This is a genomic window from Sedimentibacter hydroxybenzoicus DSM 7310 (assembly GCF_013403245.1).
GTDB lineage: Bacteria > Bacillota > Clostridia > Tissierellales > Sedimentibacteraceae > Sedimentibacter > Sedimentibacter hydroxybenzoicus.
Genome location: NZ_JACBNQ010000009.1, coordinates 1 through 115,343 on the forward strand (window position 1 = coordinate 1; position 115,343 = coordinate 115,343).

The window sequence follows — 115,343 nt, forward strand, 5'->3', positions numbered from 1 at the left end:
TAAAAGTTATTATTATGGAACAACAATACATTTTAACAGAGTTAAAAAAAGTGTTTCATTTTAACTTGCATTTAGCGACCGGTTTTATAAATATTTTTTTCATTTCATTTTTATATAAAACATGATAAAATAATATAAATAATGGAGGTGGTGAGGTGAGAACAATAAAGCTTTTGATGATAGAGGACGAGGTTGATGTACTGGAAATCAATCGTGAATATTTTGAAGGTAAGGGATATGAGGTGATTTGTGCAACTACCTTGACAAAGGCACGTTTTCTTCTAGAGGAACATGCGCCTGACCTGATTCTTTTGGATGTGATGATGCCCGACGGATCAGGCTTTGATTTTTGCGCTGAGCTGAGAAAGAAAACAAATGCCCCCATTATCTTCCTGACGTGCAGAGATGAAAACGAAAGCGTGGTAAAGGGACTACTTCAGGGAGGGGACGATTATGTCACCAAGCCTTATGACCTGAATATTCTTAATGCACGTGTAGCTGCACAGCTCCGCAGGACCGGCATCATGACTGCGGGAAGAATTGAGCTGTCTCCGCTGACCGTTGATTTTTTATCGGGAGAAGCCACTCTTGACGGGAAAAAAATCTCTCTGACACAAAAGGAGCTGCAGCTTTTGGGCTGCTTTGCCCTGTTTTCTGGACGACGTCTGAGCGTTGAGGAAATTTACCGACGAGCTTGGGGAGAGATGTCTCCGGGAGCTACAGGAACAATTAAGACCCATGTGGCGAATTTACGGAAGAAGCTGAAGCTGGATGATTCCGGTTGGTTTGAACTGGCAAGCTCCGACAAAAATGAATATATCTTCAGCAAGATACGCTATTAACCTGCATTAATTGCAGCTTTGCTCTATGATAAATTCTTCGTTCTCAGCCAATTCTGAATATACATTCGTGTATTGATGAATTATCACTTCTGCAAAAGGAGGTGTAACAACTGATATGTTAAAGAATACAATAATAGCAACACTATACAGGAATGGTATTTATGCTGAAAATATTGTTGTACGGCAGTGCCCATGAACGTCAAATTCTGGAAGATGCATTGAAGAAATCCTTAAAGAAAATGAAATTTCGTTTAATATTCGATATTTATCAAATCCTCAGCAGCTCATGAAAAAATTATATGCTGAACAGGCATTACAAACTTATTGTAGCATGCATGGACGGCAGGACTTCTTATGTAATTAAAGGTGACATCAATAAGCCTGACTCTTACATTGCCAAGGGTACTATGAGCGTTCCCCCTACTCATGAGGAAATAGATTATATACAAAGATATAATAGAAAAACCATGATGTTTCTGACAAGCGGAGATAAGGAAATTATCCCAAAGGGTATAGAAAAGGTAGATAACGAAATCAACAGAAAATATTTTGTAAAATGCTGCACCGGAGTTATTGTAAATACACGTAATATACGAAAAATACACCGTTCGGAAGAAAAAAGCAGAATTATAGAGCTTAAGTCAGGCGCCAAGGTCATAATGACAAAAGTGTATTTTGATAATTTTTTGAAAGCCTATTCAATGTCGGTTTCAAGGCTGGCAAACCTGAAAACTCTTGAAGATTAAAACGTCGCATATATGTTCAAAATAAGGGTGCACTGTTTTGTTATTTTTCTTCACGAACTACACCTTCAAATCTCGTCAACTTAAATATTCGTTGAAATACTCACATTGTTAAAATGTAAATATATGCAGACTAAATGTATGCAAATGCAATATCTTGTTAAAACCAAAACAAAGGACTGACTGAATGAAAAATAAAATAGCCTTGTACGGAAACTATAAAAGCTGAATCAAATAGAAGACGTATTGTCCGGATACCTGGATGAAAATGATGTTCCCTATGAAATACACCGGATTTCCGATTCGGAGCAATTCCTGCAAGAATTCTTGACCAAGGATGATTACCTGCTATTTATAATAAGCGAAAAGGGCAGCGTATCATACCTGCTGCCATACAATAATTCTATTGATTTTTTATACTCTCCGTTTTCATCATTTGGATTTCCTTTTCCCCTTACTGCAATATAATTCATTTTAGGAATAGTTACTATGCTGGGTTTGTTTTTAGGCATATAAAATTCCTTATATTCTTTCTTATAATCAAAAGCCATATTTATTCACCTCTCATAAATTTTAAAATTATAGCTCAAAATATCATCTTTATGCTTGGTCTGTATAATACTTCTCAATTAGTTCTGCCAGATTGCCTGCAATCGGAACAACTGAGTTGTCTTCATGCTCCCAGCGAACTATATCGGTAGAAATGATAGCTCCATCTGTAACCTTATAGGCAAAATAATCTCCGCAGCCGTTTCCGGCAATAAACAATAAATTATCAATTTCATCATATACCTCCCTGTAATCTCTTCTGGAGTCAATGTTATACGTGATAATTTGCTCTATAGAAAATAAAAGAACGTCATCTCCATTAACCTCTGACAGCAATGAAATTAACTCTGGTGTAAACTGAACTCCCAGCTTTTGTTCGGCCTCTTTGATAACTACAAAGTCAACACCACTTTTCGGTTTGATAAATTGATTATGTGCCATATAAGGTTTTATTTTTTCAATCCACATGTTTGTTCTCCTTATTCAACTCTAATATTATCATTTTGTTCATAACGAACAATAATTTCTCTTGTTTTCCAATAGGAAGCTATCAATTCATTGTTAACAACCACTACTGCTTCTTTTTAATATCCTAACATGGAAAATGATTTACTGTGATTTAGGATTTATCATCAAAAAAATTCATACTTAATTCATAAAATTCTGTTAAATTTGTAAGCATAGCAGGATGTCCACCCTCACTGAATAAATGACTTTTTCCATGCCCAATTTTTTTAATCATTTTACCATAAACTTTTTCAAAATAATCCGGTGATACCATAGATACAAACTCATCCTTTTTACTGCCAGTCAAAAGTATGTCAGCTTTCAAGAATTGTAAATGCTTATGGAAAAATACACCTATATCTTTGCTGTGCTGAATAATGGCATTTGTGTCATTATCAACAATTTGCTCCCAATCAGAACCGTGCATATAGTAATAGAACATTTTTACATCTTCATTATTCTTGGAAAGTTCCCTATCGTTTTTAACGTTTTCCGTAAATGATTTAAGAGGTTTTTCTCCCATAAAACTATCCGCAATAACTTTATTAACAAGCTCAGGAGCTTCTAATGCAACATTGATGGCAACCAATGCCCCTCCACTACTTCCAATAATATTTACTTTTGAATAATTCTTCTCATTTAAAAATGCTATAATCTGTTCAGCTTCGTAAAACCATAAATCAACAGGAAATTTTTGCAATCTGTCTGACTTTCCATGACCTAAGAAATCAATTAAAATAACTTTAAAATTTTGTTGATATTTCTCAGCAATTTCAGAAAACATCTTTGAGGAAGCGGTGTTTCCGTGAAGAAATAATAATGGCATTCCTATACCAATTTCATTATAATATACTTGTTTGTCATCAAAAGTAAAATAGCTCATTGAAACCTCCTGTTTTGCATTCTAAAAAATCGCCAAGTAAAAAAACCTCATTTTATTACATTAACTGCTTCAATCGCATAATCAATATCCAGTTTGGTACACCTGATAACTTTCACCTTAACACCACCTAATATAAATAATCTACAAACTACTACCCCCGGTAAATTGAAATTTACCTTATATTTTTCTTATCCGGACAATAATCACATCCGGTTTTTCTTTTATCCCATAGCTTTCCTCATAAAATCCGTCTATCACGAAGCCACTTTGAAAGCAAAGATCAAATATTTCTTGTAATGAGCGGTGATAATAGCACTGCTCTTTGGGTTGACCATTAATCGCTATGCCGTAATAACTATGTGCAGTTGAATATTTCTCTGTTAATGTCATAAAGCAAGGGTGTTGTGTTGCAAATACAAAGATGCCGTCCTCAGAAAGCAGCTCATTAACACATCGAAATAATTTTGTAATATCGGCAATATCCATAATTGCCATATTAGAAACCGCTTTCGTATATGGTCTGGTTCTCCTCAGCGATAATAATGCCTGCTCATCTGTTGCGTCAATAATGCAAAACTCTATTTTCTTACTGTATTTTGACTGCCTTTTTTGAGCAAGAGCAATCATCTTTTCGCTATAATCAAAGGCAACTATGTCCGCCCCTTGTTCCGCAATATAGGCAGAGTAATTTCCATTTCCACAAGCAACATCCAATATAAAATCGTCTTCTTTTATATTCAAAAGCTCACTTACCTTGGGTCTAACAACCTCTCTATGGAATTGATTCGACTGATCTCCCATACAGTCGTCCCAAAATTTGGCATTGGCTTCCCATGCTTCTAAGCTCTCGTCAACAGAATACCTTTTCATATTTTCATCCCCCTAAGTTAAATTGGTTTGTTAGTCTCTTAATTTCATTCCCACATTATTTAAACATTCAATAACTATCTGCAGTGATTTTGGACCGATTCCATGTATTGAAAGTAATTCTTTTTTTCTCAATGATGCTAATTTTTCAAAGTTATTAATACCCTCGTATCTAAGTGCACTTCTTGCCGGATTAGATAACTTGTTTAAAAAATCTTCACATTCCATGTTTTATTCTCCCCATGACTAAATTGATAATTTCATGTTTGTTTACTTGTTATGACTAAATAGTTCATTACAAATTAGTATTTCACAAACAAAGACTAGCTCATTATCTATGTTATGGCAAGAGTCTTTTTGCTTTTAACAGACATTATAAGGTTATCTCTTAATTCTCCATCGAATAACTCTCTTTTTTCTATAACTTTTATTGGCGTAAATCCGCTTTTCTCATAACATCTTATAGCACGCTGATTCCATGTTTGCGGGTCAATAAAAACCTCATCTGCATTTTTCTGTTCAAATAGGTAAGTTAGAAGAAGTTGAATAATTATTGTGCCAAATCCGTTGTTTCTATTCTTTTCGTCATATATGAATAAATCTATACCATAGTTATTCTTTGAAAAATCTATTGTAATTTTATTTTTTAAGTCATAGTCTTCATCGCTCTTTATTGGATAATATTGTATATATCCTTCTGGTTCTCCTTGAATTTCAATTATACAAGCAACAACATGACTTTCACTCAAAACCCTTGGGCGATATTTTTTTATAATGATTTCTAAATCAACGGCATTATTTAACCCACCATAATACTCCTTAACCATAGGGTTTGACAGCCAGTTGACCATTAGGTTGTAATCATTAGTGCTATCTTCCATTTTACGAACACCTACGGATGAGCTTTTACAGATATAAATCATAGAATGTTTCTCCTCATAATATATAAATTTCATATCTAATGGGACTATTTAAAGCGCTCTCCGGTTATTTTGCAGCCTTAATAATCCAATCAATGATATAATCAAATTTTTCTGATGTTAGAGCATGTCCGCCTTCACTCTTGCCAAGATTTCTTTCTCTGTTATGTTGATGGTTTATTAAAATTGCCGGACACTTTCCTTCCTTATCCGGAATAAGTAAAAAAGCAAGATTTTTACGACCATGAACAAAATATTGAATAAGTTCCCTTTTATATCCATTGCATTGCGATGTTTCTAAAATCTCATAATCAATTTTGTCACTCACAGACTCCAAGCCAATAAGTTTAATCATATTTTCATAGCTTTTTTCCATACGCCCTCCGTATAATGTATATTTATATATAATATATTACTTTTTCATATTTCATAGATAGTTGATAATTATGAACTGATTAAATGAAAATAAATCATCCTGAAATATTTGCGGTAATGGTATCTTATTGTGAAAATCAATATTTCCGCAATCCTTGTAATATCATTTTCAAATGTTTTTCTAATCACTATTTCACCTCAATAAATTCTAATTTGTCCGGCAATATAAACTGCTAAGTATATGTAATATGCAGATAAATTAGAATTTAGCGAATTTCTATTACACTCAAGTTGTGTTACTCAATCGGTAACCCATGTTGTTTCATGAAGGAGAGCTTATCCCAGTATCCACGTTGGAAAATGATTTTATCATTCACAACCTGAAAAAATCCGCAACCGCGCAGTCCGAGGGGATCACGCCATTCCATAATTGCCCATTGCCCATCCTCAAACATGTTTTCTACAATACAAACCATCTTTGCTTGTGCGAATTCATTCTCAAACATCTTTTTAATATTTTCACGACCAAAGATCGGCTCATTTGCAACTTGATGGTTGATGGCATCTTCGGCATAGAGCAAAGACAGAGCTTCAGTATCGGCCTGATTGAAAGCATCAACAAACATTTGCAAAACTTCTTTTGGCTTCATTCTCAAATCCTCCTATTTATAAAAAAAATCTGCACTTCGAATTCTTGTTTATTTGTCTTTTGACTTTTTCCCGTGATACACAACAAATACAACCGCATTAAGTACAATTGTAACTACAAGAAGCAATGTAGAAGCCATTGCCACCGCAGAGGAAGTATCCATAAGCGCCGACCAATCCTCTATCTTTACCAGATGATTTGTATAGAAGATTGCTCATTTGACGAATATATTTATGAATTTCTAAATATAACGCCGTACTTTATTCATATAATTTATGTACTCTTCCCCGAATTTCTTTATGCACCATCTTTCTTCTGATAGGATAATCCAGTGAGCTGATATTTGAAAAACTAAAAGTATTACAAGCAATATCAACGACTGAGTAAGCAAAACACAGCCTAAAAAATAAACAAAATATGCCACATACATCGGATTGCGGGAAATTCGGTAGAGTCCCTTAAGATTGATGCCATTTTCCGCAGGCTTTGCAAAATTTAATACAGACACAAGACACAACAAAACACCTAATCCATATATCACCAACCCTACATAAAACCAGTATGAATCAGTCGTGATCTTCAGGAAGCACAGATATATAAAAATCAGTATGTTTGAAATCTGATAAAACAAGTATGCCGCTTTTTCTATTCCAATCAGTGGAGCGAAAGAAGCCGCACGTTTTAACGCCTTCTTGTCTAATATGCTTAAAATTCCAAACCTTATAATTATAAGTGGTATTACTGTGAAAAATGCATTCATATACCCACTCCTTCTTAAAATGAATAACAATATAAATAGTTAGGTAGTTCAAAACTTTCTGTTTGTTTCATAAAAGTTGACTGGAATATTCAATACTTCACAGTTGAATACCAGAGCTCCATGAGGAAATTATTTACCTGTTCTCTGTTATCTTCATTTATATCTATAAATTTCATTCTGTTATCTCCACAAATGTAAAATTTACGCACTGGCCTTCTCGTCAACTACTGTTGAAACTATGCCCGCCTTATGACTCCCATCATAGCATATAAATATTGGCTTGACGCTATTCAAAAAATCGCAGGGCATATCCGTCAGGGGTATTTATTGTACACATTTTTGCTCCCCATGGTTGCATTTGAATCTCTGAAATATCTTTATATTTTTTTGCTTTGACATACTTATATAACGCTTCAATTCCTTGAACCTGCATGAATGCTGCAACGCCACCCTTGGATTCTCCGCAAAACATATGGATACCTGTAAATGGTGCAATATGCAGTATTTCAACTTCTTTTGGTATATTGTAAACACAGCCGTAAACACCTTTTCCATCTGCATCTCGTTCATCAATTTCATAATACCAACCAAGAATCTCTTCAAACCATTTTGCAGTCTCGTCCATGTCCTGCGTGTAATATACCGGTCCTGTTTCCTTAACAACATAGCCTCTGTCAGCAAAAACTTTTAAACTATCCAATTTGTTTCCTCCGCTTCATAAACTTAACATTTAAACCAAAGATGTTCGCCAAATTTCTTAATATCATTCAGTTTTGTATAACAATCAGTTATACAAACAAGCACCAATTAACACCAAATTTATCTATAAAACCAACCATACATGAACTAAAAAAACATGGTCCTAAGGGAAACAAAATTTGTGCGTCTTTCTCTAACACTCGAAATGCTTTTTCAACAAGTTCTTTATCGTCTTCATTAAATTGCAAGCAAAATTGCATAGTATTGCCGATTATATTCTTTTCTTCTGTCGATTCGGACAATGCCAATATTTGTCCAAATATATCTAATTCAGCATGCAAATAACTTCCGTCTTCATTTTGATGCTCACTTATTAATTTAGCATCAAATGCTCTTTGATATAATTGGGCTGCTTCAACACTACCCTTAACATACACCTGCATCATTGATCTTATCATATACTCTCTCCTAATTTATTTAGCGCAAACTGTTCATCCTGATATCATCTAATTCTTCCGCTGTTACAAATCTTTTGTTTTCATTGCCATCTCATAGCAAAATCCGTTATTATAACCAAAAGAACAATCCAGCAAATATTTATTAGTCAAATACTGAATAACTATATCTCCCTCTAATAACCAATCAATTATTTTAATAAGCATTCCTCACTTACATTTCAAATTCAGATTTATACCATATTGGAACAGTGTTTTTCATATCATCAAACCAGTATAGAATATCTTTATTTAATTTTAAAATTGAATTCATCCTATCTGGTGCAAAATATTTTGACCATACAATAGAAGTTATTGCGCTTACCGATAAGTAATATGCCAATAGCTTCCAAAATTCTTCCGGTGGATTATAATTAAAATAACCATCAATTTGTCCTGATGCAAATGCAGGAAACTCTGTACCTAAGCGATTAAATTCATACCAAGGATCTCCGTAATTGTTAAAATCAACAGTATGCCAATCAATAACAAATAATTCTCCATCTTTTGATAGTATCATATTACCCATATGATAGTCTCCATGATGATAACATTGAGGGCGATTTTCTAATAAAGGCTTATTAGTTTCAATGTAATCTAAAATTATTTTATCTCCGTCAAAAGGTATACCTTCAGAACGAAATGCTTCTAATCGTTCATCAATAACTGAGAAATAACGTATTGACCAATCATCAATCCCTTGTGGAGCAGGCAAGCTGTGAATTTTACGAAGATTTTTTCCTGATTCTATACCTAACTTATACTGTTCTTTTTCTGTTAACGTTGATAAAATAGTTTCAACTTCTTCACCTTCAATCCAGCTAAGCAAGGTATACACACTTTTACCCTCGTTACAAACTCCGAAATCAATAGGAAATGGCATGTTGACATCAAAATTAATTAATTTCTTTATTAAATCGTACTCTATTTTCTTCTGATCATATTCAGAAAAATCTGAAATGCGCAGCAATAAATGTTTTTTGTCCACCGTTTCAATATAATATTTTTTATCACCTGACATTCCTTTATTTATCGATTCAATTTTTTTAAAAGTACTGTATAAAGGTATTTCTCTCATATAATTTTCTCCCGGCATAATCAGATCCGCCAATTTTAGCTTCTGTAAAAAGTTTTTTTGGTTCTAAATAATTCTTTCCATCTGCAGCAATCATTTATATGAAGCATTACATGTCTTGTTGGCGGCATTAATAAAATTCCCGCAATATCTTTTTTAGACCAAAAGTCTAAAAGCCATATTGAGTTTTCTTGTTCTGAGACACCGCCTTCAAGCATAATTTTCTCTAATTTATGAGGAGACACCTTTTGTTTCATGTCATCAGATTTTAAGTTTTGTACAATTTGTCTTGTTCTTTTTCCAACTTCATTTCTATAGTGCATTAATTCCTGTATAACAAGAGTTTTACTTAAATTTATAATTTCATCATCAGATAATGCATTTCCTGTATCAGTTATAGCTGCATTCAATTTTTGCTTCCATTCATAATTGAATAATTGATCCTCCCCGGCTACTAAAATAGACATCGTCAGATCCTCAATTCTTGCAATATGCCAGATTACCCATGCGATGGTTTCATCTTTTGCTGTTGGCATTATTGCATATTCATTATCATTCAAATCGCATATAAGATTGTCAACTTCATTGTGTTCCGTGTTGGATATTTCTGATAAATGCAGTTTCGCGTGAATTTCTAAAAACAGTTCCTTGGCTTGTTCAATTTTATCTGCCTTATGTATAATCCGATTCAGTTCTTTATGCTTCTCACTTAATCCATCTCCAAAATATTTCATACAACAACCTCCTCACAAATTGAATCTATTGGTTTGAATTATATATATTTTCTCACGGTATTCCAATTAGGCATCCATTCCTGTAATATAAAGCTTTTAGCTCCTAATTCAAGGTGGAGTTCATTATCATCCAACGATCACCTATCCCTGCATAGAATTCATATTTCTTTTTCAGATATTTAACAATATTCATCCTTTCATCTTGGCTCTTACCACAATAAACTTCCCCGTCAGCGAATCCTTTTGCCGTGTACCATTTTGCTGTTATCTCATTGTATTCGGATGGTCTTGCCCCCATATATACCAAATGATAATTCTCTGCCAATTCATTCATACATTCTACACTTCCGGCTGTTGGTATATCCTTCATAATATTTTCATCAGAAAAAAAATCATCCGCTCCTTGTAACGTTATACGATGTCTCATATCACATGTTGTTCCATCAATAAAAACTAATATTGCTTTCATATTACTATTCCATAAACTTTTTATTTTCCAATTTAAGTTAAGCAATCTACAGTTTAACCTCAAATATTGACCCTTCTCTCCTGTAGCCAAGCTTTTCATAATATAAGTCTACATCACTCATCACATAAACAGGTTGATCCGGAAAATCCTTGCATGCCTGTTCCATAAGCATTTTTCCAATTTGTTTCCCTCGATAAGTTTTTCTTACAAGCAAATCATAAACATAAACGCCAAAACCATCATCTTCACGGCAACGGGTATATCCACATAGCAGGCTGTCCTCATAAGCTAAATATGTAATACTTGACTCTAATGCCTTCAAATATTTATCGTACCCCTTTGCCCCATGATAATCGATCCAGTCATCCCCCTCTTCCCTGAGCATATCAAACAAAGGTATTTCGTCCATTGTAGAATATCTTTTTATAATCATTTGAATCTCCTTTTTCATTCTCCGAATATGACAGCATACGTTCAAATAAATAAAACCCACCGACTATAGATGCGGGGACATCTTAATTTAGTTATAATGTGATTTTATAAATATCCGCTTGTATGCCCTCATAATCAAAGCTTCTTTCATAAATTCCACCATTGTTAATAATTGTTTTTACAGAAGGTAAATTATCCCGTTCAACGGATAAGTGAAGCTGCTTTAATCCTGCTTCTTTCGCAACAATAAGTAACTGTTTTAACATTCCTGTAGCATAGCCCTTTTTACGTTCAGATGGTCTCACACTGTATCCGCAGTTACCGAAATTAATAAGGAATTCGTTTAATGTATGCCGCAAATCAATAATACCAACTATCTTATTTTCACTGTCAATAGCAAAAAATGTGTCTGTTAATACCCACTCGGGACTTACAGTCAATGGATTTGCATTACGTGCAACAGAAGCGAGCCATTCTTCATATGACTCTGTTTTATCAAGTAGTTCACTGCCATTAATCGTCATTTCACCATGTTCAAAATGTTCCTGTCGATAGCTTAATGCTTCTTTTTTCAGTTCTAGTGATGGTCTTACCAATATCAATTTCACTATGTTTCCCCCTCCTGAATTATTTAGAACCCGTACTCCTGATTTATAAGAATTACTTTTATCCTATCTTTAACAAACTGTCCTGTAATCAGGACAAAATCATTGCAAATTCTTTGCTCATGTCTGCAATCAATGCATCTGTCCAGCTTTGTGCACGGCGTATCCTTATTAAGCCTTTTCGCATCTAAAGGTGCCGCAACCTGCCTCGTGCGATTGATAGCATCCTCTACAGTATCCGTCAATTTATTGATACCGGCTACAACGATTATTTGTTTGGGTCCATATAGCATAGGAGCAACACGACTTCCATTTCCATCAATGTTAAACAGCTTCCCATCAAGTGTAATAGCATTAGTACCTGTCAAAAATGTATCAGCATCAAAATTTTTCAGGTATATTTCACGCTTTTCCTCGGGTGTCAGCCCTTTCTGATGTTTATCGTAAAAAACAAAGTCTCCACCCCGCATAAATTCAAATACTCCTGTCTCTTCCAATGTAACAGAATCGCCGCATCCAACTTTTTCCCCTTTTTTAATCAGTGAAGCTATAAGTTGTATCAAATCTTCTTTATTTTCAACAAAATAGCCGGCCATATTGTTACGCTGCAAATTTAAAATTACTTTATTTATCTTTTCGTCCATATTAACCCCTATAAAATCAAACGTAATATTACCCGATTATACTCATTTCTTTATATATGAAAGTTCATTAAAACCATCAACTATGAAAGAAATTTCATCTTCAGCTTCTGTAAAAACATCCGTCTTTAAATATATGCTAAATTGTTCTGACGGACCCTGCCCATGCACTGAAACAGCTTTGTCAAACACCTTAGATTTATCCTTTGCTTGTTTTGAATGCATGACAATTCTAAATGAATATGAAGTACTATCATGTTCAGCTAATACTTCATAAGGAACGATTATTGTTCCCTCTTGGGGTAAATCATAATAGAAATCAAAAGTAAGACTCAGATATTCTTTATCTGAATTTTCATATTCAATTGATTTGAGATACATCGTGCTTGTATCTGTCTTATAAAGTATAATATCATCTTTTTCAAATGAAATAACTTCATCTAAGTCTATGTTTGGAGACAGGTCGTCTTTGTCTATTTTAATTTCTATTGATTTTTCGTTTTGACCGGTTATAATATAGCCCTTTTGCTGCGTAATTTTATTCAAGCCTGGATTCAATAAACCTCTTATAAAAATAAGTGCTATAATCATGCATATAAGAACTGCTATTAAAACTATAAATTTCATGTTTCTTCTCAATGTAGTATTCCTCCTGTTATTTAATATATCGTCTGTTAATTACTGATACGTGAAGCTACCTGCAAATTTTAATTTATCAGTATTTAATCATTTTATAATTTATTAGTTCAGTACCATTGCGTATGACTTTATTTTCTGTTACAACGCTATACCCTTGTTTTTCAAAAAAAGGCTTGGCAGTAATTGATGCATATGTTTCAAAATTAAATACACCGGCTTTTCGTGCACGCTGTTCTAATTCATTTACTAAAGCAGTGGAAATACCTATTCGCTGATAATTCTTATGAACATAAAGACGGTCAATATAGCCTTTTTTATCCATATCCGCAAAACCAACGACTTTACCATGTACTTCTGCAATCAAAGTATCGTGCTCCAAAAATGAACAATTCCATGCTTCCAAATCAATATTTCCTGTCGCCCATGCGTCAAGCTGCTCATTTGTGTAATGCTTTGCATTGATTGTGTGTACAGTATCATAAAACAGCTTTGCCATATTTGTGCAATCACTCGGTTTATAGTCTCGTATTATCATGATAATTTCTTTTTAAACTCCTGTTGTATTTATAATCTTTTTATAAATTCTCTTATCTTCTTATGATTTTTAAATATAACAATCTTGATATTATCTGTGTTATTCAGCATAGCATAATATCGCTTTCTGTTATTTTTATTAAAATTCCAAACAGATTTTAAAAATTTAAAATCAAATTTTTCCGGACAATATCCACCCATGTCAGAACGACTTTTACCATAGTTTTTTATAACTCTTTCTATTACTCCGTAAATGCATTTTATTCGTGGAAAATCCATATAAATAACGGTATCACAATATTTTAACCTGAGTGGTATTGTACGTCCAAAGTTTCCATCCATAATCCACCTTGGCTTTATAAGTTCCCGCAGCAAAAGTTCGTCAAATTCATCATTAGAAGCATTTTGCCAATTATCTCTCCAATATAATGTATCAAGATGAATTAAAGGCAAATTCAACTTGGAAGATATCTCTTTTGAAAATGTCGTCTTTCCGCAGCCGTTACCACCTATAATAATTATACGTTCCAAATATGCCTCCTGAATATATATAACAAATAACTAAGACAAATACTTAATTTTATGTATCTATTCTTTTTAAATCTGTCAGTGCCTTATTTCTGTAATTCAAATCCTCTCTTGTATTAAACCCTTTGCGCTCCCAAAATGTGTTCCCAATACCATTGTTTTTAAAAACTACAAGTGCGACCTTGTGAATACCTTCGCCTTTCAAGGCTTTTAATGCAGTGTCAATCAAGGCGGAGCCAATACCTTTGTTTCTATCTGCAATTGAAACTGCTGTATGGTGAATATAACCGCGCCGACCATCGTGACCGGATAATATTACTCCTGCGATTTTGCCGGATACAAGCGCAACAAAACAAGTATTTGGATTTCGCTTCAGGTATTTATCAATACCTGATTTTGAATCATCTATGTCGTTCAGACCCATTCCGGGCGTTGACATCCATAGTTCATATATTTCTTCATAATCATTAATAGTTAGTTTTCTTATTTCCATATTTTCACCTGCATTTTGGGGATGAAACAGAAAATGCCCCAAATATATTTCCATATAATATTATTTTCTGTTTGGCCTTCTCTTAATTCCCAATAACTGACTAAAGTCATTAAACATAGAAGTATCAACCGGCTTAAACATTATCCATTTTCCGTCATGATATGTCGTTGCTTCATCATAGATTTTCTGTACATCTTCAGAATAATTCTCTCTGCCTGCCTCAAATTTTACACGCTCATCTTTTCCGAAGATGATCATAAAGCCAATACAATTTTCCTTTGCAAATAAAGTACAAAGAGTCTTTCCGCCTCTGCGATATTTATACTCATATACCCATTCTCTGTACCCCTTGTTCCAAAGAGTATCCATATCATATTTTGTATCAATTAATTGGCATAATTCTGTCCACACATTGTACAGTGGCTGCCCCAATAAGTCCGTCATTTCTTTATCATTTGGTATTTTATCTAACATATTCTCAACTCCCCTTGCTATATTTATTTTAACTTATGAGCCGTAATTATAGTATAACTATAAGCATTTACTGTTATTTTACAATCACCAGCATCTATGTACCAATTCTTGCCTTTCCTGATCATACTGCTATCAGGCTCTTCAATTTTATTCTTACACCAACTGACAACATCGTCTACACCTAAACAAAGATTTCTTTTAATTCGTTCTATTCCTAAATCAGTTGTATGCAACTTATCCATGTTTAAAATCAGTTCATTTTTATCATTCATTTTTTGCACCATTTATTAACCTTTTAAATTCTTATTTGTCTATCAACTTTAACATCTGTTATTTTATTACTGCTTCTATTATCGCTCTGCAAACTCCACAAGGAGAATAATAATCAGAAGCATCAATAATAATACCGTTGTTTTCTGCTTCCTTTAACATTTCTCTAATGCCAATTTCCAATAATGCTTTTGTAACGGCCTTCCGAACAATGCTTGCACCTTCCTGTACAACTATTTGTTACAGTAAATTCTAATCTATCAATTTCCTTTATGTATTTATTTAAACTCATACTTGTCTCCCCTTCACAGAAACCAAAGTTTGTCTCATAAATTGGATTATATCTCTCTAGCTATTCCAAGCAATTCAAGTGAATTTTGAATTTGCCCTTTTGTCTTGAAGTTTATTATCGGAGACTTATAATCATAAACCATAAGATACTCTTGATTTCTCGGTGCTTCATCTATGATAATTCCATTAAAATCAATTACTGCCGTCGGTGCTGTCTGATATTTTGATATGCTGTTAACGGATATTACATTCATTGTATTTTCTAAAGCTCTTGTAACGAGAGCAGATTTAATTATGTTATATCTTTCAATCGAATCATTTTCTAAAACATCACAAAAACTAACAAAACACAGTTCAACACCTGATTTGAATAATTCCCTGAAACTTTCGGGAAATTTAACTTCATAGCAAATTCGAAATCCTACCTTTATATCGTCAATTTGATATACACCTTGTTTGTTTCCCTTTGTAAAATTATCTAAATCCCATCCCCATAATATCCTCTTATCATAATCTCCGATAATATCACCATCAGAATTTATTAAAAGAAGTGAATTATAATACTTAGATGATTCTTTTCTGATCGTACCTAAAGCAATATACATATCATTTTCTTTTGCAAGTAATTGAATTTCTTTAATAACAGAGTTTAGGAGTTCAAAATCAATATTTTTAATTTCAGGCGTTTCGACAGGCGGATAGCCACAAACCGCACATTCTTGAAAAACAAGAAGCCTGACCTTATTTTTAGCCGCTTCCGTAACAGCTCTAACAATGTGTTTGTAATTTTCAGTTATATTTGAACTGCCCGGAAACTGAAAAATTCCAATTTTCATTTACTTCCCCTCCTCGCGTAACACAAAAATACCGGGACCACAGCCTAAGTCTAATAATCTTTTCTCTGATGTATTTTTAAACATAGTACTAATCCACTCAACAGACTTCTTTATAAAATCCAATTGCCTTGAAGCCGCTTCTATATTTGGATTCAAGTGTGCATCCAGCATATATTTAGAAATGTTTTCATCATCCCAAAATGGAGCTGTACTCGGCTCATATAACTTGGGCTTACATTTTAAATAATTTAAAATATTTTCGTACATAGTTATTTATCATCACCTATTTATCATTCTATAATATACTATTACTTACTTTACATCATTTACTGTAAGAACCCTTGTATTGCAATTATTATGGCTTCCGCAAGCGGTTATACTTCTCAGTAAGAACCGTCCCCTATTGGTTGAAGACTTTATTTTATATAACTAAACCTTTTTTCTTGGCTTCTTCATCTTTTGCTGTTCCAATTGCTAAGCCTATGGAAAGCCCTATAGGTAATCCAAGTGCAATATTGTCAAACACAGATAATCCAAATATAAGACCTAAAGTAATTCCTAATGACATATATATTCCAATATAATAATCTTTAGTTACTAACTTATGTTCCTTCTGTAAATGTGAGATGACATTATTCTTCATTTTATTATATTCTTTTATATCTTTCTCATTTATTGCATTGTGTTTTTGTTTAAGGATCGCGATTTGATCATTTATTACTTTTAAATATTTCTTACATTCTTCACATTCAAATGAATGTAACCTCTTAATTATACGTTCCAACAATTCCATGTCTAACTTCTTATTCTTCGTTTCGTCAATTTCATTTTTTAGTTCTAATAAATCACTTAATAGTTTATTATAAAATTTGTCATCCATTTTTTAACCTTTCTATAAACTGTGCCAATACTATCTAATCAAAACTCCTGCCGATTATCAATCTCTATTTATTTCATAAAACCTATCAACTACTCTCATTGTCGGCAGAAGCCTAATTCGTTTCCATCCAAATCTTTTATTGTAAATTTTCTTGTTCCGTATGGTGTATCAAAAATCGGTTCTACAATCTCAACCTTATATTTTAACTTCTCCCATAATATATCTACATCATCAACGACAAAATTATAGCGTCCAAGTGATGGCTTTTCATCAACCATTATCGAAAAACATGCGCCCTCTTCAAATTCAAAGCTGACATACACAGGATTTTCTGACGGATACGGAGCTTCTGCCGCAAAACCAATAACATTTTCGTACCATTCAATTGATTTCTGCAGATTTTTTACGTTTGCTCTGACATGTGTTAATCGTGTTTTCATTTTCGTGTTCCTCCATGATTTTATGAACATTATACTAAATATTTTAAGAAATATATTATTAGGTCATCGTCATTTACACAGTTTGAGTAAGGGTCTAATATCCTTTTTACCGCTCTATCCTTCTCAAGTAATTCAAAGAATTTTTTAAAGAAAATTCATATTTAATTTCAACTAAATCTTTCCCGCCAATGTTTATTATTTGTTCAATGTTAGTATTTATCATGCCCATTTTTTCATAGAATCTTAGTGCTCCGAAATTATCCTTCAGCACCCAAAGGTAAAATTTCTCATATCCCAATTCCTCCAATTTTTTCGTAACAGAGGAAAATAGAAGTTGTCCAAAGCCTTTCATCCAAAACTCAGGCAAGATATAAATAGACCATAATTCACCTATGTTTTCACATCTCTTATCTCTGGCTTCTCCAAATCTTGTCAACCCAACTATAATCCCATTATCCTCAATAACGAGAGTATCATTTGAGTTTATTTTATTTGGAGAACATTTTTCAATAGTCAATGAATTCAAATATTCATCGGGGACTATGTTTTTATATGCTTCTTTCCAAGAAAAACAATATATTTTACCCAATGCCATACGATCTTGTTCAGTAGCTTGTCGTATCATTATCTCACTCCTTAAAAAGTATAATAAATCTTATATGCTATATTTACGCTTTCTCTTCTTGCGTTTTCTGCTTATTCTTAGCTGACTTTTTACGTAGTTTAAGTATAAGTCCCTGCTTATGCGCAATATCTTGGAAAAGGGAAACTATATTTTCCGCCTTTTCTTTTGTTGTAAGCTTATCACATGAAGTATTTTCAACCTGTTTCATCACATTTTCTATATCCTGCAACGGTAAAAGGTTTATAGCAACACAATAGAATGTTTTTCTGCGTCCGTCATTGTAATCTGACAGCAGCATTTTTAGAATTTCAGCCTTTTGGCGTTGTTCTTCACAATAGGACTCTATTCCCATTTCCTGCGCCTTTATTGTATCTTTTAACTGTCGCTGATGGGTAATAAATGAATCATATTCTTCTATGCCTTCATATTTCCGGCAGGGATATTCAGGACAGAGAAAGCAGAATTCAACTTTGCCATGCTGCAAACTGCATCTTGCTATTGTACAAGATTGGTTACCGGCACCTCCTCCACAGCCGGGGCAATACCCGTCTAAGTGCATAGAACATAATTCGCAGTTAAGACCACAAAGTGAAAAGGATAAATTTGTTCTGTTAAAATCCTTCATTTTAGCTACCTCTAAATTCATATACATTTTAAAACATAAGTAATTTTACAGCTTTTTATAATATATTCTTGTATCTTCATCCAAATAGTCTTTACGTGTTTCCAAATATGTATAACCATATTTTTCGTACAGTCCTATATGGTCTGTTGCAAGATATACAATCGGATGATTATCTGATATTGCCTGTTCTTCAGCATACTTTAAAAGTTTTTCGCTATATCGATTTCCCCTGTAGGCTGGATACGTATATAAAAACCCAAGCCACGGAAACATGTTTTCATCACGAATGCAATCTTGTCTTGTAAGAGTTACGAATGACACTATATTTTCTCCGTCAAGCAGAAAAAATAATTTTCCGTCTCCTCCCAGCAATTCATCGAATTTCTGCGTATTGTTCAATAGTTTAAGCAGGAATTTTGCTGCACTCCAATCTGCAAGTGCAATTTGCTCCTTCCAATGCTCTTTATTTTCACTTGTAAAATATTCAATAACTTTCACTTTTTATCTCCATAAATCTTCTATTCAATTTCATGATTTTTTATAACAACGCAAAATGATCACTCTCAATAATTGATTTCATTTGACATAGGCAAAACGGATGTCCGGCGGAGTCAAGCATAACTCTTCAACTCTTTGATTAGCAAGCTATTCAATTGAATTCAAGTTATCACCAATCGTCTCAACATTGAACACAACAGGTCGTATACCATCTGTACAGCACACTATAGTTTGCCCATCCTTTTTGTTCCACGGCTTACATGTAGAACCGGATGACATTGAACTAATACTTCGATATATATCAATCCATGCCCAAGGGCAAAACCCTTCCGGCATTTTTGCACTGCCTTCAAAAATAAATTCATTACCAACATCTAACAACGGACACGGCCCTACCTTTTTACCATCTGTCAGGTATTCATCCGCAAGCTCAGGATAGAATTCCTTGCGCAGCACGGTAATTTTCACTTTTTTCATATGCTTTTCCTCCAAATCGTATAAATTCACAAATTCTTATTTTATATATGTATTTTGTAAATATTCATAATATTATTCTGAAAAATGTTCCAATTCTTCTTCCGGGTAAACATTGGTCCCATCCACAGCATGTATTCATCAAATATAAGTACATTTTAAAATTTTTCTCTAATAAACTAAAACTTAGATTTTTCATAGTTGTAAGGTATGCTTGTTCCCACTACTACATCTTCAATTTTATCAATAATCAGCCAATCGTCCATATTTCCCTGATGGTCAAATGCAAGCGGAGGTTCGATTTGCTTAAGATCTCCGAATTCTACAAGACATAAGCATTTCTTATGCCAGCGCTCTTTTTGTTTCTCAGTTAAGTTTAACTTGTCCTGATTGTCTTTCAGTGTCTTTGTAATCTCGTCCTCAGTCAGCTTCACATAATTTTGAACAACTTTCACCGTAGCAAAGGCAGAAATACTTGATGTTCCTTTTTCCATAAAGTAGACCGTCTCACCTTCAAATACCCTGCTGTGAGGTATTTTGCGGCCGGCTGCCCCTCTTACTACCATTGTCTTGGTTCCGGATAAAATTTTATCCAAAACACGTTCACCTTTTTTCCCTGTATTATCACAATACACTAAATGCACCATTTTGATTTCCTCTCATTCTTTTTAATTAGTAAATTTCTGTTTTACACAATATATTCTATATTTGTTCAACAATCAGGTGGAATATTCAATATCAGCTATATCATCGTAAGCATACCTGTACCAACCTATTTGCTGAAGATTGAACCTCTATCTCTATGTAGTGTTTTTGAAGTCAGATTAATTATCAATTCCTCAGCTGCCGAAATACTCGCTATACAACAAATAATAATTGATGTTATTTCTTTTCCTAAAACAGAAAATAGAAAAGGAAAGAAAAACAAGATTATACCCGTAGCTTTGTTGGCATAAGTATGTAAAAAAGCAAGCTGATGATATCTTACAATACCAAAAAATATTGAAAGCAAGCGTATTACAGCAATAACAACTATCCAGCAGATAATCCACAGTGGAAAGTTCATAATTGGTATAAAAATTGACAACACAATACTAATAAATATCAAATCAGCAATACTATCTAATACCTGCCCTGATTTGCTGGTAACATCCATTTTTCTTGCAATATATCCGTCTAAAACGTCACTAATTCCACACGTAAGATAAAAGAAAAAGAAAAATGCTGAAAATGGTTTTACAAGCAACAAACTGACAGATGCAAATATTCTGATAATTGTAATGCCGTTAGGAACGTATTTAATAGATTTCACCCCCGTTGATTATTTGGATTTGAAAAAATTTGTTTACCCATTCCTTATTATACGGAAGTAGCCTTATTTTATATCTTTCTATGCCTTCCACAAACAAGCCTCCTAAATTCCTGTTCATTGCTGTTAAGAATTTTCAAAAATAATTCAGATACCAAAATGAATTAAATAGTTTTTGTTTTCTTTTGCCTGATTGGCTAAGTGAATCAAAGGATCATATGCTTCATTATTTTGGAGTAACAAAATATTTATAAACGATTCCATTGATTCGTATGGAATAAGAGTAACACCACAATATGCAAGACCCTTTTCCGATCTCTGCAAGGTATGCCAATAACAATCTATACTTTGCAGCTCATCCATAATGGGTTCGATAAAGTCATCATCAATATAAATACAATTGTATTTTTGCGGTTCGTAAGAATCGAATCGTTCTTCATAACTTGGATTTTTTTGCATAATACCAAACTCATGTGCAGCCATCATAAATCCCTTTTCATATGTTCCAGATAAAACGACTTATTGTCAACTGCACGCATGGTAGCTAAGATTCCATCTAAGTGATCGTACTCATGCTGTAATAGCTCTGAGAGATCGCCCTCCAAATGCATTTTTTGAGGACTAAAATTCTCATCCAAATAAAGAATATCCGCTCTTTTATACCGCTCTACCTTAACTATCAGTCCGGGAAAGGACATACAATCATCTTTCAACATATATCTTTCATCATCTGGAAAACTCATCACCGGGTTTACGAAAATATAGGGTTTGTCCGTAAGCATATATAGAAGCCTTTTCTTAATTCCTATCTGAGGTGCAGCAACTGCACGTCCTGCTCCATATTTTTTACTATAATCCATAAGAGTATCATGTAAGTCTTCTACCCACTCCGGCAAAAAACCAAGGTCGTCCTTCGTAATTTCTTCACTTATTTCATATAACTGCGGGTTCCCAAGTTTCAATATTTCTCTTACCATATACTTCATTACCTCCTTTTGTTCAATTATTAAGATTGCAAATCATGATATATTCCTGCTCATTTTCAACACTTATTTCAAAGCCTGCCTTTTTCCGGCACTTATCTCGCTCAATGCCTTCGTTAAAAATGGCGAAGCTATATAGAGTGCTCTGAGATTATTACTTAACATCGTATGCTGCCATGTACCCTGTGCTAATTTTTTCTGTGCTTTCTCAGATTTACTGATCAGAGAAGCTATCGGTGCAAGTGCTTTTTCCAAATCTTCTTTGGTATAACAATCCATACCATTACTCTCTTTTAATTCTTTCGATATTAACGATGAAACTATATTTAGCGCTCTAAGCCTGTTCTTTTGCAATGTATACTGGGAAGTGCCTTGAGCAAATTTTTCTTTTGATTTCTCCGTCCTGCTAATCATTGAAGTTATAGCTCGAAGTGCCTCCTCCATATCTTCCTTTGTAAAATCATTCATCAATTCAGCCTCCATAAATATTAACAAATGTCTATGTGTTAAAAGTTTCTATCTATAATTGGGGTTATTCTTTCCTTAAGCAACTTGAGATCAAACTCCTTCTATCCCCTTTAAGTTATTATATAATCCATATCCTTGACTTGTATAATAATCTATGAATCCATTAATCCATCTACTCCCGGAAAATTCATTGCCAAGAACATTTGTTCTTTTATATTGTATGTTATATTTTATAATTAGTCAAGTTTTTGAAGTTGCATAAAAGTATTCCGTTAGTCCGCTATATATATCAATCCATGCCTAAGGGCAAAACCCTTCCGGCATTTTCGCACTGCCTTCAAAGATAAATTCATTTCCTACATCCAGTAATGGACATGGTCCACTTCTTTTACATCTGTCAAGTACTCATCCGCAAGGTCCGGATAGAATTTCTTGCATAGCACAGTAATTCTCACTTTTTTCAAATACTTTTCCTCAAATTGAACAAAAAATTTGCAAATTCTCCTTAACATATCCGTATGTTAAATTGAAATTTGAATAATTATTTTTCAATTTTTATTCTCATACCGTTCCCATTATAACCGAAGGGTACGGCTTCAAATCCGCAACTTTCATAAAATTTTTCCATACCTTTTATCGATATCAAGTTAATGGTACTATACTCTCCAGCAATTGTATTTTCTTTTATATCATCTATTATAGAATTTACAAGCTTTTTTCCTATTCCTTTTTTCTGATATTTTGAATTTACCACTACATCAACTAAAAGATATGACATGCCATCTCCAATTGCTCTAGCCATTCCAACTGCAAAATTATCATATATAGCTTTTTTCACAATAGTGCTATTTTTTATAGCTTTTTCTACAACGATTGGATTTTTAGGTTCCCATCCAACTTGTTTTCTTAAATTATTATATTCATCAATATTTAAACTATCTCTTATCTCAATTCCTATTTCATTCATAAAATCACCTCGCTAAATTCTAATTTATCAATTTCGTAGAATGCACATAACATTATTCGGAAGAATGTTACAAACTTCAAATGCGCTTCACACATAGCGCCAACTTCTACATACAGTTGTACGCTATTGTCAACAGCATCCAGTGGAACATTTGTAAAATAATTATCACTTAAAATTGGGAATTTATAGCTAATGTTATTTTTTATAATCAAGCTTATTTTTAATAAAATAAATATATTTCATCATATTTTCATCTTCTTGTTTATTGTAGGTATAATCGAAAGAGCTTGCCACTTCTAATGCTAATAATCTAAAAAGCTCACAGGCTGTAAGAACAGATTTCCATATATTTTGATAATCACTGTCAGAATAAGTCAGTGCATACATTTCATAAAGATGCACAGGTAAATATCTTTTATAATACTTACCCATTTTACCTGCTGAAACGTTAAAATTATTTTTTATACCGATATACCATTCTACCATTTGATTTAACATATCACGTACGTAATGCGAAAACATATCCATAACATATGGCAGTTCATCACGTGCAATTCCTTTGGCAACATTGTTGAGACACCACCAAAATTCATTGCAAGTATTATGATATATTTCAGGAGTCGGTCTTTTTATATAGAAAAATGATGGATTTACTTCAATATCAGGTAAAAAACCTTTTTTATCAAGTAGAATTACAGCAGGTTCGCCATTGTAAATGTATGGATATTTTTCTATTGTTAAATCAATTCGGTTTCCATCGGGAAATAGCATAAGATAAGTAAAATGTCCGTCATTTGCCGGTGGTAAAAGCGGGTGTGTACTAAGCTCAGGCAATTGCATTGCAGATGGTTTGCCAAAGTTTCCTTCCATCCACTCTAAATTGTTGTAAAACGGCTCAACACTATCCACAGAATATATAATATCATAATCCTGATATATATCTTTAGGACAATCAGGATTTGCACGGGAACCAACCATAATTACGGCTTTTATACGTTCATCAGCATTTGCAACATTAAGGATTAGATCAAACATTTCTTTTTCTGTTCTCATTTTATATCTCCGCAAATATTTTTATCATTCTTTCTTTATCCCTATTAAGTTCTTAGGCTTACTCATCAAAAGTCTTATCTTCCAAGAATGTTTTCCTGAGAACCATCATCAAGCAATCGTTTGGAGAATTTGAAATGAAAATTATTCATGCATTCCCTTGTATAAAAGCGATGTGCATCTTTACGTAATTGGTTGCAGGCAAGTTCAATTTGAGAGCAGACATTATCCTTTGCAATTTGATAGCTTTGAGCTAACATTTCTTTTCCTATACCTCTGCCTCTGTATTCAAATGCAACTGCAAATTCAAGAATTTCAGCAATTCGCTCCAAATGATGCAATTGTCCTTCAAAACGTAAATTTAATATTCCAATCATCTAAAACGCTTTTTCTGTACATTATCAATACCCCCCCTATATAAAATTATACTCAACAAATTAATTTCAAATAATATAAAATTAAAAGTTATTTATCTAAATTTAATAATTGTTCTTTCAATGATTTTATATCAATATAAATAATCTCCCATATTAATTTAAGATTTACTCCTTCATAATCATGAATTATGCGGTTTCTTAAGCCTTTCATCTTTTTCCACGGAACTTCCGGATATTTAAGTATATATTCTTTATCAAGCTTATTAACTAATTCACCAATTTGGCTTAAATTAAATATGCATGCTTCTATCATCATGCTATTCACAATAAATTCTTCATAAGTTATATTATTTGTGTATTTTAATTATCTTTTGAATAATTTTCTGATTGTTCATATATTATTATCCCTCCATTTTCTATCTCTTGAAGTATTAAAGAATTAGGTTCTATATGAGACTTGTCAATTAAATCAACATCTTTTCCAAGAATTTCAACAAGAATTTCAAGAAATTCAAGAAAATCCAGTCCTTTTAATTTTTCATCTGTATCAATATATAAATCAATATCACTGTTCTTGACTGCTTCTCCATAAGCATATGATCCAAATAATATTGCCCTGTTCACATGATACTTTTTTAATATTGGAGTAATTGTTTTCTTTATTTGTTCAATTGAAATATTGTCAGAATCCATATTCTCATCTCCTTCACTTTTGAGTTTTAAACCTTATTGCATCCTTTTATGGTATTTCCAGAAATCAATAGTTTCTTCTAAATCTGCATCATCCTCAAATAATTCTAATTCTTTTGCAACTTCAATTGCAAAATCAACATAAGTATTGGCTCTTGAAGTAATAATTTTGCTATCGTTCATTATATCCTCATCTGTAGAATGTGTAGATTTTATATCTCTTAATATCCCGGCGTCATCCAACAAATCAACACCAGCACATATTCCTGCAATCAGAACATTCTTCTTTTTCAGGTCTTGTAATATATTTTTAACTTCTTTGTTGTTAATAATTGATATATCACCGCCAGGTACGATAAAACTTCTTACTTCGCTTAAATTTATTTCATCTAATGCTGTATCAACATTAACAGAATATCCTTCTGCAGTGCGTATTGCTTTTCCGTCCAATGAGCATAATATTACTTCACATTTTGTGAAACTCATAAAATAATTCAAAATAACTATTTCATAAAAACAGCTTGTATCGTATACCAAAAAAACATCTTTCATCATTATCTCTCCTACCTGCAAATTGGAATTTACCAGTTACTTTACTTGTATTCATTCGGAACAGGAATATCAAATCTCTCGCACAATAGTTTTACATCATGCACATCATTTTCATCATGCTCATAGCCCAAGTGAAATAAAACTTGATTTTCAGCATCAATACACTTTACCATTTTATCGCCTACTTTCCCGATACCGCTAAACACGCTTGGAGGATATGCTTCTCCCTCAAAAACAATGTATTCTTGTTCGTTGAATTTAAATATATGAAGATCAATTATCCTACCTTTAGTATCCTTCCAAACCGTGTGAGATGTGGTTGTATATGCTTCTGTAACTTCAGCAAAGCCTTTTTCTATTAATATTTCAATAAACTTTTTACTGTTACCTTCTTCCAAAAATAGATCAATATCGTTGTGTGCTCTTGTTTCCACTCCTAATAGCGCATCTACTCCCCAACCGCCATCTATCCAAATACTAATTCCATTTTCTTCAGCATATGTTATTATCTCAATGGCATCTGTTTTATTTACCATGCAATCCCTCCGTTCAAATTGGAATTTACCAACTATTGCTGTATTTATTATTGACCCATGGTTCTTATTTTTTCTTTTTTGCAGATTCAACAACTGCACCAATCACTATACCAAGTCCAGCGCCAAGGGAAATACCGATGGCTAAATTATCGAATAAAATTCCAAACGAAACTCCTATCCCAGCACCTATAGTCAGAAAAACACCTGTATAATTTGTTTCGTTAGTACCATTTATCTCTGTACTTTCATCATCCGGCCTATCAATGTTTTCTTGCAAGTCTTTATGATTGGTTCTATTATCGTCATCCATCTTGATTACTCCTATCTTTTTCTATAATTAATGAATATTTTAAACAACGACAAATTCTATTTTTCTATAAGTCTTATATGATTCTCACCATTGCCTGATTATTCTACTACTCTTTTTCAGCACTTACCTCGCTCAATACCTTCGTATAGAGTGCTTTGAGATTATTGCTTAACATCGTATGCTGCCATGTACCCCGTGATGTTGTTCGTTTTTTTTCATATTCTTCATGTATCTTAGGTGTTATTCTTCGTATGAATCTATTGCTTCGATAAGGTCTTTTTTCTCCTTTCAGGATTCTATCAAGCTCCTTTTCAGCATGAAGCAGCTTCTTTTTCTGAATTTTCAGCTTAGGTATATCATGTAATATCGAATAGTTTGTGACCATAACGAGCGAATAGACGGTAGGTTTAGGAAGCCCTTTTCTAAAAACAACTTTTCTAACGAATCATCCGCTCCGCACAAATATCATCCACATGTAATAATAGCAATTATTTTGCTTACATTTTTAAATTCGTTCTCTCGTATGAAAGCTTCCATCCGGGCTGAAATCCCCCGTTTGTTTATTGGCACAAGAAATCTCGTTTATATATTTTTCAATGAATCCTGATGATTTTGTAACTTAGGTGGTCAATAATTAAGAACTTCTTTGAAATCAATATCATACCTTGTGCCGTGACTAAAAAGAACTGCGTCTGTCAATCTGATACGTAGAATAATTGTATTAGGGTTATTTTCATCTGTATGGCCATTGTAATACCATGCTGAAAATACTTTTCTCAGTTTCGTGGCAATTTCTGTGTTTGAATCATCACAAATATATCCTATGTTTTCACCAACACCATGAGCAGTAAACCATTCACCGCATATTGCAACTGTAGAATTTACTTCTATTTGCTTAATCTTATTGGAGAGTGCATGCGTGATTGTATAAAATGCCCCATTTTCATAGTAACTGTTTATAATGCGTACAGCAGGAATATTACCGTCAGTAGTAGCGAGTGAAATGAGTGTATCATGTCCGAATCGTTCATTCATAACTTCAAGTGATTTGGTAAGCTTAGCTTTGTCCATGTTTTATCCTTTCTATTATCTAAGTAATTTACACTACAAATTCCTATTTTCCTAACTAATTATAACACAAATGAAACAACTATTACCACAAGCGTACTTAAAAGAGTTCCTTATTCGTTCTGTCGTACCTATAAACCTTCCCGCATTATTCAATTCTTCCTTGTCACTAATAGGTTTATATATTGCCAATAATTTTTGTATTGCAATATTAGACGGCTTATGTATCAGTAATAGTGCAAACACCCAAGAAACAATCGAAAATCCGGTAGTCCTCTATGTGTATGCACGAAATGTGGACTTTTTGTGTGCTCCACTTTTCCAATAGATAAATAGGACAATCAGAAACGATACCGTTTGCGCAATTGTAATACGAATTACTTGTAATTCGTCAGCACCGGAAAGCGATACGATGTGTAGAGTATTAACAATACTATTATTGAAAAAATGGTCTGCCATCGGCATCCAAAGAGATCCGGTGATTTTGGTAAGTAAGCAGAATTTGGCTCCCGTAACCCCTGTTGTTAAAACGAGCATCAGGGCATACATAACGGCTCCTGATGTGCTCATTTCTCCGTCCAGCATACTGCGTACAGGAGCTGCAATATGCCATATGCCAAAAAGTGCAGAAGATAAAATTACTGCTTTTATAAAAGAATACCTCTTTTGCGCCAGCTTAATGAATAAACCTCTGAAAATACCTTCTTCCATAACAACATTGATAATATTTCCGACGATACAAAAAACGAAAAACAATAAATCAGTTTGCTTCCCCTGATTACCGTCAATCCCATAGCTTGTGACATAGATTTGCATTGATGGGGACCTTCCTCTTGACAACTGCATAAAAAACTCGGCTGCGTATGAGATTATAAATACGGATACCCCAAGGATCAGACCATAAAAGATATATTTTATCATCGATTTGTTTGTAAATCCTACTTCCGACCACATGATAGAAAAATACCTTACTGCCAGTAAGAGTACGAAGATTCCTATCAACTTATGTATGAATGCCTCTCCAAAAATACTTTGATCCGTGCGAACAACCATATATTCAACTATTCTGAATAAAAAACATATCAAATAAATAATCAAGATAGATTTTACGGGATTTAAAGATTGTTTCTCTTTCATATAAACCTCCATTATATAAAAACCCAGAATAGGCATTATGCTTATAACTCAAATCCATTGACGCTATTCAAAAAATCGCAGGGAATATCCGTCAGGGGTATTTAACTTTATACTATTATTATACTATGGAATAAGCTGGATTGATAGAAATTTTTCATTAGTACAAATTTATATAACCCTATACACGAATATGTGAGCATTATTCATGTATAGGGTTATTTTTAGCAATCCGGAGAGAACAATTTTAATTATTGGTAGGGTGAGAACCATCCCCCATGTGTTTTTATAATACCACATCTCTTAGATGAGGAGGTATATCTATTCTTTCTTCTAAAACAGGAGTCCTCTCAATTGGTGTAATCGGAATCATCACTATATCAAAATCAGTTGTTGTATTTGGGAATAAACGAATATTATATACAATATTGGCAAAGTACCCAAAAGCATCTATCCTTATATTATAGGTAGAAAAGTTATATTCCGGTCCTGCAATTTGAGTTCCTAATTCATAGGCCATAGGCAATTCTATTCTAATTGGGTTTATAGTTGTAATTAGATGCATGACCGGAATATCACGTTCTATGCCATCAGTAACATATATTGTTATTGTAGCGTTAGTAACAGGGGGTTCACCCCTTTGATTTACAATATTTAATCTTATAAAACCAGTATTGTTTGTGCTTTCTAACATATTAAATTGGCTTGAATTTATGTTTTTCGGATAATATAAGTTATTATATTGCTTCATATAATAATCGAATAATTGTCGTTGATACGTATTTCTAATCATATAAAATACCCTTTCTTAGGAATAATTTAATTAATAAACATTTAATAGTATTATATGCAATAAAGGTATTTTGTTTATGGTTCAAATTATATAAAACAATTTAATTAAACTAATTACTAAAACTCTTTTTTCTTATAGATTGACACTGATACTAAAATTGATAATACATATGTTATTATAGCTGCTACAGGCAGATATTTTAAAAACATTTCTATTGTTTCTTGCTCAGGTGCCGGAATTCCTAATTTAGGCAGCATTACTATAATGGCTACCGGTGTAAAAATTACTATCATCATAAGTATACGTCCTTTTTCAACACCGAATTTTAAAATTATCGGCAGGATAAAAGATATCATTATGATACCAACCGAGAAAGTTGTCAAATTAATCATAAGATTTTCATATAAAATAATTTCAGTAAATATAATGTTAGTTATAAATGCTAAAGTAAAAGCTGCAATTAGAAATATCAAGCCTAAAATGTACTTGCTCAGAACTATTGTGCCTCTCATCAGGGGCATCGTCAAAGCATATCTATCCCATTTGTTTTTTTCATCGTATGACAATGCAGTTATAGGAATCATAACAGCAAGCATAACTATCATTCCACCAAACATATCCTGATTTCCGCCTGCAATACTTACTATAAAGTAAAATAATAATATTAATAAATATATTTTTGAAAGCTTTTTTAAATTTATTAAATCTTTAATAATAAGACCTATCATAAAACCTGCTCCTTTACATGAAATAACATTATATCTTCAATATTAGCTTTATCTATAACATAGCTTCCTTTAATCTTGTTCTTAAATACCAATGCCTCAACTCCGAATTTGTTTTTTCTTATCCCTTTAACAGCAGAAACCTCTATTTTTTCTAATTCCTTTTCTGAACATTTTAATATGCCGTATTTCTCTAATAATTCATCTTTAGGCTCTGAAAATACAACCTTACCCCTATGAATAAATGTTATATAATCACAGATTTTTTCTAAATCGCTGATAATATGAGATGAAATAAATATGGAATTGGATTCGTCCTGTATAAATTCTAAAAAAATATCCAAAATTTCTTCTCTTACTATTGGATCTAATCCGCTGGTGGCTTCATCCATTATCAATATTTTAGAATCATGAGACAATGAAACCGCTATAGAAAACTTCATTTTCATTCCTCTTGAATAATCCTTTATGCTTTTATCTTCGGCAATTGAAAATTGCTTAAGTAATTTAAAAAATTTATCCTCATCCCATGTTTTATAAATTCTTTTCATGAATTTATTAATTTCTTTTGCATTTAAATTATCAGGAAAGCTTGATTCATCCATTACGACACCAATATTTTCTTTAATTGAATTAAAGTCAATTTTATTGTCCTTCCCCAACACAGTTATTTGACCTCTATCACGGTTTATTAAATCTAATATAAGTTTAATAGTTGTACTTTTCCCGGCTCCGTTTTCTCCTACAAAGCCCATTATACAGCCCTGTGGCAGTTTAATATTAATATTGTCTAACTTGAAATCTTTATATTGTTTTGTCACATTTATTAACTGCAGCGCATATTCCATAATCATTCTCCTTCATAAATCAAATTCATCATCTCTGTCAATTCATCCAGTCCTATTCCACAATTATTTGCCAATATAATAATTTCCTGCATATAATTTTCTATTTCTTTAAGCTGCTGTTCTCTGATTAAATCAATATTTTTACTCGCAACAAAACTTCCCTTTCCCGTAAAAGATACTATGAAGCCCTCTCTTTCAAGTTCTTCATATGCACGTTTTGTTGTAATTACACTGATTCTGAGTTCCTTCGCCAATATTCTCATTGATGGCAAGGCATCACCCTCATTCAATTCACCTGATATGATAAGTGATTTTATCTGAGAAACTATTTGCTCATAAATTGGTTGACCGCTTGAATTACTTATTATAATATTCATAAGTTAACCTCGCATTATTGTATATATCCATTATATACATTATATAATGTTTCTGTCAACAGAAATTTATAAATTTTAAGAATGTACTTCTATATTTTGTTCTGATTGCAGTTAAAATTTGAAAGCAGATGACCCAAATATTTGATTTGGTGCCAGTCGCTTATGCTGTAAGTGAAATAAAAAAATAGCAATTTTATTTGCTATCTTTCTTGCTGTTATTATTTATTTTCTGTTTCTTTCAGTGCTTCTTTTCTTGAAAGCTTGATTTTGCCTTGTTGGTCAATTTCAATTACTTTTACAAGGATTTCATCTCCTAAGTTCAATACATCCTCTACCTTTGCAACTCTCTTGTCAGAGATTTGAGAAATGTGGAGTAGTCCGTCCTTGTTATCTGTAAGCTCTACAAATGCTCCGAAAGCAGCTATTCTTACAACCTTACCAAGTAATATTTCGCCAACTTCTATTTCTTTAACAATGTTTTCAATTATTTTTTTAGCTTTGTATGCATTTTCAACATTTTCAGCAGCTATTAAAACTGAACCGTCATCATCGATATCAATTTTAACTCCTGTTTCTTCAATGATTTTGTTGATAACCTTTCCGCCTGCACCGATTACATCTCTGATTTTATCAGGCTTAATAGTCATTGAAATAATTTTAGGTGCGTACTTGCTCACTTCTTCTCTCGGCTTATCTATGCATTGAAGCATCTTGTCAAGTATAAACATTCTTCCGGCATGTGCTTTTTTTAAAGCGTTTGTAAGAACATTTCTGTCTATTCCATGAACCTTGATGTCCATCTGAATAGCCGTTATACCTTCTTGTGTACCTGCAACCTTAAAGTCCATGTCCCCAAGGAAGTCTTCCATGCCTTGTATGTCTGTTAATACAACTACGTTATCTCCTTCCTTCATCAAGCCCATAGCAACTCCTGCTACCGGTGCTTTAATAGGAACACCTGCGTCCATTAATGACAAGGTACTTCCGCATACTGACGCCTGAGATGTTGAACCGTTAGAGCTCAATACTTCGGAAACTAATCTTATTGTGTAGGGAAATACTTCTTCAGGCGGCAGAACAGGTTCCAATGCTCTTTCAGCCAATGCTCCGTGACCGATTTCTCTTCTTCCCGGACCTCTTGATGGTCTGGTTTCTCCAACTGAGTATGAAGGGAAATTATAATGGTGCATATATCTTTTAGAGGTTTCTTCGGATATTCCGTCTAAAGTCTGCTCATCACTGGATACACCAAGTGTAGCAACTGTAAGTACCTGTGTCTGGCCTCTTGTAAATATTGCAGAACCGTGAGTTCTCGGAAGCATTCCAACCTCACATGTTATTTTTCTTATTTCATCAATTGTTCTGTTGTCAGGTCTGATGCCTCTTAAGAGAATGTTCTCTCTTACCTTTTCTTTTATTATGGAGTACAGAGCATCTTCTATGTCTGATCCGTTTTCAGGGTATTTTTCTAAAAATATTTCTTTAGCTGTTGCCTTGAAGTTATCAATTTTTTCTTGTCTTGTAAGCTTATCTTCCTCGATGATTGCTTCGTTGATTATAGGTGTTGCATATTGTCTGATTTCCTGTTCTATGGTTTCATCACATGCAAACTTAACATAATCTGATTTTTCTTTACCAACCTGCGCTCTTATTTCTTCAATAAAATCACAAATCTTCTTTATTTCTTCGTGAGCGAACAAAATTGCCTCAAGCATTTTTTCTTCGGTAATTTCATTGGCTCCTGCTTCAACCATCATTATTGCTTCTTTTGTACCTGATACCGTTAAATTAAGGTCTGTTATTTCTCTTTCCTTACTGTTTGGATTTACTACAAATTCGTTGTTTATAAGCCCTAAGTTTACAGCTCCCGTTGGTCCTTCAAATGGTATATCGGATATGGATAATGCTATGGATGATCCTATCATTCCTGCTATTTCAGGAGAACAATCCTGATCTACAGACAATACGGTCACAATTACCGACACGTCATTTCTGAATCCTTTCGGGAACAATGGTCTGAGTGGTCTGTCAATCAGCCTTGATGTAAGTATTGCCTTTTCTCCCGGTCTTCCTTCTCTTTTTATAAATCCGCCGGGTATTTTTCCTACTGAGTAAAGCTTCTCCTCAAAATCTACACTCAATGGGAAAAAATCTATTCCTTGCCTCGGTTCTTTAGATGCGGTTACATTTGCCATGATTACGGTATCGCCATACCTTACTAAGCAACTTCCGTTAGTAAGCTCTGCAATTTTACCTGTTGTAACCGTAAGCTCTCTGCCGGCAAGCATATATTTAAAAATTCGTTCTTCCATTTTACCTCCTTTTAATTTAAGCAGATGACCCAAATTTTTAATTTGGTGTCAGTCGCTTATGCTGTATGCGAAAGCAGATGACCCAAATTTTAATTTGGGGTCAGTCGCTTATGCTGTATGCGAAAGCAGATGACCCAAATTTTAATTTGGGGTCAGTCGCTTATGCTGTAAGTGAAAAAATAGAGCGGGATTCCCCCGCTCCTTAATTTCACTTATCTTCTTAATCCTAATCTTGCAACAATACTTCTGTATCTTTCGATGTCGTTATTTTTTAAGTAGTTAAGAAATCCTCTTCTTTGACCAACCATTTGTAAAAGACCTCTTCTTGAGTGATGATCTTTTTTGTTGTCTTTTAAGTGTTCAGTCAGATTGTTGATTCTGAAAGTCAACATAGCTATCTGAACTTCCGGAGATCCTGTGTCCTTTTCATTGATTCTGTATTGTTCGATAATTTGTGTTTTTTGTTCTTTTGTCATTTTTTATTCCTCCATATTAATTATTATTTCACCATAATCCATGCAATACGTTGAGGATTCGTAAAACTTAGATTATGGAAATACAATAAATTCTACCATAATACTATGTTTTTGTAAACATAAATTTATAAATATTTTAATGTGCTCTGTCTAAAAAAATTATATCTTCATCTCGTTCTAATTTATCAAAAATCAAAATCGAGTTATCTTTATTTGTATTGATGGTTAACAAAGCTTCCTTTCCACCTGTCATGACCTTATATCTTCCGTCGGGAGGAATTATGATACTTGAATTATTATCTGCAAAAGCAATCTTTTTATTATAATCTATATTCAGCTCATTATTATAAATAGTGTAATTGTTAATTAAAAGCTTGTTAACCTCTAATATCTTCCCTTCATTTAATAAGTTTCTCACCAACGTAGAACTTACGGCAATGCCGTTATACTTAACAGGAAATATTTCTTCAACCTTGTAATTATATGTACTTTCGAATTCTCTTAATGTATTTATATTTCCGCTTGCCTTGTGTCCGAAGGTAAAATTATAGCCAACCACAATATTTTTAGCATTGTATTTGTCTATAAGAATTTCCTTTATAAACTGTTCGGGAGAATATTTTGATATGACTTCATCAAGCTCAATCTCTGCAACTTCAGTAACATTATATGATTTTAACAGCTCCAGTTTAATGTTCCTGCTGTTTATGTATTTAATATTATATGTGGATTTTTTTAAATCCCTTCTTACAAACCTGAATGTTATAATTATGCTGTCTTGATTTTCTTCATTGCTTAACTCAATCATTCTTCTGATCAGTGCATCATGTCCAATATGTATACCATCAAAATTACCAATGGCAATACAAGAGGGTTTTCTGTTATTCATTAGTTCCACCTGTGTCTATACCAACATTTTTTCTATTTTTACCAAGTTGTTATTTATTTTTTTGCCGATTCCGATAAGCTCATCATTACAATATATATAGAATACCTCATCTTCAATTGTATCAGCTTGTGCATATACTTCATTGCCTGCTGTAAGCCTGTCGTAATAATCCATATGAACATTTATTTTTTTTAACGGATAAACTTTATCAATAGGTATCAGACATTCTTGCAGTCTGTTATTATCATATAAAAATTTAAGTTCATTTAGGGTTACGGAATTTTCAATATGTAAACCTTTTGTTTCTGTCCTTACTAATACACCCATATGTCCCAATGCTCCCAATTTTTCGCCTATATCGTTACACAAGGTTCTCATGTAGGTTCCCTTGGAGCAATTGACCCTCATAAGTACTCTTTCATTATCGTATTTTATAAGATTGATATCTTTAATATGAATTTCCTTTGCTTCTTTTTCCACCGATATATTTTGTCTCGCGTATTCATACAGTTTTTTACCGTTTAATTTAACTGCCGAATACGCCGGTGGAATCTGCTGCTGTCTGCCTTTAAAATCTTCTAAAGCATTTAACAGTGTACGTTCACTAATACTCTTGAACTTTTTTTCTTCCACAATCTTTCCATAGCTGTCCTGAGTATCGGTTTTTTGCCCTAAAATCAATTCGCAAACATACTCCTTGTCTTGATTCATGAGATACTCACTTATTTTAGTTCCTTTGCCTACGCATACAACCATGACTCCGGAAACATTGGGATCTAATGTACCGGCATGCCCAACCTTTTTTATATTCAATATTTTTCTTACTGAACTGACAACATCGTGAGAAGTCATTCCGGTTGGTTTTAATATGTTCAATACTCCATTCATCATTCCTGAAAATATTCCTTAAATGTTTCTATAAGTATTTTTTTAGTGTTTTCAATTGTTTCCTTTATTTCAAATCCGGCTGCCTTTGCGTGACCGCCTCCGCCGTATTTTACCGAAATATGTGATACATCGATATTATTTTTCGCCCTTAAGCTGACCTTTGTATCGCTTGAATCATATTCCTTTAAAACACAGGAAACTTCAACCTCTTCGATTTCTCTTAAAAATTCAACGACGCCGTCTATATCGCCCATTTCTGCATTGTTTCTTTCAAGTATATCATTGGTGATGCAGGTAATTGCAAATTTATTGCTATAATAAAGCTCTAAACTGCTTATGCATTCTATATATGCTTTTACGATGTTAGAGGGTTTGGAGTTATAAATAATATTGTCAATTTGTGATATATCAACGCCAAGCTCTATCAGCTCCGCAGTTTTTTTATGAGTTTCTCCGTTGGTGTTTGAATAGCTGAATTTACCTGTATCAGTCAATATTGCTATATATATATTGGTTGCTATCTTTTTCGTTAATTCTCTTCCGGAAATTTTTAATATATCATATAAAAGCTCACCGGTAGAGCTGATTTCCGTATCAATTATATTTATGTCGGCAAAACCTTCATTAGTTTTATGATGATCTATACAAACAGAAGTTTTAATGTTATTAAAAACATCTTTAAACTTTCCCAATCTTTCTTTATCACTGCAATCAAGTACAAACAACAAATCAAATTCTTCGTTGTTATATTCTTTTAACAGGATATCTTCGTCCATAAATTGCTTATAATTATAAGGAATTATACCATCAATACAGACAGTCAATTTTTTATTCAGAGGCTTTATAAACTCGTATAGGGCCATCACAGACCCTATACAATCTCCGTCAGGTGCCTTGTGTCCTGCGATGCAGATATTTTTAGAATTATTTATTAAATTAAATATTTCCGTTACATCATTCATCTTCAGATTCATCTTTCGGCTTCCTGCTTTCTTCATCTTCAATTACCTTATTAATCAAGCTTGACATATATATTCCCTTTTCTATGGAATCATCCTTTTCAAACAACAATTCAGGAGTTAAGCGCATTTTAATTCTCTTTCCAACTTCTCTTCTTATGAATCCCTTTGCGCTTCTCAAAGCCTCAAGAGTCGGTTCGATGTCACCGTATACGGAAATATACACTTTTGCATATTTCAAATCCTCCATAACATCAACATCCGTTACACTTAACAGTTCAGATAAGCGAGGATCTTTAACCTCATTTCTGATAACTTCAGATATAACTCTTTTCATCTCTCCCGACAATCTGTTATTTCGTCTGTTTGCCATGTTATACCCTCTTTCTAAATTTATCTTTTATTATCTTTTTATTTCTTCCATTATATACGCTTCCATGGAGTCGCCTTCTTTTATGTCATTGTACTTTTCAATGCCAATGCCGCCTTCATATCCGGTATTTAATTCAGATACGTCATCTTTAAATCTCTTTAATGATGCTATATCTCCTTCATGTATTACTATATCATTTCTTAACAATCTGATTTTTGATTTTCTTGTTATTTTCCCGCTTGTAACATAGACACCTGCTACTATACCTACATTAGGCACCTTAAATGTCTGTCTTACATCTGCTCTTCCCAGAACAACTTCTTTATAGACAGGTGCAAGCATACCCTTAACTGCCTGTTGAATATCTTCGATAGCAGTATAAATTATATTATAGGTACGGATATCTACATTTTCTTTTTTGGCAAGATCCATGGCTGCAATGGACGGTCTTACGTTAAAGCCTATAACTATTGCATTGGAAGCAGAGGCAAGCATAACGTCATTTTCATTGATTCCGCCCACTCCGCCGTGTATTGGATTAACCTTAACCTCATCCATACTCAGCTTTAACAATGATTGTTTTACTGCTTCTATAGAGCCGCTCACATCAGCTTTAATAATGATATTTAAATCCTTAACTTCACCCTTTTGGATTCTGTCAAACAAATCATCCAATGATACCTTAGATGAAGCATTCATAGTTTCTAAGTGTCTTTTATTCTTGCGTTTTTCCGCAATATTTTTAGCATCCTTTTCATTGTCCATGGCCATCAAAATATCTCCGGCCTGCGGAGTTTCTGATAAGCCCAATATTTCTACAGGTACTGACGGTCCTGCCTGATTTATTTTCTTTCCTTTAGAGTTAAACATTGCTCTGACCTTACCGTAAGCACTTCCAACTAAAACAACATCACCTTTGTTTAATGTTCCCTTTTCTATCAGTACGGTCGCAACTGAACCTCTGCCTTTATCAAGCTTAGCTTCAATGATGGTGCCCTTGGCGCTTCTGTTTGGATTTGCTTTAAATTCCTGTACTTCCGCTACTAAAAGTATCATTTCCAACAAATCTTCTATACCCATGTGCTGCTTTGCAGAAACAGGTACAAATATTGTATCTCCGCCCCAGTCCTCGGAAATTATTCCTTGCTCTGATAATTCCTGTTTTACTCTGTCCATATTGGCCGTTGGCTTATCTATTTTATTTACTGCAACAATTATAGGAACTCCTGCTGCCTTTGAATGGTTTATAGCTTCTATTGTCTGAGGCATAACTCCATCGTCTGCTGCAACTACTATTATTGCTATATCAGTAACCTTGGCACCTCTTGCTCTCATAGCCGTAAATGCCTCATGACCCGGTGTATCAAGCAGGGTTATTTTTTTACCGTTAATTTCTACCTGAGAAGCTCCTATGTGCTGAGTTATACCGCCTGCTTCCTGGGATGTAACCGCAGTATTTCTGATTGCATCCAGCAATGATGTTTTGCCGTGATCAACATGACCCATAACCGTTACAATCGGCGGTCTTGGTATTAGGTCAGCCTCATTATCCGTATCTTCCTTAGATAAAGAATCCTCTAAATCTTGAAGTACATCTACTACCTCAATCTTTGATATTTTTGCATTAAATTCTTCGCCGATTAATTGTGCCGTATCAAAATCAATTTCCTGATTCATATTACACATAACACCGAGAAGTATAAGCTTTGATATCACTGCATTTACAGGCACACCTAATTTGTCGGCCAAAGTTCTTACCACAATTGAATCTTCCATTTCAATATTTTTAATCTTAATTTCTTTTTTTACCGGCTGCTCCTGTTGTTTTTGCTGAAACGGTTGGAACGGTTTTTTAAATTTATTCTGATGATTATTCTTTTTAGGGAACTTCTGATTAAAATCCTTTGCACTTTTATCCTCATCTGCCACTTTTGGAACCGGTTTTGCAGTACCTGGCTTTTTAACAGGTGTAATTATTTTTTTGTCAACCTTTTTAAATTTTGCAGTATTTAAATCGATTTTCTCATCAACAAGCGGTTCATCATCTATTATTTCAGTTTTTGCAGACTTTGCGGGTTTTACTTTTTTATTATTGTTAATTATATTTAAAGCTTTTTTTAACCTTATAACTTCTAAATCGGTTATAGAACTCATATGGTTCTTAATAGTGATTCCTAATTCTTGCTCAGCTAATACAACCAAATCTTTACTATTCATTTTTAATTCTTTTGCAAGTTCATATATTCTCATTAAGCCACCTCCGTTTATATATTATTAATTATATATGATGCTATGTTCTTATCAGTAATTGACAAAACACCCACCACCTTTCTCCCGAGACATTTTCCCAGGACTTCTTTCTCCCCGTATTCAATGTACTTTGCGTCGTATTGATCACAAAAAAATTGAACATTTTTTTTGGTTTTATCTGAAGCATCAGATGCTAATAATACTAATTCACTTTTATTGCTTTTAATATTTATTAAAGTTGCATCGTAACCAATTGATATATTGCCGCCCTTTTTCGCTATACCCAGCATAGAATAAATTTTATTCATTTTTTTCTATCTCAAGCTTTATAGCTTCGTATATTTCCTCAGGAATTTCTGCTTCAAGAGATTTGGATAATCTCTTTGATTTTATTGATTTTTCAAAGCATTCGGTTTTTTTACAAATATATGTACCTCTGCCGTTAAGCTTGCCGGTTGCATCAAAGAATATTTCATTTTCCTTTGTCTTTACTATTCGGCATAATTCCTTTTTAGGAAAGCTTTCCATGCATCCGATACATTTTCTCATGGGAATCTTTTTTGCTTTCATATTTCCTCCTCTGAGCTTCTTTCCTTTTCCTGAGTTTCACTGATTATATCTATTTTCCAGCCTGTCAGCTTTGCTGCTAATCTCACATTTTGTCCTTCTTTTCCTATTGCAAGCGACAATTGATTGTCAGGTACTACGGCAACGGCACTTTTTTCCTTTTCATTAGCTGTAACCTTAACTATTTTAGCAGGTCCCAAGCTGTTGGCTATGAATTTTTCGGGGTCTTTATCATAAATAATTATATCGATTTTTTCCTGATTGATTTCATCTATGATATTTTTAACTCTGACTCCTTTATTACCGACACATGAACCGATTGGTTCTACATTTGAGTCATGTGAAAATACAGCAATTTTAGTTCTTGAACCGGCTTCTCTTGAAATTGAAAAAATTTCGATGGTACCGTCATGAATTTCCGGTACTTCAAGCTCAAACAATCTTTTTACAAGATTAGGATGACTTCTTGACAGCATTATGCTTGCACCCTTTCCGGAATTCTTAACTTCTACTATTACCGTCTTGATCCTATCACCCGTATTATATACTTCTCCGGGTATTTGCTCTCCGGGAGTTATGATGCCTTCAATTTTACCTAGGTCAACATAAATATTACCCTTGCTTTCTCTTTGAACTATACCCGTAAGAATGTCTGATTCTCTCCCGTAAAATTCACTGAATATTGACTCTCTTTCTGCCTCACGAATTTTTTGAAGTATTACCTGTCTTGCAGTTTGTGCCGCAATTCTTCCAAAATCTTTTTTTGGTTTAATTTCAATTTTTACAACATCATCGATTTCATATTTGCTGTCAATTGACTTTGCTTCACTGAGAGTAATTTCCTGATTAGGGTTTTCAACAATTTCCGAAACCACCTTATCCTGAAATAATCTATATTCTCCGTTTTCTTCATCAATATCAATACTGAAATTAGTTGCTTTACTGAAATTTTTCTTGTAACCTGTTTCCAATGCAGCTTTGATTGCTTCTAATACGACGTCTTTACGAATTCCCTTCTCTTTCTCTAATTCGCTTAACGCACTCAATATTTCCTTGTTCATAACGTCCTCCACTAAAAATCCTCTATAACTTTATTTATTTTAGAAATATCTTTAATTTCAATTGCAATTATTTCTTCACCGTCTTGTATTACTACACCGTCCTCATTTTTTTCGATCAATTTGCCCTTAATCGCCTTTTTCCCGTCTAACGGTTTAAAAAGCTTCGCTTCTACTGTTTCTCCTATATTTTTTTGATAATCTGCATCTGTTTTAAAGGGTCTTTCAACTCCCGGAGAAGATACCTCCAAGAAATATTGTTCTTTTATTAAATCAATTTCGTCAAGCTTTTTATTAAGCGCTCTGCTTATATCGGCAGTGTCGTCCACAGTAATTCCCCCGGGCTTGTCAATAAATATTCTTAAATACTTAAATGGTCCCTCTTTCACATATTCAATATCTACCAATTCAATATCTGTGTTATGTACTATCTCGTTAACTATTTTCCGAGTTGAGCCTTCTATAGATTTTTTGTTCATTTGTTCTTCCTTTCCCAATACCTAATGTATGAGCAGATGACCCAAAGTTAATTTGGTATCAGTCGCTTATAATGCAGGTGCAATTAGAAAGAGTGGGCTACCCCACTCTTTCTGTCAAAAATAAACTTTTTTATATTATACCACAGTTGTTTTAAATAATCAAATATAAATTTTAATTTTCACAAATTTTTGATGCATATTATTTTATATTACAACTTGCTGTTATCAAACGTTAAGCCGTTTAATTCATCGCGGATACTCTTCCAATCGGGAAGAAATTTATTCATATACGATTTAAAAATATCATTATGATGTCTTTCTAACAGATGTACCATTTCATGTACAACTATATATTCGAGACATCTTGGATTCTTCTTGGCAAGTTCAAGATTTATCCAAATCCTTTTATCTCTTACATTGCAGGTTCCCCATCTGGTCTTCATAAGCTTTATGTGCCATTCATTTACCGTTACGCCAATAATCTTCTCCCACTTTTCAATATATTCGGGAATAATTTGTTTTAAATTATACCTGTACCATTCATTCATTACCTTTTCACGTTTTTCAGCCGTGCTGCCCGCTCTTACATATAAGTCAATGTATTTGTTATCTCTAAGCTCAGCATGCTGTCTGCCTGTCGTTTCATATACATTTAGCAAATAACTTTCACCAAAGTAATAATGACTTTCACCTGACACGTATATTTTGACTTGTTGTTCCTGCAAAGAATACTTTTCTCTTTGTTTTTTAATCCATAACAGCTTTGATTCTACAAAGAGTTTTATCGCTTTATCATCCATCCTGTATGGTACAGAAAGGCTAACCCTTCCATCCGGAGGACGAACAGACAGATGAATGTTGTTTATTTTCTTTTTGACCAATTCTATATCTATGTTTTCTACAGTTATTTTGTCCATTATTATCTACTCTGCTTCATTAATGATTTCCAGCTCTTCAATTTCAGCCAATCTTGCATAATACTCTTTATTCGGTAAACCGGTTATATCATTATTATAAGTATATCTCAAAGATAATCCATATGGATCCCAGTGTGAAACAGTACTGTTGTAGAAGCATTCATAGGCATCGCCCTGACTGTATCCTATAAATGAACCGACCCATTTTACATTAACCATTGTCTTTACCCAGACACCGCTTCCGCTGTTACTTATATGCCCTGAATTAAAACCGGTAAACCCGCCTATGCCAAAGGGCATATTATCTATAAACATGCCTTCGTTGTTTTTTGTTTCATCACATGTGACAACACCTTCGACACTGCAATTTACTATATCCGCCCCGTTGCTGCCTATAAATCCGCCAATCCAGCTTTCACCAAAAACCTCAATATCAGCATGGCAATTAATAATCTCGCATATTTGTTCTTCTCCGTTCAGTTTTTCTCCGCTATATGCTTCTGAGGCCAATCCTCCTACATTTACCGTACCTTTGACAGTACCGCTCACATAACAATTGTCTATTTTTGATCCGTATATTCTGCCTGCAAGTATTCCGGATTTCACAGGGTTACTTTCACCGGTGTATCCTATATCGGCATCTTTAATTTTCAAATCTCTTATTTCCGCCCCCTGACCAAGTATGGAAAAAAAACCGTAACATTCATTCATATAGTCGGTCTTGTCCGCATCTGCAACAATATTCAGATTGTTTATCGAATAGTTATTGCCGTAAAGAATTCCGCAAAATCCTATTTTATTGGGTCTTCTGAGGTCATATTGTTCCATGTAATCCGGATATTTACCCATGGGCATAAAATCAATACCGTTCATATCAATATCACACATAAGATTGTAGGTTGAACATATTTCACTGTACAAACCGCTGTTCACACGCTTTGACATTTCCACTACATCTTCAGGGCTTGATATATCATATGATTTTCCGACTAGTAATTCACCATATCCATTGTTTGTATATATTTCCTTCGCACTGTCTATATCATAGATATTTTCAACATATATAATACGGTACATCTGTTCCCCTGCCTCATATATGTCCGATAAAATATCCGGAATATCCTCTTCTGACAATATATAAGGCACGGCAGTATACCTTACGGGATAAAGCCAATGCTTACTTCCGTCACCATTATTAATGAATCTTCCGTACAATACATTTATTTGTCCGTTTACATCGCTTATTTCAAACGGTTCAAGACTTATGTCCGGATACTTTGGAAGGGGATAAAAATAGTTGCCGTCATAGCTTCCCCTTGATATAAACTCTTTATCAAGAAAGAGAGATGCAATTTCCTTTGCAGCTTCGTCTGGTATTTTAATAGTTGAATCATCAACAAATTTATCCTGCTTATTCAAATCAACCAACAAGCCCATGGCATATGTAATAGGTGTAGATTCATTAAGATCATATCCCCATGCATATTTTTCATTCATTACAGTAAATTCATGCAGCTTTGAATAATCAACCTTCGGCTCTTCCTTAATGCTGTTTTCTGTTGGTGATTCATTTGAAATAATATTATCCGCCTGTCTGTTGCATGAACACAAAAATATAAATGAAATTATTACTAAAATAAAATACTTTTTCATATGAAATGCCCCCGTTTTACACATTAAATATTGATATCTGGTTTGTTTTGTCGAGGTTTTTTAAGCTGCCGTGCTTTTCTAACACTTCGATGACGGTCTTGCTTACCTTTGCTCTTTTTATTATATCTTCGATTGATATAAATTCCCCGTTTTCTCTTTCCGCTTTGATGCTTGCTGCCGCATTGGCACCAACACCCTGTAATGCCGAAAGCGGAGGAAGGATGCCGTCTTCTGTAAGCAAAAATTTGCGGTCATCGGATTTATATAAATCAACCTTTGCAAACTTATATCCTCTTTTATACATTTCAAATGCAACCTCTAGCACGGTTATCAGGTTCTTTTCTTTTGCTGTTTTATCATTACCTTTTTCTTCAAGGGATTTTATATTACTCAATATGTTATTTTCGCCCTTTGTTATTATTTCCGCATCAAAATCTTCAACCTTCGTAGTAAAATATGTTGCATAAAATGCTTCAGGATAATGAACTTTGAAGTATGCAATTTTTACGGACATGGTTACATAAGCTACAGCATGTGCCTTAGGGAACATATATTTAATCTTATTGCAGGAATCTATGTACCACTGAGGAACATCCTGTTTTTTCATAACCTCTTCGTCTTCTTCCCTGAGTCCTTTACCCTTTCTTACACGCTCCATAATATCAAACGCCTTTTTCTTCTCAACGCCCTTTTGGATCAGGTAAACCATAATGTCATCACGGGTTGAAATAACCTCACCAATGAGAGCATGTCCCTGTCGTATAACTTCCTGTGCATTGTTAATCCAAACATCGGTTCCGTGAGAAAGACCGCTTATACGAACCAAGTCAGCAAATGATTTAGGTTTTGTATCCATAATCATCTGTCGAACAAAAGGCGTACCGAATTCAGGTATAGCCAATGTTCCCGTTTCACAATTTATTTCATTTAGTTTAATCCCAAGCACCTCAGGGCTGGTGAAAATTTTCATAGTATCAATGTCATCCGTTGGCACATCCTTACTGTTAACTCCCGTAAAATCCTCAAGCATACGGATGATGCTGGGTGTATCGTGGCCAAGAAGGTCAAGCTTTAATATACGTCCCGAAATAGAATGATAATCAAAGTGTGTGGTAATAGTTCCTGATTTATCATTGTTTGCAGGATACTGTACGGGTGTGAAATCATGTATGTCCTTGTCTCCCGGCACAATCATAACTCCGCCGGGATGCTGACCGGAAGTACGCTTAACACCCAGGCATCCTTGAATCAGGCGGTCCAATTCAGCTTTTCTCTTGCTGATTCCTTTTTCTTCAAAGTAATTCTTAACAAAACCGTACGCAGTTTTATCCGCTATGGTACCTATGGTGCCTGCTCTGTATACCTTACCCTTACCGAAAAGCTCTTCGGTATATTTCATGCATATACCTTGTTCCTCTCCTGCAAAATTTAAGTCTATATCCGGCTCCTTGTCTCCTTCAAACCCCAGAAAAACTTCAAACGGTATATCATGACCGTCTTTAGTTAAATTGCTTCCACAGCTTGGACAGCTTTTATCCGGTAAATCATAACCCGAACCGTAGCTTCCATCTTCAATAAATTCTGAATACTTGCAATTCGGGCAAACATAATGGGGAACTAAGGGATTAACCTCTGTAATTCCCGCCATCGTAGCTGCAAATGAAGAGCCGACCGATCCACGCGAGCCGACCAGGTAGCCGTCTTCGTTGGACTTCCACACAAGCTTTTGGGCAATTATATACATTACGGAATAACCGTTACCGATTATAGAATTTAATTCTCTTTCCAATCTTTTTTCGACTATTTCGGGGAGCTTTTCACCATAGATTGATTTTGCCTTATTGTTGCAAATATTTCTTAGTTCTTCATCGGAACCCTCTATTATAGGTGGAAATGTTCCCTTTGGTATAGGCAGTATGTGCTCAACAGAATCTGCAATTATATTTGTGTTTCTGACCACTACCTCGTAGGCGCGCTCTTCTCCTAAGTATGAAAAATCCTCAAGCATTTCGCCGGTGGTTTTTAAATAAAGGGGAGCTTGATTTTCAGCATCTTCAAAGCCCTGACCCGTCATAAGGATTCTTCGGTATACTTCGTCCTCTTCCTCTAAGAAGTGGACATCTCCTGTTGCTATAGTAAGTTTGTTTAACTTATCCCCAAGATTTATAATTTTTCTGTTTATATCTTTCAAATCATCTACGCTTCTGACTCTTTCGTTGTTTACGAGAAACATGTTGTTTTGAAGAGGCTGTATTTCCAAAAAATCATAAAATGCTGCAATTTCTTCTAACTTTTCATCACTTGCACCGTTTAGTACTGCATTGTACAATTCTCCTGATTCGCATGCCGTTCCAATAATAAGTCCCTCTCTCAGAAGTTTTAAGTTAGATTTTAATATTCTTGGTTTTTTGTAATAGTATTGTATATGAGACTCTGAAACTAAATTGTATAAATTTTTAAGCCCCGTATAGTTTTTAACCAAAATATTTACATGATATGAAGACTTTTTTACAATGTCTATATCTTCCTTTAAATTTTCATTGAGATTTCCGATTTCATACAAATTTCTGTCATTTAATATGTTCATTAAATATATAAACAACTGAGCTGTTGCATTTGCATCATCAACTGCTCGGTGATGGTTTTCCAGTCTTATTCCGAGTTTTTTAGTAAGTGTATTTAATCTGTGATTCTTAACATCCTTTATAAGTGCTTTGGACAGTTCTAATGTGTCAAGCACAGATGGATCATACAATTCATCAAAATTCTCTAACATCTTATTCTTTATAAAGCTTACATCAAAGCTTGCATTATGGGCCACAAGTACACTGTCACCAACAAAATTTATAAAATCAGACAATACACTTGTTATTTCCGGTTGATCCTGAAGCATATCGTCAGTTATAGATGTCAGCTCAATTATTTTTGCCGGCAAATTTCTGTCGATATGAACGAAGGTGGAAAAGCTGTCAATAACTTTTCTGTTTTCTACCTTGACAGCACCTATTTCTATAATGTCGTCCGTTCTTGGGCTTAATCCCGTGGTTTCTATGTCGAATACTACAAATTCACTGTCAATATTAAAATTCTCACATTTATGTACAATATTAACAGTGTCGCTAATCAAATAACCTTCCATTCCATATATAACCTTAAAATTCTCATCGGCACACTCCATAGCCTCGGGAAATCCCTGCACTACTCCGTGGTCAGTAATAGCCATCGCTTTATGACCCCATAGCTTTGCCTTCTTTGCATATTCTTTGAATCCATTTATACCATCCATAGAGCTCATACCTGTATGCAGATGAAGTTCAACTCTTTTTTCTTTTGAATTATCTATTTTTGAAGGTTCCTTTTCTATTAGCTGCATACCATTAATCTTAACAACAAGCTGTTTTTCATAATCATCCTTTTCTGCATTTCCCACAATTTGTATGTACCTACCCTTTTCAAAACCATCATCTTCAAAGCCTTTCGGACAAAAATATTTGCAGCTTATTGAATCAGTCAAATCTGTAACCGCTATAACCATAAGGACTGTGCCGGTTTTTAACTCCTTCTTATCTAAGCTTATAATTTTTCCTTTTATGTTAACAATACCTGAGTCCTCTGTTATTTCTGAAATTTTAGAAAGAGGTATACTGAAATCTGTTTCATTTTTCTTTCTTCTTCTTGGAAAATTACCTGATTTTTTATATGATTCGGCGTTTGTCTTCTTTTCTGCTACGATACTCACATTATTTTTTATTATTTCCATACTTTTTTTAAGCTCTTCATCTAATATCTGCTGAGCCGTTACAGCCGTTTCACCGTATGTTTCATCTAAAATAATCTTTATGCTGTCAGAGCATCTATAGTTTTTCAGAATATTTGCTAATTTTTTTTCTATACTGTTATTTTCCAGTTCATTCATCAACAATGTATTGTTTGCTTTGATAACAAATTCATCGTTACTAAATTCAATTTTTATGCTTTCTGCCGCTTTAGAAAGTACCGCGGAATATTTTTTTATACAATAAAAAAAGTTATTTATAACCTTTTCTATAAATAATTTATCACTTTTATATGTATCATCCAAATCATAATCTATGTTTAATTCAATATTTACATTATATTGCTTTTGAATTTTGTCCGTCGCATAATCTATTTCATAAAAATCGATTATTGAGCTGCTGACTGCATTGAATTTTACAATATTTTGGTTTTTTATAACCTCAATTTTTTCAATCGTCAAATCTTTAAAGCTTTTAAGTTCATCCGTCTTTAAAATATTATTAAAAAACATAATACTCTCCCTTATCTTTCTAACTTAGTATTATATCATCAAAAAAAGCTAAATTCAATACGATAAAGGCGTATGATATATTATGTTCAAAAAATTAATTTGACGTTTCGTCCGATTACGATTCGTAAAAATTTCGTAAATTTTCATGTAATCGCTTTACTAATTCCGAAAATTATGCTAAAATACTAAAAATGTATTTTTCACATTTAATCTTAGTATTTTTCAAAAATAATTATCGAAATTATCATATCTCAATTCACTTATAAGTTTTTCACACGAAAATTTTTATGAATTTTTTTAATGCATAAGCAAAGTATAATTTTGCGATATATTTTATTTGTTAAATTGTTGATATTGTAATGATAATAAATAATATGATTGGAGTTGAACGTATGGATTGGAAAACATCACTTAAAAACAACATTACTACAGCAGATGAAATTAATGAGGCTCTGAATTGGAATTTATCTGAAAAAGAAAAAAACAAATTTAATGAAATAATTGACAGATATCCTATGTCGATACCTCATTATTACTTATCTTTAATTAATAAGGATGACCCTGAAGACCCTATCAAAAAGCTGTGTGTGCCTTCTATATTAGAAACCGACATGAGCGGAAGCTTTGACACAAGCGGTGAAGCAAGTAATACTGTCGTTAACGGTCTTCAGCATAAGTATAAGCAGACAGGAATGTATTTATCAACCAACAGATGTGCTATGTATTGCAGACACTGTTTCAGAAAGCGTTTGGTAGGAGTAAATGACGATGAAATAAACAAAGATTTCGATGATGTGGTTAACTATATAAAGGAACATAAGGAAATGAGCAATGTTTTGATTTCCGGCGGAGATTCCTTTATGAACAGCAATAAAAAAATAGAAAAAATATTAGATGAATTTACAAAAATTGAACATTTAAGCTTTTTGCGATTCGGTACAAGAACTCCGGTAGTTCTTCCCTCAAGAATTTACGGTGACGATGAACTGCTTAATATATTAGAGCACTACAATAAAATAAAACAAATATATGTTATTACACATTTTAATCACCCAAATGAAATTACAAAAGAATCCACCATGGCGATCGAGGCCTTGAGAAATATAGGTATTATTGTAAGAAACCAAACAGTTTTATTAAAGGGGATAAATGATAATTCCGAAACATTGGCAAGCTTGATGAGGGGATTAGTTGAAATAGGAGCTAACCCATATTATATATTCCAGTGCAGACCTGTATCCGGAGTTAAAAATCAATTTCAGGTGCCTTTCATAGAAGCGGTAGATATAATAGATGAAGCAAGAACAAAAATAAGCGGAATAAGTAAAAGCTTTAAATACGCAATGAGCCATCCTACCGGTAAAATCGAAATAGTCGGAAAATTAAACGAAGATGAAATACTCTTTAAGTATCATCAGGCAAAGTATGAAAAAGATCAAGGAAGGTTAATCAGTATTAAGGTAACACCGGAGCAGGCATGGCTCGATAATATAATATAAAATAATATAAGCTGTTGTTTATATTGAACGTAGTGATAGGGAAAATTATAAAGCGGAATGAGAATTTCGCTTTTTTAATATCATCATTATTTAAGTAGCATATATAATATATAAATATTTAATACTAAAAATAAGATTGAAATCATATATTTATGGTATTAATGTGTCAAGGACGGTGATATTATGGAAAATATTTACGAATTAAATATGACCTCAGTTATTATAAGAATAGTTTTATCAATGCTGTGCGGAGGCTTAATCGGTCTTGAAAGAAGCATTAAAAGCAGACCGGCAGGCTTTAGAACATATATGATTGTGTGCCTGAGCTCAAGCTTGGTTATGATGACAAATGAATTTATTTTCAATAAATTTAGTGGCGGTGATCCTGCACGTTTAGGAGCACAGGTAATCAGCGGCATTGGTTTTTTAGGCGCCGGAACAATTTTAGTCACAAGCCGCAGTCAGGTGAAGGGCTTAACTTCGGCTGCCGGCTTATGGTCATCAGCATGCCTTGGCTTAGCCATAGGAATAGGCTTTTATTACGGAGCTATTATCGTTGCTGTTGCTGTCTTATTAATAGTAACATTATTTAAAAAAATAGAGGGTTATATAACTTCAAACAATAAAACCATAACCTTATATACTTCGTTTTCATCTTTAGAGCATTTTGATAAATTTATAAGCTACTGCCATAAGTTAAACTTTAAGATGACAGATATTGAAATTTCAAAAGATTCTTCTTTAAAAGAATTATCGGTAATTGCAATACTTGTACTGGAGTCCAACAAAACATTTAACCATACCGAAACAATACACAAATTCAGTTCCTTTGAAGGCTTGATACATTTAGAGGAATTATAGCACATGACCCAAATTTTTAAGCAGATGTACCAAATTTTTAATTTGGTGACAGTCGCTTATGCTGTATGCGAAATTCGGTGTCAGTCGCTTATGCTGTAAGTTGCATTAAAATATCCCCCATTTTTTTCTTGGGGGATATTTTAATTTGTTTATATTAATTCTTCTTCTGAAGCTTCTTCTGTTTCTTCAGCAGATGATTTTCCTCTTTTTGTTTCAACTATTGATAAAACAATTTGTTCAGGGCTTCCATCCGGTACAATGCCCTGTGGGAATTCTATATCAGAAATATTAATATTTTCTACTCCCTTTACATTCGAAACATCTACTATTACGTCGTCAGGTATATCCTGAGGCAATCCTTTAACTGATATTGTATCAAGCTGTCTCAGTGCCATCAGCTTATTGTGTTCAAGCACATCTGCTCCCTTGATCCTTATTGGCAATTCAGCTCTGATTTCTTCACTTAATGATACCTGCTGTATATCTACATTCAGCATATTACGGCTAAGAGGTGAATAATGGATATCCTTTACCATCCCAATCATAGGCTTTTCACCTTTCATTTCAAGCTTGAAAAGTGCGTATCTTCCATAAGATGATAATCCCTTTCTCAGTTCATCTGCTTTAACCGCAACTGAAATGGATTCCTTACCCCTGCTTGAAATACTAGCCGGAACATATCCGTTATTTCTAAGCTTTTTGCTCGTTCTTGAGTTTGTAACAGTTCTTCTTTCAATGTTTAAAATTCCTTGTTGCATTGTATCCTCCTTATAATACGTTAATTATGTTTTAATAACACCCCACTATATTTTAAGTTATAAGCAGATGACCCAAATTTTTAAGCAGATGTCCCAAATTTTTAATTTGGTGACAGTCGCTTATGCTGTATGCGAAATCTGGTGTCAGTCGCTTATACTGTAAGTGCAAAAATAAGCTGAATTTCTTTGAAAATTCAACTTATTTTATTCTATATTAAATTATACTATAATCTTACATTACTGTCAATCAGTTTCCAATTTTTTCGATTTTTTTGGAAATTGTTCCATTGAGAGAACCGGAGCGTATTGAAATAATGCAAACAAAGATGAATACATTAGAATGTTAATTGCGGGAATTTATTATCAGACCCTCATCCTTGGAGTAACGATATTCCCAACCCAATTCATTTGCAAAAAGCTTATATACCATCGGCAAATATGTTATATCCTTGTATGTAAGCAGCGGATAATGCCCCGCCAACTCATCAATGCTTTTTCCATTCAAATATACATCATAATCCACCGTGAATACTTTAATTGAATGAGGGTTTGGCTCCTCTGCAAGCTCTGTTTTATATTCATCATACCCCATATGTGAGCCGAAACCTGTTATTTTCAATCCGGATACCGAATCCCATTTTGTCTCAAGACCTAAAAGCCTGCTGTCATAATATGTCATTGGAAAATAGGCTATATTCGCATATCCTATAACCGGATACAGTCTCTCATGGTTCTCCATCTTTATACCGTTTAAAGTAACATCATATACGGGAAAATATGCCTGAGTTTCAATCGGAGCCTCCGGTTGAGACCCGGTATCAGGTGCTTCCTCCGTTTCTTCACTGATATCAGCTTCTCCCGGAAGTTTTATTTTTGCATACGTACCATCATCTTCATCGTATGAATGGAACCCCGTACTTTTATCCCAACGTATTTTTTTGTATAAAAAGTCAACTGCTGTGTTCCCGCTCTTATCAATTATTCCGTACATTCCGTTCAAATCTTTTGCAATAAAATAATTGCCCACCGGCTCAAGAACTGTATATGACCAATTTGAAAGCTCGCTATAATCATTTGTGTCAAGAATATTTACTCTTCCGTCTTTTGTAACCCTTATATAATCAGCCAATATCTCTATATAATCATATTTTGCTTCTGTAAGCACCTCTACGGAAGAATTTAAAAGCTGCCCGTCAGCGACTATCTTACTGCCTGTTTCGTATGCGCCGGTATTTATGTATCTGATAATGTACGGATCCTGTACTAAGTATACATATTTATCAGTAAATGGCATAATAAAATTGCCGGACTTGTCTATTACACCGTAATGTTTATGCTGCCTGTCCGCTACTGCAATCATGTCTCCGCTGAATGCACTGCTATTAATATTTTCAAAGCCTCCGAAAGCCGATTCAAGACGTACCGCGAAGCTTAAATTCATGCAGTACATCTCAGAATTTATTTTTTCAAGTCCCCGATCGGTTATTTTGTAAATATCACCGTACCCTGCATATATGTCCATAAACGCGTAAATTATGTTTTCCTCATAAGAATCATAGGTTATCCAGTAATATGCAGGCTCAACCACAACATTATAATCCTTGTCTATGAGTCCGTAAAGCATACTCCTGCTGTACCCTTCCGAATTTTGTATTATACCGTATCCGTTTATAAATTTATTTTCATCTCCGATTGGCAAGCAGCAGCCCTTGAGTCTGCTTTCGTCAATCGTATTTTCATCGGCATAGCATAATATTTTTGATGATAAAACAACAATTAACGCAAGTATAATAATAAATTTATATTTTTTCATAAAGTCCGCCCCCGGTTAAAATTGTTTACTGTCACAATCAGAATTATACCGTAATCTCTGTATAATCAATTTACAGTTTTTCGATTTCCTCCAACAATGTTTTAACAATGTCTTCTTCTTTAACTTTACGTATAATTTCCCCTTTTTTAAACAGCAGAGCTTCCCCTGCTCCGCCTGCAATACCTATATCGGATTGTCTTGCTTCTCCCGGACCGTTAACAGCGCAGCCCATAATTGCAACAGTTATGGGCTTATTAACATTCTTTAAGCCTCCCTGAATTTTTTTCGAAAGCTCAATCAGCTCTATTTTGGTTCTTCCGCAAGTGGGACAAGTAATATAGTTTATACCGAAATTCCTTAGCTCTAAGCTTTTTAAAATTTCTCTGGCAACCTTAACTTCTTCTCTCGGGTCATCAGTTAAAGAGATTCTCAAGGTATCTCCTATACCATCTGCCAATAAGGCTCCCACACCGATGGCTGATTTTATGCTTCCTTCAAATAGAGTTCCTGCATGAGTTATACCTAAATGAAGGGGGTAATCTCTTTTTTGAGCCATATTTCTATATGCCTCAATCGTCATTTTAATGTCTGTCCCCTTCATGGATATAACTATATTATTATAATCTAAATCCTCTAATATTTTAACATGCTCCAATGCCGACTCAACCATTCCCTCGGATGTTACCCTGCCGTCATATTTTTTTAATATTTCCTTATGTACGCTCCCTGCATTCACACCGATTCTTATGGGAATGTTTCTCGGCTTAGCCATTTCTACAATTTTTTGAACTCTTTCCATACTGCCTATATTGCCCGGATTAATTCTTAGTTTATCAATTCCGTTTGCAATGCTTTTAAGCGCGAGACGATAATCAAAATGAATATCCGCAACCATAGGTATATGTACCTGCTTCTTTATTTCCTCTATTGCCTCCGCATCTTCCATATCAGCTACGGCAACTCTTATAATTTCACAGCCTGCATCCTGCAGCTGATGTATCTGATTAACGGTTGATTTTATATCTTTGGTAAAGGTATTGGTCATAGATTGTACGGTAATAATTGCATCACCGCCTATTTGAACGCCCCCAACCATAACCTTTCTTGATTTTCTCCTGATTATTTGATCCATACAACCTCCCATATCAATAAATTTGCAATAGAAAAGCAATTGATTTGCAATTGAATTGCAATTGGTTAATCTTACGTTTATCCATTGCTTATCCTTAGCCTATCTATTGCTTATCCATTGATTATTCTATTGTTATATTCTGAATATTCTCAATATATCTTTATAGGTTATAAAAAGCATGAAGCCGATTAATGCAACAAAACCTATAAAATGAATGTATCCTTCTTTATCTGCGGAAATTCTTTTACCTCTTATTCCTTCTACTAATAGGAAAATAAGCTTACTGCCGTCAAGTGCAGGTATGGGTAATAAATTCATAAATCCAAGGTTTATGCTGATAAAAGCTGCTAAATTTAACAGTGATAGCAATCCGCTTTCCGCCGCTTCTCCAACCATTGATATTACCATAATAGGTCCGCCCAAGGCGTCACTGCCTAATTTCCCGGTTACTAACTGACTTATTGTTTTAAACATCAGTTCTATATAGTAAACCGTCTTATATGCTGACGATGAAATTGCGGTTGTAAAGGATTTTTCAAGCTGAGTGTTAAACTTTACAGTGATTTGGCTCTGCGGTGTAATACTGAAATCAATTATTTCACCTTTTCTGTCAACTGTAACCTTTACCGGCTCTCCTTCAATTGACTTTTCCACCTCTGCGGTTAATTCTTCCCATGTGTTTATATTAACATCATTTATTTTTATAACCTTATCGCCATCCTTTATGCCCGCCTTATAAGCAGGAGAAGTAACGTCCGATGGCGAAACCGTTGTCGTTGCATTTCCGTCTACGATTGAAGTCGATATACCAATCATTTTTCTGTAATTATTCTCTATTGTTGCCTGCTTTAGCTGTCCGTTTCTTTCATATTCTACAGTATAATAAGTATTGTTGGGATCAACTATTTCATAAAAAATATTTTCCCAAATATATGCTCTGTCACCGTTTATCGATACTATTTTATCGCCTGTCCTGAGTCCTGCTCTGTATTCATTTGAATTTTCATCGATATAATCAATATGATTTCCGTAAACTCCGAAGGAAAATGCGATAATTATAAATAGAGCAAGTGCCAAAGCGTAATTCATCAAAGGTCCCGCAGCAATTACCTTAGCTCTTTGCCATATTGTCTTGGTGCTAAAGCTTGTTGAGGATATTACTTCCTCTTCTTCGCCTTCCATTTGTACAAATCCACCGATTGGTATAGCTCTTATGGAAAAAATTGTACCTTTTTTTTCTTTCTTTATTAAAGTAGGCCCCATGCCTATTGCAAATTCATATACCTTTATACCTACACTTTTTGCTGCCTTATAATGACCGTATTCATGCACGAGCACAATTGCAGAAAATACAAGTATAGATGCAACTATTGTCAACAAATTATACCTCCTATAGGAAATGCTGAACAAAGTAATAAACAATCGGAGCTACAAAAAGAACACTGTCAAATCTGTCAAGAATTCCACCGTGCCCCGGCAACATTTTGCCAAAATCCTTTATTCCGGTTTCCCTTTTAATTTTTGAAGCTGTAAGGTCACCTGCCATTGAAAAAACAGATGCACTCATACTAAATATTATAATGTAAATATATTTATTTATTCTTAAATAATTGAAAAACAAAAGTGAAAATATAGTGCATCCAATGATGCCTCCTATAGCACCTTCTATGGTTTTATTGGGGCTCACCTCAGGATAAAGCTTATGCCTGCCTAATAATTTCCCCGTAAAATATGCGAAAGTATCAGTTCCGAAAGCAATAATATATACAAGCCATACGTAGGGAGAACCGTTTAACATCATCATATGATACATGAAAAACACCGCATATGTTCCTATAAAAATGATTTTGGCTAATTTACCAACATCAACTTTTTTAGTAAATACAAATATTAAAAAGTTCAATGATATGTACAAAAATAGAAAGAAATCAAAAAAATGTCTATATTCTGTTACTTTTTCAATAAATAGAGAAATTGCAAACAAATAATTGACAATTGCTCCATAATCAAAGCCATTGTTGAAATAAACCTTTGAAAGCTCATAAATTGCAATACAAGTAATGCCAAAATACACAAAATCGTATATATCTCCACCTAAATAGGTTACCAATGCAATAAAAGCTCCGCCTGCAATTCCTGTAATCACCCTTTTTCTCATCACGATACCGCCTTAATTTCCGAATCTCCTTTTTCTGTTCTGAAAATTATGAATAGCTTTAATTAGTTCTTCTTTATTAAAATCCGGCCACAAAACATCCGTAAAATAAAATTCTGTGTAAGCAAGCTGATACAAAAGAAAATTGCTTAATCGTATTTCGCCGCTGGTTCTTATTAAAAGATCGGGATCCGGCATATTCTCTGTAAATAAATAACCCTTAAATTTTTCATCATCTAATTCATCTATATTAATATTGTTGTTTTCATAATCGTTTATTATGCTTTTAACGGCATTTATTATTTCGTCTCTTGAACCGTAGCTTAAAGCAATATTTAAGTGAAGTGTTTTATTGTTCTTAGTCAGCTCTATAGAACGCTTTACTTCAGCCTTGGTTTTTTCGGGCAAATCTTCTATATTTCCCATTAATGTTATTTTGACGTCATTTTTATGTAAATAATCAAGTTCCTTTACAATGAATTCTACCAGTAAATTCATTAAATAATCAACTTCTTTTTTATCTCTTCTCCAATTTTCGGTTGAAAAAGCATATATAGATAAATACTTTATACCCAAAGAAACACAATTTCTAACTAAATCTGTTACCCTTTGTGCACCTTCTTTATGTCCAAATTTTGCAGGCAGGTTTTTTAATTTAGCCCACCTTCTGTTTCCATCCATTATAACTGCAAGATGCTCAGGAATTAATCCTGATATCACTTGTTCTTCTAAATTCATTTAAACATCTCCTTAAATAATGCGGAATGTATACAAAAAATACAGCTCAGGCCTATTTTTATAATTAGGCCTGAATTTTCTTTCGCTTACAGCATAAGCGACCGACACCAAATTTCGCATACAGCATAAGCGACTGTCACCAAATTAAAAATTTGGGATTGGGTCGCTGCTTAATAGTATGAAACATATAATGTAACTGAGCTATTTGTAACTTGCTGTCTTATTACATACGGTTTATTTAAATCATTAAACTTCTTATTAGTTCCAATTATCTTTTTTATACTAATAACTCTATAATTATTATCTTCAAAAAATTTCAAAGCATCCTTTAATGGGTAACCTGTTAAATTATCCATACTAAACCTCTAAAATTTCTTTTTCCTTTTCCTTATAGATGTCATCAATAAGCTTTATGTATTTATCGGTAATTTTTTGCGCTTCTTCTTCGGCTTTTTTAAGGTCGTCTTTAGTTAATTCACTTGCTTTTTCAAGTTTTTTAAACTCTTCTATAGCATCTCTTCTTATATTTCTGATAGCGATCTTAGAATTTTCTGTTTCTTTTTTTACTACCTTCAATAAATCTTTTCTTCTTTCCTCAGTTAAAGGAGGAATAGACAACCTGATGAGCTTGCCGTCATTAGACGGGTTAATGCCTAAATCAGATGTTAAAATAGCTTTTTCAATGTCTTTAACCAAACTTCCATCCCACGGTTGAATAACAATAGTTCTTGGATCCGGCACAGATATATTTGCCACTTGGTTTATAGGAGTCATAGTGCCATAGTAACTTACCTGAATTTTGTCCACTAATTTAGGATTAGCTTTTCCTGCTCTGATTGTAGCTAACTCATCTTTTAAATAAGCAATTGATTTTTTCATTGATTCTTCTGAATTTTTAATTAAATCTTTATACATCTCATACCTCCTTTATTATTGTTCCTATATCGTCACCCTTAATTATTTTTTCAATATTTTCCGTGTTTTCAATTCCGAAGACTAATATAGGAATTTTATTGTCCATACATAAAGATGTTGCAGTTGAGTCCATTATTTTAAGACCCTTGTTAAGAACATCAATATATTTCAGCTCATGATATTTTATTGAATTTGGATTTTTATTCGGGTCGTCGGAATATACACCGTCAACTCCATTTTTTGCAAGAAGTATAATATCTGCATTTATTTCCGCAGCTCTTAACGCTGCTGTTGTATCAGTTGAAAAATATGGGTTTCCCGAACCGCCTGAAAAAATAACTACTCTGCCCTTTTCTAAATGTCTTACGGCCCTTCTTCTGATATATGGTTCTGCTATTTGTCTCATTTCTATTGCAGTTTGCACTCTCGTTTCAACTCCTATTTTTTCAAGAGCATCCTGTAATGCAAGACTGTTTATAATAGTTCCCAGCATTCCCATATAATCTGACGTTGTTCTGTCCATTTCCGTGGCACTTGCTCCGCGCCAGAAATTTCCGCCGCCTACTACTATTGCAACCTCTACACCCATTTCAATGATATTCTTTATAACATTTGAAATTCTGTTAACTATTTTCGCATCAATACCGTGTCCGGCATTTCCTGACAATGCTTCTCCGCTTACTTTTAAAATAATTCTTTTATACTTAAGGTCCATAATTTCCTCCAAGGTTTTATTGTATTAAAGGAGAACCATAAAGTTCTCCATTATAAGATATATTTACCTCAGGATTATTGACCCATTTGTTTTGCTACTTCTTCAGCAAAGTTTTCAGATTTCTTTTCTATTCCTTCACCGACTTCGTATCTTTGAACACCTGCAACCTTTATATCTTTACCTATATTTTTAGCAGTATTTTCAATATGTTTTTTAACAGTGATATCTCCGTCTTTTACATAAGCCTGTTCTAACAAACAAACTTCCTTAAGCTCTTTTTGCAATCTTCCTTCAACCATTTTTTCTACAATGTTTTTTGGCTTTCCTTCATTTAAAGCTTGAGCAATCAATATTTCTCTTTCATGAGCTATGAATTCAGGATCAACATCATCCGTAGAAATATATTTAGGATTCATTGCAGCTACCTGCATAGCTAAATCTTTTCCAAGAACGTCAAGAGCTTCCTTATTTCCTTCTGATTCTAAAGCAACTATTACGGATATTTTACCGCCCGCATGTATATAAGCTACAACAGCACCGTTTTCAACTTTTTCAACAGCAAATCTTCTGATTGACATATTTTCGCCTATCTTAGCTATTTTATCTGTCAATGTTTCCTGTAAAGTTTTTCCGCCTTCTACTTTAACAGCCTTTAAAGCTTCTACGTCTTTAACCTCTTGATTTAATACTACCTGAGCAACAGTTTCAACAAAGTTTTTGAATTCTTCATTTTTGGCAACAAAGTCTGTTTCTGAATTTACTTCTACAACAGCACCTTTTTTACCGCATTCTGATACCAAAGCGTATGTGAGTCCTTCAGCAGCTATTCTGTCAGCTTTTTTAGAAGCCTTTGATAATCCTTTTTCTCTTAAATAATCAATTGCTTTTTCAATATCTCCGCTTGTTTCTGCCAATGCTTTTTTGCAGTCCATCATACCTGCATTCGTTTTGTCTCTTAGTTCTTTTACCATTGAAGCTGTAATTTCCATTTAATAACCTCCAAATTTAAAAAAGCAAGGCGTAAGGAAAAAATTCCTAACCCCTTACTTTGTTTTCTATTTTATTATTCTTCAATATTTTCTTCTACTTTTTCTAATTCTTCTTCTGTTACATCATCATTTTCAGGCTCTTCTTCAGTAAGCTGAACACCTTGTTTTCCTTCAAGAACCGCGTCTGCCAATGTAGCTGTCAATAACTTAACCGCTCTTATAGCATCGTCGTTACCGGGAATAACGAAATCTACTTCATCAGGGTCACAGTTAGTATCTACTATTGCCACTACCGGTATTCCTAATATTTTAGCTTCCTGAACAGCTATCTTTTCTTTTCTCGGGTCTACAACAAACAATGCACCTGGAAGTTTTTCCATATTCTTAATTCCGCCTAAGAATTTTTCCAATCTTTCAGCTTCATTTTTTAATTTAATAACTTCTTTTTTAGTAAGAAGAGCAAAGGTTCCGTCTTCCTCCATTGCCTTTAAAGAATTTAATTTGTCAATTCTTTTTCTGATTGTAGAATAATTTGTAAGCATACCGCCCAACCATCTTTGGCTCACAAAGTGCATTCCGCATCTTGCAGCTTCTGATTTAGTTGATTCCTGAGCTTGTTTTTTTGTTCCGACGAATAAAACTTCATCGCCGTTCGCTACAACTTCTTTAATAAAATTGTAAGCTTCGTCTACCTTATCACTTGTTTTCTGCAAGTCAATAATGTAGATTCCATTTCTTTCCGTAAAAATGTACTCTGCCATCTTTGGATTCCATCTTCTTGTTTGATGACCAAAGTGAACACCTGCTTCAAGCAGTTTTTTCATGCTAATAATAGCCATAATTTTCCTCCTTTTGTTTTTACCTCCGGAATTTTCATCTCATCCAAAAGACCTTTCGGCACAACTCTTGCATGATCTAATTCTGTGCGTAATTATGTTTAAGTATATCATAGCTGTTTTTATTTGGCAATATATTTTTTTACGAACCCGTGGGGACAGTCCGCAGTGTCGCAAAAAGAGTACGACACCGGGACAGTCCTCGTTCCACGTCGTTAAGAATCTTTGCAGCTTTTATTTATGCATGTTGGTTTATTATCCTTTATAACCATCATTTCACCGCAATCCGGACATTTTTGATTTGTAGGTTCAAGCCATGACATATATTTGCAGTCCGGATAATTGGTACATCCGAAAAACCTTCTTCTTGCCTTGGAAAACTTAACGGCTATTTTTCCTCCGCAAAGAGGACAATTAACATCTATGGTTTTTAATATAGGTTTTGTATTTTTACAATCGGGATAATTGGAGCATGCTAAAAATTCTCCGTATCTTCCCTTTCTTTTAAGCATTTTAGAACCGCAGTTTTCACATACCTCATCGGTTTCTTCCGCTTGCTCACCGGAATTTAAAGGTTTTGTATTTTTACATTCCGGATAATTGGGACATGCTAAAAACTTACCGTATCTTCCCTTTTTTATAACCATAAAGGCTCCGCAGTTTTCACATTTTACATCACTTACTTCATCCTTTATTTCAATTTCTTCCATTTCCTTTTCAGCAATGTCAAGCTCTGTTTTAAATCCGCGATAAAAATCCTTTATTACTTCATTCCATTCCTTTTTGCCTGATGCGATTTCATCTAAACTGGTTTCCAGCTCTGCAGTAAATTTTTCATTGACTATATTTGAAAAGTATTTTTCCATCATTTCAGTTACTAAAAACCCCATATCGGTAGGAACTAAATAATTTTTATCCTTAACAATGTAATCTCTGCTGGTAATTGTGGTAATGGTAGGTGCATAGGTACTCGGTCTGCCTATACCCCTCTCTTCTAAATCCTTGATTAGGCTTGCTTCCGTATAACGTGCCGGCGGTTGTGTAAAATGTTGTTCCGGCAAAATCTTTGCTATTTCTAACTGCTCGCCTGCTTCAACATTTGGCAAAAGCTTACTTTCAGATTCGTCACTGTATTTGTAAACTGCTTTATACCCGTCAAAAACCAGAACTCTGCCGTTCGCTTCAAATATGTTGTCATTGTTATTTAACAATACTTTTGTTACATCATATTCTGCATCAACCATCTGAGAAGCAACAAATCTTTTCCATATCAGACTGTACAATTTATACTGGTCGTTAGTTAAACTGTCTTTTATTAATTCAGGGTTTCTGAATACAGATGTAGGTCTGATAGCTTCATGAGCATCCTGCACCTTATTTTCACTTTTTTTGGATTTTGCATATGTCCGGTTTAAAAAATATTTTTCACCGAAATTTCCGCTGATATATTCTTTGGCACTTGCAGTTGCTTCGTCTGATAATCTGAAGGAATCTGTTCTTATGTATGTAACAAGACCTATACTTCCTTCTCCTTTTACGTTTACACCCTCATAGAGCTGCTGAGCAACCATCATCGTTTTCTTAGCTGTAAAATTTATTCTTCTGTTGGCTTCCTGCTGCAGGCTGCTTGTTGTAAATGGTGCACTCGGCTTGGAATAGCTTTTTGTTTTATCTACCTTAAATACATTTAATTTTTCTTTGTCAAGGCTGTTTAATATTTTATTGATATCATTTTCATTTTTTATTTTAATTTTATTAACCTTGCCGTTACTGTAATTACCTGCATATTTGGCAGTAAATTTCTTCTTTTGCTTTTTAACCTCCAATTCAAGAGACCAATATTCCTCAGGTTTGAATTCCATTATTTCTCTTTCTCTGTCAATAACCAACTTTAACGCAACAGATTGAACTCTTCCCGCACTTAATCCCTTCTCTATCTTTTTCCACAGCAAAGGGCTGATGTTATAGCCAACCAGCCTGTCAAGAATTCGTCTTGCCTGCTGTGCATCAACTAAATCTATATTTATCTTTCTCGGATTTTTACTTGCTTTTTTAATCGCATCCTTCGTTATTTCATTAAATTCGATCCGTATTTCTTTATTTTCATCTAAATTTAAAATTTTAGACAAATGCCATGAAATTGCTTCACCTTCCCTGTCAGGGTCTGTTGCAAGATATATATTATCAGCTTTTCTTGCTTCTTTCTTCAATTCCTTTATTACATCACCTTTACCCCGTATAGTGATATAATTTGGCTCAAAATTATTTTCAACATCAATACCCAGTTTGCTTTTAGGCAAATCCCTGATATGTCCGACCGAAGCTTTAACTGTAAAATTTTTTCCTAAAAATTTACCTATAGTCTTTGCTTTCGCCGGAGATTCAACTATTAACAAATTATTCATTATTTCCTCCAATACCGCTGATTTGTTAAAAAAATCATATATAACATATAATACATTTTTTTATTTGTCAATAGAAATGGCTTTATAAGATTTAAAAGAATGGCTATAATAAATGTAAATCGGGGAAAAAATAATTTAAAAAAGGTGGTAAAAATGAAGGATTATTTTGATAATTTTGATGTAATTGAAAAAAATCTTAAATACATGGTTCAAAATCATGGTGAAATTTATGAAGCATATGAAGATTTCGGAAGGTTGGTTCATGAAAAAGGCGGCCCATTAGATGAGAAAACGCGATGGCTCATCAAAATTGCACTATCCGCAGATTGTCAGAACCCATATTCCTTAAGAACTCATATATTGAAAGCTCTGAAAAGCGGCTGCACTAAAGAAGAAGTTGAACATGCGATTTTATTGGTTGCGCCAACATGCGGCTTCCCTAAAACAATGCACGCAATACTTTGTTTAAGAGATGTATTGGAGCACGAAAAAGAAACCCTGTTATTATAACATATTTGTATTTTTTCAATTTTGCCGGAATATAATAGTACAAATAACCTTAAAGCAGGTGGTATTTTGAATAGTAAAAGCTACTATACTTTCAGTGAATACATGAAAAATAATGATAATGAATTAACTGCTTCAATGGAGGATTATCTTGAAATGATTTATAGATTATCCGACCACAAGGGATTTACAAGAATAAACGAGTTAGCAGATGCACTAAATGTTCACCCACCGTCAGTCACAAGAATGGTACAAAGGTTGGGAAAGCAAAACCTCCTGAAATATGAGCGCTATGGCGTTATAATGCTAAAGGAAGAAGGCAGAATTTTAGGCAAGCTGTTAATGAGCCGGCATAATACAATAGAAACATTTTTAAAGTTGATGGGCGTGCATGATAATATATTACTAAAAGAAACAGAGAAAATAGAACATACCTTAAGTCCTGAAACTGTTGAATGCTTTGAAAAATATATATCTTTTATAAGCGACAATCCTGATATTTTGGAGAGGTTTAATGATTATAACTAAATTAAGATGTCCCCCGCCTCTAGGCAGGGGATACTTCTATTTAAGAATTTCTAACAAATTTTTGATTGCAGCCGCTGCTTCGGCATGCTTGAAAGCACTTAAAGGAGATATGCTTGTTTCACTGATTCCGTTGAAGATTTTTGAACTAAGTACCTTTTTGACGTAAGGATACGCCCAATCTGCAACCTCATATTTATCACTGTAATTATCGATTCTGTTGTCATATGTAAAGGTTATTCCGGCATAATCCATCGCTCTGGAATACATCACCATTGCTTCCTGCCTCGTTATGTAATTATTTGGTTTGAATGTGCCGTCAGTGTAGCCTTCGACGATACCGCTTTGAACCGCGAGGCCTATTGCTTCGGATGCATTGCCGTCAGTATTTATGTCAGAAAATTTATTTGGCTCCGAAATATCCTGCTTTTCAATTTTTAAAGCGCGGGTTATATATTCTGCAAATTCACTTCTTGTTATAGGATTTTCGGGATTAAGCGTATCAAGATTATTTATTATATTCAATGAATACAAATATCGAACTGTTTCCTCAGCCCAATGATTTGTCAGTAAATTTATTCTTTCTGATTTAAGAGCAACCGCCAAAGCATTAAGCAATATTTCATCAGGATCATGACTTAATTCCCATATCATGACTCCTCCAAGATTGTTTGATTTTATATAATCCGCCTTTGAGCTTATTGATTGCTCATCATCATACGATATGAATGATGAACCGTTAAATAACCACGGAACCATTGATTCATAATCATAATATCTTTTGTATCCCGAATCGTTTAAGTACCCGATAATTGTATTGAAGCTAATCGCTTTGGCATCATGAAAGCTTTGGTAAAGTCCATTGTTGTCATTTTTTACTGCGTTAAATAAATAACCGTAAAAAGGAACTCCTATAACTATTTTTTCTTTGGGAAATCCACTTTTTTCCCATGCTTTTGCACTTGCGTCTATACTCCATTTATATTGAGGACTTGCTTGTGTATTGTTATATAGCGGAGAATTGAAATCTGTATATGTATCCCATGAGCCGCGTATGTCATATGTCATTATATTGGCGTAATCTATGTATTGATGTATTTTATCAGGCTCTATATTGTTTAAATAATAGCTGCTTGCTCCTCCTGCTATAGAGAGCAGATAGTGTTTATTATCTATTTTACCTTGGCGGTCTAATTTTTCTCTTATCTTTTCAAGCAAAAGTGTGAAATTCTCTTTATCCGATGCCCTGTTGGCATTTGCAGATAATCCGCCGCCAACCGGATATTCCCAATCTAAGTCAACTCCGTCTATATTGTACTTAGTTATAATATCAACACAGCTTTCTGCAAATGCTGTTCTTGAGCTTTCTGTTTCTGCAGCATCGGAGAATTTTCCCGACCAATTCCATCCACCTACGGATAAAAGTATTTTTAAATCCGGATTTATCAATTTTAATTCATTAAGCTTCTTAAAATTAGAAGGATCCTTGTCCGGATATCCCAAGACTATTTCATTATTTTGAATGTTTGCAAAAGCATAATTTATGTGGGTAAGTTTTTTTGCATCTAATCTGTCAGGTGTAAATCCAGAATAGGATGACCAAGCTGTATAATAGCCTACTACTTTATATTCCCCACTTTTATTTTCATCACCGTAAACAAAATTGCGATTAATAAAAAACGTTGTCATGAAAATAATTGACAAAAAAATAATTAAGCTTCCAATATGTATTTTTTTCATATGTATGTAACGCCCTCCTCATGATGATAAACATAATTATATAAAAAAATAATCAATTATTATATGAGTAAAAAATGGTACTCCTTTTTAATCTTAGTTATATAGCCATAATAATCCATGCATGAATACTTAATAATAATTTGAATTTATCTCATTCTTTGATTGGTAACATATAATATTGTAAAATACGAAATTACAGGTGATATCATGATTTATAATAATAGTTTAATAAAGAATGCAAACAAGCATATTTGTAATTTGCAAAGTCAAAGAGGAAATGAACACATTACTATCGGCAGATTGGCACCGGATTTTATTGCCTTGTCCACGCATGGCTATGTAAGATTATCGGATTATAAGGGTAAATGGCTGGTATTAGCAAGTTACCCCTTTTCGTTTGGTTCGGTTTCAACAACCGAAGTTATAAGCTTAGCAGAAAATTATCCAGAAATGGAAAAAAGAGATGTTCAGATATTGGCATTAACAACAGACAGTAATTCTGCCAATTTAGCATGGATATATGATATTTATCAAAAAACAGGAATCACGATTCCTTTTCCCATAATTGATGACACTGGTCTGCGAATTTCTGAACTGTATGGAATGTTAAATCCTGACAGAATGTATGGTGAGACTGTCAGAAGCGCTTTTATAATTAATCCCGAAGGCATAATAAAGTCTATATTAATACTGCCCGTCTCCTCCGGAAGAAGCGGAACAGAATTATTGAGAATAATTGATTCACTTCAAATAGCCGAAGAATACCATCTTCAGACTCCTGCAAACTGGAATATGGGTGATCCTTTAGTCCTTCCGGTTCCCAGCACTTACGAAGAAATTTTAGAAAGGGTGGACAATCAAGCAGATTTAAATATTAACTGCCCGTTCTGGTACGTTTGCTATCGGGATATGCCTGAAAGCACAGTGGAAGCTACTCAATAAGCGACTGACACCAAATTTTCAATTTGGTGTCAGTCGCTTATGCTGTAAGTGCAATTTGAGACCGGATGACGACCATAAATAAAAAAAGCAAAAAAATATATATATATTTAGAAAAATATGGTATAATATAGAAAATATTCATGGAGGTCTTATGCTTTCTAAAATTAAAACATGTGTTCTTTACGGTCTTGAAGGATATGAAGTTGATGTTGAAACCGACATATCCGGAGGTATGCCTGTTTTTAATATAGTCGGTCTGCCGGATATCTCCATACGCGAATCAAAAGAAAGAGTGCGCTCAGCAATAAAAAACAGCGGCTACAGCTTTCCTGTCAGTCGAATAACTGTTAACCTGGCACCTGCTAATCTAAAAAAAGAAGGCAGTCAAATAGACCTGCCCATTGCTTTAGGTATACTTTGTGCAAGCAAAATCGTTGAAAAAGATATGGAAGATAAAACATGTGTTATCGGCGAGCTCTCTTTAGACGGAAGAATTACGGCGATAGATGGTGCTTTAGCCATGGTTATCGCTATGAGAAACAACAATTTCACTAAAATTATTGTTCCTTCAGAAAATAAAAGGGAATGCGGCGTTATAGAAGGCATAGATGTAATACCTGTGGAAAGTTTAAAGGATTTGGTTTGTTACCTGAAAGGTTTTAAGCACATTGAGCCGTACAGAGTCATTTATGATGATACAGAGAATAAAGAAGAATTCACAGAAGATTTTTCTGAAATAAAGGGACAACCCGGATTAAAGAGAGCAGTGGAAATTGCCGCTGCAGGAATGCACAACATTCTTTTTCTTGGTTCACCCGGCTCGGGTAAAACTATGATTGCCCAAAGAATTCCCACAATATTGCCTGATTTAACCTTTGATGAATCTTTAGAGGTTACAAAAATATACAGCATATCCGGTCTGCTAAATAACAAAGGGCTGATAAAAAAACGCCCCTTCCGTTCCCCGCACCATACATCATCACGGGCAGCCATGGCAGGAGGCGGGTCAAAGCCAAGCCCCGGAGAGGTTTCATTATCACATTACGGTGTTTTGTTTCTTGATGAAATTCCTGAATTCCCCAAAAACGTAATTGAAGTATTAAGACAACCTATGGAGGATGGAAATATTTCTGTATCTAGGGCAAACGGTTCCTTTACATTTCCTGCAAAATTTATGATGGTCGCTTCCATGAATCCATGCCCTTGCGGTTATCTTGGTGACCCTAGCCATGAATGCTCCTGCAACCAAAGCCAGATAAACAAGTACTTAAGTAAAATTTCCGGACCATTGCTAAACAGAATTGATATACAGATAGAGGTTTCACCTGTTAAATATGAAGATTTGAAAAATAATAAGCCGGAGGAATCATCAGCGGAAATAAAAGGACGTATTATTAAATCGAGAGATATACAGAAAAAAAGATATGAAAATCTTGGGATACTTACAAATTCCGAGCTGAGCGGTAAATACATATCGAGGTACTGCAAAATTAACAAAAGCTCAGAACGGCTTTTACGGGATGCCTTTGAAAGATTAGGACTCAGTGCAAGAGCATATAACAAAATATTGAAGGTTGCAAGAACAATAGCTGATTTGGAAGCCAGTGAGAATATTGAAACAGTACACATAGCAGAAGCAATACAATACAGAAGCTTAGATCGAAAATATTGGAGGTAATATGGAAAGTTTAAATATAAATCAATTAACACTTGCGTGGCTTAATTCCATAAACGGTATTTCCAACCGCAAAATCGATAGTATATTTGAATATTTTAATGGAAGTTCAAAAGATTTATGGGATAATTTTGAAGTTGAAAAATATAATTTAAAAACTTTATCGAACAAATTAATTGCCGGTTTGTCAAATTCTAAAGACAACTTTGAAGAAAAGCTGTTAAAAAAATTGCATGACGAAAACGCACAGATAGTTACTTTATTTGATGAAAATTATCCTAGAAAATTAAAACAACTATCAGGCGCTCCATATATTTTGTATTATAAGGGCAGCTTAAAGGATATTGACAGTTTGTCAATTGCTGTAGTCGGTTCACGCAAAGCTACAGGATACGGTAAATGGGCTGCCGAAAAGCTTACTCGTGAACTATCCCAGTTTGGTGTAAATATAATCAGCGGCTTGGCTTCCGGAATTGATACCATTGCGCATAAAACCGCACTGGTCAATAATGTTAAAACTTATGGAATTATAGGGTGTGGTATAAATATAGTATATCCTAAAAGCAATGAAAAGCTTTATTGCGAAATAGTTGAAAAGGGAGGCGCCGTAATTACGGAATACACTTTTGGTATGGAGCCTATGCCTAACAATTTCCACGATAGAAACAGAATAATAAGCGGGCTCTCTGATGGTGTATTGGTAGTCGAGGCACAAGAAAAAAGCGGTACCTTAATAACTGCAGGACATGCAGCTAATCAAGGAAAGGAAATATTCTCCGTTCCCGGCAATATTGACAGCTTCTTCAGCAAGGGAACAAACGGCTTAATCAGGGATGGGGCCAAAATAACTACTTCAATAAATGATATCGTGGAAGAAATTCTGGAATTAAAAGAAAAAGTAAATAAAAAACAAAATTTTATTGACTATAATGAACTTTCGAAACAAGAAATAATAATATTAAACTGCCTTCAGTCAGGCAGTAAATCAATATTTGAAATTAATGAAGAAACTTCTCTCGATATAAAAACACTGCTGAGTCGCCTCACATTCTTAGAGACGAAAGGCGTTATAAAACAGATTGCCGGAAACAGGTTTGTATTGAATTGAAAATAAATACAGGATGTCGAAAAAGTTCATCTTGATGATACCTGATAGGCTGACGAAAACGTTCGTCCTGCAAGGCGCTGGAGGCCGGACAACCGCAGCGTATTCGGCATACGTGAGGATTGGCCGGCTGAACAGCAACGCAGCAGGCGGGCGTTTTTGTCAGACTATAATAATTCCTTGAAAGATTCAATATACATATCACAGATTAATTCAATATTTTTTCTTTTATCGTGAAAGCCTTTGTCGTATACTCCTATTGTGTAAAAATTCGCCTCCTTTGCAGTGATTAATGCAAAATCAGCATCCTCATAAACTGCAATTTCTGATGGCTCTGCTTTTAGCTTCTTAGCAGCATAATAAAATATATCAGGTTGATTTTTACCGACACCAACCTCATCACAGCTTGAAATAAATTCAAAAAAATCAATAATGTTCAAGCGCCTTAAGGCAGCATCTATCATATATAAGGGAGTCGCCGAAGCAATACACATTTTAACATTATTATTTTTTAATATCGTTAAGTATTCTTTCACATACGGTTTTAATTCCAATTCATTTTTATATTTTGCTTCCATTATAATACTCATTTCGATAAGTATTTCATCTGCACTTAAATTAATTTTAAAAGCTGTTTGAAAATACTCGGCAGCTTCTCTTAAAGTCATTAGTTTTATTATATCATTTAAATTATCCGGTATTTTAATACCCTTTGAAGACAGAAAATCTCTTCCTAAATTATTCCACGCTTCCATTGATTCCAGCAATGTACCGTCTAAATCAAAAATTGCAAATTTAAAATTTTTCATTTTTCTCCTCATTTCATTACTTTAAATAAATGGTTCTTTATTTTCCATTTTATCAAACTATTTATGATTATAATATCATTTTTATATGAAATAATAAAGTATGAAACAAAAATTCTAATTTTATGTTTCAAAACTATTTTAAAAGAGGTGTATTTGTACGAAAAATAAAATTGCATTTTTATTAGTAGCACTATTAGCTCTGACAAATGTGTCAGCTGTTGCTATGGTTCAAACCGCTCCTCCTGTTAATACAAATTATGAACAAAGGGTTGTTCAGTTAGTTAACGCAGAACGACAAGCGTATGGATTGCCTGCTCTTTATTATGATCAGGCAATTTCAAATGTAGCAAGAACCAAGTCACAGGATATGGCAGTTAATCGTTATTTCGACCACTATTCACCAACGTACGGTATGGCAAATGACATGCTGTTAAGCTTTGGCATAACCTGGTCTGCATGGGGGGAAAATATTGCCTCAGGGCAGGAAACACCTGAAGAAGTAGTACGTCAATGGATGACTTCACCTACACACCGTCAAAATATTCTGGCGAAGCATTTTACTTTTTTAGGCGTCGGATATTACGTTGATTCATCAGGAACACCCTATTGGACACAAATGTTCACTACAGACGACAAATAGTAAGCAGACGACCCAAATTTTAATTTGGTGTCGGTCGCTTATGCTGTATGCGAAAGCAGACGACCCAAATTTTAAGCAGATGTCCCAAATTTTAATTTGGTGACAGTCGCTTATGCTGTATGCGAAATTTGGTGTCGGTCGCTTATGCTGTAAGTGCACGTGAAAACAAAAAAACTGCGTCTCAAGCGAGATGCAGTTTTTTTTGCTTATCTATTCAGTTCATTGCTTCTTAAAAAATCAGGTTTTGGCATTATGAACAGCCGGGGTTCTTGTAAATAATCCTGTACTTTTCTTAAAGCCTCACCGAATCTTTGATAGTGTACTACTTCCCTTTCTCTCAAGAATTTAAGCGGTTCCAGCACATCCGGATCATCTGTCTGATTAATTAACCATTCATATGTCCCCCTTGCTTTCTGTTCCGCGGCTAAATCTTCTGTAAGATCAACTATAGGATCACCCTTAACCTGCAAAAATGCAGCCGTAAAAGGCGTACCTGAGGCAGCCTGAGGATAAACTCCTCTGCCATGATCTGTATAATATGCACCTGCTCCGGAACTTTCTATTTCCTCAACTGTTGCATTTTTCATTAATTGATGAACCATTGTACCTATCATTTCAAGGTGCGCAAGTTCTTCGGTGCCTATATCATTTAATGTTGCTATCGCTTCGGGTGTTACCATTGAAAACCTTTGGCTTAAATATCTTAAAGAAGCGGCTAATTCTCCATCAGGTCCGCCATATTGTGAAATTATTTTTGTTGCTAATCCCGGATTAGGGGTTTTTATTTTAATCGGATACTGTAATATCTTATCGTATGACCACATATATATACTCCTTCCTATATCTCAAAATTTGCTTCATATTCCCAAGGCCACGGTCCATCAATCCATTGCCATGGATATGTGCTAAGCGAAGCATCCTGATTAATCATACCAAAGTTTTTATTATATTCATCATTTAGGATATTCATTTGCTTTACAAAGGCATTGCGCTTAGCTAAAGCATTTCTGTCGTTAGGATGAGTATTTAGATATAATTGCAATTCTTCTAACATCATATGAGTTCCGGCAATCTCTCTTTTTAAGTTCATAGCATCATTATTCATTTTGTCCCCTCCTCTTAACATTCTGATAATCTGCAGGGTCTGTTTTCATTGTCTTTTCTGTTATAAGGGCTAAACAGTTCCGGAAATGCTGTTCCTGCTGCCAGGCTTTCTATAGGACTAAATACTTCACACATAAATTGATATGGGACGTATGCAGCTGCTAATCTCACATTTTCTATAACCAATTCCTGGGGTATACAAGCTTCAGGATTGGAATAATACATCTCATCCAATCTTCTATTATTAATCATTTTAAGGTTCCTCCTTATGGTATCTGCTTATTTTTATAATATGGCTTTGATATATTTTTGTTACATATCCAAAAAGATATATCAAAAAAGGTCGAAAAAAACAGCTTATTTAATAAGCTGTCAGATTGATGACAAAGTCATCAAGATGATAGGCTGTTGAAAAAGTTCGACTGCCGGAAATCGGGTTTAGAAGCCGGCTTTATCAAGTGCATCCTTAACCGCATTAATAATTGCCTTGCTCGTTACGGTTGCTCCTGACACCGTATCTACATCTGTTGTTTGATTTTTTACTATCCTGTCTGTTACGGTTTTAATTGCATTAGTGCTTACACCTTTTGTTTCATTATGGTAAACAACATCAATATTCATAATTTTTTTGTTTTGAACATTTACCTTAACCTCAATAGGTCCACCTATACCTCTGTCCTTACCGATATATTCACCTGATTTCAATATTATTTCTTCTCGTTCCGTCCATACTGCTTTAATAGGAGTTTTGACCTTCATCGCTGTTTCCTGCAGCACATCATATTTAACCTTGGCTGCATTTTTTCCGGATATCCTTCCGAAAACAACTGCTTCACCTAAATTGCCGGTTCCCTGATAAATACTTGAAAACATTGAGCCAAGCTCTCCTGCGCTGTATAAATGAGGTATTGGTCTTCCGTTAACATCAAGAACTTCTCCGTTTTTATTCCTTTCGGGTCCTCCCTGCGTATTGGTAAAGGAAGGAACTAATTCCATTGCATAATATGGTGCTTTTGTAATAGGCTTTAATGTTTTCGGATTTCTGTTAAAATCTGTATCCTTCTTATCGTTACAGAATTTATTGTAATCTTTAATTGTCTTTTTTAAATTTGCAGAATCTACTCCTATTTTTTTAGCGAGCTCATCAATTGAATCTGCCTTGATAACATAACCTTTCTCAATTTCTTCCACGTTTCCTTCGCTCCATGAATCGTAAACGGGCTGCGACAATCTTGCTGTTTCATCGAATACAGCAAATGCGGGCAGAGATAAAGGCATCTGTATCCAAGAGCCGTGGAAATCAATATATCCGTGGTGAGGAAGAACCGATTCATCCGTGAACCTTGTACCGTCCGCACCTATGAAAATGGTATTTTGAGTAGCAAAGCCCGTACTCAATACACTCTTTTCTCCCTGTATCGCATAAGCGAACGTTGTTCCCGTTTCCGGGTTTAATACATTTAAATCGGGACCTGCCATATTGCCCATATGCCATAGATTTGCACCAACCTCCATAGCCATTTTTATTCCATCACCTGTATTGTATCTTGCCGCTTTTGAATAACCGTAGGGCAGGTGCAGGTAATCCTGAATCATCTGTTGATTATTCTCAAAACCTCCCGTACACAGAACAACACCGTTTTTAGCTCTTATATTCAATACTCTTCCGTTATTTTCAACCTTAACTCCATGAACTGTCTTTGTTCTCGGATCCTGAATCAAGCCAACCGCCGGAGATTCATACCAAACTTCGATTTTATCGCTTCGTTTTTCTACTGCCTCCTGCAGTGTTCTGTACAGCTTGCCTGTAAACATTTCTCCCTCAATAATCAGAGCATCCATAACCTCTCCGCCGGGATAATCGTATTCATTAAAAGGAAAAGACATTATGTTTTTAGCACCGATAGAAGTGAGCCATTCTCGATTTTCACCAGCCTTTTCAAGATATGAAATAATTATGTCATCCACCGGTGTATTGAATTTACCTCTAAGGCTTTTAAAGTATTCCGTTCCCTTATCTACGGTATTTTTATCTAAAGCAAGGACGGCCTGACCTGCATATCTTGTGTTGCCGCCTTCCTGTCCCTTCGGTGCTTTTTCAAGCAATAAAACCTCAGCACCTTCATCTGCGACCTCAATACTTGCAGTGGCTCCGGCTCCTCCATAACCGACAACAATCACATCATATTCACCATGCCAATCTACTGTATATTCAAAGTGATAATCCTGACTGTTATAATTCATTTGTGGTGTTTCAAAAGAAAAGCCCGTTAATGTCTGCATAATTAGCACTAAACTTAATAAAATAACGAATAATTTTTTCATTTTGCCTCCTTTTTTCTTCTTTCTTTTATTGATCTGATTTCTTTTTCCATTTCAGATAATATCAGTTCTGCACCTACATTAAATTCACTTGCTAAAATATTAACAAATCTCCCGTTAAAAATTTTTTTCCAGTCCGTCATTTGAGGGTCGTAAGTCAATGCATAAGCTGTCAATCTTCCTGCATCCTCTTCTATTCTCCCCTGTCTTGATTGTTCAAAATCAATGCCGTAAACTTCACCCTTATATATGATAAAATTTCTGAAATTCACATCCCATATTATATATTGTTGATTATAAAAAGCAGAAGTAACCGCATAATACTTTTTTAACCATCTGCACAATTTATATAGAATACCTTCATAATCAGTTGAATTAATCTTTTCTTCATTTTCATACCAATCAAGAAGAGTATTGTCTCCTAAATCCTGTAAAATTAAGCTGTTGTCATTTATATCTGTTACATCGGGGACTGTTAATCCATTTTGCTTTAACAATATTAATATTTCTAATTCTTTTTTCAGATCTTCATAATTATTAAAGGTTTTGCGAATAAAGGAACTGTCATTTTCAATAATTCTTGATACTTGATTTCTTTTACTTGTCAGGCTTATTTTCTTATACATATTTCTATGTCTCCATTTTCATTGTATCCCTCGAGTTCCTTTACTATGGACTCTACCGAGTTAAATAATACTTTTTGTACAAAAGGAACCATTTTTATTGCTTTACCGTTAATCTTAAGTACTACTTTTTGTTCATCCAAAATGCAATCACCCCTTTCTGCCTTTCCTTTTAAAATCAAAGAGCATAATTCTTTACAGGTGTATCCGCATTTTTTACAGCATTCATCTTTCATATCCGGCAATCTGTCAAAAACCTTCTCTTCAATTAAATTAACTAATTTTTCGATATCCTTAACTGCACTGATTGCAGGCAATCCCTTATATTCATTTATTGTGTCTGCAATACGGCCTGATACGGCAAATGAAGTTTCGTCCAAGCGTTCTTCTATTGCTTCTTCATCATGTGCAGTAACTATTTTAGGAGCGCAGGTATCTCTTGCACCTTCTAAAATTACAAAATCGTGATTGTAAAAGTTCAGAATCTCATTTATGCTCAGCTTTTCCTGAAATAAAATATCTGTTTCATATTCTCCTCTCGCAGTAACCAATGATGAGCCTGCTTTTTTATGTCTGTCGGTATTAGTTCCCTCAACATCCATTTTGAAACCGTGAAAATGAATATGCTTTACAGTTCCAACCGAATAATTTCTTTTCTTTAATTCCTTTATTATATGTTCAATTGTGGTTGTCTTACCTGAATCTGTTATGCCGATTACCGAAAATACTTTCATTATGCACCTCTCTGAATAATAACAAATACAACTACCCCTAAGCATAATCCAATAATGATGTAATCAATGCGCTTCATTTTTAAAATCATGTAGCTTGTTCTGCATGGATATGCCCTAAAACCTCTCATCTCCATTGCTGCCGATAATTCCTTAGCTTTTAAAACAGAATTAATGACAATCGGAGTCAGTATATACTTATAAATTTTTAGCTTTTCATTTAACCTGACCTTCTGTAAATCTATGCCTCTTAATTGTACGGCAGTTACTATATCTGACATCTCCTCTTTAAAAACAGGAAGAAACCTGATGGCTATTGAAGTCATAAAAGCAATCTCATATGGACATTTCCACTGCACTAATCCTTGAATTATTTCTCTGCTGCTTGAGGTTGTTATGATTGAAGCGGAAACAATTATAACAGTCAATCTCAATAAAAATTCTAAAGCTCTTATTATACCTGTATCAGTTAACATTACCACTTTTCCAAGTGAAAACAAAGGGTTTCCGGACTTGTTAAAAATACTTTGAATAAGTGCAATTGCTATCATAGCCGGTAACAGCTTCCTGATGCTTAAGAACATTGAAATAACATTTCTTTTCATCAAAAATGACAAAATTACAGAAACTGTCAATATGATTAACAGAGTATACAAGTTATTGTAGATTAATGATAAAGTTGATAGCAAAAGGACTATAGTAAGCTTAGTTCGAGGATCTATTTCCAGAGATTGTATCACTTATAATTTTGCCTCCTTCTATTTTAATAATTCTTTGCCCATATCTTTCAATAAATTCTTCGTCGTGGCTTATTGTCAAAATGCCTGTTTTCTTAGCGCTCAATGTATCCAGTAATTTATTTAAAGATTCGATTCTCTCCTTATCCAAAGAAGCGGTTGGTTCATCAAGTATCAGAAATTTTGGTTTATTCATAAGTACAGATGCAATGGCAAGTCGTCTTTTTTCACCGTAACTTAAGAAAAACGGATAAGAATCTTTAACCTTATCAAGTTCAAATATTTCAATCATTTCCTCAGCTTCTTTTAAAGCAGTTTCAGGCAAAATTCCTTTGATAACCAAAGGAAAAGTAAGCTCCTCTATAACAGACATTGCAAAAAGCTGCCGTTCAGGATACTGATATACATATCCAATTAATTCACCTGCTTGTCCCAATGATAACGATGACGAATCTCGTCCCAATATTTTTATTTCTCCTCTTTGTGGTTTTAAAATACCCATTATCAGCTTAGATAATGTCGTCTTACCCGAGCCGTTGTTTCCTGTTAATACTGTGTTTTCCTCCGTATTAAGAGTTAAAGAGAAATTATCAAATACTGTTCTGCCTTTTTTATATTTGAATGAAACATTGTTTATCTCTATAAAATTACTCATTATTCACCTATATATACTGTTCTGTCTATTATTTCTATATTTTCAGAATCATGGTCTGCAATTATCAAAGTTTTTCCTTTGTTCTTTAAATCTTTCAGCAAATTTATTATTATTGCTTTTTTTTCATCATCAATCCATGACATAATTTCATCACATATAATAATTTTTGGTTCAAGTATTAATACGGAAGCAATTGCAATAAGCTGCTGCTGACCGCCGGATAAATTATTTGGATTTTCGTATCTATATTGCTCCATTCCTATAATTTTTAATATATTGTCGATTCTTCTTCCGATTTCCTCTCTGCTGATACACATATTTTCAGGTCCGAAAGCAAGTTCATCTTCAATGGTCGGCGAAAAAAGCTGAGTGGACGGATTTTGAAATATAACACCTACATTTGAAACCATTTCAGATAGAGCCATTTCTTTTATATTTTTCCCAAAAATAAAAATCTCACCTGTCAAATGGCCTGAATATAAAGAAGGAATTAATCCGCATATAGCATTTACCAAAGTACTTTTACCCGACCCGCTTTTTCCTCTGATTTCAACAGTTTCTCCTTCTTTTATGAAAAAGTTTATATCTTTTAATATTTCATTCCGTGAATTGTCATATCTGAAGCTTAAATTATTAATTTCAACAGCATTCATTATTTTACCTCTATTTTTGTAATCCATTTGCATCTTCTGTTGCTGAAGGTATCATTGACCACTATGGATTCATAAGGACCTCTTCCGCCGTTATCCCTGCTGCCCAAATATTTGCCGTCTTCCATATATGTAATAAAAATATTTTTATCGTTTATTATTTCTTCCTTAGAATAAGCAACCGCATATCCGTCCGCACCGATAATTACAGCTCCGTTTATTTCATTTATCTCTATATCGTTTTCTTTTAATATATTTTTTAGTTGGACTCCCACATAACTGTGAAGCGTTGCATCTGTCGTTGAAGTATCAAGAATCGCCTCAAAAATTTCTTCTCCTGAGCCTCTAATTGTTTCCATATTCAATAATGTCTCTTTATTACCTTCTTTTAATATTATTTCAGCTCTTCTTAATATTTCTTTCTGTGCTTCCATTGTTTGCTTGTTAAAATTATACGATATTACTACAGCAATGAGTAATAATATAATTGTTATTGCACTTGCAGTATAAGCGACCGGCAACAAATCAGAAGATTTGGGTCGTCTGTTTATAGCAATGATTTTTTTGTTCATATGTTTCTCCGGTTATTAAAATTTAAATAGTTGGTTTAACTTTACAATAATTGTTTAAAATAAATATATATATGGTATAAATATGTTATATTATAATTTTAGGAGGAAAAAATGTATAAAGAAGAACTATCTGTTATATCTCAAGCCATTCTAAACGAAATAGAAGGTTTTGAATTCTACAATTTAGCCGCTAACCAAGCTGAAACTTCCGGGACCAAAGAGGCATTTTTAGAACTGGCTAATGAGGAACTAAAACATGCCGATTATTTAAAAGCTTTATGGAAAAAGCTAAGTGACGGTCATGAAGTCAAAATTGAAGATATTGTTGAATCCGGCATTGACATTCCGTCTCCCGAAATATATCGCTGGGACAAAGTAGATAAAAGCAGTTCATCAGTTGCCATGTCCATTTTCGGAATAGGAATGCAAATGGAAAAAAGCTCTATTGACTTTTATGAAGAAGCTAAAAGCAAATTATCTTCACAAGCAAGCAAGGATCTCATTGATTTGCTTATAAGCTGGGAAAAAGTCCACTTAAATCAATTCAGTAATCAATACTCTCTATTAAAAGAGGATTGGTGGTCTGAGCAAGGATTTGCACCGTTTTAATTCAAATATATAAGTATAGACCGGCTGGACGCCAATGAAAAAGTCGGTCTTTTCAATTTATTACAAAATAAGGAACAACCATATCCGCTTGCTGACATTCCCCGTGACTTCCGCCTTCCAACGTTTCATGCATCCCATGATCCGCTGTGAGAATAATTTTACCTTCCCAAATTTCTGATAATTGTTCAATCCAGCTGTCTATTTTGCTTATATAGTTCATTGCTTCATCCGAATACGGTCCAAAACTGTGTCCTCTATCATCTATTCCGTGAAAATGAACAAATATCAAATCATAATCTTCTTTAAGAGCCGTTAATGTACTTTCAAACATCTCATCATCCGTATCGCCGTCTTTATTTAAATCAATATGCAGCATCGGTTCTATTTCTGTATTGAGAATTTTTATATCACCTTCCAATATAACAGATTTCTTATCATTTTCCAATGCATATTGAAAAATGCTGTCTACCTTCATTTCTCTGTTGCTTCTGTCATGTATCCCGTTAATATCAGGGGTTTTTCCCGTTATAATAGCAGCATATCCTGCGTTTGTAACAGGTGTATAAACACTTACAGCTTCATTTTTATAATAGTTCTGAAGAAAGCTTATATATCCCTTACTTAATGCATGCTTATACTGGTTTAGTGAAAAGCCGTCAAGCAATACTAAAATAACCCTTTCATTATTTTCCAAGGATGATTCCGCATCGTAATAAGCATCTGTTATGCTGAAAAAATCATTATATAAATATATACCCTTCAGTCCCTTTAGTCTACTTATGCTGATTGAATCTTTAAAAGGAAGCTTAACAATTGAACCCGTGTCATATATTAATGCAGCCTCATTATACTTTTCGACAGTTATGTCTTCTCCTAAAATAATATTATCTTTAAGGTAGTAATCAACTGCCAAATCTTCATGTTTATCAAAAATGTTAATTACCGGTTCATTTATTGATGAAGTTGAAATACTGCAAGACATTAATAAAACAGAAGTCATAATTAAGATTATTATTTTTTTCATATCATCCCTATAAAATTATATTTATTTTTTTTAATCCTTTCATTATACTGTAAGCGATTATACCGCCTATTGCTCCGGACAGCGCCGCACCGGACAATACTAAAGCAATAGTGACAGCAGGTAATCTGAAAAACATTATATTCGATATCAGGGTACCGGTTACATTAGCAGCCATACAACCAAATAAAGAATGTAAAATGTTATAGTTTTTATCCTTAGAAAAAAGAAAAACTATATCAACCATCATCCCCGGCAATGTATATGAAATTAAACTCATGATACCGTGAGTTCCCATGGTTCCCGTAGCAATAACCAAAATGCTTTGTACTATGCCGATCACTGTACCCGTACCGGTCTTTTTTACAATGGCAGCACCAAGCACAATCCAAAACATGTAAAAACCTCCGGCTATTGCTCCACCGGGAATAAACAAAGGACCCGATATAATATGAACAAGCGGAACTATAATAGGCTTTGTGGCTACTCCCAGGCCTGACAGCATAGCAATGATTATTAAATTAAAAACAGAAAAGTTACTTAAAAATGACTTATCTTGCATATCCATACCTATTCCAATATAATTTCATTCACATGCTTTATCCATCGCTGGCTGAAAGGGTCTCTCCTTATAATCAACTGAAACGGACCGTTTCCGCCTTGCTGTTTTGACTTGAGAATTTCTCCGTCTCTTTCAAAGCACAAATAAACATTGCTTTGTTCTTTAATTTCTTCCATATCTAATATTATCCTGTATCCATCTGACGCATTAAAAGTTACTCTTGTAAATTTATCAGCTTCAACTCTGTTTTCATTTAACAGCTTAATCAGCTCAATTCCCTTATATTCCGTTTCTACCGGCTTTTGTCCGCTGCTTCTTACGACGGCAGGAAAATCAATTGCATCTGTACTGCTGTATATATTGTCTGTTTCAACTTCTGTAACTTCATTTTCAATCTTTATGATCAGGGAAGCTTTTTCTTCAGAACAGGCAGTGAGCAGCATTAAAACACAAACAATTATAATATTTTTAATAACATTTTTTTTAATCATAATTACCTTCCCGTCAATAATTTAATGATTTACTTACCGCATCTCTTACGGCATTTAAATATCCCCTGCTGGTTGCTGTTGCACCGCTTATGACCTCAACATTTAAATTGTCCGAGTATTTTAATTCTTTAGATATTTCCTTGAATACTTCCTCATAATAACCCGTAGTCTCTCTGTGATTAATAGTTCTTATGTCTGTAATACCATTATCCTTGATTACAATCTCAACATCCATAAATCCGCCAAAACCCATACCTCTGCCTGTATAAACACCGTCATTCAAATCGGAAACTATGCTTGAAGAAAATACATGTTTAGATGAAGAAGTTAAAGGCAGTAATGTATATATTGACATAAACGCAATTAAACTTATAATAAGATACCTCTTAATTAATTTCCCTGCAAACCTATATGAAAATCCCTGTCTTCCGTTAATACACGTCCGGCTTGTACACTCTGAACAATTGATACATTCGGGAGAAACCGTCAATTCATCCGTATATGGTATATCTACCGGACAATTTTTCAAACAAGCAGAGCAACCGTCACAATTGCTTGATTTGTAAAGCTTTAAAGGTCCCACCGCATATAAAAGCGCCTGAAACGCCCCTAACGGGCAGAAACATCTGCAAAAGATTCTCTTAATAAATAAGGATGCTATAATAATTGCAAATAAAATAAAAGTTCCTATATATATATTAAAACCAATAAAAATATTCATATAAGCAAGCCAAGGGGAATAAGGAGATATTAACTTTCCGATACCCAAAATACTGAGTACCATGGTGAATATTAAAATCAAATATTTTAATATTTCAGGATTAAAATATTTTGCCTTTGACAATTTAATTTCTTTTATATTCATCCTTTTTCCTATAAACTTAAAGAAATCCTGCAGGCTTCCTATCGGACATATGTAACCGCATAAAAATCTGCCGAATAACAAAGCCGAAACCGATATTGCAATCGTTAGACTTATGCTTTTGCTTATACCCCTCCATCTGTACGACAAATCGGTCAATGATGACTTTAATGCACTCCAGCCACCGTATGGATTCAAATCACCCACCGACAAAATTCTGAAATCTATAAAATCATTTATATACAAATAATAAATTATACAAGCAGCTATAACTGATAAGGAAAAAATAGTTTGAATTATTGCTCTTCTTTTTATTTTCATTTCTTTTCTATCCTTGATAAATCAGTTAAAAGAATTTTACTGTCTTTGTAGAAGCTGACTTTTTCTCCTTCAGATATTATGTAGCTGTTTAGCATATCGTCTAAAGATAAGTTAATTTCTTCACCTGTTTCACTAACAGCAGTAAAAGTGTTGCTATCATTCCATCTCATACCTGCCGTCAATAGTACATCCTCCAGAAGCATTGCTTCAACTCCGTTTAAATCCTTGGTTCTTACAACGTCTATTATTTTTTCGGGAAAAATAACAGCATCCTTGGTAGTTGAAAAATGTGTCATATTTTTTACATTCATACCAAGCTTAAAATTAGGCGAAATATTCATCGGAGCATTTTCACCTTCTACCTTGATGAAATATCTTTGTCTTACTAATGAAACGGTTTCATTTTTGCTTAAACCGTCAACGGCTCCCATTGTAAAGAAACCTTTTTCGTCTACAATATCAAATTTCCGGAGAATTTTACCTACCTCTATGGATTTATCCTTGCTTCCGTAATATTCATAATAATATGGTTCAATGTCTTCAGTCAATGCATTAAATATATGTACCTTATCAATGTCCTTTGGAGATATTTCTTTATATAAATCAATATTGGACACCATTTTAACCCAATAAGGCCCCAGTTCCATAGGCAGAGCTATTCTCACCGGCTTCTCGTCATCTTTTATTATTTTTCTGTCAACTTCCCATACAAGTATCACATCATTTAAATTTAGCTTTTCTTTGTCTATCAAGGTGTAATATCCGTCACGTCCAGTAATCCCTATACCTTCATACTCACTTAAATTAATACCTTCTTTTTCAAGTACATGCCTTAAGGCAGGACCTTTAACGTGCATATCTGTTTCGGTACCCGTAGTATTTATCAACGTAACATCCATTTCAAGCTGCTCATACTGTTTTATTTCATCAGTGTCAATTCTTACACTTCCCTCTTCCCAATTAATTAAAAAGCTGTTAATATCCTTCTGCCACATTTCCTGAGGTACAACATCAGCAACTTTAGCCATTTCAACATTGTTATTTTGGTATTGAAACACTCCGACAGCAGCATTTACCGCAGTTACTACCGCCTGAGAGCTAACCGTTGCTCCTGTTACCTGTACTATATCTTCGTCATTTTCCTTGTCAAGAACGACTAAATTTAAATATTTGCCTGCAAATATATTTTTAAACCTTTCCAGAAACCAATCCTTTTCTATATGCTCAGCGTAATCCAAGGATTCCTCATGTTTCAGTATTTTAATACCTATAAGCTTATTTTCTTCAGTATCAAAAGCTGATAAAACTTCAACAGGACCATTATAACCGATGCAATCAGTAACATATGCTTTAATTTCACCGTCTATTTTATATCCTCTTTTAACCGAAGGAAAGTTTAAAGATACAAAAATATCATCTGCTATATCTTTAATTAATTCTGCTTTTTTTGCCTCCGGATAAAATGACATAACTATTTTTTCTTCTTCGGAAGCCTTATTTTGTGTTAAAAACAATGTACCTATGATTATAATTGTTACGGCAATAATAATATAATAAAATTTTTTATTATTCATAAGATTCCTCGATTATTCTATTACAATTCTATCTATATTTGAAACCCAATTAGGTTTATTTACATCCCCAGCTTCTTTCTGACCTACCACCAGCTTAAATGGTGACCCTTCTTCGGGGTCGTATTCAACACCTTTTTCTTCCCATGCAATAATCATAGGATATTTTACATCAGGATTTGTTTCATCAATATAATCTTGTTTCTTAACCTGTTCCACTGTAAACGTCATTTTATAACCATCCTGAGCTATAACTGTAATAGCTGCCGCCTCATGTGAAATTTCAGATGCTTCCAACAGCTTCCATAAGTTTACCCCCTTAAAGTGAGTGTATCCCGTTGTTCCAAAGCTGTTTAGTGAATAAAAATCCGCTTCAAAAATCAAATTGTTCATTTCTTTTAATTCATTGAGATTAAATGATATTTCGTTTTCTATAAGTCCTTGAATTTTTAAAGCAACACCTTGTTCGATATTTTCATCTTGTTTGTTTTCAGATTGATCCGCTTCTTCTTTTTTATTTGATTCTTCAGTATTATCTTTTATGCTTTTTTCATCTTGAGTTGCATCTTTTTCTTCATCATCTTCTTCTGTTTGTTCTTCTGAACCTTCTTTAAGCTCTTCTTTTTGCTGCTCTTTATTTTCGGGATCAACTACAGTTTCCTCAATACTTTCATCTTCATGTATTTCTTCATTTTCATTTTTAATTACTTCTGTTTCATTTTCGGAATTTACCGTAATTTCATTGTTGTTTGAGGTGCATGAAGTTAAAACTAACAGTATAATAAACAAAATCATCAATAATTTATTTTTCATAGTTCCTCCCATCTCAGAGAGAGAAAGAAATAACTTTCCCTCTCTGTTTATAAGATTGTAGAATTTATTTATCCAAATATCTTAGCAGCATAACTATTGCCTGCGCTCTGGTTGCATTTTGACCTCCGCCAAATATATTATCCGGCAAGCCCTGAATTATTTTTGAATTTACTGCTTTTGCAACCGGCTCTTTTGCCCAGTCAGCTACATCATCATCATAAGATGACAATATTTGTGACGTCTCTGCCGCTGTTAAATTACCTTCTAAAAGAGAACCGATTATTGTTCCGATTTCCTGTCTTGTTATTGGTGCTTCAGGTCTGAAAGTATTATTTTCATATCCATTCACTAATTTGTTTTCAACTGCTTTATCAACATCATTTGCAAACCAATCTTCAGCTTTTACATCGTTAAATGCTGTCTTAGCACTTGTTGTATCAAGATCAAGAATTCTCACAATCAATGAAATAAATTCTGCCCTTGTGATGTTATCATCGGGTCTGAACATATTGTTGCTGCCCTTTGCATAACCCTTCTGCTGCATACTAATAATTTCATTTTTTGCCCAATGGTTTTCTATATCATTAAATACAGAAGCACTTTTAACGTCCTTTAATTCGGGAGCCTCATAATCACCTGTTCCCACAACTATACAATCCGTCCATTTGACCCACATGGATTTACTTTCTTCGATAATCAATCTTATCGGTCCATATGCGTTGTTATTCGCATATCCCACATCACCTTCGTTTGCTACCAAGGGGTATCCTTCAACCGCATAAGCAAGAATTATATCTTTTATTTTACCTTGAGAATTTAAAACACCGTTCATTAACTGATCATTACTTCTCAAAATCTGATTGTAATTAGGTCCGCTGAATACTCTTACACTTGGTGCATCTACGCCGTCCTTAAGTCCCACAACATTTGAAATTATATCCCAAAGAACAACTCCTTCAAATTCTCTTATACCATCACCTGTATAAATATCTCTGACAGCATACTCAGTTAAATTCTCTATTTGTCTTAAAGTAAATGTCATCGGCTCTTTTACCTGTGATCCGGTTACTCTGAGTACAGGTCTGTCCAAATAATCCTTATAAACGCTTTGGTCATGGCTCCATGATGAATCCTTCGTAACTTCAATCTGTGTGCTTTCACCGTTTCCGCTTCCTTTTTCATCCGTCATCAAAGAATTACCTTCGCCAATAATGATTTCTTTGGCAAATTGAACCTGATTTGAACCATTGGTATCATTGTAATTTGTTTTACCGAATATTATGCGGAGAGGTCCTCCGTCATTACCCAGCCCGGGATTGAAGCCGTCATCCGCAGGTCTTGTAACATAGGGATAACCGTTGAAGCCATAGGCAACCAAGACAGGCATTCCTGTACGCAATGGATCAACGTACTCTCCCGGGAATGTACCGTCACCCTTATCCAATGCACTTTTTTCATAATATCCGTACAAGGAACTGTCTTTTATTTCTTTTATAGTCATAGGAGCAAAATTATAATTGTCGGCCGCTATGAATCGAACGCTGGTATTTTCGTCAATATTGGCATTTAAACCTGCTTTCAGCAACAAATCCCATAGCGGCACACCTTTAAATGTGTTGTAATACCAAAAATATTCACTATTTGACAAACTGTATTCATCGGTTACATGAAGAGTCTTCATGGCTTCAATATCAGACACCTTATATCTTACTTCCTTACCGAGACCGTCTCCGTGAATTATTAATTCATAATCTGTATATTTCACATCGTTATAAGGTGCATATGTATGTTCATATATGTTTTTTGCGTCCTTTTCTTCGATATAAACATATGCAACATTAGAAAATTCCTTGGCACTTTTTTTGTCCTGTTCAAAAACTAATTTGAAACAGCCGTTATCATTGTGTTTCTCCTTTATATAACCTTCTTCTGTATCCAGATATACAAGAGGAACCTCGTTAACACCATAAGCTACAACATATTTTTCTGCTTCTGCAATGGGAACTGTCAAGATTTTTTGTCTTGATTTATCTTTAAAGGTTATATTGCCGGCATTATTCCTGACCTTAACGTAATTATCTATCAAATACTTAACGTTAATTCCTTCATAGGAATTCTCAATTATTTTTCCGGCGACTTTTTCATGGTAGATTTTTGTGACCTGACCATTTAAATCCTCTTCAATTTGTCTTAGGGAAATTGCTCTGTAGCCTTCAACAGCAGGACCCTCTATGGTAAAGGTTGCTCCTGTTATAGCATCCACGTTATAGGGCTCTCCTTCATATGAGAGATGTTTATAAGGTGATTTATTTATTGATTCCTTTTTAAGTTCTTCGCCTATTGTAATCTTAATAACTTCCTTGCCCCATTTTGACATATTCATGTCATCAATACCGTTTTGTCCAAAAACAAGCTTTGGGAAATCTCTGTCTAAATCCTTTTCTGTGAGCTCTCTGTCCGACCATGTTATAGGCGGAGCGAAAACATCTTTAGGATAATCCGCCAATACAGCATTGTACTTTGCAATCATAGGAGACACGTTTGATTTGGTTTTTTCCGTAAAATCATTATAGCTGTATGTATTTTTTAATTCACTTATTGTCTTTGTAAATTCGAACCCGTCCGCACATGTAAATTTAACTTCATAATCATAGTCATTTTTTAAATTATCAGTACCTATTAATTCAAATAAATCGTACCCTTTTGCTTTAACTATTTTATGAAACCCCAGTGAATTATTAGTAGAAAATATTTTTTCCACCATTGAATATTTTGACCAATCCGCTTCAGTAATTATAACTTCTTCATTGATTCCGGTACCTGTTATTAATAAATCAACCTCTGATGCATTTGCAGGCAATATCAAAGCTTGAGAAACAATCATGCATATAACCAATATTAATGACAATATTGATTTGTTTTTTAACATACTGACCTCCTTGTTAAATAACGAGAAATACACCGCCTACGGAGTCGGATATCTTAGTTATAAGAAATGAGCGAAAATATCGCCCATTTCCTATTTTAAGTTATATTTCTTCGACTCATATCACAAAATTATTTAAATAATGTATTAAATACCACTAATGCTGCTTCTGCACGGTTTACATCTTTTGCAGGTTCAAAGTTTTCAACCGCAACTCCTTCAAATACTTTCTCTGCTTCAAGCCACGCTACTGAGCTTCCTGCCCAGTCGGCAACCGTATCTTTGTCTGAATAACCGGATTTCTCCATTACGAATTTATCTAATTTTTCCTGAGCTACCTTACCTGAAGCAACAGCTGCTCTTGCAGCTACAGCAGCCATTTCCTGTCTTGAAATTATTTTTTCAGGAAGGAATGTACCATCTGTATTTCCTACAAACAAACCATTATCAACTGCAGCCTGTACATATACTGAGGACCATCGGTCAGCAGTTACATCACTGAAGGCTCCTTGATATTCTTTTGTTTCATATCCTAAAGCCTCAACAATTATTTTACAGAACTGCTCTCTTGTAAACGGGTTTTGCGGTGCATACAGACCATCACCCATACCATCGATTATACCCTTATTGGCAAGTTCATAAATAGCTGCTTCTGCGAATTTATACTCTTCGGTTATATCATTAAATACTTTTTCTACGTCAGTATCTGCAGGATCTTCTATTTCCGCAGATTCTTCTTCAACTGTTTCTTCTGCGGCGGAAGCGTCTTCCTCGGTAACAATTATCTTATTTATCAATTTATAAACTGTTCCAAATTCGCCTTCTTCCTTAACTTTTCTGTAGATTGTTATATCTTCAGTGTCAGCGTTTTCATCATTGTCTATTGCTTCACCGTTTACTTCATATGCTATAACATATTTCAGTTCATCATTGAATATATCTTCAAGAGATTGAGGATCAATCGGATATCCGTCAGATGCTTCAAATAATACTTGTCCGTTTTCAAAAGTAATTTCAGCTTTTTCCTTTAAAAGATATTTTAAGCTTACACCTTTTACATCAGCTGTTTTTTCACCGGTCTTGCTGTTATATATGTATTCTTCGTCAATTAGTGCCTCAGCCGGCATTGCTTTTAAATCATCAAATGAGAATTTCAATGTTTCTTCCACTTCATTAACTGCTATTTCCAACGTATAATCAACAGCAAATGCAGAAACCTGTGACAATATAAGTGCAATTGTCAATACAAATAAAATAATTTTTGATTTTCTTATCATATTCTTCTTCCTCCAAAAGTATAAATAATTACAAAAAAACAGCATGCCTGATGGAAATGCTGTAAAAAATTAAAACTCCTTTCCAACAGGAGGCCTCATTGTTTCCAAACAAGACCCTAACGGCATAACAACCATGATTTTCTTTTAGGCGGCTATGCTCGGAGCTATTTTCTATATTGTGTAAATTATATCATATTATAAAAATTATGTAAAGTGTAACGAGGTATAAAAAAAGCAGTAAATTTTTACTGCTTTACTCATATATATTTACTATTCTATCTCCAACCATGTCCATATTTAAATATTCTTCGTGTTTTTTTGGTATGGTTACAACTTCAGGGTTACCATCACTTATAAATCTTTCTCTCGTACCGTTCTCAAAAGATTTAAAATAATCGTATATACCGCAATTATCCACATTTATTTCGCTTGCAGTAACTCTATATAAGCTGTTAAAATCAATCAATGTATCAAAGGGGGAATAAGCCGGTCTCCAACCCACATCAAGAGTTGCAATTGTCTTATACTTATTGCCTTCATACTCTCCGCTCAGCATAATTTCCAAATTTTCTTTTTTGGGATTGCTTCCATGAGGCAGCGCCAACGTTTCAACCTCATAATCAGGTATAATTGCCTTTATGATATTGTTTACCGAGCCGATTTCCGCCTGAATTTCATCCGAGCTTAACAATTCCAACTCATAGTGATTGTACGTGTGATTTCCTATGTCGTATCCGTTTTCAACCAGCCACTTTATCTTCTGTTCTGTATACTCTTTTTGTCCGAAGGGATTAGCGTTTAAGAAAAAGCTTACCGTAACATCAAAATCATCATATTTTTCCTTAAATTCTTCTAATATTCCTACGGCACAATCAGGGTCAATTATCAATTCACCGTCTTGTTCTATATAATTAAAATTGTTCTGTCTTCCGTCATCAAACGTTAATATTATAGGAGTGTAACCTGCTTTAGTTTTTATTTCTCCCTTTGCATAATCATTTAAGCTTATCATCTGATATTTATTCTGATACATATATTCTAAATCCTTACGGAAATTTTCGGGAGTTCTTTGCCAAACTGATTCTTCAGGTCCTATACCATGATACATAAGAATCATGATTTCTCCGAGCTCATTTGGCTCAATTGACAAATCAATTGCAGCAACAGGATCAATTTCTTCCGATTCTTCTGTTTCTTCCGATTCTTCTGTTTCCTCCGATTCTTCTGTTTCCTCATCCTCTTCTTTAATCGGCTCCTCAGGAGTCTGTTCATTTTGCTCATTACCTGAATTTGATGTTACTCCGTCTTTTATGGAGCATGCGGTTAAAGCAAACATAATAATCATAAAAATAATAATAAATTTTTTCTTCATTGACTTTTTTCCCCTTATTATTAATGTTACGTCAATTGTATAATATCTTTAACAATATGTCCATATGAAGAATTTTCATATTATTGTTGTTATTAGTTAATAATTTGGTATAATTAAGTAGTGGTGTAAGTAGTTTAGTAATTAGGAGGAAGCATGAGTAACGGGAACAAAATAGCTCAGGATAAGCTTAAGCTTTTATACATATTAAATTTCATTAATGTTCCATTGACAAATATTGAAATAACAAATTTTATATTAGATAATAGAATTCTTGATTATTTTACCTTGCAGGGACTGTTGTCTGATTTATGCGATTCCAAATTTGTAGTTTTAAATTCAAAAAAGGGCAATGAATATTACGCAATATCCGAAGCCGGAATAGCCGCTTTGGATATGTTCGGGGAGATACTGCCTGAATATTTCAAAAATGAAGTAAAAGAAAATTTGTCATATTTAAAAAAGGAAATAAAAAAACACAGAGAGTTGCTGGGTCATTATTATAAAAGAAAAGATGATGAATTTATTGTATCTCTTCAGGTCATGGAAAATGAATCCGTCATTTTCAGCTTAAGCATTAATGTTATTGATGAGGCAACAGCAAAAAACATATGCAAAAAATGGGATTCAAATCCTGAAGAAATATTTTCTAACATTGTTAAAACTCTTACGTCAGAGCTTAATTAACGATTTTTATACAGCCGGGGGTAAAGGAAATATCTATAGTTTTTGAAATTGTATGATAGTCCTTATCTATGGCTGTTATTTGATTTTTCTTGGAATTATTAATATATACATAGGAATTTCCCACAGTTAAGCTTTCAGGATACCCGCCTAAGTAGCTGGTTTTTATTAATTCCTTTTTTGCAGCATCTATTATATAAAGGGTTTTGTCAACAATGTTTATTAAGTATATTTTATTGTTGCTTTCATCAAAATCAAAGTCTGAGCCCAATCCTTCAACTTTTATTACCTTTTCTATTTCACCCGTTACAAGGTTTATAAAATTAATGTTTGTATGTACGTTGCCATTTACAAAATAAGTCATAACAATTAAACAATCCTTCGATATGAACATATGCATAGGCTTTCCATTTGTTTTGAAATATCTTTTTTCTTCCCTGTTTTCCGAATATTCTATAATTTCATTTTCTTCATAGCAGCATGTGTACAGCCTTTTATTATTTGGGTTGTATAAAACATCGTGAGGTTTTATACCGGCCGGGATAGATTCTGTCAATGAAAAATTAGTTATATCTATTACGGAAATATTATCCGATTCAAAATTTGCAACATAAATGTTATTTTCATCTAATGTAATATGTCGTGGGTCACTTCCTACATTTGTTTCTGAAATTTCATTTAAATTCAAATCGTACTTATATATTTTATTGTTGTATGAATCCACCAGATATATAGAATTCCGCCAATTAACTATGCTATGAATAGCAATCTTTTCTGACTTGCCTATATAAACCGCTTTTTTACAAGTATACTCTTCTTCCGATAATTCAAGTACAAATAAAAATAAATTCCCCTGGCTGTTTCCCGTTATTGACAATATTTCATTACATATCAAAGCAATCACCTCCATATAGTTTATGATAAAAATTTAAAGAAGTGATACTAATTCGCATTAAAATGTTCCCTTTGAGCGAATTAGTAATACTGTTTTCTCCTGTCACGGACAAATTTTTGCCCGTTTTTATAAAATTAAAACAGCAGAATGTTTTGAAATTGCTTTTTTGGGGTATACATTATATATAGCTTAAAAAGGAGATTTAAATTATGATAAAAGAAAATGTAATAAAATTGTTAAACGAGCAGGTAAACAAAGAGATGTTTTCGGCTTATTTATACTTAGATATGTCAAATTACTATATTGATAACGGCTTAGATGGTTTCGGAAATTGGTTCAAGGTTCAGGCACAGGAAGAAATGGATCATGCGATGCTGTTCATTCAATATATGCAGAATAACAGTTTGTCGGTTAAATTATTAGAAATCGGTGCACCTGATATAGATTTCAAGAGCTATGATGCCCCTCTTCACGAAGCTTTAAAGCATGAAAAGTTTGTTACTGATTCAATTCATAACATTTATTATGAAGCGTCCCAAACTAAAGATTACAGAACCATGCAATTCTTAGACTGGTTTATAATGGAGCAGGGCGAAGAAGAAAAAAATGCTGATGAATTAATACAAAAATACAACAACTTCGGAACAGACGCAAAGGGCTTGTACCTTCTTAATACTGAATTAAAAGCAAGAGTTTACACTCCCCCATCATTGGTTTTAGATTAATATCTAAATCAATGTTCAATATAAATGCAACAAAAATACAGCAGACTGTCTGCTGTATTTTTTACGCCTTAACCCCGCTACATCCTTGGTATACAAACTCTTGTTCCCACAATCAAAAAGTTAGCAGGTCTTAAGCTCGGATTAGCAATCAACAGCTGTGAAGGTGTCAGGTTATTGGCTATAGCAACAGTTGAAAGAGTGTCTCCTGTTCTGATAATATATTCTGTTGAATTTTCGGAGCAAGCTTCAAAATTTTCAGACGGAATACACAACTCAGTGCCGGGAACAATAACATTCGGATTAAATTCTCTGTTAAATTCTATTAATTCATTCAAGCTTAAATTATAACTGATTAAAATATCACTTAAACGTGTTCCTTCTTGAATTGTAACTACTGTACCAAACGGGCATCCAGGTGGAACGTTAGGTATACATATTTCCTGACCAACTTTCAAATCGTAGGGATTTGCGTCAGGATTTGATTCGAGTAATAAATTAAGCGGTATTTCATATGTTCGGGCTATATTATAAAAACTATCTCCTTCCCTGATAATATAATAAGCCCCATTTACACACGGCGGTCTTTGAGGTACTCTTGGCACGCACAAAGACATACCTACTGTCAGGGTCCTTAGTCGCAAGGTTGGGTTTAATTCCAGCAGTCCCACTAAATTGATGCCGAATCTTGCTGCTATGGAATTCAATGTATCTCCGGGCTGAACAACATAGGGCATTGTATTTACATTAGGACATTGAACCTGATTTTGGTTTTGTCTATAAATCATTATATAATCACCTCATAATATAATTTGTTATTTTATAATATTCATGAGGTAATTAATGTTTCTTAAATATTATGTTGAAACCTGTATTATTAATTAACTATTTGCAAACTTATCACGCTCTGAAACCGCAAGCTTGTCACAACGCTCATTATATTCATGACCGTTATGACCTAAGACATGAACAAACTTAACGTTATGCTTATCCATTGCTTTTAATAATCTCTCCCATAAATCGACGTTCAAAACCGGCTTTCCATCAGATTTTTTCCAATTTTTCTTTTGCCATGAACTAAGCCAGCCCTTATTGATTGCATCCGCAACATATTTCGAATCAGTTGTAACTGTAACGTCACACTTCTCTTTAAGTGCTTCAAATCCAACAATAACCCCCATAAGCTCCATTCTGTTATTAGTTGTATTTTTTTCTCCGCCGCTGAGCTCTAATTCATTTCCGTTATACTCCAATATTATTCCGTACCCTCCCGGGCCGGGATTTCCGCTGCATGCACCGTCTGAATAAATATTAACCTTTTTCATTTTTTCCGCCTACATTTATATTTTCTATCCATTTCAATATTTATAAATTAGTATACAGTTCATTCATATTAAAATCAAGTGGAAATGTCCGCTTACACATACAAAAGAGCTGTACATGTATAATACAGCCCTTATGATTTAAGACGATAGGTCGTTGTTTTCAACAACCTAAATTAAGTACAAATTATCTGCAGCAACCACCTCTGCCGCCAATACCACCAAGCCAGTTATTCCCGCCAAGCAGCCAGAAAATTACAAATATAATTATAATCCATTCTATCCAATTATTGTCACAGCCTCTGTCACAGCAATCAAAATTTGTAGCTCTTACTTCATCTGACATATATATTCACCTCTCTTTTATTTTAATTTAATATATGTCAGTTAATAAGATTTGTGATTGATAAAACTGATTATTATATTACTTCTAAGGTTGAGTATACCTTATTAATCAATTCTTCAACGTTCAGCCTTCCCTCCGAAATTAAAATGGAATCTAATTTTGGATTTATAAGAGGATGAGAAGGAGCAAAAACAGAGCAGCAATCATCGTAAGGTAAAATCGAGGTTTCATAAGTTCCGATTTCCTTTGCTTTATCCATTATCTCTGTCTTATCCATACCTATGACAGGTTTAAGTATAGGCATTTCTATAGAGTTTTCTATAACTATCATAGATTTCATTGTCTGGCTTGCAACCTGACCTAATGATTCACCTGTTATTAACATCTCCAGTCCATTTTCTTCAGCTATTCTTTCCGCAATTCTCATCATGAACCGCCTTGCTAAAATAGTTGTTTCCTCTTCTCTGCAATGCTCTTTTATGGCTTTGTGAACATCTAACAAATTAACGCTGTAAAGTTTGATTTTCCCGCAATATTCCTCTAAAATTTCTTTAAGCCGTTTAACCTTTTCATTTGCTCTCTCCGATGTAAACGGATATGTGTGGAAATAAAGAGCACTGATTTCTACTCCCCTTTTTGCAATCATATAGCCTGCTACGGGGCTGTCAATTCCTCCCGATAAAAGCAAAAGTGCCTTTCCGCAGGAGCCTATGGGCATTCCTCCTACGGTTGTAATTCTTTCAGATGATATATAACAGTTTTTCTTTATATCTATCATTACTTCTATATCGGGATTGTGTACATCAACTGTTACGTCAGGAAAAGCATTCAGTATCTTTTCACCTGCTAATGCACTGAAATCCATTGATTTGACAGGAAAGGTTTTATCCCCTCTCTTTGTATTAACCTTAAATGTTTTTATGTTTTGTTTTTCCTTAAGGTATCTGAATAATTCAATCGCTTTTTCTATGATGATTTCAGGATCTTTTTCAACCTTTATGGAGGGACTTATAACAACTATTCCAAATACCTTTTTAATTTTATTTATAATTCCGTCCATATCATCAATATGCTTAGTCTGTATAAAAACCTTGCCTAATTCCTTATATATGGATACATCCTTGTACTCTTTTAACGCATACCTTATTTGCTCTGTAAGTTTATGTTCAAAGGAACCTCTGTTTTTTCCCTTTAAAAATATTTCTCCAAAGCTTACTGCCACAACATTGTACATATAGTCCTTTGTTCCTTTCTATAGCATCATGATTTCTCTTATATCATTAACTGATTGTTTAATATGCATTACAACATATTCTACTTCGTCATGGTTATTAAAATAACCTAAGCTCATTCTTATGGAGCCATCAATATATTCCTTATCAATATTGAGCGCATCTAATATCCTGTTGCTCTTACTTTTTGAAGAACATGCCGAGCCTGTTGAAACATATATTCCTTTTTGCTCTAAAAAGTGTACCAATACTTCTCCTTTTACGTTCTTAAACGATATATTGAGTATGTGAGGAGCGCCTTCCCCATTTAATAAGCTGTTAATTCGTACATCCTCTATTTCTTCGGATAACCTTTTAGCGTAAAGAGCTTTAAGCTCATTAAGTTTATAATTTTCTTCTTCAAAATTATCATACAGAAGCTTGCATGCTTCACCAAAACCAATTATACCTGCCGTGTTTTCAGTACCCGGACGAACTGATTTTTCCTGACCTCCCCCAAAGACCGAGGGCTTAATTTTTAGCGAGGAACGAACAAATAATCCTCCGACTCCTTTAGGTCCGTGAATTTTATGACTGCTGAATGCCATTGTATCAACAGGAATATTATTTATGTCAATTTTTATCTTACCATATGATTGTACAGCATCCACATGTATTTTTGTACTGTTATTTTTGCTTTTAGCAATTTCGGCTATCTTTTTTATATCCTGCACAATCCCAATTTCGTTATTAACATGCATAATGGATACCAATACGGTATCAGAATCAACTTTTTTCTTTAAATCATCAAGATTGACTCTTCCCATACCGTCGGTTTCAACATATCTTATACTTGCTTTATCCTTGAACTGATCTACTACGTTGTAAACAGAAGGATGCTCGATTTTTGTGGTTACAATATTTGAATTTTCATATATATTACTTAAGTGGCTGATAAGCGCAATATTATTGCTTTCAGTGCCTCCTCCGGTAAAATATATTTCTTCATATTTAGCGTTAATTATTTTAGCTGCATACCTTCTCGCCTCATCAATTTTCTTTTCTGCCATCAATCCCATGCGATGAAGCGATGATGGATTCCCATAATAGTTTTTATTGACATCTATGATTTGCTGTAATACTTCATGCCTTACCCTTGTTGTTGCACTGTTATCCAAATAAACTTCCATATGTACCTCTTAAGTATAAAAAATTTGTAAAAAATACTTGCAAAATAATGTTTCTTTATGTTATAATAACCATGGTTATCCCCCCCGATAACCAAAATATATTCCCAATACCCCTTTTATGCATATTAATGCTTCACAACGATGGCCCCGTGGCCATTTTTGTGTTTTTTGATAAATAAAGCCGCTACGACCTTCTATTTAATTTCTTTCTCCATCTCATTCAAATACAACTCTAATGCCTTTTTAACCGTATCATTATCGGCAGAATTATAAATTCTGTCATCTATAGCTTTTATCGGAAGCACATCATTTGATGTCCCTGTGATAAAGGCAGCATCAAAGTTGTCAAGCTCATCATACCTTATAACACGCCTTATTACTTCAATACCGTTTCTTTCACAAACTTCTATAACCTTGCTCCTTGTAACTCCGAGCAGCACATTATCATCCGGTGATGTAACGAGCTTATTATTTTTAATAAAAAATATATTTGATTTACTTCCCTCGCTTACAGTATCATCATCATTTATTAAAATTACTTCATACGCTTTTGTATTTTTTATAATTTCTTCTACTTTTTCCTTGAAGTTTTTTTGAAAAGCCTTAATGTTCGGATTATCTCTATGTATTTTTGCCGTTACAGTATGAACCCCGGTCATAAATTGTTCCTTTGCAGGATAGCTGCTTTCTATAAAATAAAATAAAACTACGGGCTCGCTGTCATAATAATACGATACTCTTATATTACAGTTTTCAAAATTATTTTCTTTTATCAATAAATTAATTGAATTTTGAAATTCATCAAAATTTAAATTCCCTTCTACATCGCTTAAGCGTATGCTGTCTCTCATACGTTCAAAGTGCTCTTTCAAAAAAATAGGATTCTTTTTGATTACTCTTATAACCTCGTATATTTTTGCTGTGTCGTTTGCCAATAAAGTATTTAATTCAGGCTTGCCTATCAATTGGTTATTCTTAACATTCATGTTTGAAATAATATTCATCATTTATTCTCCTTCCCGTCCCAAAATAACTTTACCTCGTTTATTAAGTTGTTTACATTATTAATCTTTTTATAATGTTTCCAATGCTCAGGAAACAGCTTTATGTATGTCATCTGGCACAGCCTTGAATCTATCATAAGCACCGTGCCTCTGTCATTTTCAGTTCTTATCACTCTGCCTGCGGATTGTAAAATTTTATTGAAACCAGGATATTTGTATGCAAAGTCATAGCCTGAATTATATTTTTCATCAAAAAATCCTTTAATAATATTTCTTTCAAAGGAAATTTGAGGTATTCCTGTACCTATTATAACCGCACCTATTAATTTTTCAAGGGGTAAATCAATGCCCTCAGAAAATACTCCTCCCACAACGGTGAATAATACCAACCCTGTTTGGCTTTTAAACTTATCTACAATTTCTGTTTGCTCTTCTTCATTTAATCCTTGATTTTGTAAAATAATGTTTGAAGTATCATATAAATTTTCATAAGTCTCATAAATTTTCCCCATAAAGCTGTAGGAAGGGAAAAACACCATGTAATTACCTTTCTTTTCGGATATCAATTTATTTATATAACAGCATGCTGATTCTATGTTTGCCTCTCTTTCCGTATATTTCATGGAAATATCCGAGGTTATCATTAAATTTAAATTTTCATCATCAAAGGGTGATTTGATTTTTAATATATGGTCGTCATCCTCTCCGCCTAAAATATATCTGAAATATTTTAAAGGAGTTAAGGTTGCTGAAAAAAATATTGAAGACCACGCATTTTTTAATATTTCCTTCAATACTGAGGATGGATCTATTAAAAACAACTTAACCTTAGTTTTATTTCCTATAAAATCAACGTAGTAGCAAAAATTTGAATTTGCTATTTCGGAAATTTTTATAAAAAATGTACTTTTAAAATACATGTCAATTAACTCATCCGGTATATTTTCATTTTTTTTATCGTTTATAAATTTTTCTGCTATAGTTGAAAATTTCCTTAGGGAACTTATTAGCTCAGAAGGTTCATTTTCTAAAATTTTTGACTCATTATCAGCTTCTTTTTTAATTTCTATAAATCTCTTGTTAATATTATGTAGTGCGCTGCCTATTTTTTTATTGGTTTTCTTCATCACTTTATAAAGTTCATAGAAATCTTCCTTTATAAGCTCGGGAGAAAACATATCTCTTGTTCTGTCTTCAAGATTATGAGCTTCATCAATCAGAAGTATATCATTAGTATTTTTAAATACATCATCCCTTTGAAGAGCAACTCTCGGATCAAAATAATAATTATAGTCGCAAATGACAGCATCAGACATATAACTTAAATCAAGAGAAAATTCAAATGGGCATAGATCATGCTTTCTTGCTGTTTCTTCTATATATTCCCTGTCAAACAAACAGTTGTTTTTAACGGCATTTTTGAGAGGTATATTCAACCTGTCATAATATCCTTTTGAATATGGACAATATTCCGGATCGCAATTAGTTTCTTCCATGAAGCATATTTTGTCCTTTGCTGTTATAACCGTTGTTCTCAGGCTTAATCCCTTATGAACCATCATTTTAACAGTATTAAAAGCAATTGTTTTAGTAGATGATTTAGCCGTGAGATAATAAACCTTTGTATTGTTTTTATAATTCATGGATTTAATAGCAGGAAATAAAATAGATATAGTTTTACCAACACCTGTCGGTGCCTGAGAGAATAATTTTTTACCTTCTTTTATTGTACTGAAAACAGCAACAGAAAAATCTCTCTGGCCTTTTCTGTAATAATCAAATGGAAATTTAAGATCGTTTATTGAGCGTTCCCTTTCCTTTTTTAAGTCAATAATCGTTTGAGCCCATTCAATATAAGAATTTAAAAGCTCATAAAAAAACAATTCAAGTTCCTTAAGGTCATAGTTATAAGGAATTGTTTTCGTTTTTTCCGTATCTAAATTATAATATCTTAACTGAATTGAGATATTGTTTATTTCATTATCAAGACAGTAAATGTACGCGTAACATTTTGCCTGCGCAATATGGGCTTCGTTATAATTTTTTTCAATAAAATCCAAATTCGTATAAGTAGATTTAATTTCATCTACTATAATTTCATTGTTTTCGGATATTATTCCGTCAGCTCTTCCTTCTATTGTAAACTGTATATTGTTAACGGTAAATTCCCTTTTGAGAAAATATTCTTTTTGATAGTTCTCTCCCATTAAAGACTGAAGAATTTTATGTGCCTTTATTCCTTCCATTGCTCTTTCGGGACTCAGGTTTTTTACGTTAATATCTCCGCTTTTATATACAAATTCAACTAATTCTCTAACCGAAAGCTTAATGTTGTCCATGATTTGCTCCAAAAAATAAATAAATAAATAAATAAATAAATAAATAAACACCTGTTAGGTGTCTATTATAACATAATTAAATAAATATAAAAACGACTATTTAATATATTGTACGCATTTAACTCTGTTTCCGCATACTTCAAACTTATCGGAAAGACCTTCAACCAACATCAATCCTCTTCCAGATTCGCAAAAATCATAATCACCGTAAGCTTTTTTCTTATAACAAATTCCCAATCCTTCATCAGCTACTTCTATAATAATGCAAGACTTATCAATCAATAAATTAATAAAAACCTGTTTGCTTTTATCTTTTTGATTTCCGTGTAAAATACTATTTATAATTAATTCATTCAATATCAGTTTAGTGTTAAAGAAAGTGTTCTCGCTTACAATGTTTTTTATGCTGTCTAAAATTTCTTCAACAGTTATTTTCGCGTTGTTTATGTCGCTCTTTAGATAACGCTCAACTTTATAATCCATTATTATTCCTCCAATTAAAAGTAATATACCCACTTGCAATGCTTTTAATCAATTTGCATAAAATTTAACATGGATTTTTTACGTAAAATTGAACTGTTCTAATTTTCCAAGCCTAAAATATTTACAAACAAATCCCATATTTGTTCAACACCTGATTTAGATGCTGATGAAAACGGAATTATTATATTTTTATCCGTAATATTCAATGTTTTCTTAATTATATTAACGCTTTTAATTTGTTGAGTTTTAGAAAGCTTATCTGCCTTTGAAGCAATGACGTAGCCTGTATATCCGCAGCTTTTTATCCAATCATACATTTGAATATCATTATTGCTGGGTTCATGCCTGATATCAACAAGTAAAATTACTTCCTTAAGCTGTTTTCTGTTATGCAAAAATGTATCAATCATTTTGCCCCATTTTTCTTTTTCGGATTTTGATACCTTTGCATATCCATATCCCGGCAAATCAACAAAATTGAATGAATCATTAATATTATAAAAATTTAATGTCTGTGTCTTTCCCGGTTGTGAGCTCGTTCTTGCCAGACTTCTTCTGTTTAGCAATGCATTAATCATTGAGGATTTCCCTACATTAGATTTGCCTGCAAAAGCAATTTCAGGTACAACCGTATCTGGATATTGTTCTTTTTTAACAGCCGTAATAAGTAATTCTGCTTTTTTTATTATCATATATTCCTCCCAGTACAATGGATTTGCAGTCGACTTGCAATGGACTATCAATTGATTGGCAATTGTTACTTATTCTAATCTATTGCCTATCTATAGCTAATCCATCGCCCATCCATTGCCTATCTATCGGCTAATGCGTATTTAACTACATCCTCTATTTTATCTGCATAAACTATTTCCATGGAGCGAATTATTTTACTGTCGATTTTTGATACATCCGGCTTATTCTTAGTACTCAGAACCACCCTTTTGATTCCGGCTCTCTTTGCAGCCAGCAGCTTTTCTTTTAATCCGCCGATAGGCAATACTCTGCCTGTTATTGTAATTTCCCCGGTCATAGCCACATCTTTTCTCACCGGTACATCAGTAAGCGCGGATATAACCGCCGTAGCCATTGTTATTCCTGCTGAAGGACCATCCTTTGGAATTGCTCCCTCAGGTACATGAATGTGTATGTCTGTTTCCTTAAATTTACTGTAATCTATTTTAAATTTGTCTGCATTTGCTTTTATATAGCTAATAGCTGCCATAGCAGATTCCTTCATTACATCGCCTAATTTACCTGTAAGCTGAAGCTTGCCGTCACCCTTCATAGTGTTTACTTCTATAAACAGAGTTTCTCCGCCAACCTTAGTCCAGGCAAGACCCGTTACAACACCTACCTGATCTTCTTCATATGCTAAATCATAATCATATTTCGGAATACCCAAATATTTTTTCAGGTTTCCATTATTGATTGTAACAGTTTTCTTTTTATTTTCCACTATTTGTACAGCGGCTTTTCTTATTAAAGATCCTATGCTTCGTTCAAGATTACGTACACCCGATTCACGTGTGTATCTTTCAATTATTTCGGTTATGGCATTTTGCGAAATACTTACCTGGGTTTCTTTTAATCCATGCTCCCTAATTTGTTTTTTAATTAAATACTTTTCGGCTATATTTATCTTTTCCATATCAGTATAACCGGATATCTCAATTACTTCCATTCTATCTAACAGTGGTCCCGGAATGGTGGATGTTGTATTTGCAGTAGTAATAAACATTACATTTTCTAAGCTGAACGGAGCTTCAATATAATGGTCTGTAAATGTTTTATTTTGTTCAGGATCTAACGCCTCCAGCAGTGCCGATGCCGGGTCACCCTTGTAGTCACTTGCAAGCTTATCTATTTCATCAAGCAAAAATACGGGATTATTTGCCTTCGCTTTTGCAATTAATGATATTATTCTCCCTGGGATAGCCCCTATATATGTTCTTCTGTGACCTCTGATTTCCGCTTCATCTCTGACCCCGCCCAATGACATTCTTACATATTTTCTGTTCATGGCTCTTGCTATGGATTTAGCAACGGATGTTTTACCTACTCCGGGAGGTCCGACAAAACAAAGTATCGGTCCTTTCATATCTTTATTTATTGCTTTCACAGCAAGATATTCAAGTATTCTTTCCTTTATATCCTCTAAACCATAGTGATCCTCTGACAATACATTTCTCACTTTCTTCAAATCAGTATTGTCTTTTGTTTTTTTGTTCCAAGGCAAATCAATGAGCCAATCTACGTATGTTCTTATTACTCCTGCATCAGGTGATGATGAAGAAATTTTCAGAAGCTTGTTTATTTCTTTTTCTGCCTTTTCCTTTACTTCCTTCGGCATATTGGCTTTTTTTATTTTATCCAGATATTCGTCAACTTCAAGCTCTATGCCTTCATCCTCACCAAGCTCTTTCTGAATAGCTCTCAATTGTTCCTTTAAATAATAATCCTTTTGAAATTCACTGACCTGTTTTCTCACAAGCTCACTGATTTCATTTTCAATTTCTAAAACTTTAATTTCCTTAGATAAATACGTATTGATTGATTCCAGTCTTTCATATGGGTCGAATATTTCTAACAACGCCTGCTTTTGCTCATGCTTTAAATAAATATATGACGCAACCACATCGGCAAATTTATCGGGATTTTTTATTTCTTTAAGAGAAACAAGTGCATCAGGCGCTATTTTTGTATATATTAATGAATATTCTTCAAAGTTTTCCAGAGTCAGGCGAATCATTGCTTCTAATTCATCATTTATCAAGGCATCATTATTATATACATATTCATCCAGCATAACCTCAAAATACGGCTCTGTCTGAACAATGGAAACAATTTTAGCTCTGTTCACGCCTTCAACAAGCACTCTTATATTGTCTCCGGGAAGCTTAATCATCTGCTTAATTTTACAAATGACACCAACCTCGAAAAAATCTTCTTCTTTAGGTGAATCTATATCTGCTTCTTTTTGTATTGTAAGAAAAATATCTGAGTCTTCCAACATTGCTTCTTCTAAAGCATTTATTGATTTTTCCCTGCCAATATCAAAATGCATCATTGTATCCGGGAATATTCCGATTCCCCTGATTGGAATCAAAGGAAGCTTTTTATTTTCTATACTGTAATTTTCAATCATATAATCTCCTTAGTAAAAACTGCCTGCTTGTAGCAGCAGGCAGTTCACAAAACACTACATCTATCTTATAGACCGTTGAAAATTTTCGTCCTGCAAGGCATCGCAAGACGGGCAACCGCAACGTATTCAACATACGTGAGGATTGACCGTCGAAGCGATAACGACGCAGGCTGGAATTTTCAGCGGTCTATGATGCGTTTTCTTTTTTATCAGTTAACAATTTCTTAGTCAATACCAATTTCGGTTCACTTTTATTAACTATAGTATCCTTAGTTATAACACATTTTTTAATGTCATTTCGAGATGGAATTTCGTACATAACATCAGTCATTGTACTTTCAAGTATGCCTCTCAAACCTCTTGCACCTGTTTTTATCTCCAAAGCTCTGTCAGCTATTTCTTCCAAGGCATCCTTTTCTATCTCCAATTCAACATTATCCATTTTGAACAATTCCTTATATTGTTTTACAAGGGAGTTCTTTGGCTCTGTCAAAATAGACATTAAAGCCTTTTTATCTAACTTTTCTAAGGCAACTACAACCGGCATTCTGCCCACAAATTCAGGAATTAATCCAAATTTCAATAAATCCTGTGTTTGAACCTGTTGTAAAAGTTTATCGGTATCCATAGCCGAATTACCTGTAAGGTCTGCACCAAACCCGATACTTTTTTTGCCTATTCTTTTTTGTACTATTTTTTCTATTCCGTCAAAGGCACCGCCTAAAACAAATAATATATTTGTAGTGTCTATTTGTATAAACTCCTGATGCGGGTGCTTCCTTCCGCCTTGTGGCGGTACATTTGCAACAGTTCCCTCCAATATTTTAAGAAGTGCTTGCTGCACACCTTCGCCGCTTACATCTCTCGTTATAGAAGGGTTCTCTGAACGTCTGGAAATTTTATCGATTTCATCAATATAAATGATGCCCTTTTCTGCCCTTTCAACATCAAAATCTGCAGCCTGCAACAGCTTTAACAGTATGTTCTCAACATCCTCACCAACATAGCCTGCTTCTGTCAATGATGTAGCATCTGCAATTGCAAATGGTACATTTAACAACCTTGCCAATGTTTGTGCAAGATACGTCTTACCGCTTCCGGTAGGTCCAAGCAATAAAATATTGCTTTTTTGAATATCAACACCATCATCTTTTGCTTTATAATTAATTCTTTTATAATGATTGTATACTGCCACTGCCAAGCTTTTTTTTGCGCAATCCTGCTGAATTACATACTCATCAAGCTTTTCTTTAATTTCTTTTGGCTTCGGGAGTTCAGTAAAATCATATTCTTCGAATAAGTCTATATCGTCATCCACAATGTTATGACACAATTCAATACATTCATCGCAGATATATACGTCAGGACCGGCTATTAATCTTCTTACCTGTTCCTGAGCCTTACCGCAAAACGAGCATTTGATTTGCTTATCATTATTTTTGCTCATTGAAACACTCCTTATTTTCTTTTGGCAATTATATCATCTATTATGCCATAAGCTTTCGCTTCCTCCGCTGACATGAAATTGTCTCTGTCAGTGTCGCGCGAAACTTTCTCTATTGACTGACCTGTTTTTTCACTAATGATATCATTTAAAGTATCTCTTATCTTAATTATTCTGTCAGCGTGAATTTTTATGTCAGATGCCTGACCCTTCATCCCGCCAAGGGGCTGGTGAATCATTATTTCTGAATTCGGCAGTGCAAATCTTTTTCCTTTTGCTCCCGACAACAGTAAAAACGCACCCATGCTTGCAGCCATACCTATACATATAGTAGATACGTCCGGCTTAATATACTGCATGGTGTCATAGATTGCCATACCTGCTGTTATAGAGCCGCCTGGGGAGTTAATATATAGCTGTATATCCTTATCAGGATCCTCTGACTCTAAAAATAACAGCTGTGCAACTATTACGCTTGCTGTTGCATCATTAACTTCATCACTTAATATAATTATTCTGTCCTTTAACAATCTCGAATATATATCGTAAGATCTTTCGCCTCTGCCTGTTTGTTCAATTACATATGGTACTAAAGCCATAATATTTCCTCCTATTTATTATATTTCATTATACTATTATTGTACTTATTTATCTTAATATTATCTTAAATTATTTTTCTTTGCTTTCTTCAGCTTCTTTTTCAGCAGGTTCTGTAAAAACGGCACTTGCAACAAGCATTTCTATAACTTTTCTCTTTTTAAGAGTTTCTTCGATATAACCTCTGCTTGATTCAAGCATGCTGTTCTTGAAAGCTTCCATTCTCTCTTCTTCTACCTGATATGACTTAGCCATTTCTTCTACTTCTTTCATCAAATCTTCTTCAGAAGCCTGAAGATTTTCTTTCTTGATTATTGCTTCTAAAACCAATTCGGCTTTTACGTTAAATTCTGCTTGGTCTTTTGCACCTTCTTTGTATTGGTTAACAAAATTACTTATTATATCATCGTATTCTTTACCGACAAAACCTTGTTGACGGAATTGTTGTTCATAATTTTTTGCTAAATAATCAATTTCTCTTTTAATCAATACTTCGGGTACTTCTATCTTAGCATCGTTTATAATTTTAGTTAATACATTGTTGTCATTTGTAACCTTTGAAGAATCAGCCGCTCTTTTTTCAAGATTTTTTCTTGTATCAGCTTTTAATTCTTCCAAAGTGTCGAATTCGCTTATATCTTTTGCAAATTCGTCATCTATTTCAGGCATTTCCTTTGATTTTATTTCATGAATTTTTACATTAAATACTGCATCCTTGCCTTTTAAGTTTTCAGCATGATATTCTTCGGGGAATGTTACGTTAACCTGAACCTCATCACCCTTATTTTTACCTATTAACTGTTCTTCAAATCCCGGAATAAATGTGTTAGAGCCAATTTCAAGGGACTGATTTTCAGCAGTTCCTCCTTCAAATTGTTCTTCTCCCACAAAGCCGGCATAATCTATAGTTAAAAAGTCTCCGTTTTGAACAGGTCTGTCAGTAACTTCAACTATTCTTGCATTCTTATCCTGAATAGCTTTAAGTTCCTTTTCAACATCTTCGTCGGTAACCTTTACTTCCACCTTTTCAACTTCAACACCTTTATATTCTCCGAGCTCAACTTCAGGCATTACTTCAACCTCAGCAGTTACAACAATGTCTTCGCCTGTTTCAAATTTCTGAATATCTACCTTAGGGCTGTCAATTACATCAAGGTTTAATTCCGTAACTGCCTTTGGATACTCTTCCTGAACGGCAAAATCTAAAGCGTCATCATAAAAAATGCTCTTGCCATATTTTTTCTCAATTATATGTCTTGGAGCCTTTCCTTTTCTGAATCCTTGCACATTAATGCTATTTTTCGCTTTTAAATATGCTTTATTCACCGATTCTTCGAATTGATCCGGTGTGACTGTAAATTCAATAGTAACTATGTTTTTTTCTTTTTTAAGTAATTTAGAACTCATTGTTCCTCCTATATATTTAAATTATTGTATGATTAAAAACTAATATTGTTTCAATAAATGAATTCATAAATATATTAATTCGCATCAGTAAATTCCTCTTAGACGAACTAATATATACTGTTTTCCCTGTCACGAGCAAATATTTGTCCGTATTTTTAATATCAGAGCAGTATAACCATTATATTATACCACAATACTTTTCAAAAGCAATATTAATTTGAAATTATTGGAGAATGTCGACGAAAGATATCACTAACTCTCTTTAATTATTCTGAGTTGTCATCCTTAGCGATAGCGAAGGATCTCATCACTTCAAAAGCTGAGATTCCTCGCTGACGCTCGGAATGACAAAATCGAACAGTATACGTTTATTCATAGAACTGACAAAAACCGATAGTCTTATAAAGCTCCCCTCCTATATTCATATACCCTGCAATTCATAAAAAGATTCATTCCGCTCAAAAAAAAGCATATTTTATTTTTAACGTATATCATTCCTACTTTCTCCATAACCTTCCCTGAGGCGATATTGCGTATATCATGCAAGGCACAAACAGTATCGAATCCTACTTCGTTGATTAGGAAGCTAAGAACTTCTTTTAAAATTTCAGTGGCTATACCCTCATTCCATCTTTTTTTAGCCACGGTATACCCTACTTCACAATATTTTTTTCTGTTTTTAATATTAGAAACCGATATGGAGCCGACGACCTCTTCAGTTACCTTATCTACAACAGCCCAATGATAGCTTTTTTTACTTTTATAGCTTTCAACCCATTCCGTAACATAGCTCTCTGTTACTTTTTCATTTTCATGCACACTCCAGGCATTATATTTTGCAGCTTCATAATCGCTTGACCAATTTTCATAAACCTCATGAACATCACCCAATCGGAATTGCCTTAATATAAACCTTTCCGTATCCAAGGTAACTGTTCCGATATGTTTCATTTTATCTTTTTTATTTAATAAAAGCATTTTAATCTCTCCGCTGAATGCTGTATTATCCTCTATTTAATTACTATCTAATTATACAATTACTAATTTGTTTTGAAAAGTAATTTTACACAATTATCTTATTTAATTGATTGTATTTTTTGAAAAACAATTATATAATATTTCTATAAAATTACTATGCAAAGAATCAAGCATATATTGGAGGTTCATATGGAAATAGACAGAGGTATTATTCAAGATAATTACAGCCATAATGTTAAAAATTGTACCGAAAAAAAAGATAAAAAATTTATACCGACCATAGAATCCGTGCTAAAGAAAAAACCGATACAAATGCCCACAGAAATTTATGAAGCAAGCGGTATTAATATATTTGGAAAAAGAATAAAATCACTTATATTTACAACAGATCTTGCAATCGTAAAAAACCATAATGCCGACGGAGTAATAGCGGTTTATCCTTTTACTCCTCAGATAGCAATCAATCAGGCAATTATAGAGGTATCCTCAGCTCCTGTTTTCGTAGGTGTAGGGGGAGGTATTACAACAGGACAAAGATCTATAGACATAGCAATAAATGCAGAATTAAACGGTGCTTTCGGTGTAGTTATGAATGCACCGACCCCAAATGAACTCATAATGGAAATGAAAAAAAGATTAGATATTCCTATAATAATTACTATTGTTTCCGAAAGAGAGGACTTCGAGTCAAGAATACAAGCGGGAGTTTCTATTTTTAATGTTTCGGGTGGTTCCAAAACGTCTGACATAGTCAAGAAAATAAGAGAAAGTCATCCGAATTTCCCTATTATAGCTACCGGAGGACCAAATCCCGAAAATATTTCCGCAACGATACAGGCAGGAGCAAACACGATCACATTTACTCCTCCGACCACGGGAGAGTTGTTCTCCGAAATTATGGACAACTATCGAGAAAAACTTTAAACCACCTTTCGGGGACGGTCCTTTTTGAGACTATTTATTTAGTCTCAAAAAGGACCGTCCCCGAAAGGTGCGAGTCATTTTAATGGATATTTTTTAAATCATCTCTGTTAGCTTCTATAATGTTATTTATTTCTCTTATCCTGTCCTGGAGCTTGGACAATATTTCGTCACTGTAATTGTAAGCGCTGACTTTCATTTCCGTCGCCTTTTTTTCAGCTTCCTGAATCAATTGATTGGCAAACTTTTGTGCTCGCTTTGTTACTTCATGCTCTTCGATTAAATATTTTTGCTGATGATTAACCTTTTCAATCAATTCGTCCGCTTCTACCTGCGCTTCATTTAAAATTCTCTGGCGTTCCTTTGCAACCCAGGACGCTCTGTTTATTTCGTCAGGCAGCTTCAATCTTATTTCATTGATTACTTCTAAAACCTCTTCTTTATCTATCATTACCTTGTTTGATAAAGGAAATTTTGAGCTTTCTTCAATAATATCTTCAATTCTTTCTAACAAATTCAGTATGTCCATATTAAATCCTCCCAAGTTTTTTATGTATTTCTTGTCCAACATTTATTGGAACTAAATCTTCAAAAGCACCGCCATGCTCAGCAACATCCTTTATCATGCTTGAGCTTAAAAAAGAATATTCCGGTGAGGCAACCAAAAAAATTGTTTCCAATTTATGATTCAAATGTTTATTAATGCTTGAAATAGCCAATTCATATTCATAATCAGACACAGCTCGTAATCCTCTTACAATCAAATTAATATTGTTTTTTTCACAGTATTCAACAACCAAACCTTCTGTATAATCAACCGTAACATTATGTAAATGAGTTGTGGCCCCTTTTACCATATTGCATCTTTCCTGTATATCAAACCAGTATTTCTTTTCCGTATTGTTAAATACTGTTACAACTACTTCGTCGAATTTGCCTGAAATTCTGTTAATGATGTCTAGATGACCTAATGTTATAGGATCAAAGCTTCCTGTATATAAAACTTTCATTTTTTATTAATGTTCCTCCATATATTTAAAAATGCTTATCCTTGTTCTTCCATAAATTTTCTCTTTACATTTTATCACGTTTGTATCAATATTATCAATTACTTTTTCTGATTCATCACTTTCAATTATTAATAGGCCGTCGGATTTTAATAACCCGTGTTCAAATACCCTTAATGCAATATTTGAGCTGCAGTTTAATGCATATGGAGGATCTGCAAATATATAATCAAATTTAACATTTTCATTGGACAAATTAACAATTGCCTTTTCATAATCATTCATTATTACCTTTGCTCTATCGGTAAATTTACATAACTCAAGGTTTTTTTTTACATAGCTCAAGCTTTTACGGGATAAATCAACAAAATATACTTGACTTGCCCCTCTTGCAAGGAATTCTATACCTACGCTTCCTGAACCGGCAAATAAATCCAGTACTATTGAATCCTCTTCAATAATACCTATCATATTAAATATTGCTTCCTTAATTTTATCGCCGGTCGGTCTTACCGCCATACCATCCGGTGCATAAAGCTTCATTCCCTTGTTGGTTCCGGAAATTATCCTCATACAATACCTCTTACGTCAGTTAAATATTATTGTTTCATCTTTGAACAGTCTTATTATTGCATTTTTTAATTTTTTGTATTCTTCGCCTTTCAGATAAGGGTTTTCCGTCATAAGCTTCTTTGAAATTTGCTGAACACTTTCGACCACTTCAATATCGTTTACTATATTTTGAATTTCATACTTTGAAAGTCCGCTCTGTCTCGTACCGAAAAAGTCACCCGGTCCTCTTAGCTTCAAATCCTCCTCGGCAATTACAAAACCGTTGTTTGTGCTTCTTAGTATATTCATTCTTTGAGCTGACTTTTTAGATCTGCTTTCATTTATTAATATGCAATATGATTGATCCTTACCTCTTCCGACTCTTCCTCTAAGCTGGTGAAGCTGTGCAAGCCCGAATCTTTCAGCATTTAACACCATCATAACAGTGGAATTGGGAACATTGACTCCCACCTCAATCACAGTAGTGGAAACCAATATTTTTATTTTTCCTTCATAAAATCTTTTTATTATTTCTTCTTTTTCTGTGTTGTTCATTTTTCCGTGCAAAAGTCCTAATTCATAACCTGAAAAATATGTATCCTTTAATTCATTAAAAACCTTTGTGGCAGAATTCAACTCCATTCCTTCTGATTCTTCTATAAGAGGTGCTACTATGTATGCCTGTCTTCCTTCGTCCACCTGTTGCTTTATAAAATTATAGCCAATTTGTTTGTCTTGTTCCTTTAAAACATTCGTTACAACTTTTTGCCTTCCGGGCGGCATTTCATCGATTACAGATAAATCCAAATCACCGTAAATCATTAATGCCAAGGTTCTTGGTATAGGAGTAGCCGTCATAACGAGTATGTCGGGATTTTTTCCCTTTGTTGAAAGCTTGGCACGCTGTCTGACACCAAAGCGATGCTGTTCATCGGTAATAACCAGACCTATATTTTTAAACTCAACATTGCTTTCTATCAGAGCATGGGTTCCGACTATTATATCTGTTTCCCCGTTTTTCAGACCTTCCAGAATTATTCTTTTATCTTTTAATTTAGCTGAACCGGAGAGGAAGGAAACGTTTAAATTAATATCTGCCATTGCCAAATATTCCTTAATCGTTTCAAAATGCTGCAATGCCAATATCTCCGTAGGTGCCATCATAGCTGCCTGATAACCCGAAGCAACAGCTGTCAGTAATGCATAGATTGCAACAACCGTCTTTCCTGAACCAACATCGCCCTGAACCAATCTGTTCATCGGTCTTTTCATGCTCATATCTTTTTTTATTTCTTCTATTACTTTAAGCTGAGCGTTAGTAAGCTTATAAGGTATATACCCTATAAGCTTATCTGAATGAGTTGTATTTAATATTTGATTGCCGGCAGAATTGCTTATTAAATTGCCTTTTATGGACATAAGTCCAAGCTGCATTATCAAAAGCTTTTCAAATGCAATTGTTTTTTTGGATATCTTATATTTTCTGCCGTTCTCAGGAAAATGCATGTTTTTAATCGCACATTTTCTTGAAATTAATTTATATTCAGCGCATATATTATAAGGCAGTATCTCTTCAATTTTATCGTAATATTCCTTCAGCGCTTCCATTGTTAATTTTGTAAGCTCGTTGTTTGTCAGTCCGTAGGTCAATCCGTAGACAGGTGTAATTTTATTTGCTTTCCAATCATTCCTGCAAAGCTCTATTTCAGGATTTACCATTTCAAATTTGCCGTAAGCAGCTTTGACTGTACCAAAAATATAATAATATTCACCGATAAACAATTTATCCATTAAAAAATCCTGATTAAAAAACGTAGCGGTTATAAAACCTGTTTCATCCTTTCCGACGAGCTTTATTATGGACATGTTTTTCTTAATCCTTGATTTTACAGGATTATCAAAAAGCTTGATTTTCAGAAGACATTTTAAATTATCCGATAATTCGTTTATTTTTCTTACGGTTCTTCTATCCTCATATTTAACGGGAAAATAATTAAGTAAACCCTCAACGGTAAAAATATCTAATTTTTTTAGTTTTTCCGCTCTTTTAGGTCCTACTCCCTTTAAATACTGTATATTAATATCAAGCATTTTTCACCAACTGTTCATTATTCACTGTTCACTGCTATTTATTCAACCGAAATAATATAGTAGTACAGAGGCTGACCGCCGTATATTATTTCGACATCACACTCCTCGGCTATTTCCTCTATTTGCGCTTTAAGTGCTTCAGCTGTTTTTTTATCAACATTTTCACCATAAAATAACGTTATTAAAAAGCTGTCTTCATCAACCATATTTTCTATTAGTTTAAGTGTCTGCTCTTCAGGGTTATCACCATGCGAAATGATTTTGCCTTCACCTATGGCTATTATTTCATCTTTTTTAATTTCCATATCATCAAAGACAGTATCTCTTACAGCATATGTCACCTGTCCTGTCTTCACTTCAGAAACTGCATCAATCATAGCTTTTATATTTTCTTCAACGCTCGCTTCGTCCTTAAAAGCAAGAAGTGCGGTTATACCCTGAGGTATACTTTTCGAAGGAATTACATGCAAATTTTTATCAGATATTTCTTTTGCCTGAGTTGCGGCTAATATTATATTACTGTTATTTGGTAAAATAATTATATTATCTGCATTTATATTGCCGGCAGCTGCCAAAATGTCCTCAGTGCTTGGATTCATGGTCTGTCCTCCGGACAAAAATTCATCCACATTTAAGTCAGTAAACACCTTTTTAATGCCGTCGCCCATTCCTATTGAAACAAAACCGTATTTCTTCTTTTCCTGATTTTGTTTTGAGTTTTTCAATCTTTCTCTGAATTGTTCCTTCATATTGTCTATTTTAATTTTAGCTAATTCACCGTATTTAACAGCGATTGCAAGGATTTGTCCCGGATTGTTTGTATGAAGATGTACTTTAATAAGCTTTTCATCTCCGACACATACGATCGAATCACCCTTATCATAGATTTTGCTTAAAAATTCTTCGGGACTTTTGGAAGGATTTTTAATAAAAAATTCCGTACAGTAAGTAAATATAATTTCATCCTCGCTGCTGAACCCTAATACTTCATTCTCTGTTTCAATAATCTGCACATCAATTTTTTCCTGTTTAATTTCAACACCCTTTAACGCTGCCAAAGCACCTTCCAACAAAAATATAAGTCCTTTTCCTCCTGCATCTACTACATCTGCCTGCTTAAGAACTTTCAGCATTTCCGGTGTTCTTCTCAGTGTATCCTTAGCTTGCTCTATCAAGCTCTCCAAAAACGAAGACGTATCTTCAAAATCAATATATGTAGCCATAGCTTTTTCGGCTGTTTCTCTTGCGACAGTCAATATGGTACCTTCAACAGGTCTCATAACCGCTTTATACGCTGTATCAGAAGCAGATTTAAATGACTCTGCGATCGCTTTATTGTCTATTTTATTTATTCCCTTAAGTCCTTTTGCCATGCCTCTGAACAATTGTGATAATATTACACCGGAATTTCCTCTTGCTCCCATTAAAGAACCATTTGCGGCTGCATCAGCAATCTGCGTAACTGTACTTTCACTTAGATTGTTAATTTCCTTAACAGCTGATTGCACCGTCAAATTCATATTAGTACCGGTATCTCCGTCAGGAACGGGAAACACATTTAGAGAATCCACTATTGCTTTATTATTTTCCAGATTAACAGCGGCACCTAAAAGCATTTTTTTGAATGTAACATTATCTATATACTTAATTATCATTTTAGCCTCCCACAATTATTTTTGTACTCTGACACCTTGTACAAAAATATTTACATTCTCCACTGAAACTCCAGAAAAAGTTTCTACGCTGTATTTTATTCTGGATATAATATTATCCGCAACAACAGATATTTTAATGCCATATTGCAATACTATATATAAATCAATATTTAATTTGTCATCTATTGAAGTTACTTTTATCCCTTTCGTAAGCTGGTCTCTTCTCAG

Annotated in this window: 132 protein-coding genes, 4 pseudogenes and 1 riboswitch (1 of these 137 running past the window's edge); of the genes and pseudogenes, 14 read left to right on the top strand and 122 right to left on the bottom strand. The window is 34.0% G+C overall.

The annotated features are described in order from the left end of the window. Positions 1-155 precede the first annotated feature (155 nt). Together HZF24_RS09225 and HZF24_RS09230 are read left to right on the top strand one after the other, a co-directional pair. Complete coding sequence (locus tag HZF24_RS09225; RefSeq protein WP_179238023.1) at positions 156-842, top strand: response regulator transcription factor; 687 nt, start codon at positions 156-158, stop codon at positions 840-842. A 299-nt stretch (positions 843-1,141) separates the two neighbouring features. Then, a complete protein-coding gene (locus HZF24_RS09230) occupies positions 1,142-1,588 on the top strand; it encodes a LytTR family DNA-binding domain-containing protein (protein WP_179238024.1) in 447 nt (148 codons plus the stop codon). A 386-nt stretch (positions 1,589-1,974) separates the two neighbouring features. Here the strand turns inward: HZF24_RS09230 and HZF24_RS09235 are convergent. The 68 genes and pseudogenes from HZF24_RS09235 to HZF24_RS09555 all read right to left on the bottom strand — a co-directional run. Next, a pseudogene (locus tag HZF24_RS09235) lies at positions 1,975-2,136 on the bottom strand (GyrI-like domain-containing protein); the annotation flags it as partial. Positions 2,137-2,185: 49 nt separating this feature from the next. Next, complete coding sequence (locus HZF24_RS09240; protein ID WP_179238025.1) at positions 2,186-2,602, bottom strand: SMI1/KNR4 family protein; 417 nt, start codon at positions 2,600-2,602, stop codon at positions 2,186-2,188. A 151-nt stretch (positions 2,603-2,753) separates the two neighbouring features. Beyond that, on the bottom strand, positions 2,754-3,524 hold the full coding sequence (locus HZF24_RS09245; RefSeq protein WP_179238026.1) for an alpha/beta hydrolase: 771 nt from the start codon (positions 3,522-3,524) through the stop codon (positions 2,754-2,756). Positions 3,525-3,701: 177 nt separating this feature from the next. Continuing rightward, positions 3,702-4,394: a class I SAM-dependent methyltransferase gene (locus HZF24_RS09250; RefSeq protein ID WP_179238027.1), complete on the bottom strand. Its 693-nt coding sequence runs from the start codon at positions 4,392-4,394 to the stop codon at positions 3,702-3,704. Between the two features lie 30 nt (positions 4,395-4,424). Beyond that, positions 4,425-4,619, bottom strand: a complete 195-nt coding sequence (locus HZF24_RS09255; RefSeq protein ID WP_179238028.1) for a DNA-directed RNA polymerase subunit alpha C-terminal domain-containing protein — start codon at positions 4,617-4,619, stop codon at positions 4,425-4,427. Between the two features lie 107 nt (positions 4,620-4,726). Further along, positions 4,727-5,272 carry a GNAT family N-acetyltransferase gene (locus HZF24_RS09260; protein WP_179238029.1) on the bottom strand — a complete coding sequence of 182 codons (546 nt, stop codon included), beginning with the start codon at positions 5,270-5,272 and terminating at the stop codon, positions 4,727-4,729. A 106-nt stretch (positions 5,273-5,378) separates the two neighbouring features. After that, on the bottom strand, positions 5,379-5,687 hold the full coding sequence (locus HZF24_RS09265; protein WP_179238030.1) for a hypothetical protein: 309 nt from the start codon (positions 5,685-5,687) through the stop codon (positions 5,379-5,381). A gap of 295 nt (positions 5,688-5,982) precedes the next feature. After that, complete coding sequence (locus HZF24_RS09270; protein ID WP_179238031.1) at positions 5,983-6,336, bottom strand: nuclear transport factor 2 family protein; 354 nt, start codon at positions 6,334-6,336, stop codon at positions 5,983-5,985. 240 nt (positions 6,337-6,576) lie between these two features. Beyond that, positions 6,577-7,095 carry a methyltransferase family protein gene (locus HZF24_RS09275; protein WP_179238032.1) on the bottom strand — a complete coding sequence of 173 codons (519 nt, stop codon included), beginning with the start codon at positions 7,093-7,095 and terminating at the stop codon, positions 6,577-6,579. Positions 7,096-7,381: 286 nt separating this feature from the next. Then, the gene (locus HZF24_RS09280; protein WP_179238033.1) at positions 7,382-7,795 is read right to left on the bottom strand and encodes a VOC family protein; all 414 of its coding nucleotides are present in this window, start codon (positions 7,793-7,795) and stop codon (positions 7,382-7,384) included. A gap of 88 nt (positions 7,796-7,883) precedes the next feature. After that, the gene (locus HZF24_RS09285) at positions 7,884-8,252 is read right to left on the bottom strand and encodes a VOC family protein (protein ID WP_179238034.1); all 369 of its coding nucleotides are present in this window, start codon (positions 8,250-8,252) and stop codon (positions 7,884-7,886) included. Between the two features lie 211 nt (positions 8,253-8,463). After that, positions 8,464-9,366: an aminoglycoside phosphotransferase family protein gene (locus HZF24_RS09290; RefSeq protein ID WP_179238035.1), complete on the bottom strand. Its 903-nt coding sequence runs from the start codon at positions 9,364-9,366 to the stop codon at positions 8,464-8,466. Positions 9,367-9,401: 35 nt separating this feature from the next. Continuing rightward, positions 9,402-10,097, bottom strand: a complete 696-nt coding sequence (locus HZF24_RS09295) for a DinB family protein (protein WP_179238036.1) — start codon at positions 10,095-10,097, stop codon at positions 9,402-9,404. Between the two features lie 103 nt (positions 10,098-10,200). Next, positions 10,201-10,566 (bottom strand): HAD family hydrolase, encoded by a 366-nt coding sequence (locus tag HZF24_RS09300; RefSeq protein WP_179238037.1) that lies wholly within the window; start codon positions 10,564-10,566, stop codon positions 10,201-10,203. A gap of 46 nt (positions 10,567-10,612) precedes the next feature. Next, positions 10,613-10,999: a GNAT family N-acetyltransferase gene (locus HZF24_RS09305; protein WP_179238038.1), complete on the bottom strand. Its 387-nt coding sequence runs from the start codon at positions 10,997-10,999 to the stop codon at positions 10,613-10,615. A gap of 91 nt (positions 11,000-11,090) precedes the next feature. Next, positions 11,091-11,606: a GNAT family N-acetyltransferase gene (locus HZF24_RS09310; RefSeq protein ID WP_322790735.1), complete on the bottom strand. Its 516-nt coding sequence runs from the start codon at positions 11,604-11,606 to the stop codon at positions 11,091-11,093. 23 nt (positions 11,607-11,629) lie between these two features. Then, positions 11,630-12,247 (bottom strand): lactate utilization protein, encoded by a 618-nt coding sequence (locus HZF24_RS09315; RefSeq protein ID WP_179238039.1) that lies wholly within the window; start codon positions 12,245-12,247, stop codon positions 11,630-11,632. Positions 12,248-12,289: 42 nt separating this feature from the next. Further along, on the bottom strand, positions 12,290-12,883 hold the full coding sequence (locus HZF24_RS09320; protein ID WP_179238040.1) for a hypothetical protein: 594 nt from the start codon (positions 12,881-12,883) through the stop codon (positions 12,290-12,292). A gap of 76 nt (positions 12,884-12,959) precedes the next feature. After that, a complete protein-coding gene (locus tag HZF24_RS09325; protein WP_179238041.1) occupies positions 12,960-13,418 on the bottom strand; it encodes a GNAT family N-acetyltransferase in 459 nt (152 codons plus the stop codon). A gap of 29 nt (positions 13,419-13,447) precedes the next feature. Beyond that, the gene (locus tag HZF24_RS09330; protein ID WP_179238042.1) at positions 13,448-13,948 is read right to left on the bottom strand and encodes a P-loop NTPase family protein; all 501 of its coding nucleotides are present in this window, start codon (positions 13,946-13,948) and stop codon (positions 13,448-13,450) included. 49 nt (positions 13,949-13,997) lie between these two features. Next, complete coding sequence (locus tag HZF24_RS09335) at positions 13,998-14,438, bottom strand: GNAT family N-acetyltransferase (protein WP_179238147.1); 441 nt, start codon at positions 14,436-14,438, stop codon at positions 13,998-14,000. Between the two features lie 60 nt (positions 14,439-14,498). Next, complete coding sequence (locus HZF24_RS09340; RefSeq protein WP_179238043.1) at positions 14,499-14,912, bottom strand: DUF3788 domain-containing protein; 414 nt, start codon at positions 14,910-14,912, stop codon at positions 14,499-14,501. Positions 14,913-14,935: 23 nt separating this feature from the next. Further along, positions 14,936-15,184, bottom strand: coding sequence for a DUF3781 domain-containing protein (locus tag HZF24_RS09345; protein WP_179238148.1), 249 nt, complete (start codon positions 15,182-15,184; stop codon positions 14,936-14,938). 164 nt (positions 15,185-15,348) lie between these two features. Then, positions 15,349-15,474 (bottom strand): hypothetical protein, encoded by a 126-nt coding sequence (locus HZF24_RS19235; RefSeq protein WP_281372274.1) that lies wholly within the window; start codon positions 15,472-15,474, stop codon positions 15,349-15,351. Between the two features lie 46 nt (positions 15,475-15,520). Continuing rightward, positions 15,521-16,309 (bottom strand): carbon-nitrogen hydrolase family protein, encoded by a 789-nt coding sequence (locus HZF24_RS09350; RefSeq protein ID WP_179238044.1) that lies wholly within the window; start codon positions 16,307-16,309, stop codon positions 15,521-15,523. After that, positions 16,310-16,576, bottom strand: a complete 267-nt coding sequence (locus HZF24_RS09355; RefSeq protein WP_179238045.1) for a hypothetical protein — start codon at positions 16,574-16,576, stop codon at positions 16,310-16,312. Positions 16,577-16,730: 154 nt separating this feature from the next. Then, positions 16,731-17,189, bottom strand: a complete 459-nt coding sequence (locus HZF24_RS18980) for a hypothetical protein (protein WP_246346028.1) — start codon at positions 17,187-17,189, stop codon at positions 16,731-16,733. A gap of 95 nt (positions 17,190-17,284) precedes the next feature. After that, the gene (locus tag HZF24_RS09365) at positions 17,285-17,629 is read right to left on the bottom strand and encodes a VOC family protein (RefSeq protein ID WP_179238046.1); all 345 of its coding nucleotides are present in this window, start codon (positions 17,627-17,629) and stop codon (positions 17,285-17,287) included. Between the two features lie 106 nt (positions 17,630-17,735). Then, the gene (locus HZF24_RS09370; RefSeq protein ID WP_179238047.1) at positions 17,736-18,254 is read right to left on the bottom strand and encodes a GNAT family N-acetyltransferase; all 519 of its coding nucleotides are present in this window, start codon (positions 18,252-18,254) and stop codon (positions 17,736-17,738) included. Positions 18,255-18,297: 43 nt separating this feature from the next. Continuing rightward, positions 18,298-18,879: a DUF3795 domain-containing protein gene (locus HZF24_RS09375; RefSeq protein WP_179238150.1), complete on the bottom strand. Its 582-nt coding sequence runs from the start codon at positions 18,877-18,879 to the stop codon at positions 18,298-18,300. Between the two features lie 45 nt (positions 18,880-18,924). Beyond that, a complete protein-coding gene (locus tag HZF24_RS09380) occupies positions 18,925-19,377 on the bottom strand; it encodes a GNAT family N-acetyltransferase (RefSeq protein WP_179238048.1) in 453 nt (150 codons plus the stop codon). 40 nt (positions 19,378-19,417) lie between these two features. Beyond that, a pseudogene (locus HZF24_RS19470) lies at positions 19,418-19,504 on the bottom strand (VOC family protein); the annotation flags it as partial. A 20-nt stretch (positions 19,505-19,524) separates the two neighbouring features. Beyond that, on the bottom strand, positions 19,525-19,854 hold the full coding sequence (locus HZF24_RS09385) for a TIGR04076 family protein (RefSeq protein ID WP_179238049.1): 330 nt from the start codon (positions 19,852-19,854) through the stop codon (positions 19,525-19,527). Positions 19,855-20,030: 176 nt separating this feature from the next. Continuing rightward, positions 20,031-20,498, bottom strand: a complete 468-nt coding sequence (locus tag HZF24_RS09390) for a hypothetical protein (RefSeq protein WP_179238050.1) — start codon at positions 20,496-20,498, stop codon at positions 20,031-20,033. Between the two features lie 125 nt (positions 20,499-20,623). Then, complete coding sequence (locus HZF24_RS09395) at positions 20,624-21,163, bottom strand: CDP-alcohol phosphatidyltransferase family protein (protein ID WP_312810984.1); 540 nt, start codon at positions 21,161-21,163, stop codon at positions 20,624-20,626. A 144-nt stretch (positions 21,164-21,307) separates the two neighbouring features. Next, a complete protein-coding gene (locus HZF24_RS09400) occupies positions 21,308-21,646 on the bottom strand; it encodes a hypothetical protein (RefSeq protein WP_246346030.1) in 339 nt (112 codons plus the stop codon). Next, a complete protein-coding gene (locus tag HZF24_RS09405) occupies positions 21,643-22,137 on the bottom strand; it encodes a peptide deformylase (RefSeq protein ID WP_179238153.1) in 495 nt (164 codons plus the stop codon). Before HZF24_RS09405 ends, HZF24_RS09400 begins: the two co-directional genes overlap by 4 nt. A gap of 72 nt (positions 22,138-22,209) precedes the next feature. Beyond that, complete coding sequence (locus HZF24_RS09410) at positions 22,210-22,611, bottom strand: hypothetical protein (protein WP_179238051.1); 402 nt, start codon at positions 22,609-22,611, stop codon at positions 22,210-22,212. 303 nt (positions 22,612-22,914) lie between these two features. After that, positions 22,915-23,075, bottom strand: a pseudogene (locus tag HZF24_RS18985) (TIGR04076 family protein); the annotation flags it as partial. A gap of 77 nt (positions 23,076-23,152) precedes the next feature. Next, positions 23,153-23,578: a GNAT family N-acetyltransferase gene (locus HZF24_RS09415; protein WP_179238052.1), complete on the bottom strand. Its 426-nt coding sequence runs from the start codon at positions 23,576-23,578 to the stop codon at positions 23,153-23,155. Positions 23,579-23,773: 195 nt separating this feature from the next. Next, positions 23,774-24,631: an aminoglycoside 6-adenylyltransferase gene (locus tag HZF24_RS09420; RefSeq protein ID WP_179238053.1), complete on the bottom strand. Its 858-nt coding sequence runs from the start codon at positions 24,629-24,631 to the stop codon at positions 23,774-23,776. Between the two features lie 74 nt (positions 24,632-24,705). Continuing rightward, entirely contained in the window at positions 24,706-25,005 is a 300-nt protein-coding gene (locus tag HZF24_RS09425) for a GNAT family N-acetyltransferase (RefSeq protein WP_179238054.1), read from the bottom strand. An 88-nt stretch (positions 25,006-25,093) separates the two neighbouring features. Continuing rightward, positions 25,094-25,354, bottom strand: a pseudogene (locus HZF24_RS09430) (HepT-like ribonuclease domain-containing protein); the annotation flags it as partial. An 11-nt stretch (positions 25,355-25,365) separates the two neighbouring features. Further along, positions 25,366-25,698: a nucleotidyltransferase family protein gene (locus HZF24_RS09435; RefSeq protein ID WP_179238056.1), complete on the bottom strand. Its 333-nt coding sequence runs from the start codon at positions 25,696-25,698 to the stop codon at positions 25,366-25,368. A 33-nt stretch (positions 25,699-25,731) separates the two neighbouring features. Beyond that, positions 25,732-26,247, bottom strand: coding sequence for a DJ-1/PfpI family protein (locus tag HZF24_RS09440; RefSeq protein ID WP_179238057.1), 516 nt, complete (start codon positions 26,245-26,247; stop codon positions 25,732-25,734). Between the two features lie 41 nt (positions 26,248-26,288). Then, the gene (locus tag HZF24_RS09445) at positions 26,289-26,783 is read right to left on the bottom strand and encodes a nucleotidyltransferase domain-containing protein (RefSeq protein ID WP_179238058.1); all 495 of its coding nucleotides are present in this window, start codon (positions 26,781-26,783) and stop codon (positions 26,289-26,291) included. Between the two features lie 64 nt (positions 26,784-26,847). After that, positions 26,848-27,093: a glycine zipper family protein gene (locus HZF24_RS18990; protein ID WP_246346034.1), complete on the bottom strand. Its 246-nt coding sequence runs from the start codon at positions 27,091-27,093 to the stop codon at positions 26,848-26,850. Between the two features lie 106 nt (positions 27,094-27,199). After that, the gene (locus HZF24_RS09455; protein ID WP_179238059.1) at positions 27,200-27,478 is read right to left on the bottom strand and encodes a hypothetical protein; all 279 of its coding nucleotides are present in this window, start codon (positions 27,476-27,478) and stop codon (positions 27,200-27,202) included. A gap of 242 nt (positions 27,479-27,720) precedes the next feature. Then, positions 27,721-28,164: a pyridoxamine 5'-phosphate oxidase family protein gene (locus tag HZF24_RS09460; RefSeq protein WP_179238060.1), complete on the bottom strand. Its 444-nt coding sequence runs from the start codon at positions 28,162-28,164 to the stop codon at positions 27,721-27,723. Between the two features lie 273 nt (positions 28,165-28,437). Further along, complete coding sequence (locus tag HZF24_RS09465) at positions 28,438-29,298, bottom strand: CPBP family intramembrane glutamic endopeptidase (RefSeq protein ID WP_246346036.1); 861 nt, start codon at positions 29,296-29,298, stop codon at positions 28,438-28,440. Between the two features lie 283 nt (positions 29,299-29,581). Further along, a complete protein-coding gene (locus HZF24_RS09470) occupies positions 29,582-29,989 on the bottom strand; it encodes a hypothetical protein (RefSeq protein WP_179238062.1) in 408 nt (135 codons plus the stop codon). A 215-nt stretch (positions 29,990-30,204) separates the two neighbouring features. Next, a complete protein-coding gene (locus HZF24_RS09475; protein WP_179238063.1) occupies positions 30,205-30,816 on the bottom strand; it encodes an ABC-2 transporter permease in 612 nt (203 codons plus the stop codon). Next, the gene (locus HZF24_RS09480) at positions 30,813-31,661 is read right to left on the bottom strand and encodes an ABC transporter ATP-binding protein (RefSeq protein ID WP_179238064.1); all 849 of its coding nucleotides are present in this window, start codon (positions 31,659-31,661) and stop codon (positions 30,813-30,815) included. The genes HZF24_RS09475 and HZF24_RS09480 overlap by 4 nt, the downstream gene beginning before the upstream one ends. 2 nt (positions 31,662-31,663) lie before the next feature. Then, complete coding sequence (locus HZF24_RS09485) at positions 31,664-32,038, bottom strand: GntR family transcriptional regulator (protein WP_179238065.1); 375 nt, start codon at positions 32,036-32,038, stop codon at positions 31,664-31,666. A 218-nt stretch (positions 32,039-32,256) separates the two neighbouring features. Further along, positions 32,257-34,350, bottom strand: coding sequence for a polyribonucleotide nucleotidyltransferase (locus HZF24_RS09490; protein ID WP_179238066.1), 2,094 nt, complete (start codon positions 34,348-34,350; stop codon positions 32,257-32,259). 212 nt (positions 34,351-34,562) lie between these two features. Next, positions 34,563-34,826: a 30S ribosomal protein S15 gene (rpsO, locus tag HZF24_RS09495; RefSeq protein WP_179238067.1), complete on the bottom strand. Its 264-nt coding sequence runs from the start codon at positions 34,824-34,826 to the stop codon at positions 34,563-34,565. A gap of 136 nt (positions 34,827-34,962) precedes the next feature. Then, positions 34,963-35,715 carry an FAD synthetase family protein gene (locus tag HZF24_RS09500; RefSeq protein ID WP_179238068.1) on the bottom strand — a complete coding sequence of 251 codons (753 nt, stop codon included), beginning with the start codon at positions 35,713-35,715 and terminating at the stop codon, positions 34,963-34,965. A gap of 15 nt (positions 35,716-35,730) precedes the next feature. After that, a complete protein-coding gene (truB, locus tag HZF24_RS09505; RefSeq protein WP_179238069.1) occupies positions 35,731-36,603 on the bottom strand; it encodes a tRNA pseudouridine(55) synthase TruB in 873 nt (290 codons plus the stop codon). Then, complete coding sequence (locus tag HZF24_RS09510; protein WP_179238070.1) at positions 36,603-37,577, bottom strand: DHH family phosphoesterase; 975 nt, start codon at positions 37,575-37,577, stop codon at positions 36,603-36,605. Before HZF24_RS09510 ends, truB begins: the two co-directional genes overlap by 1 nt. After that, positions 37,558-37,935, bottom strand: a complete 378-nt coding sequence (gene rbfA / locus HZF24_RS09515) for a 30S ribosome-binding factor RbfA (RefSeq protein WP_179238071.1) — start codon at positions 37,933-37,935, stop codon at positions 37,558-37,560. The genes HZF24_RS09510 and rbfA overlap by 20 nt, the downstream gene beginning before the upstream one ends. A 30-nt stretch (positions 37,936-37,965) precedes the next feature. Then, positions 37,966-40,185 carry a translation initiation factor IF-2 gene (infB, locus tag HZF24_RS09520; RefSeq protein WP_179238072.1) on the bottom strand — a complete coding sequence of 740 codons (2,220 nt, stop codon included), beginning with the start codon at positions 40,183-40,185 and terminating at the stop codon, positions 37,966-37,968. A gap of 14 nt (positions 40,186-40,199) precedes the next feature. Further along, entirely contained in the window at positions 40,200-40,493 is a 294-nt protein-coding gene (locus tag HZF24_RS09525) for a L7Ae/L30e/S12e/Gadd45 family ribosomal protein (protein ID WP_179238073.1), read from the bottom strand. After that, a complete protein-coding gene (gene rnpM, locus HZF24_RS09530) occupies positions 40,486-40,755 on the bottom strand; it encodes an RNase P modulator RnpM (protein ID WP_179238074.1) in 270 nt (89 codons plus the stop codon). Before rnpM ends, HZF24_RS09525 begins: the two co-directional genes overlap by 8 nt. After that, complete coding sequence (gene nusA / locus HZF24_RS09535) at positions 40,752-41,813, bottom strand: transcription termination factor NusA (RefSeq protein WP_179238075.1); 1,062 nt, start codon at positions 41,811-41,813, stop codon at positions 40,752-40,754. Before nusA ends, rnpM begins: the two co-directional genes overlap by 4 nt. 11 nt (positions 41,814-41,824) lie before the next feature. Next, positions 41,825-42,289, bottom strand: a complete 465-nt coding sequence (locus HZF24_RS09540) for a ribosome maturation factor RimP (protein WP_179238076.1) — start codon at positions 42,287-42,289, stop codon at positions 41,825-41,827. Between the two features lie 209 nt (positions 42,290-42,498). Further along, entirely contained in the window at positions 42,499-43,206 is a 708-nt protein-coding gene (locus tag HZF24_RS09545; protein ID WP_179238077.1) for a M48 family metallopeptidase, read from the bottom strand. Positions 43,207-43,212: 6 nt separating this feature from the next. Then, the gene (locus tag HZF24_RS09550) at positions 43,213-44,859 is read right to left on the bottom strand and encodes a hypothetical protein (RefSeq protein WP_179238078.1); all 1,647 of its coding nucleotides are present in this window, start codon (positions 44,857-44,859) and stop codon (positions 43,213-43,215) included. Between the two features lie 16 nt (positions 44,860-44,875). Further along, a complete protein-coding gene (locus tag HZF24_RS09555; RefSeq protein WP_179238079.1) occupies positions 44,876-49,147 on the bottom strand; it encodes a PolC-type DNA polymerase III in 4,272 nt (1,423 codons plus the stop codon). Positions 49,148-49,521: 374 nt separating this feature from the next. Between HZF24_RS09555 and HZF24_RS09560 the strand changes: the two genes are divergently transcribed. Next, a complete protein-coding gene (locus tag HZF24_RS09560) occupies positions 49,522-50,646 on the top strand; it encodes a KamA family radical SAM protein (RefSeq protein WP_179238155.1) in 1,125 nt (374 codons plus the stop codon). A 183-nt stretch (positions 50,647-50,829) separates the two neighbouring features. Then, a complete protein-coding gene (locus HZF24_RS09565) occupies positions 50,830-51,507 on the top strand; it encodes an MgtC/SapB family protein (protein WP_179238080.1) in 678 nt (225 codons plus the stop codon). Between the two features lie 149 nt (positions 51,508-51,656). Here the strand turns inward: HZF24_RS09565 and HZF24_RS09570 are convergent, their stop codons facing one another. The 12 genes from HZF24_RS09570 to topA all read right to left on the bottom strand — a co-directional run bounded on the left by HZF24_RS09570 (position 51,657) and on the right by topA (position 63,963). Beyond that, positions 51,657-52,265 (bottom strand): 50S ribosomal protein L25, encoded by a 609-nt coding sequence (locus HZF24_RS09570; RefSeq protein WP_179238081.1) that lies wholly within the window; start codon positions 52,263-52,265, stop codon positions 51,657-51,659. Between the two features lie 343 nt (positions 52,266-52,608). Beyond that, positions 52,609-54,078 (bottom strand): WG repeat-containing protein, encoded by a 1,470-nt coding sequence (locus HZF24_RS09575; RefSeq protein WP_179238082.1) that lies wholly within the window; start codon positions 54,076-54,078, stop codon positions 52,609-52,611. Between the two features lie 70 nt (positions 54,079-54,148). Continuing rightward, entirely contained in the window at positions 54,149-55,210 is a 1,062-nt protein-coding gene (gene ispG, locus HZF24_RS09580) for a flavodoxin-dependent (E)-4-hydroxy-3-methylbut-2-enyl-diphosphate synthase (RefSeq protein ID WP_179238083.1), read from the bottom strand. 132 nt (positions 55,211-55,342) lie between these two features. Next, positions 55,343-56,590 (bottom strand): RIP metalloprotease RseP, encoded by a 1,248-nt coding sequence (rseP, locus tag HZF24_RS09585; protein WP_179238084.1) that lies wholly within the window; start codon positions 56,588-56,590, stop codon positions 55,343-55,345. Positions 56,591-56,600: 10 nt separating this feature from the next. Next, on the bottom strand, positions 56,601-57,368 hold the full coding sequence (locus HZF24_RS09590) for a phosphatidate cytidylyltransferase (protein WP_179238085.1): 768 nt from the start codon (positions 57,366-57,368) through the stop codon (positions 56,601-56,603). Positions 57,369-57,380: 12 nt separating this feature from the next. Further along, complete coding sequence (locus tag HZF24_RS09595; protein ID WP_179238086.1) at positions 57,381-58,103, bottom strand: isoprenyl transferase; 723 nt, start codon at positions 58,101-58,103, stop codon at positions 57,381-57,383. Positions 58,104-58,273: 170 nt separating this feature from the next. Then, the gene (locus tag HZF24_RS09600; protein WP_179238087.1) at positions 58,274-58,459 is read right to left on the bottom strand and encodes a hypothetical protein; all 186 of its coding nucleotides are present in this window, start codon (positions 58,457-58,459) and stop codon (positions 58,274-58,276) included. 1 nt (position 58,460) lies between these two features. Beyond that, positions 58,461-59,018, bottom strand: coding sequence for a ribosome recycling factor (gene frr / locus HZF24_RS09605; protein ID WP_179238088.1), 558 nt, complete (start codon positions 59,016-59,018; stop codon positions 58,461-58,463). A 1-nt stretch (position 59,019) separates the two neighbouring features. Beyond that, positions 59,020-59,733, bottom strand: coding sequence for a UMP kinase (gene pyrH, locus HZF24_RS09610; RefSeq protein WP_218835283.1), 714 nt, complete (start codon positions 59,731-59,733; stop codon positions 59,020-59,022). A 74-nt stretch (positions 59,734-59,807) separates the two neighbouring features. Beyond that, entirely contained in the window at positions 59,808-60,722 is a 915-nt protein-coding gene (gene tsf, locus HZF24_RS09615; protein WP_179238089.1) for a translation elongation factor Ts, read from the bottom strand. Positions 60,723-60,796: 74 nt separating this feature from the next. Further along, positions 60,797-61,561, bottom strand: coding sequence for a 30S ribosomal protein S2 (gene rpsB / locus HZF24_RS09620; RefSeq protein WP_179238090.1), 765 nt, complete (start codon positions 61,559-61,561; stop codon positions 60,797-60,799). A 212-nt stretch (positions 61,562-61,773) separates the two neighbouring features. Beyond that, the gene (gene topA / locus HZF24_RS09625) at positions 61,774-63,963 is read right to left on the bottom strand and encodes a type I DNA topoisomerase (protein WP_218835284.1); all 2,190 of its coding nucleotides are present in this window, start codon (positions 63,961-63,963) and stop codon (positions 61,774-61,776) included. 153 nt (positions 63,964-64,116) lie between these two features. Here topA and HZF24_RS09630 point away from each other — a divergent pair, with 153 nt between their 5' ends. Next, positions 64,117-64,473 carry a carboxymuconolactone decarboxylase family protein gene (locus HZF24_RS09630; protein ID WP_179238091.1) on the top strand — a complete coding sequence of 119 codons (357 nt, stop codon included), beginning with the start codon at positions 64,117-64,119 and terminating at the stop codon, positions 64,471-64,473. 66 nt (positions 64,474-64,539) lie between these two features. Beyond that, positions 64,540-64,998 carry a transcriptional regulator MntR gene (gene mntR, locus HZF24_RS09635; RefSeq protein ID WP_246346040.1) on the top strand — a complete coding sequence of 153 codons (459 nt, stop codon included), beginning with the start codon at positions 64,540-64,542 and terminating at the stop codon, positions 64,996-64,998. Positions 64,999-65,034: 36 nt separating this feature from the next. Here the strand turns inward: mntR and HZF24_RS09640 are convergent, their stop codons facing one another. Then, positions 65,035-66,735 carry a glycosyl hydrolase family 18 protein gene (locus tag HZF24_RS09640; protein WP_179238092.1) on the bottom strand — a complete coding sequence of 567 codons (1,701 nt, stop codon included), beginning with the start codon at positions 66,733-66,735 and terminating at the stop codon, positions 65,035-65,037. A 207-nt stretch (positions 66,736-66,942) separates the two neighbouring features. Here HZF24_RS09640 and HZF24_RS09645 point away from each other — a divergent pair, with 207 nt between their 5' ends. The 3 genes from HZF24_RS09645 (at position 66,943) to dprA (ending at position 70,460) form a co-directional block, all read left to right on the top strand. Further along, on the top strand, positions 66,943-67,677 hold the full coding sequence (locus HZF24_RS09645) for a redoxin domain-containing protein (RefSeq protein ID WP_179238093.1): 735 nt from the start codon (positions 66,943-66,945) through the stop codon (positions 67,675-67,677). A gap of 151 nt (positions 67,678-67,828) precedes the next feature. After that, the gene (locus tag HZF24_RS09650) at positions 67,829-69,355 is read left to right on the top strand and encodes a YifB family Mg chelatase-like AAA ATPase (protein WP_179238094.1); all 1,527 of its coding nucleotides are present in this window, start codon (positions 67,829-67,831) and stop codon (positions 69,353-69,355) included. A 1-nt stretch (position 69,356) separates the two neighbouring features. Continuing rightward, positions 69,357-70,460: a DNA-processing protein DprA gene (dprA, locus tag HZF24_RS09655; RefSeq protein ID WP_179238095.1), complete on the top strand. Its 1,104-nt coding sequence runs from the start codon at positions 69,357-69,359 to the stop codon at positions 70,458-70,460. A 164-nt stretch (positions 70,461-70,624) separates the two neighbouring features. On the opposite strand, the gene HZF24_RS09660 is transcribed toward dprA, so the two are convergent. Beyond that, complete coding sequence (locus HZF24_RS09660; RefSeq protein WP_179238096.1) at positions 70,625-71,266, bottom strand: HAD family hydrolase; 642 nt, start codon at positions 71,264-71,266, stop codon at positions 70,625-70,627. 208 nt (positions 71,267-71,474) lie between these two features. Between HZF24_RS09660 and HZF24_RS09665 the strand changes: the two genes are divergently transcribed. Further along, positions 71,475-71,906, top strand: a complete 432-nt coding sequence (locus HZF24_RS09665; protein WP_322790736.1) for a CAP domain-containing protein — start codon at positions 71,475-71,477, stop codon at positions 71,904-71,906. A gap of 206 nt (positions 71,907-72,112) precedes the next feature. Here HZF24_RS09665 and HZF24_RS09670 read toward each other — a convergent pair whose 3' ends face one another. The 10 genes from HZF24_RS09670 to HZF24_RS09715 form a co-directional block, all read right to left on the bottom strand. Continuing rightward, on the bottom strand, positions 72,113-72,730 hold the full coding sequence (locus HZF24_RS09670; protein WP_179238097.1) for a manganese catalase family protein: 618 nt from the start codon (positions 72,728-72,730) through the stop codon (positions 72,113-72,115). 14 nt (positions 72,731-72,744) lie between these two features. Next, positions 72,745-73,011, bottom strand: a complete 267-nt coding sequence (locus HZF24_RS09675) for a spore coat protein CotJB (protein ID WP_246346041.1) — start codon at positions 73,009-73,011, stop codon at positions 72,745-72,747. A gap of 14 nt (positions 73,012-73,025) precedes the next feature. Then, positions 73,026-73,262: a spore coat associated protein CotJA gene (locus HZF24_RS09680; RefSeq protein WP_179238098.1), complete on the bottom strand. Its 237-nt coding sequence runs from the start codon at positions 73,260-73,262 to the stop codon at positions 73,026-73,028. A gap of 186 nt (positions 73,263-73,448) precedes the next feature. Then, positions 73,449-75,335 (bottom strand): FAD-binding protein, encoded by a 1,887-nt coding sequence (locus HZF24_RS09685; protein WP_179238099.1) that lies wholly within the window; start codon positions 75,333-75,335, stop codon positions 73,449-73,451. Then, on the bottom strand, positions 75,332-75,958 hold the full coding sequence (locus HZF24_RS09690; RefSeq protein ID WP_179238100.1) for an RIO1 family regulatory kinase/ATPase domain-containing protein: 627 nt from the start codon (positions 75,956-75,958) through the stop codon (positions 75,332-75,334). The genes HZF24_RS09685 and HZF24_RS09690 overlap by 4 nt, the downstream gene beginning before the upstream one ends. Beyond that, positions 75,943-76,689 (bottom strand): molybdopterin-guanine dinucleotide biosynthesis protein B, encoded by a 747-nt coding sequence (mobB, locus tag HZF24_RS09695; RefSeq protein WP_179238101.1) that lies wholly within the window; start codon positions 76,687-76,689, stop codon positions 75,943-75,945. Before mobB ends, HZF24_RS09690 begins: the two co-directional genes overlap by 16 nt. Beyond that, positions 76,689-77,426: an energy-coupling factor transporter transmembrane component T family protein gene (locus HZF24_RS09700; RefSeq protein ID WP_322790737.1), complete on the bottom strand. Its 738-nt coding sequence runs from the start codon at positions 77,424-77,426 to the stop codon at positions 76,689-76,691. Before HZF24_RS09700 ends, mobB begins: the two co-directional genes overlap by 1 nt. Then, positions 77,392-78,078 carry an energy-coupling factor ABC transporter ATP-binding protein gene (locus tag HZF24_RS09705; protein ID WP_179238102.1) on the bottom strand — a complete coding sequence of 229 codons (687 nt, stop codon included), beginning with the start codon at positions 78,076-78,078 and terminating at the stop codon, positions 77,392-77,394. Before HZF24_RS09705 ends, HZF24_RS09700 begins: the two co-directional genes overlap by 35 nt. Next, the gene (locus HZF24_RS09710) at positions 78,078-78,758 is read right to left on the bottom strand and encodes an energy-coupling factor ABC transporter ATP-binding protein (RefSeq protein WP_246346044.1); all 681 of its coding nucleotides are present in this window, start codon (positions 78,756-78,758) and stop codon (positions 78,078-78,080) included. Before HZF24_RS09710 ends, HZF24_RS09705 begins: the two co-directional genes overlap by 1 nt. After that, positions 78,731-79,300 (bottom strand): hypothetical protein, encoded by a 570-nt coding sequence (locus HZF24_RS09715; protein WP_179238103.1) that lies wholly within the window; start codon positions 79,298-79,300, stop codon positions 78,731-78,733. Before HZF24_RS09715 ends, HZF24_RS09710 begins: the two co-directional genes overlap by 28 nt. 111 nt (positions 79,301-79,411) lie before the next feature. Here HZF24_RS09715 and HZF24_RS09720 point away from each other — a divergent pair, with 111 nt between their 5' ends. Then, positions 79,412-79,909, top strand: a complete 498-nt coding sequence (locus HZF24_RS09720; RefSeq protein WP_179238104.1) for a ferritin-like domain-containing protein — start codon at positions 79,412-79,414, stop codon at positions 79,907-79,909. Positions 79,910-79,961: 52 nt separating this feature from the next. Here HZF24_RS09720 and HZF24_RS09725 read toward each other — a convergent pair whose 3' ends face one another. The 9 genes from HZF24_RS09725 to HZF24_RS09765 all read right to left on the bottom strand — a co-directional run bounded on the left by HZF24_RS09725 (position 79,962) and on the right by HZF24_RS09765 (position 91,125). Continuing rightward, complete coding sequence (locus HZF24_RS09725; RefSeq protein WP_179238105.1) at positions 79,962-80,933, bottom strand: alkaline phosphatase family protein; 972 nt, start codon at positions 80,931-80,933, stop codon at positions 79,962-79,964. A gap of 7 nt (positions 80,934-80,940) precedes the next feature. Further along, entirely contained in the window at positions 80,941-81,498 is a 558-nt protein-coding gene (locus tag HZF24_RS09730; protein ID WP_179238106.1) for an ECF transporter S component, read from the bottom strand. A 2-nt stretch (positions 81,499-81,500) separates the two neighbouring features. Continuing rightward, a complete protein-coding gene (locus tag HZF24_RS09735) occupies positions 81,501-81,983 on the bottom strand; it encodes a molybdopterin-dependent oxidoreductase (protein ID WP_179238107.1) in 483 nt (160 codons plus the stop codon). Positions 81,984-81,996: 13 nt separating this feature from the next. Continuing rightward, on the bottom strand, positions 81,997-83,166 hold the full coding sequence (locus tag HZF24_RS09740) for a 4Fe-4S binding protein (protein WP_179238108.1): 1,170 nt from the start codon (positions 83,164-83,166) through the stop codon (positions 81,997-81,999). Next, positions 83,163-84,740: an FMN-binding protein gene (locus tag HZF24_RS09745; RefSeq protein WP_179238109.1), complete on the bottom strand. Its 1,578-nt coding sequence runs from the start codon at positions 84,738-84,740 to the stop codon at positions 83,163-83,165. The genes HZF24_RS09740 and HZF24_RS09745 overlap by 4 nt, the downstream gene beginning before the upstream one ends. 12 nt (positions 84,741-84,752) lie before the next feature. Further along, positions 84,753-85,550: a molybdopterin-dependent oxidoreductase gene (locus HZF24_RS09750; protein WP_246346046.1), complete on the bottom strand. Its 798-nt coding sequence runs from the start codon at positions 85,548-85,550 to the stop codon at positions 84,753-84,755. A 64-nt stretch (positions 85,551-85,614) separates the two neighbouring features. Next, positions 85,615-88,479, bottom strand: coding sequence for an S-layer homology domain-containing protein (locus HZF24_RS09755; protein WP_179238111.1), 2,865 nt, complete (start codon positions 88,477-88,479; stop codon positions 85,615-85,617). A 128-nt stretch (positions 88,480-88,607) separates the two neighbouring features. Next, on the bottom strand, positions 88,608-89,753 hold the full coding sequence (locus HZF24_RS09760; protein WP_179238112.1) for an S-layer homology domain-containing protein: 1,146 nt from the start codon (positions 89,751-89,753) through the stop codon (positions 88,608-88,610). Positions 89,754-89,812: 59 nt separating this feature from the next. Continuing rightward, positions 89,813-89,929: riboswitch (molybdenum cofactor riboswitch) on the bottom strand. 77 nt (positions 89,930-90,006) lie between these two features. Beyond that, entirely contained in the window at positions 90,007-91,125 is a 1,119-nt protein-coding gene (locus HZF24_RS09765) for a polysaccharide deacetylase family protein (RefSeq protein WP_179238113.1), read from the bottom strand. A 153-nt stretch (positions 91,126-91,278) separates the two neighbouring features. On the opposite strand from HZF24_RS09765, the gene HZF24_RS09770 reads away from it, so the two are divergent. Further along, positions 91,279-91,809: a DUF4364 family protein gene (locus tag HZF24_RS09770; RefSeq protein ID WP_179238114.1), complete on the top strand. Its 531-nt coding sequence runs from the start codon at positions 91,279-91,281 to the stop codon at positions 91,807-91,809. Here HZF24_RS09770 and HZF24_RS09775 read toward each other — a convergent pair. Then, positions 91,802-92,701, bottom strand: coding sequence for a YncE family protein (locus HZF24_RS09775; protein ID WP_179238115.1), 900 nt, complete (start codon positions 92,699-92,701; stop codon positions 91,802-91,804). The genes HZF24_RS09770 and HZF24_RS09775 overlap by 8 nt on opposite strands. 209 nt (positions 92,702-92,910) lie before the next feature. Here HZF24_RS09775 and HZF24_RS09780 point away from each other — a divergent pair, with 209 nt between their 5' ends. After that, positions 92,911-93,426 (top strand): ferritin, encoded by a 516-nt coding sequence (locus HZF24_RS09780; protein WP_179238116.1) that lies wholly within the window; start codon positions 92,911-92,913, stop codon positions 93,424-93,426. A 77-nt stretch (positions 93,427-93,503) separates the two neighbouring features. Here the strand turns inward: HZF24_RS09780 and HZF24_RS09785 are convergent, their stop codons facing one another. The 14 genes from HZF24_RS09785 to HZF24_RS09850 all read right to left on the bottom strand — a co-directional run bounded on the left by HZF24_RS09785 (position 93,504) and on the right by HZF24_RS09850 (position 108,889). Further along, positions 93,504-94,211 (bottom strand): LysM peptidoglycan-binding domain-containing protein, encoded by a 708-nt coding sequence (locus HZF24_RS09785; protein WP_179238117.1) that lies wholly within the window; start codon positions 94,209-94,211, stop codon positions 93,504-93,506. Between the two features lie 93 nt (positions 94,212-94,304). Next, positions 94,305-94,748: a ribonuclease HI gene (gene rnhA, locus HZF24_RS09790; RefSeq protein ID WP_179238118.1), complete on the bottom strand. Its 444-nt coding sequence runs from the start codon at positions 94,746-94,748 to the stop codon at positions 94,305-94,307. Positions 94,749-94,932: 184 nt separating this feature from the next. After that, entirely contained in the window at positions 94,933-95,091 is a 159-nt protein-coding gene (locus tag HZF24_RS09795) for a hypothetical protein (RefSeq protein WP_179238119.1), read from the bottom strand. A gap of 73 nt (positions 95,092-95,164) precedes the next feature. Further along, on the bottom strand, positions 95,165-96,325 hold the full coding sequence (gene thiI, locus HZF24_RS09800; RefSeq protein ID WP_179238120.1) for a tRNA uracil 4-sulfurtransferase ThiI: 1,161 nt from the start codon (positions 96,323-96,325) through the stop codon (positions 95,165-95,167). A gap of 18 nt (positions 96,326-96,343) precedes the next feature. Beyond that, positions 96,344-97,492, bottom strand: coding sequence for a cysteine desulfurase family protein (locus HZF24_RS09805; RefSeq protein ID WP_179238121.1), 1,149 nt, complete (start codon positions 97,490-97,492; stop codon positions 96,344-96,346). A 194-nt stretch (positions 97,493-97,686) separates the two neighbouring features. Further along, positions 97,687-98,499 (bottom strand): aminotransferase class IV, encoded by an 813-nt coding sequence (locus tag HZF24_RS09810; RefSeq protein WP_179238122.1) that lies wholly within the window; start codon positions 98,497-98,499, stop codon positions 97,687-97,689. Further along, positions 98,496-100,835: an ATP-dependent DNA helicase gene (locus HZF24_RS09815; protein ID WP_179238123.1), complete on the bottom strand. Its 2,340-nt coding sequence runs from the start codon at positions 100,833-100,835 to the stop codon at positions 98,496-98,498. Before HZF24_RS09815 ends, HZF24_RS09810 begins: the two co-directional genes overlap by 4 nt. A gap of 96 nt (positions 100,836-100,931) precedes the next feature. Beyond that, on the bottom strand, positions 100,932-101,318 hold the full coding sequence (locus HZF24_RS09820) for an ATP-binding protein (RefSeq protein WP_179238124.1): 387 nt from the start codon (positions 101,316-101,318) through the stop codon (positions 100,932-100,934). A gap of 98 nt (positions 101,319-101,416) precedes the next feature. Then, positions 101,417-102,010, bottom strand: a complete 594-nt coding sequence (gene yihA / locus HZF24_RS09825; RefSeq protein ID WP_179238125.1) for a ribosome biogenesis GTP-binding protein YihA/YsxC — start codon at positions 102,008-102,010, stop codon at positions 101,417-101,419. A 119-nt stretch (positions 102,011-102,129) separates the two neighbouring features. Then, complete coding sequence (gene lon / locus HZF24_RS09830) at positions 102,130-104,463, bottom strand: endopeptidase La (RefSeq protein ID WP_179238126.1); 2,334 nt, start codon at positions 104,461-104,463, stop codon at positions 102,130-102,132. 187 nt (positions 104,464-104,650) lie between these two features. After that, entirely contained in the window at positions 104,651-105,910 is a 1,260-nt protein-coding gene (gene clpX, locus HZF24_RS09835) for an ATP-dependent Clp protease ATP-binding subunit ClpX (protein WP_179238127.1), read from the bottom strand. Positions 105,911-105,921: 11 nt separating this feature from the next. Next, a complete protein-coding gene (gene clpP, locus HZF24_RS09840) occupies positions 105,922-106,506 on the bottom strand; it encodes an ATP-dependent Clp endopeptidase proteolytic subunit ClpP (protein WP_179238128.1) in 585 nt (194 codons plus the stop codon). A 70-nt stretch (positions 106,507-106,576) separates the two neighbouring features. Then, positions 106,577-107,911: a trigger factor gene (gene tig / locus HZF24_RS09845; RefSeq protein WP_179238129.1), complete on the bottom strand. Its 1,335-nt coding sequence runs from the start codon at positions 107,909-107,911 to the stop codon at positions 106,577-106,579. 399 nt (positions 107,912-108,310) lie between these two features. Then, entirely contained in the window at positions 108,311-108,889 is a 579-nt protein-coding gene (locus HZF24_RS09850; RefSeq protein WP_179238130.1) for a GNAT family N-acetyltransferase, read from the bottom strand. 189 nt (positions 108,890-109,078) lie between these two features. On the opposite strand from HZF24_RS09850, the gene HZF24_RS09855 reads away from it, so the two are divergent. Continuing rightward, positions 109,079-109,813 (top strand): beta/alpha barrel domain-containing protein, encoded by a 735-nt coding sequence (locus HZF24_RS09855; protein WP_398440753.1) that lies wholly within the window; start codon positions 109,079-109,081, stop codon positions 109,811-109,813. A 79-nt stretch (positions 109,814-109,892) separates the two neighbouring features. On the opposite strand, the gene HZF24_RS09860 is transcribed toward HZF24_RS09855, so the two are convergent. The 6 genes in view from HZF24_RS09860 to HZF24_RS09885 are tightly spaced (at most 38 nt apart) and all read right to left on the bottom strand, a layout consistent with a single transcriptional unit that may run on beyond the window. Continuing rightward, a complete protein-coding gene (locus tag HZF24_RS09860) occupies positions 109,893-110,339 on the bottom strand; it encodes an ATPase (RefSeq protein ID WP_179238131.1) in 447 nt (148 codons plus the stop codon). A gap of 1 nt (position 110,340) precedes the next feature. Next, positions 110,341-110,820 (bottom strand): pantetheine-phosphate adenylyltransferase, encoded by a 480-nt coding sequence (coaD, locus tag HZF24_RS09865; protein ID WP_179238132.1) that lies wholly within the window; start codon positions 110,818-110,820, stop codon positions 110,341-110,343. Positions 110,821-110,826: 6 nt separating this feature from the next. Then, a complete protein-coding gene (gene rsmD, locus HZF24_RS09870) occupies positions 110,827-111,390 on the bottom strand; it encodes a 16S rRNA (guanine(966)-N(2))-methyltransferase RsmD (protein WP_179238133.1) in 564 nt (187 codons plus the stop codon). 15 nt (positions 111,391-111,405) lie between these two features. Beyond that, entirely contained in the window at positions 111,406-113,460 is a 2,055-nt protein-coding gene (recG, locus tag HZF24_RS09875; protein ID WP_218835285.1) for an ATP-dependent DNA helicase RecG, read from the bottom strand. Between the two features lie 38 nt (positions 113,461-113,498). Continuing rightward, on the bottom strand, positions 113,499-115,115 hold the full coding sequence (locus HZF24_RS09880; protein ID WP_179238134.1) for a DAK2 domain-containing protein: 1,617 nt from the start codon (positions 115,113-115,115) through the stop codon (positions 113,499-113,501). A 15-nt stretch (positions 115,116-115,130) separates the two neighbouring features. After that, a protein-coding gene (locus HZF24_RS09885) for an Asp23/Gls24 family envelope stress response protein (RefSeq protein WP_179238135.1) crosses the window boundary here: on the bottom strand, positions 115,131-115,343 show its 3' portion. The gene runs 144 nt beyond the window's last position; only the last 213 of its 357 coding nucleotides appear in the window; its start codon lies beyond the right edge, outside the window — the gene reads right to left on this strand; the stop codon is at positions 115,131-115,133.

Coding starts and splice junctions, on each gene's coding strand:
- HZF24_RS09705 (WP_179238102.1), bottom strand. CDS start 78,078: ATGAGTAATTTTATAGAGATAAACAATGTTTCATTCAAATATAAAAAA.
- HZF24_RS09810 (WP_179238122.1), bottom strand. CDS start 98,499: ATGATGAATATTATTTCAAACATGAATGTTAAGAATAACCAATTGATA.
- HZF24_RS09795 (WP_179238119.1), bottom strand. CDS start 95,091: ATGTCAGATGAAGTAAGAGCTACAAATTTTGATTGCTGTGACAGAGGC.
- HZF24_RS09510 (WP_179238070.1), bottom strand. CDS start 37,577: ATGAATCTGAAGATGAATGATGTAACGGAAATATTTAATTTAATAAAT.
- HZF24_RS09595 (WP_179238086.1), bottom strand. CDS start 58,103: ATGAATTTAGAAGAACAAGTGATATCAGGATTAATTCCTGAGCATCTT.
- nusA (WP_179238075.1), bottom strand. CDS start 41,813: ATGAACAAGGAAATATTGAGTGCGTTAAGCGAATTAGAGAAAGAGAAG.
- recG (WP_218835285.1), bottom strand. CDS start 113,460: ATGCTTGATATTAATATACAGTATTTAAAGGGAGTAGGACCTAAAAGA.
- ispG (WP_179238083.1), bottom strand. CDS start 55,210: ATGGATCAAATAATCAGGAGAAAATCAAGAAAGGTTATGGTTGGGGGC.
- HZF24_RS09755 (WP_179238111.1), bottom strand. CDS start 88,479: ATGTTAAAAAACAAATCAATATTGTCATTAATATTGGTTATATGCATG.
- HZF24_RS09660 (WP_179238096.1), bottom strand. CDS start 71,266: ATGAAAAATTTTAAATTTGCAATTTTTGATTTAGACGGTACATTGCTG.
- HZF24_RS09855 (WP_398440753.1), top strand. CDS start 109,079: ATGGAAATAGACAGAGGTATTATTCAAGATAATTACAGCCATAATGTT.
- HZF24_RS09740 (WP_179238108.1), bottom strand. CDS start 83,166: ATGAAAATAAAAAGAAGAGCAATAATTCAAACTATTTTTTCCTTATCA.
- HZF24_RS09880 (WP_179238134.1), bottom strand. CDS start 115,115: ATGATAATTAAGTATATAGATAATGTTACATTCAAAAAAATGCTTTTA.
- HZF24_RS09335 (WP_179238147.1), bottom strand. CDS start 14,438: ATGGAAATAAGAAAACTAACTATTAATGATTATGAAGAAATATATGAA.
- HZF24_RS09815 (WP_179238123.1), bottom strand. CDS start 100,835: ATGGACAACATTAAGCTTTCGGTTAGAGAATTAGTTGAATTTGTATAT.
- HZF24_RS09285 (WP_179238034.1), bottom strand. CDS start 8,252: ATGATAAGATCAATGATGCAGGTGTATGTTAAGGGTAGTGTTGAAGCA.
- HZF24_RS09765 (WP_179238113.1), bottom strand. CDS start 91,125: ATGAAGAAAAAATTTATTATTATTTTTATGATTATTATGTTTGCTTTA.
- HZF24_RS09750 (WP_246346046.1), bottom strand. CDS start 85,550: ATGAAAAATAAATTATTGATGATTTTGTTTATTATACTGTTAGTTTTA.
- HZF24_RS09560 (WP_179238155.1), top strand. CDS start 49,522: ATGATTGGAGTTGAACGTATGGATTGGAAAACATCACTTAAAAACAAC.
- HZF24_RS09630 (WP_179238091.1), top strand. CDS start 64,117: ATGAAGGATTATTTTGATAATTTTGATGTAATTGAAAAAAATCTTAAA.
- HZF24_RS09485 (WP_179238065.1), bottom strand. CDS start 32,038: ATGAATATTATAATAAGTAATTCAAGCGGTCAACCAATTTATGAGCAA.
- HZF24_RS09435 (WP_179238056.1), bottom strand. CDS start 25,698: ATGGATTCTGACAATATTTCAATTGAACAAATAAAGAAAACAATTACT.
- HZF24_RS09465 (WP_246346036.1), bottom strand. CDS start 29,298: ATGAAAGAGAAACAATCTTTAAATCCCGTAAAATCTATCTTGATTATT.
- clpX (WP_179238127.1), bottom strand. CDS start 105,910: ATGAGCAAAAATAATGATAAGCAAATCAAATGCTCGTTTTGCGGTAAG.
- infB (WP_179238072.1), bottom strand. CDS start 40,185: ATGAGAATATATGAACTTGCAAAAGAATTAAAAATGAATAGTAAAGAT.
- HZF24_RS09420 (WP_179238053.1), bottom strand. CDS start 24,631: ATGAGAACAGAAAAAGAAATGTTTGATCTAATCCTTAATGTTGCAAAT.
- HZF24_RS09325 (WP_179238041.1), bottom strand. CDS start 13,418: ATGATAATACGAGACTATAAACCGAGTGATTGCACAAATATGGCAAAG.
- HZF24_RS09305 (WP_179238038.1), bottom strand. CDS start 10,999: ATGATTATAAAAAGATATTCTACAATGGACGAAATACCTTTGTTTGAT.
- HZF24_RS09255 (WP_179238028.1), bottom strand. CDS start 4,619: ATGGAATGTGAAGATTTTTTAAACAAGTTATCTAATCCGGCAAGAAGT.
- rsmD (WP_179238133.1), bottom strand. CDS start 111,390: ATGAGGATAATTTCCGGAACCAACAAGGGAATGAAGCTTTATGCACCG.
- HZF24_RS09340 (WP_179238043.1), bottom strand. CDS start 14,912: ATGTTAGATAAAATACCAAATGATAAAGAAATGACGGACTTATTGGGG.
- HZF24_RS09565 (WP_179238080.1), top strand. CDS start 50,830: ATGGAAAATATTTACGAATTAAATATGACCTCAGTTATTATAAGAATA.
- HZF24_RS09550 (WP_179238078.1), bottom strand. CDS start 44,859: ATGAAAAAGTATTTTATTTTAGTAATAATTTCATTTATATTTTTGTGT.
- HZF24_RS09460 (WP_179238060.1), bottom strand. CDS start 28,164: ATGGACAAAGCTAAGCTTACCAAATCACTTGAAGTTATGAATGAACGA.
- thiI (WP_179238120.1), bottom strand. CDS start 96,325: ATGTACAATGTTGTGGCAGTAAGCTTTGGAGAAATATTTTTAAAGGGA.
- HZF24_RS09710 (WP_246346044.1), bottom strand. CDS start 78,758: ATGGATTACAAAAATAGAGGTAAAATAATGAATGCTGTTGAAATTAAT.
- rnpM (WP_179238074.1), bottom strand. CDS start 40,755: ATGAAAGCAAAAAAGATTCCCATGAGAAAATGTATCGGATGCATGGAA.
- HZF24_RS09445 (WP_179238058.1), bottom strand. CDS start 26,783: ATGGTAAATAAAACAGATGCCATTGAGATAATAACATATGCTGAAGAA.
- HZF24_RS09490 (WP_179238066.1), bottom strand. CDS start 34,350: ATGGAAGAACGAATTTTTAAATATATGCTTGCCGGCAGAGAGCTTACG.
- HZF24_RS09475 (WP_179238063.1), bottom strand. CDS start 30,816: ATGATAGGTCTTATTATTAAAGATTTAATAAATTTAAAAAAGCTTTCA.
- HZF24_RS09260 (WP_179238029.1), bottom strand. CDS start 5,272: ATGGAAGATAGCACTAATGATTACAACCTAATGGTCAACTGGCTGTCA.
- HZF24_RS09385 (WP_179238049.1), bottom strand. CDS start 19,854: ATGAAAAAAGTGAAAATTACCGTGCTGCGCAAGGAATTCTATCCTGAG.
- frr (WP_179238088.1), bottom strand. CDS start 59,018: ATGTATAAAGATTTAATTAAAAATTCAGAAGAATCAATGAAAAAATCA.
- HZF24_RS09355 (WP_179238045.1), bottom strand. CDS start 16,576: ATGTACGAAAATATTTTAAATTATTTAAAATGTAAGCCCAAGTTATAT.
- HZF24_RS09545 (WP_179238077.1), bottom strand. CDS start 43,206: ATGGACAAAATAACTGTAGAAAACATAGATATAGAATTGGTCAAAAAG.
- HZF24_RS09540 (WP_179238076.1), bottom strand. CDS start 42,289: ATGAACAAAAAATCTATAGAAGGCTCAACTCGGAAAATAGTTAACGAG.
- rbfA (WP_179238071.1), bottom strand. CDS start 37,935: ATGGCAAACAGACGAAATAACAGATTGTCGGGAGAGATGAAAAGAGTT.
- coaD (WP_179238132.1), bottom strand. CDS start 110,820: ATGAAAGTTTTATATACAGGAAGCTTTGATCCTATAACATTAGGTCAT.
- tsf (WP_179238089.1), bottom strand. CDS start 60,722: ATGGAAATTACAGCTTCAATGGTAAAAGAACTAAGAGACAAAACGAAT.
- HZF24_RS09300 (WP_179238037.1), bottom strand. CDS start 10,566: ATGAAAGCAATATTAGTTTTTATTGATGGAACAACATGTGATATGAGA.
- clpP (WP_179238128.1), bottom strand. CDS start 106,506: ATGGCTTTAGTACCATATGTAATTGAACAAACAGGCAGAGGCGAAAGA.
- HZF24_RS09735 (WP_179238107.1), bottom strand. CDS start 81,983: ATGATTAAAAAAAATGTTATTAAAAATATTATAATTGTTTGTGTTTTA.
- HZF24_RS09570 (WP_179238081.1), bottom strand. CDS start 52,265: ATGCAACAAGGAATTTTAAACATTGAAAGAAGAACTGTTACAAACTCA.
- HZF24_RS09640 (WP_179238092.1), bottom strand. CDS start 66,735: ATGAAAAAAATACATATTGGAAGCTTAATTATTTTTTTGTCAATTATT.
- HZF24_RS09370 (WP_179238047.1), bottom strand. CDS start 18,254: ATGATACGACAAGCTACTGAACAAGATCGTATGGCATTGGGTAAAATA.
- HZF24_RS09500 (WP_179238068.1), bottom strand. CDS start 35,715: ATGAATAACAGAAAACCCTCTTGTATTGCCATTGGTAATTTTGATGGT.
- HZF24_RS09780 (WP_179238116.1), top strand. CDS start 92,911: ATGATAAAAGAAAATGTAATAAAATTGTTAAACGAGCAGGTAAACAAA.
- HZF24_RS09290 (WP_179238035.1), bottom strand. CDS start 9,366: ATGAGAGAAATACCTTTATACAGTACTTTTAAAAAAATTGAATCGATA.
- HZF24_RS09240 (WP_179238025.1), bottom strand. CDS start 2,602: ATGTGGATTGAAAAAATAAAACCTTATATGGCACATAATCAATTTATC.
- HZF24_RS09250 (WP_179238027.1), bottom strand. CDS start 4,394: ATGAAAAGGTATTCTGTTGACGAGAGCTTAGAAGCATGGGAAGCCAAT.
- HZF24_RS09350 (WP_179238044.1), bottom strand. CDS start 16,309: ATGAAAATTGGAATTTTTCAGTTTCCGGGCAGTTCAAATATAACTGAA.
- HZF24_RS09725 (WP_179238105.1), bottom strand. CDS start 80,933: ATGAAAAAAATAATAATCTTAATTATGACTTCTGTTTTATTAATGTCT.
- HZF24_RS09785 (WP_179238117.1), bottom strand. CDS start 94,211: ATGATTTATAGACAAAACCAAAATCAGGTTCAATGTCCTAATGTAAAT.
- HZF24_RS09275 (WP_179238032.1), bottom strand. CDS start 7,095: ATGAATGCATTTTTCACAGTAATACCACTTATAATTATAAGGTTTGGA.
- HZF24_RS18990 (WP_246346034.1), bottom strand. CDS start 27,093: ATGGATGACGATAATAGAACCAATCATAAAGACTTGCAAGAAAACATT.
- HZF24_RS09650 (WP_179238094.1), top strand. CDS start 67,829: ATGCTTTCTAAAATTAAAACATGTGTTCTTTACGGTCTTGAAGGATAT.
- HZF24_RS09670 (WP_179238097.1), bottom strand. CDS start 72,730: ATGTGGTCATACGATAAGATATTACAGTATCCGATTAAAATAAAAACC.
- HZF24_RS09690 (WP_179238100.1), bottom strand. CDS start 75,958: ATGTATAAGAAAATAAGCCTGACAAGTAAAAGAAATCAAGTATCAAGA.
- HZF24_RS09410 (WP_179238051.1), bottom strand. CDS start 22,611: ATGAATGATTTTACAAAGGAAGATATGGAGGAGGCACTTCGAGCTATA.
- HZF24_RS09805 (WP_179238121.1), bottom strand. CDS start 97,492: ATGGAAGTTTATTTGGATAACAGTGCAACAACAAGGGTAAGGCATGAA.
- HZF24_RS09470 (WP_179238062.1), bottom strand. CDS start 29,989: ATGTTAGAAAGCACAAACAATACTGGTTTTATAAGATTAAATATTGTA.
- HZF24_RS09600 (WP_179238087.1), bottom strand. CDS start 58,459: ATGGATAATTTAACAGGTTACCCATTAAAGGATGCTTTGAAATTTTTT.
- HZF24_RS09575 (WP_179238082.1), bottom strand. CDS start 54,078: ATGAAAAAATATAAATTTATTATTATACTTGCGTTAATTGTTGTTTTA.
- HZF24_RS09345 (WP_179238148.1), bottom strand. CDS start 15,184: ATGAATGATAAAAATGAACTGATTTTAAACATGGATAAGTTGCATACA.
- HZF24_RS09525 (WP_179238073.1), bottom strand. CDS start 40,493: ATGAATAAAATTTATTCTATGCTGGGTATAGCGAAAAAGGGCGGCAAT.
- HZF24_RS09455 (WP_179238059.1), bottom strand. CDS start 27,478: ATGGTCACAAACTATTCGATATTACATGATATACCTAAGCTGAAAATT.
- HZF24_RS09720 (WP_179238104.1), top strand. CDS start 79,412: ATGTATAAAGAAGAACTATCTGTTATATCTCAAGCCATTCTAAACGAA.
- dprA (WP_179238095.1), top strand. CDS start 69,357: ATGGAAAGTTTAAATATAAATCAATTAACACTTGCGTGGCTTAATTCC.
- topA (WP_218835284.1), bottom strand. CDS start 63,963: ATGAATAATTTGTTAATAGTTGAATCTCCGGCGAAAGCAAAGACTATA.
- HZF24_RS18980 (WP_246346028.1), bottom strand. CDS start 17,189: ATGGATGACAAATTTTATAATAAACTATTAAGTGATTTATTAGAACTA.
- HZF24_RS09555 (WP_179238079.1), bottom strand. CDS start 49,147: ATGTTTTTTAATAATATTTTAAAGACGGATGAACTTAAAAGCTTTAAA.
- HZF24_RS09645 (WP_179238093.1), top strand. CDS start 66,943: ATGATTTATAATAATAGTTTAATAAAGAATGCAAACAAGCATATTTGT.
- lon (WP_179238126.1), bottom strand. CDS start 104,463: ATGATTGAAAATTACAGTATAGAAAATAAAAAGCTTCCTTTGATTCCA.
- HZF24_RS09230 (WP_179238024.1), top strand. CDS start 1,142: ATGCTGAACAGGCATTACAAACTTATTGTAGCATGCATGGACGGCAGG.
- HZF24_RS09715 (WP_179238103.1), bottom strand. CDS start 79,300: ATGAACAAAAAAATCATTGCTATAAACAGACGACCCAAATCTTCTGAT.
- HZF24_RS09270 (WP_179238031.1), bottom strand. CDS start 6,336: ATGAAGCCAAAAGAAGTTTTGCAAATGTTTGTTGATGCTTTCAATCAG.
- HZF24_RS09590 (WP_179238085.1), bottom strand. CDS start 57,368: ATGAGAAAAAGGGTGATTACAGGAATTGCAGGCGGAGCTTTTATTGCA.
- HZF24_RS09685 (WP_179238099.1), bottom strand. CDS start 75,335: ATGAAAAAATTATTCGTTATTTTATTAAGTTTAGTGCTAATTATGCAG.
- HZF24_RS09265 (WP_179238030.1), bottom strand. CDS start 5,687: ATGGAAAAAAGCTATGAAAATATGATTAAACTTATTGGCTTGGAGTCT.
- HZF24_RS09850 (WP_179238130.1), bottom strand. CDS start 108,889: ATGCTTTTATTAAATAAAAAAGATAAAATGAAACATATCGGAACAGTT.
- HZF24_RS09770 (WP_179238114.1), top strand. CDS start 91,279: ATGAGTAACGGGAACAAAATAGCTCAGGATAAGCTTAAGCTTTTATAC.
- mobB (WP_179238101.1), bottom strand. CDS start 76,689: ATGAAAGTATTTTCGGTAATCGGCATAACAGATTCAGGTAAGACAACC.
- HZF24_RS09440 (WP_179238057.1), bottom strand. CDS start 26,247: ATGAAAGATGTTTTTTTGGTATACGATACAAGCTGTTTTTATGAAATA.
- rpsO (WP_179238067.1), bottom strand. CDS start 34,826: ATGACAAAAGAACAAAAAACACAAATTATCGAACAATACAGAATCAAT.
- pyrH (WP_218835283.1), bottom strand. CDS start 59,733: ATGGACCTTAAGTATAAAAGAATTATTTTAAAAGTAAGCGGAGAAGCA.
- rnhA (WP_179238118.1), bottom strand. CDS start 94,748: ATGAAAAAGGTTAATATTTATTCAGACGGTGCATGCAGCGGAAATCCC.
- HZF24_RS09315 (WP_179238039.1), bottom strand. CDS start 12,247: ATGGACGAAAAGATAAATAAAGTAATTTTAAATTTGCAGCGTAACAAT.
- HZF24_RS09860 (WP_179238131.1), bottom strand. CDS start 110,339: ATGGACATACTGAATTTGTTAGAAAGAATTGAAGATATTATTGAAGAA.
- HZF24_RS09390 (WP_179238050.1), bottom strand. CDS start 20,498: ATGGTGCATTTAGTGTATTGTGATAATACAGGGAAAAAAGGTGAACGT.
- HZF24_RS09400 (WP_246346030.1), bottom strand. CDS start 21,646: ATGATGGCTGCACATGAGTTTGGTATTATGCAAAAAAATCCAAGTTAT.
- HZF24_RS09415 (WP_179238052.1), bottom strand. CDS start 23,578: ATGAATGAAATAGGAATTGAGATAAGAGATAGTTTAAATATTGATGAA.
- HZF24_RS09365 (WP_179238046.1), bottom strand. CDS start 17,629: ATGAAAACACGATTAACACATGTCAGAGCAAACGTAAAAAATCTGCAG.
- HZF24_RS09680 (WP_179238098.1), bottom strand. CDS start 73,262: ATGATTAATAATAGAAGATTGGATGAGATGTATTATTCCAATCCTGAA.
- HZF24_RS09375 (WP_179238150.1), bottom strand. CDS start 18,879: ATGAAGGATTTTAACAGAACAAATTTATCCTTTTCACTTTGTGGTCTT.
- HZF24_RS09295 (WP_179238036.1), bottom strand. CDS start 10,097: ATGAAATATTTTGGAGATGGATTAAGTGAGAAGCATAAAGAACTGAAT.
- tig (WP_179238129.1), bottom strand. CDS start 107,911: ATGAGTTCTAAATTACTTAAAAAAGAAAAAAACATAGTTACTATTGAA.
- yihA (WP_179238125.1), bottom strand. CDS start 102,010: ATGATAATAAAAAAAGCAGAATTACTTATTACGGCTGTTAAAAAAGAA.
- rpsB (WP_179238090.1), bottom strand. CDS start 61,561: ATGGCTATTATTAGCATGAAAAAACTGCTTGAAGCAGGTGTTCACTTT.
- HZF24_RS09760 (WP_179238112.1), bottom strand. CDS start 89,753: ATGATAAGAAAATCAAAAATTATTTTATTTGTATTGACAATTGCACTT.
- HZF24_RS09405 (WP_179238153.1), bottom strand. CDS start 22,137: ATGGTAAGAGAAATATTGAAACTTGGGAACCCGCAGTTATATGAAATA.
- HZF24_RS19235 (WP_281372274.1), bottom strand. CDS start 15,474: ATGAGTTTAAATAAATACATAAAGGAAATTGATAGATTAGAATTTACT.
- truB (WP_179238069.1), bottom strand. CDS start 36,603: ATGAATGGAGTATTGAACATATTAAAACCAACCGGAATGACTTCTCAC.
- HZF24_RS09820 (WP_179238124.1), bottom strand. CDS start 101,318: ATGGATTATAAAGTTGAGCGTTATCTAAAGAGCGACATAAACAACGCG.
- HZF24_RS09245 (WP_179238026.1), bottom strand. CDS start 3,524: ATGAGCTATTTTACTTTTGATGACAAACAAGTATATTATAATGAAATT.
- HZF24_RS09425 (WP_179238054.1), bottom strand. CDS start 25,005: ATGATTGGAATATTAAATTTACGTTTTGAAGGACAATTGCATCATTTG.
- HZF24_RS09480 (WP_179238064.1), bottom strand. CDS start 31,661: ATGGAATATGCGCTGCAGTTAATAAATGTGACAAAACAATATAAAGAT.
- HZF24_RS09730 (WP_179238106.1), bottom strand. CDS start 81,498: ATGGATATGCAAGATAAGTCATTTTTAAGTAACTTTTCTGTTTTTAAT.
- HZF24_RS09675 (WP_246346041.1), bottom strand. CDS start 73,011: ATGAATAATGATGCTATGAACTTAAAAAGAGAGATTGCCGGAACTCAT.
- HZF24_RS09745 (WP_179238109.1), bottom strand. CDS start 84,740: ATGAATAATAAAAAATTTTATTATATTATTATTGCCGTAACAATTATA.